101 protein-coding genes, 3 tRNA genes and 1 pseudogene (1 of these 105 cut by a window edge) are annotated in these 115343 nt (G+C 63.6%); 64 read left to right on the forward strand and 41 right to left on the reverse strand.

The features are described 5' to 3' along the window. Nucleotides 1-49 precede the first annotated feature (49 nt). The 3 genes from ACQR1W_RS01840 to ACQR1W_RS01850 all read left to right on the forward strand — a co-directional run bounded on the left by ACQR1W_RS01840 (nt 50) and on the right by ACQR1W_RS01850 (nt 1280). Nucleotides 50-253, forward strand: a complete 204-nt coding sequence (locus ACQR1W_RS01840; protein WP_434849212.1) for a helix-turn-helix domain-containing protein — start codon at nt 50-52, stop codon at nt 251-253. Nucleotides 254-407: 154 nt separating this feature from the next. Further along, a complete protein-coding gene (locus ACQR1W_RS01845) occupies nt 408-1010 on the forward strand; it encodes a helix-turn-helix domain-containing protein (RefSeq protein ID WP_434849213.1) in 603 nt (200 codons plus the stop codon). 15 nt (nt 1011-1025) lie between these two features. Further along, nucleotides 1026-1280, forward strand: coding sequence for a hypothetical protein (locus tag ACQR1W_RS01850; protein WP_434849214.1), 255 nt, complete (start codon nt 1026-1028; stop codon nt 1278-1280). Between the two features lie 395 nt (nt 1281-1675). Here ACQR1W_RS01850 and ACQR1W_RS01855 read toward each other — a convergent pair whose 3' ends face one another. The 4 genes from ACQR1W_RS01855 to ACQR1W_RS01870 form a co-directional block, all read right to left on the reverse strand. Continuing rightward, on the reverse strand, nt 1676-1912 hold the full coding sequence (locus tag ACQR1W_RS01855; RefSeq protein WP_434849215.1) for a hypothetical protein: 237 nt from the start codon (nt 1910-1912) through the stop codon (nt 1676-1678). 901 nt (nt 1913-2813) lie between these two features. Next, nucleotides 2814-3455, reverse strand: coding sequence for a hypothetical protein (locus tag ACQR1W_RS01860; protein ID WP_434849216.1), 642 nt, complete (start codon nt 3453-3455; stop codon nt 2814-2816). A gap of 33 nt (nt 3456-3488) precedes the next feature. Then, the gene (locus ACQR1W_RS01865; protein ID WP_434849217.1) at nt 3489-3731 is read right to left on the reverse strand and encodes a hypothetical protein; all 243 of its coding nucleotides are present in this window, start codon (nt 3729-3731) and stop codon (nt 3489-3491) included. After that, nucleotides 3728-4063 carry a hypothetical protein gene (locus tag ACQR1W_RS01870; RefSeq protein WP_434849218.1) on the reverse strand — a complete coding sequence of 112 codons (336 nt, stop codon included), beginning with the start codon at nt 4061-4063 and terminating at the stop codon, nt 3728-3730. Before ACQR1W_RS01870 ends, ACQR1W_RS01865 begins: the two co-directional genes overlap by 4 nt. Before the next feature lie 123 nt (nt 4064-4186). On the opposite strand from ACQR1W_RS01870, the gene ACQR1W_RS01875 reads away from it, so the two are divergent. The 9 genes from ACQR1W_RS01875 to ACQR1W_RS01915 all read left to right on the forward strand — a co-directional run bounded on the left by ACQR1W_RS01875 (nt 4187) and on the right by ACQR1W_RS01915 (nt 7267). Then, on the forward strand, nt 4187-4381 hold the full coding sequence (locus ACQR1W_RS01875) for a hypothetical protein (protein ID WP_434849219.1): 195 nt from the start codon (nt 4187-4189) through the stop codon (nt 4379-4381). 25 nt (nt 4382-4406) lie between these two features. Next, nucleotides 4407-4619: a ribbon-helix-helix protein, CopG family gene (locus tag ACQR1W_RS01880; protein WP_434849220.1), complete on the forward strand. Its 213-nt coding sequence runs from the start codon at nt 4407-4409 to the stop codon at nt 4617-4619. After that, entirely contained in the window at nt 4606-4992 is a 387-nt protein-coding gene (locus ACQR1W_RS01885) for a hypothetical protein (protein WP_434849221.1), read from the forward strand. Before ACQR1W_RS01880 ends, ACQR1W_RS01885 begins: the two co-directional genes overlap by 14 nt. A 2-nt stretch (nt 4993-4994) precedes the next feature. Further along, complete coding sequence (locus ACQR1W_RS01890) at nt 4995-5321, forward strand: hypothetical protein (protein WP_434849222.1); 327 nt, start codon at nt 4995-4997, stop codon at nt 5319-5321. 223 nt (nt 5322-5544) lie between these two features. Further along, nucleotides 5545-5742 carry a hypothetical protein gene (locus ACQR1W_RS01895; protein ID WP_434849223.1) on the forward strand — a complete coding sequence of 66 codons (198 nt, stop codon included), beginning with the start codon at nt 5545-5547 and terminating at the stop codon, nt 5740-5742. Continuing rightward, entirely contained in the window at nt 5699-6472 is a 774-nt protein-coding gene (locus ACQR1W_RS01900; RefSeq protein ID WP_434849224.1) for a hypothetical protein, read from the forward strand. The genes ACQR1W_RS01895 and ACQR1W_RS01900 overlap by 44 nt, the downstream gene beginning before the upstream one ends. Further along, nucleotides 6469-6666 (forward strand): hypothetical protein, encoded by a 198-nt coding sequence (locus ACQR1W_RS01905; RefSeq protein ID WP_434849225.1) that lies wholly within the window; start codon nt 6469-6471, stop codon nt 6664-6666. Before ACQR1W_RS01900 ends, ACQR1W_RS01905 begins: the two co-directional genes overlap by 4 nt. A gap of 3 nt (nt 6667-6669) precedes the next feature. After that, nucleotides 6670-6855, forward strand: coding sequence for a hypothetical protein (locus tag ACQR1W_RS01910; RefSeq protein ID WP_434849226.1), 186 nt, complete (start codon nt 6670-6672; stop codon nt 6853-6855). Then, nucleotides 6845-7267, forward strand: a complete 423-nt coding sequence (locus ACQR1W_RS01915; protein ID WP_434849227.1) for a hypothetical protein — start codon at nt 6845-6847, stop codon at nt 7265-7267. The genes ACQR1W_RS01910 and ACQR1W_RS01915 overlap by 11 nt, the downstream gene beginning before the upstream one ends. A gap of 22 nt (nt 7268-7289) precedes the next feature. On the opposite strand, the gene ACQR1W_RS01920 is transcribed toward ACQR1W_RS01915, so the two are convergent. The 3 genes from ACQR1W_RS01920 to ACQR1W_RS01930 all read right to left on the reverse strand — a co-directional run bounded on the left by ACQR1W_RS01920 (nt 7290) and on the right by ACQR1W_RS01930 (nt 11411). Next, nucleotides 7290-8468 (reverse strand): hypothetical protein, encoded by a 1179-nt coding sequence (locus tag ACQR1W_RS01920; protein ID WP_434849228.1) that lies wholly within the window; start codon nt 8466-8468, stop codon nt 7290-7292. A 174-nt stretch (nt 8469-8642) separates the two neighbouring features. Beyond that, complete coding sequence (locus ACQR1W_RS01925; protein WP_434849229.1) at nt 8643-9728, reverse strand: NYN domain-containing protein; 1086 nt, start codon at nt 9726-9728, stop codon at nt 8643-8645. 687 nt (nt 9729-10415) lie between these two features. After that, entirely contained in the window at nt 10416-11411 is a 996-nt protein-coding gene (locus tag ACQR1W_RS01930) for a hypothetical protein (protein ID WP_434849230.1), read from the reverse strand. Between the two features lie 730 nt (nt 11412-12141). Here ACQR1W_RS01930 and ACQR1W_RS01935 point away from each other — a divergent pair. Next, nucleotides 12142-12396: a hypothetical protein gene (locus tag ACQR1W_RS01935; protein ID WP_434849231.1), complete on the forward strand. Its 255-nt coding sequence runs from the start codon at nt 12142-12144 to the stop codon at nt 12394-12396. Beyond that, nucleotides 12365-12778 carry a hypothetical protein gene (locus ACQR1W_RS01940; protein WP_434849232.1) on the forward strand — a complete coding sequence of 138 codons (414 nt, stop codon included), beginning with the start codon at nt 12365-12367 and terminating at the stop codon, nt 12776-12778. The genes ACQR1W_RS01935 and ACQR1W_RS01940 overlap by 32 nt, the downstream gene beginning before the upstream one ends. Before the next feature lie 56 nt (nt 12779-12834). Here ACQR1W_RS01940 and ACQR1W_RS01945 read toward each other — a convergent pair whose 3' ends face one another. The 3 genes from ACQR1W_RS01945 to ACQR1W_RS01955 all read right to left on the reverse strand — a co-directional run bounded on the left by ACQR1W_RS01945 (nt 12835) and on the right by ACQR1W_RS01955 (nt 15101). Next, entirely contained in the window at nt 12835-13305 is a 471-nt protein-coding gene (locus ACQR1W_RS01945) for a hypothetical protein (protein ID WP_434849233.1), read from the reverse strand. Between the two features lie 190 nt (nt 13306-13495). After that, complete coding sequence (locus tag ACQR1W_RS01950; RefSeq protein WP_434849234.1) at nt 13496-14713, reverse strand: tyrosine-type recombinase/integrase; 1218 nt, start codon at nt 14711-14713, stop codon at nt 13496-13498. A 311-nt stretch (nt 14714-15024) separates the two neighbouring features. After that, nucleotides 15025-15101: transfer RNA gene (locus ACQR1W_RS01955), tRNA-Arg, on the reverse strand. Nucleotides 15102-15566: 465 nt separating this feature from the next. On the opposite strand from ACQR1W_RS01955, the gene ACQR1W_RS01960 reads away from it, so the two are divergent. The 8 genes from ACQR1W_RS01960 (at nt 15567) to ACQR1W_RS01995 (ending at nt 29209) form a co-directional block, all read left to right on the forward strand. Further along, nucleotides 15567-20780: an alpha-2-macroglobulin family protein gene (locus ACQR1W_RS01960; RefSeq protein WP_434849235.1), complete on the forward strand. Its 5214-nt coding sequence runs from the start codon at nt 15567-15569 to the stop codon at nt 20778-20780. Beyond that, nucleotides 20777-22879 carry a penicillin-binding protein 1C gene (gene pbpC / locus ACQR1W_RS01965; protein ID WP_434849236.1) on the forward strand — a complete coding sequence of 701 codons (2103 nt, stop codon included), beginning with the start codon at nt 20777-20779 and terminating at the stop codon, nt 22877-22879. Before ACQR1W_RS01960 ends, pbpC begins: the two co-directional genes overlap by 4 nt. Before the next feature lie 51 nt (nt 22880-22930). Then, the gene (locus ACQR1W_RS01970; RefSeq protein ID WP_434849237.1) at nt 22931-24673 is read left to right on the forward strand and encodes an ArnT family glycosyltransferase; all 1743 of its coding nucleotides are present in this window, start codon (nt 22931-22933) and stop codon (nt 24671-24673) included. Continuing rightward, nucleotides 24673-25464 (forward strand): phosphatase PAP2 family protein, encoded by a 792-nt coding sequence (locus ACQR1W_RS01975; RefSeq protein WP_434849238.1) that lies wholly within the window; start codon nt 24673-24675, stop codon nt 25462-25464. The genes ACQR1W_RS01970 and ACQR1W_RS01975 overlap by 1 nt, the downstream gene beginning before the upstream one ends. 137 nt (nt 25465-25601) lie before the next feature. After that, complete coding sequence (locus ACQR1W_RS01980; RefSeq protein WP_434849239.1) at nt 25602-26366, forward strand: glycosyltransferase family 2 protein; 765 nt, start codon at nt 25602-25604, stop codon at nt 26364-26366. Beyond that, a complete protein-coding gene (locus ACQR1W_RS01985) occupies nt 26360-26698 on the forward strand; it encodes a lipid-A-disaccharide synthase N-terminal domain-containing protein (RefSeq protein WP_434849240.1) in 339 nt (112 codons plus the stop codon). Before ACQR1W_RS01980 ends, ACQR1W_RS01985 begins: the two co-directional genes overlap by 7 nt. 94 nt (nt 26699-26792) lie before the next feature. After that, complete coding sequence (locus tag ACQR1W_RS01990) at nt 26793-27998, forward strand: cytochrome P450 (RefSeq protein WP_434849241.1); 1206 nt, start codon at nt 26793-26795, stop codon at nt 27996-27998. A gap of 179 nt (nt 27999-28177) precedes the next feature. Next, complete coding sequence (locus tag ACQR1W_RS01995; protein ID WP_434849242.1) at nt 28178-29209, forward strand: hypothetical protein; 1032 nt, start codon at nt 28178-28180, stop codon at nt 29207-29209. Between the two features lie 116 nt (nt 29210-29325). On the opposite strand, the gene ACQR1W_RS02000 is transcribed toward ACQR1W_RS01995, so the two are convergent. From ACQR1W_RS02000 to ACQR1W_RS02010, 3 genes are all read right to left on the reverse strand, one after another. Further along, complete coding sequence (locus ACQR1W_RS02000; protein WP_434849243.1) at nt 29326-31014, reverse strand: Na/Pi cotransporter family protein; 1689 nt, start codon at nt 31012-31014, stop codon at nt 29326-29328. A 119-nt stretch (nt 31015-31133) separates the two neighbouring features. Beyond that, the gene (gene metC, locus ACQR1W_RS02005; RefSeq protein ID WP_434849244.1) at nt 31134-32324 is read right to left on the reverse strand and encodes a cystathionine beta-lyase; all 1191 of its coding nucleotides are present in this window, start codon (nt 32322-32324) and stop codon (nt 31134-31136) included. Further along, a complete protein-coding gene (locus ACQR1W_RS02010; protein WP_434849245.1) occupies nt 32267-32602 on the reverse strand; it encodes a hypothetical protein in 336 nt (111 codons plus the stop codon). The genes metC and ACQR1W_RS02010 overlap by 58 nt, the downstream gene beginning before the upstream one ends. A 25-nt stretch (nt 32603-32627) precedes the next feature. Here ACQR1W_RS02010 and ACQR1W_RS02015 point away from each other — a divergent pair, with 25 nt between their 5' ends. Genes ACQR1W_RS02015 through ACQR1W_RS02030 form a run of 4 tightly spaced genes read left to right on the forward strand, consistent with a single transcriptional unit; the run spans nt 32628 to nt 37170 of the window. Next, the gene (locus tag ACQR1W_RS02015; RefSeq protein ID WP_434849246.1) at nt 32628-33644 is read left to right on the forward strand and encodes an amino acid ABC transporter substrate-binding protein; all 1017 of its coding nucleotides are present in this window, start codon (nt 32628-32630) and stop codon (nt 33642-33644) included. A 27-nt stretch (nt 33645-33671) separates the two neighbouring features. After that, complete coding sequence (locus ACQR1W_RS02020) at nt 33672-34877, forward strand: amino acid ABC transporter permease (RefSeq protein ID WP_434849247.1); 1206 nt, start codon at nt 33672-33674, stop codon at nt 34875-34877. Next, the gene (locus tag ACQR1W_RS02025; RefSeq protein ID WP_434849248.1) at nt 34874-36394 is read left to right on the forward strand and encodes an amino acid ABC transporter permease; all 1521 of its coding nucleotides are present in this window, start codon (nt 34874-34876) and stop codon (nt 36392-36394) included. Before ACQR1W_RS02020 ends, ACQR1W_RS02025 begins: the two co-directional genes overlap by 4 nt. A 32-nt stretch (nt 36395-36426) precedes the next feature. After that, entirely contained in the window at nt 36427-37170 is a 744-nt protein-coding gene (locus ACQR1W_RS02030; protein WP_008973422.1) for an amino acid ABC transporter ATP-binding protein, read from the forward strand. A gap of 44 nt (nt 37171-37214) precedes the next feature. On the opposite strand, the gene ACQR1W_RS02035 is transcribed toward ACQR1W_RS02030, so the two are convergent. From ACQR1W_RS02035 to ACQR1W_RS02045, 3 genes are all read right to left on the reverse strand, one after another. Next, entirely contained in the window at nt 37215-38609 is a 1395-nt protein-coding gene (locus ACQR1W_RS02035) for a class II fumarate hydratase (RefSeq protein ID WP_434849705.1), read from the reverse strand. A 32-nt stretch (nt 38610-38641) separates the two neighbouring features. Next, complete coding sequence (locus ACQR1W_RS02040) at nt 38642-39973, reverse strand: cation:dicarboxylate symporter family transporter (protein ID WP_434849249.1); 1332 nt, start codon at nt 39971-39973, stop codon at nt 38642-38644. A gap of 93 nt (nt 39974-40066) precedes the next feature. Further along, nucleotides 40067-41377, reverse strand: a complete 1311-nt coding sequence (locus tag ACQR1W_RS02045; RefSeq protein WP_434849706.1) for a class-II fumarase/aspartase family protein — start codon at nt 41375-41377, stop codon at nt 40067-40069. 176 nt (nt 41378-41553) lie between these two features. Between ACQR1W_RS02045 and ACQR1W_RS02050 the strand changes: the two genes are divergently transcribed. Further along, a complete protein-coding gene (locus tag ACQR1W_RS02050) occupies nt 41554-42291 on the forward strand; it encodes a GntR family transcriptional regulator (protein WP_434849250.1) in 738 nt (245 codons plus the stop codon). 12 nt (nt 42292-42303) lie between these two features. Here ACQR1W_RS02050 and ACQR1W_RS02055 read toward each other — a convergent pair whose 3' ends face one another. The 4 genes from ACQR1W_RS02055 to ACQR1W_RS02070 all read right to left on the reverse strand — a co-directional run bounded on the left by ACQR1W_RS02055 (nt 42304) and on the right by ACQR1W_RS02070 (nt 46944). After that, a complete protein-coding gene (locus tag ACQR1W_RS02055; protein WP_434849251.1) occupies nt 42304-43338 on the reverse strand; it encodes a cysteine synthase A in 1035 nt (344 codons plus the stop codon). A gap of 111 nt (nt 43339-43449) precedes the next feature. After that, on the reverse strand, nt 43450-44679 hold the full coding sequence (locus tag ACQR1W_RS02060; protein ID WP_434849252.1) for a class I SAM-dependent methyltransferase: 1230 nt from the start codon (nt 44677-44679) through the stop codon (nt 43450-43452). A 106-nt stretch (nt 44680-44785) separates the two neighbouring features. After that, complete coding sequence (locus ACQR1W_RS02065; protein WP_434849707.1) at nt 44786-45631, reverse strand: DUF1365 domain-containing protein; 846 nt, start codon at nt 45629-45631, stop codon at nt 44786-44788. Continuing rightward, entirely contained in the window at nt 45631-46944 is a 1314-nt protein-coding gene (locus ACQR1W_RS02070; protein ID WP_434849253.1) for an NAD(P)/FAD-dependent oxidoreductase, read from the reverse strand. The genes ACQR1W_RS02065 and ACQR1W_RS02070 overlap by 1 nt, the downstream gene beginning before the upstream one ends. 421 nt (nt 46945-47365) lie before the next feature. On the opposite strand from ACQR1W_RS02070, the gene ACQR1W_RS02075 reads away from it, so the two are divergent. Genes ACQR1W_RS02075 through ACQR1W_RS02095 form a run of 5 tightly spaced genes read left to right on the forward strand, consistent with a single transcriptional unit; the run spans nt 47366 to nt 57294 of the window. After that, entirely contained in the window at nt 47366-48826 is a 1461-nt protein-coding gene (locus ACQR1W_RS02075) for an efflux transporter outer membrane subunit (protein WP_434849708.1), read from the forward strand. Continuing rightward, nucleotides 48816-50258 (forward strand): efflux RND transporter periplasmic adaptor subunit, encoded by a 1443-nt coding sequence (locus ACQR1W_RS02080; RefSeq protein WP_434849254.1) that lies wholly within the window; start codon nt 48816-48818, stop codon nt 50256-50258. Before ACQR1W_RS02075 ends, ACQR1W_RS02080 begins: the two co-directional genes overlap by 11 nt. A gap of 30 nt (nt 50259-50288) precedes the next feature. Further along, nucleotides 50289-53414: an efflux RND transporter permease subunit gene (locus ACQR1W_RS02085; protein WP_434849255.1), complete on the forward strand. Its 3126-nt coding sequence runs from the start codon at nt 50289-50291 to the stop codon at nt 53412-53414. Next, nucleotides 53414-56518, forward strand: a complete 3105-nt coding sequence (locus ACQR1W_RS02090; protein ID WP_434849256.1) for an efflux RND transporter permease subunit — start codon at nt 53414-53416, stop codon at nt 56516-56518. The genes ACQR1W_RS02085 and ACQR1W_RS02090 overlap by 1 nt, the downstream gene beginning before the upstream one ends. A 44-nt stretch (nt 56519-56562) precedes the next feature. After that, nucleotides 56563-57294 carry a tRNA-uridine aminocarboxypropyltransferase gene (locus ACQR1W_RS02095; RefSeq protein ID WP_434849257.1) on the forward strand — a complete coding sequence of 244 codons (732 nt, stop codon included), beginning with the start codon at nt 56563-56565 and terminating at the stop codon, nt 57292-57294. A gap of 313 nt (nt 57295-57607) precedes the next feature. On the opposite strand, the gene ACQR1W_RS02100 is transcribed toward ACQR1W_RS02095, so the two are convergent. Beyond that, nucleotides 57608-57681: transfer RNA gene (locus tag ACQR1W_RS02100), tRNA-Cys, on the reverse strand. 263 nt (nt 57682-57944) lie between these two features. Here ACQR1W_RS02100 and ACQR1W_RS02105 point away from each other — a divergent pair. Further along, complete coding sequence (locus ACQR1W_RS02105) at nt 57945-58268, forward strand: hypothetical protein (protein WP_434849258.1); 324 nt, start codon at nt 57945-57947, stop codon at nt 58266-58268. A 76-nt stretch (nt 58269-58344) separates the two neighbouring features. Here ACQR1W_RS02105 and ACQR1W_RS02110 read toward each other — a convergent pair whose 3' ends face one another. From ACQR1W_RS02110 to ACQR1W_RS02125, 4 genes are all read right to left on the reverse strand, one after another. Further along, nucleotides 58345-58539 carry a hypothetical protein gene (locus tag ACQR1W_RS02110; RefSeq protein ID WP_434849259.1) on the reverse strand — a complete coding sequence of 65 codons (195 nt, stop codon included), beginning with the start codon at nt 58537-58539 and terminating at the stop codon, nt 58345-58347. Between the two features lie 266 nt (nt 58540-58805). Then, nucleotides 58806-59255, reverse strand: coding sequence for a response regulator transcription factor (locus ACQR1W_RS02115; protein ID WP_434849260.1), 450 nt, complete (start codon nt 59253-59255; stop codon nt 58806-58808). Then, nucleotides 59252-59644: a response regulator gene (locus ACQR1W_RS02120; protein ID WP_434849261.1), complete on the reverse strand. Its 393-nt coding sequence runs from the start codon at nt 59642-59644 to the stop codon at nt 59252-59254. The genes ACQR1W_RS02115 and ACQR1W_RS02120 overlap by 4 nt, the downstream gene beginning before the upstream one ends. 680 nt (nt 59645-60324) lie before the next feature. Then, nucleotides 60325-60399, reverse strand: a tRNA-Asn gene (locus ACQR1W_RS02125). A gap of 493 nt (nt 60400-60892) precedes the next feature. Between ACQR1W_RS02125 and ACQR1W_RS02130 the strand changes: the two genes are divergently transcribed. The 4 genes from ACQR1W_RS02130 (at nt 60893) to ACQR1W_RS02145 (ending at nt 67584) form a co-directional block, all read left to right on the forward strand. After that, nucleotides 60893-61552 carry a protein-L-isoaspartate O-methyltransferase family protein gene (locus tag ACQR1W_RS02130; RefSeq protein ID WP_434849262.1) on the forward strand — a complete coding sequence of 220 codons (660 nt, stop codon included), beginning with the start codon at nt 60893-60895 and terminating at the stop codon, nt 61550-61552. A 274-nt stretch (nt 61553-61826) separates the two neighbouring features. Then, the gene (locus ACQR1W_RS02135; protein ID WP_008973441.1) at nt 61827-63212 is read left to right on the forward strand and encodes a TolC family outer membrane protein; all 1386 of its coding nucleotides are present in this window, start codon (nt 61827-61829) and stop codon (nt 63210-63212) included. Nucleotides 63213-63639: 427 nt separating this feature from the next. Further along, complete coding sequence (locus tag ACQR1W_RS02140; RefSeq protein WP_434849263.1) at nt 63640-64395, forward strand: PopZ family protein; 756 nt, start codon at nt 63640-63642, stop codon at nt 64393-64395. A 309-nt stretch (nt 64396-64704) separates the two neighbouring features. Continuing rightward, nucleotides 64705-67584 carry a valine--tRNA ligase gene (locus tag ACQR1W_RS02145; RefSeq protein ID WP_434849264.1) on the forward strand — a complete coding sequence of 960 codons (2880 nt, stop codon included), beginning with the start codon at nt 64705-64707 and terminating at the stop codon, nt 67582-67584. A 134-nt stretch (nt 67585-67718) separates the two neighbouring features. On the opposite strand, the gene ACQR1W_RS02150 is transcribed toward ACQR1W_RS02145, so the two are convergent. Continuing rightward, a complete protein-coding gene (locus ACQR1W_RS02150; protein ID WP_434849265.1) occupies nt 67719-68396 on the reverse strand; it encodes a DNA-3-methyladenine glycosylase in 678 nt (225 codons plus the stop codon). 135 nt (nt 68397-68531) lie between these two features. On the opposite strand from ACQR1W_RS02150, the gene lipA reads away from it, so the two are divergent. The 4 genes from lipA (at nt 68532) to ACQR1W_RS02170 (ending at nt 73098) form a co-directional block, all read left to right on the forward strand. Further along, entirely contained in the window at nt 68532-69491 is a 960-nt protein-coding gene (gene lipA, locus ACQR1W_RS02155) for a lipoyl synthase (protein ID WP_434849266.1), read from the forward strand. A 6-nt stretch (nt 69492-69497) separates the two neighbouring features. Then, entirely contained in the window at nt 69498-69971 is a 474-nt protein-coding gene (locus tag ACQR1W_RS02160; protein ID WP_434849267.1) for a type II toxin-antitoxin system RatA family toxin, read from the forward strand. Between the two features lie 993 nt (nt 69972-70964). Continuing rightward, a complete protein-coding gene (locus ACQR1W_RS02165; protein WP_434849268.1) occupies nt 70965-72329 on the forward strand; it encodes an FAD-dependent oxidoreductase in 1365 nt (454 codons plus the stop codon). A 421-nt stretch (nt 72330-72750) separates the two neighbouring features. Beyond that, entirely contained in the window at nt 72751-73098 is a 348-nt protein-coding gene (locus tag ACQR1W_RS02170; RefSeq protein ID WP_434849269.1) for a DUF1127 domain-containing protein, read from the forward strand. A 35-nt stretch (nt 73099-73133) separates the two neighbouring features. Here ACQR1W_RS02170 and ACQR1W_RS02175 read toward each other — a convergent pair whose 3' ends face one another. After that, the gene (locus ACQR1W_RS02175; RefSeq protein ID WP_434849270.1) at nt 73134-74117 is read right to left on the reverse strand and encodes an alpha/beta hydrolase family protein; all 984 of its coding nucleotides are present in this window, start codon (nt 74115-74117) and stop codon (nt 73134-73136) included. A gap of 595 nt (nt 74118-74712) precedes the next feature. Between ACQR1W_RS02175 and ACQR1W_RS02180 the strand changes: the two genes are divergently transcribed. Together ACQR1W_RS02180 and ACQR1W_RS02185 are read left to right on the forward strand one after the other, a co-directional pair. Next, the gene (locus tag ACQR1W_RS02180) at nt 74713-75756 is read left to right on the forward strand and encodes a hypothetical protein (RefSeq protein ID WP_434849271.1); all 1044 of its coding nucleotides are present in this window, start codon (nt 74713-74715) and stop codon (nt 75754-75756) included. Nucleotides 75757-75770: 14 nt separating this feature from the next. Further along, the gene (locus tag ACQR1W_RS02185; RefSeq protein ID WP_434849272.1) at nt 75771-76589 is read left to right on the forward strand and encodes a glycoside hydrolase family 16 protein; all 819 of its coding nucleotides are present in this window, start codon (nt 75771-75773) and stop codon (nt 76587-76589) included. A gap of 71 nt (nt 76590-76660) precedes the next feature. Here the strand turns inward: ACQR1W_RS02185 and ACQR1W_RS02190 are convergent, their stop codons facing one another. The 3 genes from ACQR1W_RS02190 to ACQR1W_RS02200 all read right to left on the reverse strand — a co-directional run bounded on the left by ACQR1W_RS02190 (nt 76661) and on the right by ACQR1W_RS02200 (nt 78958). Beyond that, complete coding sequence (locus ACQR1W_RS02190) at nt 76661-76951, reverse strand: hypothetical protein (protein WP_434849273.1); 291 nt, start codon at nt 76949-76951, stop codon at nt 76661-76663. Nucleotides 76952-77100: 149 nt separating this feature from the next. Further along, nucleotides 77101-77712: a CinA family protein gene (locus ACQR1W_RS02195; protein ID WP_434849274.1), complete on the reverse strand. Its 612-nt coding sequence runs from the start codon at nt 77710-77712 to the stop codon at nt 77101-77103. Nucleotides 77713-77776: 64 nt separating this feature from the next. Beyond that, nucleotides 77777-78958 carry a bifunctional 2-C-methyl-D-erythritol 4-phosphate cytidylyltransferase/2-C-methyl-D-erythritol 2,4-cyclodiphosphate synthase gene (locus ACQR1W_RS02200; protein ID WP_434849275.1) on the reverse strand — a complete coding sequence of 394 codons (1182 nt, stop codon included), beginning with the start codon at nt 78956-78958 and terminating at the stop codon, nt 77777-77779. Nucleotides 78959-79372: 414 nt separating this feature from the next. Between ACQR1W_RS02200 and dusB the strand changes: the two genes are divergently transcribed. The 7 genes from dusB to hflX all read left to right on the forward strand — a co-directional run bounded on the left by dusB (nt 79373) and on the right by hflX (nt 88842). Further along, the gene (gene dusB, locus ACQR1W_RS02205) at nt 79373-80374 is read left to right on the forward strand and encodes a tRNA dihydrouridine synthase DusB (RefSeq protein ID WP_434849709.1); all 1002 of its coding nucleotides are present in this window, start codon (nt 79373-79375) and stop codon (nt 80372-80374) included. Continuing rightward, the gene (locus ACQR1W_RS02210) at nt 80371-81558 is read left to right on the forward strand and encodes a two-component system sensor histidine kinase NtrB (RefSeq protein ID WP_008970627.1); all 1188 of its coding nucleotides are present in this window, start codon (nt 80371-80373) and stop codon (nt 81556-81558) included. Before dusB ends, ACQR1W_RS02210 begins: the two co-directional genes overlap by 4 nt. Before the next feature lie 9 nt (nt 81559-81567). Further along, nucleotides 81568-83010 (forward strand): nitrogen regulation protein NR(I), encoded by a 1443-nt coding sequence (ntrC, locus tag ACQR1W_RS02215; RefSeq protein ID WP_008970628.1) that lies wholly within the window; start codon nt 81568-81570, stop codon nt 83008-83010. A gap of 167 nt (nt 83011-83177) precedes the next feature. Next, entirely contained in the window at nt 83178-85541 is a 2364-nt protein-coding gene (locus tag ACQR1W_RS02220; protein ID WP_434849276.1) for an ATP-binding protein, read from the forward strand. 17 nt (nt 85542-85558) lie between these two features. Next, on the forward strand, nt 85559-86929 hold the full coding sequence (locus tag ACQR1W_RS02225) for a sigma-54-dependent transcriptional regulator (protein WP_008970630.1): 1371 nt from the start codon (nt 85559-85561) through the stop codon (nt 86927-86929). A gap of 261 nt (nt 86930-87190) precedes the next feature. Beyond that, on the forward strand, nt 87191-87439 hold the full coding sequence (gene hfq / locus ACQR1W_RS02230; RefSeq protein ID WP_006613906.1) for an RNA chaperone Hfq: 249 nt from the start codon (nt 87191-87193) through the stop codon (nt 87437-87439). An 11-nt stretch (nt 87440-87450) separates the two neighbouring features. After that, entirely contained in the window at nt 87451-88842 is a 1392-nt protein-coding gene (gene hflX, locus ACQR1W_RS02235; protein WP_434849277.1) for a GTPase HflX, read from the forward strand. 78 nt (nt 88843-88920) lie between these two features. Here the strand turns inward: hflX and ACQR1W_RS02240 are convergent, their stop codons facing one another. The 4 genes from ACQR1W_RS02240 to ACQR1W_RS02255 are packed head-to-tail and all read right to left on the reverse strand — an operon-like array spanning nt 88921 to nt 95650. Further along, a complete protein-coding gene (locus ACQR1W_RS02240; RefSeq protein WP_434849278.1) occupies nt 88921-90660 on the reverse strand; it encodes a thiamine pyrophosphate-requiring protein in 1740 nt (579 codons plus the stop codon). 52 nt (nt 90661-90712) lie between these two features. Then, entirely contained in the window at nt 90713-92434 is a 1722-nt protein-coding gene (locus ACQR1W_RS02245; RefSeq protein ID WP_434849279.1) for an alpha/beta hydrolase family protein, read from the reverse strand. Between the two features lie 33 nt (nt 92435-92467). After that, nucleotides 92468-94168, reverse strand: a complete 1701-nt coding sequence (locus tag ACQR1W_RS02250; RefSeq protein WP_434849280.1) for an FAD-dependent oxidoreductase — start codon at nt 94166-94168, stop codon at nt 92468-92470. A gap of 33 nt (nt 94169-94201) precedes the next feature. Continuing rightward, a complete protein-coding gene (locus ACQR1W_RS02255) occupies nt 94202-95650 on the reverse strand; it encodes an MFS transporter (protein ID WP_434849281.1) in 1449 nt (482 codons plus the stop codon). Between the two features lie 54 nt (nt 95651-95704). Here ACQR1W_RS02255 and ACQR1W_RS02260 point away from each other — a divergent pair, with 54 nt between their 5' ends. Continuing rightward, on the forward strand, nt 95705-96601 hold the full coding sequence (locus ACQR1W_RS02260) for a LysR family transcriptional regulator (RefSeq protein WP_434849282.1): 897 nt from the start codon (nt 95705-95707) through the stop codon (nt 96599-96601). Nucleotides 96602-96616: 15 nt separating this feature from the next. On the opposite strand, the gene ACQR1W_RS02265 is transcribed toward ACQR1W_RS02260, so the two are convergent. Continuing rightward, nucleotides 96617-97576: a LysR family transcriptional regulator gene (locus tag ACQR1W_RS02265; protein WP_434849283.1), complete on the reverse strand. Its 960-nt coding sequence runs from the start codon at nt 97574-97576 to the stop codon at nt 96617-96619. A 250-nt stretch (nt 97577-97826) separates the two neighbouring features. Between ACQR1W_RS02265 and ACQR1W_RS02270 the strand changes: the two genes are divergently transcribed. From ACQR1W_RS02270 to ACQR1W_RS02285, 4 genes are all read left to right on the forward strand, one after another. Then, nucleotides 97827-98282, forward strand: coding sequence for a cytochrome c (locus ACQR1W_RS02270; RefSeq protein WP_035981714.1), 456 nt, complete (start codon nt 97827-97829; stop codon nt 98280-98282). 538 nt (nt 98283-98820) lie between these two features. Next, nucleotides 98821-100014 (forward strand): hypothetical protein, encoded by a 1194-nt coding sequence (locus tag ACQR1W_RS02275; RefSeq protein WP_434849284.1) that lies wholly within the window; start codon nt 98821-98823, stop codon nt 100012-100014. A 121-nt stretch (nt 100015-100135) separates the two neighbouring features. Further along, complete coding sequence (locus tag ACQR1W_RS02280; RefSeq protein WP_434849285.1) at nt 100136-100768, forward strand: DUF1326 domain-containing protein; 633 nt, start codon at nt 100136-100138, stop codon at nt 100766-100768. A gap of 51 nt (nt 100769-100819) precedes the next feature. Then, entirely contained in the window at nt 100820-101638 is an 819-nt protein-coding gene (locus ACQR1W_RS02285; protein ID WP_434849286.1) for a DUF2182 domain-containing protein, read from the forward strand. A 13-nt stretch (nt 101639-101651) separates the two neighbouring features. Here the strand turns inward: ACQR1W_RS02285 and ACQR1W_RS02290 are convergent. Next, a pseudogene (locus tag ACQR1W_RS02290) lies at nt 101652-101987 on the reverse strand (YeeE/YedE thiosulfate transporter family protein); the annotation flags it as partial. 116 nt (nt 101988-102103) lie between these two features. Between ACQR1W_RS02290 and ACQR1W_RS02295 the strand changes: the two are divergent. The 3 genes from ACQR1W_RS02295 (at nt 102104) to ACQR1W_RS02305 (ending at nt 103768) form a co-directional block, all read left to right on the forward strand. Beyond that, nucleotides 102104-102892 (forward strand): ArsR/SmtB family transcription factor, encoded by a 789-nt coding sequence (locus ACQR1W_RS02295; RefSeq protein WP_434849287.1) that lies wholly within the window; start codon nt 102104-102106, stop codon nt 102890-102892. A gap of 484 nt (nt 102893-103376) precedes the next feature. Further along, on the forward strand, nt 103377-103562 hold the full coding sequence (locus ACQR1W_RS02300) for a hypothetical protein (protein WP_434849288.1): 186 nt from the start codon (nt 103377-103379) through the stop codon (nt 103560-103562). Continuing rightward, nucleotides 103559-103768, forward strand: a complete 210-nt coding sequence (locus tag ACQR1W_RS02305) for a hypothetical protein (RefSeq protein ID WP_434849289.1) — start codon at nt 103559-103561, stop codon at nt 103766-103768. The genes ACQR1W_RS02300 and ACQR1W_RS02305 overlap by 4 nt, the downstream gene beginning before the upstream one ends. Nucleotides 103769-103819: 51 nt before the next feature. On the opposite strand, the gene mazG is transcribed toward ACQR1W_RS02305, so the two are convergent. Then, nucleotides 103820-104635 (reverse strand): nucleoside triphosphate pyrophosphohydrolase, encoded by an 816-nt coding sequence (mazG, locus tag ACQR1W_RS02310; protein WP_434849290.1) that lies wholly within the window; start codon nt 104633-104635, stop codon nt 103820-103822. Between the two features lie 136 nt (nt 104636-104771). On the opposite strand from mazG, the gene queC reads away from it, so the two are divergent. Further along, the gene (gene queC, locus ACQR1W_RS02315; protein ID WP_434849291.1) at nt 104772-105479 is read left to right on the forward strand and encodes a 7-cyano-7-deazaguanine synthase QueC; all 708 of its coding nucleotides are present in this window, start codon (nt 104772-104774) and stop codon (nt 105477-105479) included. 68 nt (nt 105480-105547) lie between these two features. Here queC and ACQR1W_RS02320 read toward each other — a convergent pair whose 3' ends face one another. The 4 genes from ACQR1W_RS02320 to nthA form a co-directional block, all read right to left on the reverse strand. Continuing rightward, nucleotides 105548-106294 (reverse strand): hypothetical protein, encoded by a 747-nt coding sequence (locus ACQR1W_RS02320; RefSeq protein ID WP_434849292.1) that lies wholly within the window; start codon nt 106292-106294, stop codon nt 105548-105550. 206 nt (nt 106295-106500) lie between these two features. Beyond that, nucleotides 106501-106887: a nitrile hydratase accessory protein gene (locus tag ACQR1W_RS02325; RefSeq protein WP_434849293.1), complete on the reverse strand. Its 387-nt coding sequence runs from the start codon at nt 106885-106887 to the stop codon at nt 106501-106503. Further along, on the reverse strand, nt 106884-107546 hold the full coding sequence (gene nthB, locus ACQR1W_RS02330; protein WP_434849294.1) for a nitrile hydratase subunit beta: 663 nt from the start codon (nt 107544-107546) through the stop codon (nt 106884-106886). Before nthB ends, ACQR1W_RS02325 begins: the two co-directional genes overlap by 4 nt. After that, nucleotides 107546-108166 (reverse strand): nitrile hydratase subunit alpha, encoded by a 621-nt coding sequence (gene nthA / locus ACQR1W_RS02335; protein WP_434849295.1) that lies wholly within the window; start codon nt 108164-108166, stop codon nt 107546-107548. The genes nthB and nthA overlap by 1 nt, the downstream gene beginning before the upstream one ends. Nucleotides 108167-108367: 201 nt before the next feature. Between nthA and ACQR1W_RS02340 the strand changes: the two genes are divergently transcribed. The 5 genes from ACQR1W_RS02340 to ACQR1W_RS02360 all read left to right on the forward strand — a co-directional run. Then, complete coding sequence (locus tag ACQR1W_RS02340; protein WP_434849296.1) at nt 108368-109834, forward strand: GH1 family beta-glucosidase; 1467 nt, start codon at nt 108368-108370, stop codon at nt 109832-109834. Between the two features lie 109 nt (nt 109835-109943). Then, nucleotides 109944-111068: a S1/P1 nuclease gene (locus tag ACQR1W_RS02345; RefSeq protein ID WP_434849297.1), complete on the forward strand. Its 1125-nt coding sequence runs from the start codon at nt 109944-109946 to the stop codon at nt 111066-111068. Nucleotides 111069-111266: 198 nt separating this feature from the next. Then, nucleotides 111267-112793 (forward strand): Wadjet anti-phage system protein JetA family protein, encoded by a 1527-nt coding sequence (locus ACQR1W_RS02350; RefSeq protein WP_434849298.1) that lies wholly within the window; start codon nt 111267-111269, stop codon nt 112791-112793. Continuing rightward, nucleotides 112783-113421 carry a DUF4194 domain-containing protein gene (locus ACQR1W_RS02355; RefSeq protein WP_434849299.1) on the forward strand — a complete coding sequence of 213 codons (639 nt, stop codon included), beginning with the start codon at nt 112783-112785 and terminating at the stop codon, nt 113419-113421. Before ACQR1W_RS02350 ends, ACQR1W_RS02355 begins: the two co-directional genes overlap by 11 nt. Further along, nucleotides 113418-115343 carry the 5' portion of an SbcC/MukB-like Walker B domain-containing protein gene (locus ACQR1W_RS02360; protein ID WP_434849300.1) on the forward strand. Its footprint extends 1515 nt past the window's final position, so the window shows 1926 of its 3441 coding nt (coding positions 1-1926); the start codon lies at nt 113418-113420; its stop codon lies beyond the right edge, outside the window. Before ACQR1W_RS02355 ends, ACQR1W_RS02360 begins: the two co-directional genes overlap by 4 nt.

Consider the following 115343-nt stretch of genomic DNA (forward strand, 5'->3'; position numbering starts at 1 on the left):
TCTCTTAGCGTATCGCCCGACAGCGCCATGTAGTTCGGAGTTGCGCTCAATGAAAAAGGACACGGAGAAAACGCTTAGCGTCGCCACGGCAGGCGCACGTTATTTCGGCCTTTGCGCGGCCAGCTCTTATCGAGCGGTCCGCGCCGGACAGATTCCCGCGATCAAAGTCGGCCGCCTATGGCGTGTGCCGATTGCCGCGATGGAACGGATGATGGAGCAGGCCAACACAATCACGCAGGACAAGCGCGGATGAAAAAAGGCCCAGCCTGCAGGCGACAGGCCGGGCCTCCGATAACTGGTAGTAACCGTCAGCGAGGGCAACAATCTACCAGCGCCCGGAATCCCGGCGCAAGCCCGCCTCCATCATCGTCCTGTCAACAGCGATTGCCCCGCGCGGAGGCGTCGCCATGAGCGGCGCGCCCTGGACGAAAGCCGGAACCAAGGATTGGCTGGCCCTGCAGCGCGCCAAGGGCTTGGAGGCCGCGGCGTTTCTGGTGCTGTTCGCGCTCACCGAATACGTCAATGCCGAAACCGGAGAGGCAAACCCCAGCCTCAATACGCTCGCCGTCGACTGTCATATGAGCCAGCCGCACGTGCGCCGCATGATCCAAAAGCTGTTGGCGTCCAATTGCATCTGCGTCGTCGATCCCGGCAAACAGGGGCGCGGCCATTCAGCGCGCTATCGGCTCCTTCGCGACGACGAGGCGGTGAAGGCGCATCAGGCCGCCGTCGTCGCCAGGCGGGCCGAGCGGCGCGAGAGCTATGCCAGTGCCACCCGCAGCATGGTCAAGGGAACGGCGCTGGTGATGAACGGCGCCAGCGCGCCGCCCAGCATGCGGCAAATGGCGGAACAGCAGGCCAAGGCGCGCGAGCAGGCCGAGGCCGAGGAAAAAGCCCGCTGCGCCAAAGAGCAGTTGGCCCAGATCCAGCCGCAGCACGTCGCAAGGTACGCCGGACAGTTCCGATTCCAATGGCCGCCCGCGATCGCGACCGGCAGTTCCCTCCCGTAATCAAAAGAGGATTAAATGAGCAGGAACATTCGCTTTGAGCTCGAACGCAGCGCCGACGTTCTCGACGACGTGACAAAGGAGCTGCGCTATCTGCTGGAGAAGATGCCGGCACCCTACGAGGCCAAGGTGCGGCGCCTTGTCGAGCGAACCGAAAGCGCCATCGACGTTATGGACAGCGTCCTATGTTTTCTTGAGTTTGAGGAACTTGAGGACGAGGCACTCAAGCGAGAAGCAGCCGCATTCGTCGCGAGCGCCAAAAAAACTGCCTGACCACCACAAAAAAGACGCCCGCGTCTCTTTTCTGGAAATCCTCAAAGGGACATAAAAGGGACGCCCGAGTCCCTGAACTGTAGAACTGGAAGAAATATAAAATCTGAGAATGAGGACAGAGCGGAACCCGGCGCGCGGCGCTGCGCTCGCTCGCGGGTGGCGGCTCCGCGCCGCGCTCGGCAAGCATTGGAAGAAAATCCTCCACAAAGCGGAAGAAAATCTTCCACCGGGCGCCAGCGCGCGATGGCGGTGGCGATGATGTACCCACCAGGAAAGCCAGGGCGCGGGAAAAGGTTAGAAATCTATAACGATTTAGAACCGCCCAAAGCCGCAGCCGTCAAGGTTCTGATCTCACATGCGCGCACCGTGCTCGCCGACAGCCGGACGCTGGAAGTTCAGCCGCTGAACTTGACGCGCTGCTGATGCGCGAGGTGGGCCAGCTCGCCGAGCATGGCGAGATCGGCGGCGGGCATGGCAGAGATAGCAATGCTACCTCTGCCGGCCAGCGTGGAGCGACCTATGCGCTGCGCCGTCTCAAGCGCGACCGCCCCGACCTGGCCGAGCGCGCCAAGCGAGCTTAACACCCGCCCGCCGATGCCAGAACGGCCGGAATCGCGGAGATGCGCGGCCACGGCCCTCCGGAGCGCCTTCAAGGGCTCAAAATGGCGCAAAACGCGCGTTTAGCCGAATCCGCGATGGGTAAGGTTTCGTAAGGTTGAGCTAACATCGGCCAGCGCTGGCGGGCAAAAACCGGGATTTCCCGCGTTCGCCAGCGAATCCGCCGCGATCCGGAGACTCGGAACCGGCCCGCCGTCGCGCCCGCCGCCGCCGTCGTCTGGCCCGCCGTCGCTGCTCACTCGGTTGCGCGCAGGGCCGAGCGCCGCCGAGCGCCTAGTCCAAGGCTAATCGATCGATCGTTTTGACCGGTTGCTCGGCCGGTCGCTGACCAAGAAAACATGACTTGATATCAATCGGTTATCAAATCGGTTGGGCCGCAGGTTTGGGTCATTGGATGGGCGCCTTTGGCTTTTGCCGCCGCTCGCGCCGTTCGATCGGGCTAGGCACTGCCGCTGGAACGGACCCGTTAACCCCAGCCACGCCGCGAGTTCCCGGCACCGGCCGATTCTTTTGATTTTCAGTCAGGGTCGATCCAGTTGATTGCGCGGCACTGCTTGCATTCAAACATCCGCATCGCGTGTCCGGTTCGTGGGTCCATTAGCCGAAACGCGAAGCCCGGTATCTCCCCGCATCTGCGGCAGGCCGGGTACGCGGGCGGCGGCGCCCGCTGCGGGTCAAATTCTTCCGTCACCCCGCATGCCTCCGTCGGCGATTCGATCAGCCATTAAACGGAGGCGGATGCCGGGCCGCACCAACATAGACGAATTCCGGGCTGCCTCTCCGCCAAAGGGGACCCATTTTGGCCGGATCGGGTCCCCGCGGGCCAGGGGAAGCCCGCCGGCGCGTTTATCCAAGGAGGCCTATGTGCTGCGGCGGCTTGTTGCATCGGCGATGGGCGCGCGGGGGGCGCCTTTATTACAGCCCGCGGAGCGCCGCATCGATCCTGACCGCGACGTCGCCGGGCAGTTGGACGTGGTCGCGGATGTAGCCAAGTAGTTCACGCAGACTTTCGGTCTCCCGACGAGCGGCGTGTGTTTCCGCCTCCGCTTGGCCAACGGCCTCAAGCATCTTGTCCTGCTTCGGTTCCCGCATCGCGCGCTCGGCTCGCTTTGCATCCTTCTCGGCTCGGGGTTCGGTCGCCTGCCAATAGGCCATCCAGACGCGCTTGGGGTGATTCAGTTTGGCGGCCTCGCTGGATGGCAGGGTGGCGCGCCATTCCTTGATGGACTTGCGGCGCGGATCGAGGCTCGGCGTGTCGTAATTTTCAAGCACCTTGATGCAATAGGTGCGGTCTTCTTTGCTGGGAAATTCTGTGCCTTGCTGGTCTCGGTCGATCAGTTTCTCGCGCTTTTCAATCCGCGCAAATTCCTCCCTGTATGTGGCCCCTTGCGGCACGTTGGTCCCAGCGCGGCGCATAGCTTCGCTGCGGGCCTGGTCATATCCGCGCGCAATCTTCATCCAGTCCGAGAAATCGCGGCCCGATTTGAGGTGCTTCATGGCCACTCGGTATTCCTGGTAGACGGTGAGCTGTTCATCGGTGAGCACGCCGTTGGTCATGGGGTTCTCCTTGGCTAGACAGAACCACCAAGGTTAGACGGTCAAACCAAAAAAGATCCTCAAAAGGGAGGCGAAGGGGTACTGCAAAGTTTTCGTCCAACCTAAGCCCTCCCGCAGGTTTGGCAGAGCGCTGGTCCGTCGCGGATCGGTCTGGAGCTGGCGCAGCGCGGCGGCCTCGCCGATCATCTTCCATTCCAGGAACTCGACGCGCTCGCTGTCGCGAATCCGTCGCCACGCCGCGCGACCGTCGCCGACGATATCGGGACCGTCTGTCATCCGATGCCCTGCGCCAGTGCCAGAGCCGTTACCGCGCCGCCCGTCGAGGTATTCCGCAATCGCCATGCGCTGATCGGCACCGCAATGCCGGCGATCTGATTGGCGGATGAGATCGCTGGGCCGCCGACGGCCGATGCTGGAAACGCCGCGATGCCATAAGACGATGGGAAAATGCCCTGCGCATCGTCGCAGGTGATTTCGACCGTATATTGCGACGACAATGCCGCGACGGTGATCTGGAACGTGACGTTCATCGGCGAATAGCCCGCCGTGTTCAGCGGCAGCCATGAACTCACGCCCGAGCTGGTCAGTGTTACGCTGGTCGGATGCAACGACAGACCTCCGTTGATTGTCCGTGTTTCTCCGTTCTGGTATTATGCGAACGAACGCTCGCACTATCAATGGCGAGCGATATTTGCCGCGGGTTCGCGGCGACGTCGCGAAGGAGCGACACCATGGTTCACCGAACGCGGATTGATAGTCAGGTCGAGCGCATCGAGGCGGCGCGGGCCGAGGTCGAGCGGGCAATGGCTGCCTATAGCAAGAACGGCGACACGGACCGGCTGAATCGGGCGCAGCGCCAGCTCGCGGACGCCTATGAGCGCTGGCGCGGACTGGACGACGGCCGCGTCCGCGACGATCGGCGCTAGTCGCACAACGTCGGACAAACGCCGCATGAGCAAAGCACCGAAATACCCGGCGCGAATTGACAGTTGGATGAGCGCGGAAATGGCGGTGATGGTCGAGGCGCTGGCCGAGGCCGAGCAGCTAACAAGTTCGGCCGTGATCAGGCGCGCGCTCGCGCATTACTTTGCCACTCTCGGCATCGCGCAGCCGCGCGCGCCAAGGCCGCAACACCATCGGGAGGTCATCAATGGCCAGCTATGATGAAATCTATCGGCAAGCAATGGCCGGCTATCGATCCGCGATCGTCGAGCAGCAGGCCGCCTTCGAGCGGGCAACGCTCGCAGGAGACGTCGACGAGCAGATTCGCGCCAGTCAGGAGCTGGCCGCGCTGCGGGTGCAGGCCAACGAATATCACGCGATGTGTGTGCAGCATGCCGAGACCATGCGGCCGGCGCCGCAGGCGTCGAAATACGGATTGAGCGAGCAGGAGCGCGAGGTTGCGCACAATTGGACATCCGACGCGAGCCTGTCCAATGACGAGCGCGAGCGGATCTATGCCGAGCAGCGGGCCAAGTATCGGCAGATGCGCGCCGATGGATCATATCGCGATGACCAAGGCATGGTCCGGAGGTAACCGTGGTTCTCACCTTCCAATCAACGATCGCGGAGTCCTTTGAGCTGATCGGGACCGATGCCCGAGGCCGGCGCCGGATCGCCACTGCCTCCAAGGCGCCGCAGGACTTCTATTGGCAATTGGAGCTGCGCCACCCGTCCGGCGACCGCTGGGAAGGCCGCTATCACGGCAACAGCGGAGTCCTGGACGCGCTAGCCGAATTGCTCAATTCGCGCGATCAGCAATTCAAGCAGGATGCTGCGCGGGGCGACCGGCCGCGCGCCGATCTGGCCGACCCGAACCGGGCGGTGAATGAGGCCGTCGCGCCGATCACGCGCAGCCGAGCATGAGGAGATAGCCATGCGCCTCCCGCGCAACCATAATGCCAGCCCGCTATGGGATGACCATCCTGGTCAGAGCCGTGACAAGAGCGCGCTGCGCTTTTGGGCGGACAGAGCGGAACGCAACTCGGCTATCGCGCCGCGGGCGCGATCGGGCGAAATGCGCCTCCCCGACACGGGCGGCAAGGTGCGGCTGCAATCGACCGCGGCCCCGCCGCGGCGCGAGGACTAAATGGTTTTCCAGCGCGCCACCTTCGACCCTTTGTACATTGAGCACCTGATGCGGCTGGCCGAGCGCAGCAAGGACCGCTGGCCTTACATCCATAGGCGCGCCACCGACGAGCTGGCGCGCATTGACCGCGAGCTGGCGCGGCCGGAGAGCAACTATGCAGCTAAGGAAAACCAGGAGCGGCGCAGTCGCCCCGCCTGATCTCGCCGCCGGGCCGATGGCGGCGGCGCGCGATGCCCCGACCACGGAAGCACTGGCTCCGGCATCGTCGCCGCCGCCATCTCCGTCTGCGGGCGACGACGCGATTCGCCATGCGCTTGAGGCGACCCGGCGCGCCGAGACAATCGACCAGGCCGAGCGGCAGCGGCTTGCGCTTGAGCAGCACATCGACAGCCTGGAGCTGTCGGCGCACAAGAAAGCATTTCTGCGCCGGCATCCCGAGGCACTGATCGATCACGCCCTGGCGCAGGCGATGGCGTTTTCCTATCAGCGGGCGCTTTCGGACGGCGTGCCCGACGATTCCGACGCCATGGATGAGCGTATCATCGCGGGCATGCGCGAAATGGAGACCGAGCGCGCGCGCCAGATCGAGGCCGCCGCCGCCAATGCGCGGCAGGCGGCATCCGGCGCATCCTATGAGCCGGCCATGCCGCGCCCGCTATTGCCGACGCCCGCGCCGACACCGCCAACCGCGACGGCCTCGCCGCGCCAGCATATCCCGATGGCAGCGCCCGTTAGTCGCACCGCGCCAAGCGCCAGCGGCAGGCGCGATCCGGGCCGGATTACGCTTTCTCCGGAGGAACGCGACGTCGCGCGCACGTCTATGAGCTGGCTGCCGCCGGAGCAGGCCGAGCGGGAGTATGCGAACAACAAGGCCAAGCTGGCGCGAATGCGCGACCAGGGCATTTATCCCGAAAGGGAACGTGGATGATCCCCGGCATCACCGCGCGCAGCTCTAGCCCTGAGATCGCCCGATGGGCCGAGCAGATGCTTGCGCGTCTCGGCGAGCCGATCAGCCCCTATAACGACGACGTCATGACCATCGACCGCGTCTTTGATCATGTGCGCCGGTTCTACGGCGCCGCCGCCGCCCGCAATCTTTCGTTCGAACTCATCGAGCATTGAGCCATGCCGATTCCGACGCTCCAAGATCGCCAGCTTGCGGAAATCGATGATCTGGCCAACGTGGTCATGATCCGCCTGCGCAACTATCTGCACGGCGGCCCGACCCGCGATCCGGCGCCAATTCGCAGCGCGCTGCAAGTCTACGCCGACACCGTCGCGGCCTTTATCGACGGCATCGATGAGCGATAAGCAACAATCGCGGCCGGCTGGCGCCGTCGCCAAGACACTGGCGACCGACAGAGCGGCGGCCAACTACAAGCCTGGCCAGACGGCGCCGAACCGGCGGGAGGAGTTCGCCGCGCTGAACCGGTTCATCACCGAGCGCGGCGGCTGGATCACCAGCATCCCCGCCGCGCCGGAAATCGCGATGGAGTGTCTGGAGGGTAGCGCCTTGCCAGACGAGTTGCGCGCCCTGGGCTATCGGCTCAAGCCCGCGGGCGAGGGCGAACGCATCATCGCAGGTACTATCACCGAGCGGTTGTCTCTAACGAGCTGCGGCGTGTTCGAGCCACTGGTCGATGGTAGCACCAAGACTATTGTAAGGTTCATGAGGCATGCCGGCATTCACAAGGTGAAGCGGTACTCCTTCGATATGCCCTAACAACCGGAGAGCCTAGTATTCGCTACGACGGCAACCAACCGGGCTGATTTGCCGCCTCAGCCGGTCGTACGCCGTCTCTATGTCCTTGTTGTATAGCCGGGAGCACACTCTCCCAAATACCTTCAATAATTTTCAGGAAGCAATTCCGCATATCAGTTGCCATGGGCCGCAGTTCCTCTGGCAACATCTGATCTAAGAGACCAAAGACGTTGATCCGGTCGGCAAGCGGCGGATGTGATTTGTCAGCAGATACATTGTCGGCACCCGTTTCCAGCACCCAACGCGCGCGCCGGACCATATCCATCATGCCAAGCACGATAACCCCGCCCACGCCGAACATCGCATAGAGATTTGGAGGCTCAGCGCGATCGCCCAACGCTATGCTTGCCGCTCTCGCGAAAATGTCAGCTTCGTGCTCATCACGCAACACGTTGTACGTCTCTTCGCTCGATGAAGTGGCTTGACCATGTTTCATCACGTGATGGCCGTACTCGTGGGCGAGCGCAAACCATTCCATCGATTTCAACAGGAAGATGCGCGTTACTTGCCCAGCCTGGTCCGGCGGCGGTTTGATGAGTGAGGGCGGCAGCCAGCCGCAAGCGAAATGCAGAACGATCAAAATCCATTCGCCAATGAGTTCTGGCGACGCTCGCAATCTTGCGACTACAGCAGCAGGGTCGTTGGACACCTTGGTCAACGACTTTCTTTCGTCTATCGACGGCTCTCTTTCGTGCGGCAGGGTGCGGGCAATGAGCTTGCTCACGCAGTTGCAAAAAGCGAGGAATGGCATACTGACATCAATAATGCTGACGTCCGTCTCTATTACTTCGCGCTGGCCTGCGAGCAGCCCAAGTTCGGGCGCAACGCCATAGACCACGCCATTGCGGATAGGAATCTTCTGCTCACGGCAAAGACGCTCAATATCTTGAAGGATCTGCCCGAGGATTGCGCGCGCATTCTTGTCGTCGAATTGCGAACCAGGCGGTGCGGCAGCAATATACGACTTGTAGCCTTCCAAGACTTGCTCGACATCCGCATCGGAGGTGCCATTTGCCTTGATGATATCCCGTAACAGTTGCTCGTTCCTCGCCAACCATTTGTCGAATGTTTCGGTAGTATATCTAAAGCCATTTCGGTAAGCGTCGGCAGATTGCCGTTGCCGGCGATAGTCCTCTGCAGCGTTTTTGCTTTCTTCCGTCACTGGGGCTTGCTCCGTGTGGGGCACCGACGAGGCCCCGAACCAACAACATATGCAATCCGCACGCAGGTGGCCTGTGCAGCAGCCGATGCGGCTCATTGCTCTCGAAAGCGTGAATCGAAAGGCCGACGCCTGGCCGGAATGAACACAGCGTGCTGATCCACCGTTCGCAGCAGTCTACCGATTTGCGAATAATTTTGACCACGATCCCATGTCGCCGCCAGCCATTACGACCCAGCGGGCACCGCCGTGGAACTGGATTTGAGCTACCCCATCGCGGACCACGCAGGGAAGCGGTCCCGTCAGATCTCCACTCGCAAGTTGGCGTCGAAACTCGCCAAGGCCGCCGCCGATTTGCCGGTGGCTGTAATGCACCCCGGCGCCGTCCTTTTTGTGCCAGTAGAGTTGCAAACTAGACATCAAGAAATCCAAGTCCTTATCCTTGATTTCTGACTTCTCTGTTATATCAATAATTCTGATCTGATCGGGCGTGACAGGGGCGGCATCGAGAACTTGCTTCAACTGCTCCTCGCAAGGCGGCGCTGTCAGAGCGATATAGTGCTCATGCTGAATCGTGCAGAGATCCGAATATAGCTCCTGCAGATTGATTTGAGCCCAAGTGATGGAGCGCATATCCCGATCTGGGGCTCCCGTCGCAACATGCAAGACGCGCTGACCCTGATCCCTTAGGAAGGATAGCACTGGGACAAAGTCGCGGTCGCTGGACACCAGCGCGAGGTATTCGTGTTCACGCATGAAGGCATGTTTGATCATCTCCACTGCTAGCATAACGTCAATTCCGCTTTCGGACGTCAGTTTCACTTGCTCGCCGCATTTCGCGCACATCGTAGCGGTCTGCTTCGGGACACGTTCGGCAAAAGTGAAGAAGAGCCCAGATTGCGATCCGTATCGGTCTAAGGTCTCTTGAACAAACTTAGACTCCTGTGGGTTCGATTGGGACTTGGAGCCGAAAATGTAACAGCCGGCCAATTCACCCGTTGTCCTATCGTAGTGGCCTTGCCTTGTCTGATGGACGAGATGGTCGACAAGTCGATCCCAATGGACATGGATATCGAAATCCTTGCATTGGTTCCGGGCGTTGATGACTACGTTCCAGAAGTCAACAAAGAGTTTGATGCGTCTCTGTCCAGACTGAATTACTTCGATCCTATCGTTAAACGACATTGGCCCCATATCAGCCACTCCCGATTCTGAATACATCCATTTTGTACAATTCTTCAGCTTGCGCAACGTCAGGTTCAACGTCCGAACGCTGCATCGAAGCGGATATTTCGGTCAACTTGCCTGATGATCCGATACCTCTTCGATGCATTCCGTCTCGGTGCCGGCGGCGGCGTTGCTTGCCGGCGTGTAGCGCCTTCATGATGGCGATATGGGCGAACATCAGCGGGGTCTTGCCCGCAAGCCTTCATCAGCATCTCCGCCGCGAGAGCCCATTCGGGCCGGTGCTACACCTTCTCGGGCAGCGCGGCGACATAGCGGGGCGGCATCACCAAGAAGCCGCAGTACGCGGCCATCGGGCAGGACGATTTCATCATCGAAGGGGCGGCCCTAGCCCTTGGCACTCATCAGTGCCGGAAGCCTTGTTCGTCCAGTTCAACACGGAAGCCTTCGGGCAAGTCGGGCGTGGCGTCGTCCGGAATATTGCGGGCACGGCTCGTCGGGCACGCCGTAGCCGCAAGCACGTTCAGCTTGCCAAAGTCGATCAGGATTGGCCTCGCAGACCCAGAGGTAGTTTTCGCTGCGCGTGCAGAGTTCATCGCTCGCGAGTCTTGTGGCTCGCGTGAAGGTGAAGCGCAACGCCGTCTAGCATTACCGAGACGGGGCGATGACCGGGCCGAGGGGGCCGGGGATGTAGCACGCTACCAACCACAGCGCTTGTAAAGGTTCGCTGTATTGAGCGCCGGACACCCGCACCGCCGAGGGCAGCTAATCTGCCGGATCACTTTCGCGCTTGAGTCGCTCGCGCCATTCGCGGTCCTCTTGGATCAGCGGTCTGTTACCGCGCTTCCGTTTCCGGCCGCCAGAACGCACGGCCTGTGGGACGACACCGGGTCCGGCCGAAACCATGGTTCTAACGTTCGCGCCTTTGAGACCGCGAAGCTTGCTCGTGATAGTGACGTTCTCAGCTTTCGCGGCCTGAATGAGATTGTAAATATCTTCGCCGCTGATGGTCTTTCCGGGCTCCGCAATCACGATCGTGCTGAGGTCGATAGGCGCGGCGTTAGCCTCCTCGTCCGTCACAACCGATCGACCCATGGCAACAACCTGCTCAAGCGTTGACTCGTTGAGCACGTCGCCCATTCCGGTGCCGCCCGCGAAACGCCTCCGGACCTTTCCAGGGTTCTTACGTATGTGTTCGAAGAGCGCAACATCTTCGTCGGAAAGTGCCGCGTGGAAATCGTTATACCGGATGAACGGCTTGTCATCGACGTACATTTGAAAATGCCAGTGAGGCCGTTTCGAGTGTTCGCCGCCTCCGTCGTGCCCGCTGAGATCGCTTGCGCTACACGAGAATGACCACAGCAGGTTCTTGTATTTGATCGTGAGTTCGACAAGCTTGCCACTACCTTCATCAGCCAGGTCATTGATGTTCTTCGCGAACGCCTCCTCGTTTGCGACCCAGCGCAAGTAGTGCTCAAGCTTGTTGAGGCTATATTTCTGTGTGATCAGCTCGAAATGCTCCTTGCCGAATTCATTAGGCTTCAGGAGCCAGTGAGGACACGGCTTGGCCGGATCAAACGACGTCAATGACTCGCCGCAGACCCAACATTGTCCCGCTTGAAATTTTTCATGGAACGCCTTGTGTTCTTCCTCACCCTGTTTGCGAGCACGCTCATTGATGCGCCATCGTTCTTCCGGTGAGAGGCAGGACAAGTGTTCCGCGTACGCTATGCCGCGGTGCTTGACGACATCGTCAGTCATGAGGGAGAGATCGTCCCTAGGTTGATCCGAGCTATGCGACGATGGATCAACTGCTGACTCGGTTCAAGTGTGCTACTAGCACATACCGGTCGACGTCCGCGATCCCCATCTCCGCACGGCAGAAGGAGGTCGACCGGCCGGCCGCCACCTGGGTGGGTCGGCAGCTTGCAGCCCGCATCCCACATCGCCTCTCTTCAGTCCCGGAGTGCGGGGCCCGCGCCGGTATGCCTGAAATCGGATTCGGTCAGCTTTGGCTCGAACCGGCGCCAAACCGCCTCGAACGCGGCCCGCGCTTTAGGGAAGTCGGCGGCAATGCCGTACTCGACCAGATGATGGCGCCGACCGGCCGGGCTGCGAATACACAGGGTCCGATGCGGACGGCGTGCGGCCGATCCTGGCCGTGATGATCAAACGTGCCGTTGTGCAGTTCTGGAACCGGCGTGATCTAGGTCAACGACGCATTCAGGGTCGATCGCAAATTAGCGCCACCCCACGAATCGGGGCTGGTACTGGCAGGCGGCCCCCATATATGGGGCACCTGCTTCGCGGCACTCGCCCGTGAACTTTGGGCTGGTCAGGAGCACCAAAGGTCATCAAAATGGCCCTGTTTACGATTTTTAAAGGGGTCTAGGGGCCCAATTGTGTGCTTGTCACTTGCACCTTCTGCGGGAACTTGTCATGGTTCGCATCGTTTTAAGCGCTGAAGGTGGTAATTTGCATGGTGGGTCTCATGACTGAAGTCGAAGTAATGAGGCTGCTCACGGTTTTTTCTGCGGCTGCCATGATTGTGCCTGCGGCCATCCTGGTATTTCGGATTTGGCAAAATTCGAGGCCCCGTTCTATCGTCTTTATCGATAAAGACGGAACGGTCGTGAAAGAAATTACCGCCGATAGCGTTCAGAAGCTGGACACCAACGAGTTGGTGCGCCTGCACGATCGCATTCGGCGCAATCATGACATCACCATCAGTACCCGAGCAGCCTAGCCAGACTCCAGTTCTTAAGACGACCGATCGGCCAGGCACGCTTTCCAAGGTGGCCGGAGCCGGGGCAGGTACTGGTTGGATCATAGCCGCACAAAAATTCGGCTTGAGCGAGGCATGGACGCTTGTCCTTGAATCGGCGGCTCCGTGGTTCGCTGTGGCGATTGGCGCGATCGGACCCTATGTATCTGCCTACATCATGAACAAGATTCGCTTAAGAGGCTTGAGAGCCATCATGGCGGACTTTGAAACTCAGGTGAAAGGCGCCCCGGATGGTTCGAAGAGCAGGGAGATCGCCGAAGCGAACATGGAACAGGTGCGATTGATGATAAACGAAAACATCATGGACACCGCCTCAATTTTTCACATGAGGCAAAAGCGGTAGGCGCGCGCAAGCGGATCTCTCCAGCCGGCCTGGTCAGCCGGTTTGTCGGTTCAGGTTCATGGGTCAATGTGCTCGAAAATCGAACTACCGAGCCGGTCCTTGATCGCCCAGCGTGGGGTCCAAAAGGTAGGCGTTTGACCAGGGGTCTTCAGCTCGCCCGTTGTTAGGTCTACTTCATAGTCGCTGCCGTCGCGGTGGCATCTCAGAAAAGTGCCGGCCACTGACAAAACGAGTGAGCCAGTCTTTGGCCTTTCCGTTTCGAAATTGGCGAGCTTTTGGTCTGCGAGTGCGTACGCTTCTTCATAAACGAATATTGGCTGACCCAGTTCAAAGAATTGATCAGATACCAATGACGGCAATCTCAGTTGCTTGCCCGGTGCATGCGTGAGCGCCACCGCGGCGAACCCATTTTGGTTCTTCTTAAGAGAGATCCCGTGCGCCGGCTCGATACCAACTCTGTACGCGAAGACGTTACCGGGAGAGAGATCCTTAAACCAAATGGTTTTGCCGATACCGCGAATTTCCATTCTCTGATCCGTCATCAACTTGCCAAAAGACAAGTAACCACCTACACGCAACCACAGGGCGAGCGCAAGCGGATTTCCGCAGCTTAGGGAATGGCCGGCACGCGCTATTGGTATTCAGGCTCGGTGCAGGCGGTTGCTGGCTTCCGAGCGCGAGCCAGTTAGCGCGGTGCAGAGAGGGGCCGGACCGGCCTTAGGCGACTAGCTTGAGCTTTGGCCCCTTCTTGCGGTTGCAGAACGTCTCCCAGGCCTTGAGCGCGGCTTTCCGCTTCTCCCAGACATCGCCACGGGCATAGGCAAGCTCGGCCGCTCCGCCTTCGATATGGTGCAGGCAGTATTCCAGGACTTCGCGCTCAATCGCGGTTTCGTTCTGGCCCCAGGTGCGGAAGGTCGAGCGGAAGCCGTGCACGGTCGCATTGCGGCCCATGTCGACCTTCAAGAGCTTCAGCATGGTGTTGTTTGAGCAGGTGGTGCCGGCTTTCAGGCCGGGGAATACGTATGTGTCATCCCAGCCTGCATCCTGGATTTCGCGCAGTAGAGCAATGACCGTATCGGTCAAGGGAACGTCGGCTTCCAGGGTGTTCTTCATCACCTTGCCTGGAATGACCCAGCGGCCCTTTTTCAGATCAAGCTGCGCCCATTGCATCTGTACGACTTCGATGGTGCGGACACAGGTGAGTATGCAAACCTCCAACATCTTGGCGCTTTGCGCCGTGAGGTTCCGCAGGTCCACCATGAAATCCGGCATGTCCTGATAGGGCAGGGCCTTGTGTTTGCCACGCAGCGATCCGGCTTTCGGCTGCTTCGGCAACAGGTGTTTGAGATTGTCTTCCCAGGTGGCGGGATTGATCGCATTGCGGTCAAGATGCCCCCTGGCTTTGGCGGCCCCGAACACGGTTTGCAGATGCCTGCGGGTCTCGCGCGCCGCGCTGGGCTTGCTGCGCCAAATCGGCTTTAGCACGTTCTCGACTTCGTCGACGCCGATCTGATCAATCGGCAGCTTATGGAGGGAAGCGCAATAGACATTGATGCAGCGCCACGCCTTGGCCTTGCTCTTGTCGCCCTTCAATCCCTCGATGATCTTCTGTTCCAGGATCGTGGCGGCGAACTCTTTGAACGACGGTGCCGAGCGCGCCGAGGCCGAAACCTGCTCGCGCATGAGCTTGGGATTGATGCCGTCGCGCGCTTGGTTACGGATTTCGCGGGCCTTCTTGCGGGCGGCGGCAAGGCCGACATCTGCGAGCGAGCCGATGCCCATTTTCTCCTGCTTCTTGGCCCATTGATATTTCACGATCCAACTTCGCCCGCCCATGCCGGTGACGCGGAGATAGAGGCCGCCGCCGTCGCAGTGTTCGCCGTCGGGAAGTGATTGCAATTCGGCGGGATTCAGGCCTTGGGAAATGCGCGCCATTGTCAGTTTCTTCTTGCTGTTCAACCCGTTTTGGCCGCGGGTTGGAGGTTAGAGTCTCTTTCCAGGTGCCAAACGGCCGGCACTGATTTTCCTAGGTTTTTGGGCTCGCGCGACCGGTGCAGCCCAAATCCGGGTAGGAGACCCAAACCTTAGCCTTGGGATTAACAGCGGGTCAAATTGGCCGCTGCGCTCGCGTGATAAATGGCGAACAATCACGAGTGGCTACGATACGAAAAACTCTATGTTTTGCGGGGTTTTTGAATTATTTATGAGTAGTGGCGAGCGATGAAAAACGATGGCGAGCTGAAACCTGGCGATCCCGGCAGGACTCGAACCTGCAACCCGCGGAGTAGAAATCCGCTACTCTATCCAGTTGAGCTACGGGACCATTCTGAACGCCGGCGACGACGGACGACTCCGCCGCGCCAGCTTGAATACCACCGCTATATGAAAAATTGTCCCGTTCGCCAAGATGATCCGAACCGGAATCGATGTTGCGGCGACAAAGCGGGGCAGGGAGTCATACGGCCATGTGTCCCCAGTATGCCACGGGGCCGGCCAACCCGGCAAAAGGCTTTCGGCGGAACGTCATGTCAATCGCACTGCTGTTGGAGACCGGACGGCTCCCCAAACCCTCGCCGCCGCTCCGCTTCGCTGCGAAGGGGGAAAGAGAGAAGAGGGCCGTTGCGCGGCTCTCGCCTCAATTCAATTGTGCGAGGCGAACCTGGCCGTTTCCGGCCACGGGCCGCCAGTCGGCATCCCCTGCCATCAGCCTGTCACCATTCCGCGCCCATCCTCGCCACGAATCGGCAACAGCGCGGACGCCCGTCTGTGCGTCCGAAGGAGTTTTCCCATGATCGGTCTGGTTCGCGCCGCCGCCCTCTGCGCCGCGCTGGCGCTCGGCCTTGCTTCGGCTTCCGCGGCCGAGAAGACGTTCAAGCGGGACGATCTCGCTGACGCCGCGATCAAGCTGGAGGCGCAGATCAAGAGCGAGGCGGGACCGGTCAACAAGCCGGTGGCGACGTTGCGCAACGATGCCGACGCGGCATTCCGCCGCAATGATTTCCGCAGCGGCCTGCAGATCATGGGCCAGATCGCGACGACCGCGCCCGACGATGCCGCCAACTGGCTGCGACTGGCTCGCACCATCGTCTTCCAGGTCAAGCCGGCCACCTCCAGCGAGCAGACTTTCCTGCTGGAGCGCGCCTCGACCGCCGCCTATATCGCCTATCAGCGCGCCGGCAATGCCGGCGAGGAGGCCGACGCGCTGGCCATGATCGGCCGCACCATGGCCGATCGCAAGCTGTGGCGGCCGGCGCTCGATGCGCTGCGCCTGTCGCTCGACCTGCGCGAGGTCGCTGATGTCAGGGGCCAGTACGAACGGCTGCGCGACGAGCACGGCTTCCGCCTGCTCGACTACACCGTGGATTCGGACTCCGCGAGCCCGCGCGCTTGCTTTCAATTCTCCGAGGATCTCGCCAAGCGGACCGATTTCACCCCCTTCGTGGCGCTGGCCGGCACCGACAAGCCGGCGCTGACCTCGGAGGATAAGCAGCTCTGCGTCGAAGGCCTCAAGCACGGCGAGCGCTACAATATTAATCTGCGCGCCGGCCTGCCGTCTACGGTGAAGGAGGCCTTACCGAAATCGGCCGAGTTCAACGTCTATGTCCGCGACCGCAAACCCTTCGTGCGCTTCACCGGCAAGGCCTATGTGCTGCCGCGCACCGGGCAGAAGGGCATTCCGCTGGTCAGCGTCAACACGCCGGCCGTCAGCGTCAACGTGTTCCGGATCGGCGACCGCAACCTGATCAACACGGTCATCGACAGCGACTTCCAGCGGCCGCTGTCGAGCTATCAGCTCTCAGATCTCGGCAACGAGCGCGGCATGAAGGTGTGGTCAGGCGAGCTTGCGACCGCGATGGCGCTGAACCAGGACGTCACCACGGCTTTTCCAGTCGACGAGGCGATCGGCGAGCTGCAGCCCGGTGTCTATGTGATGACTGCGGCGCCGAAAGGCCCGACAGCGACGAGCGACGAGGACGGCCAGCTTGCCACGCAATGGTTCATCGTCTCCGACCTTGGCGTCGCCGCCTTCTCCGGCAATGACGGCATCCACGTCTTCGTCAACTCGCTGGCCTCGACCGATCCGGTCGCGCGCGCCGAGGTGCGGCTGATCGCGCGCAACAACGAGATTCTCGCCACCCGCAAGACCGACAACGCCGGTCACGCGCTGTTCGAGACCGGCTTGGCGCGCGGTGAGGGCGGCCTTTCGCCGGCCATGCTGACCGTATCGGGGGAGAAGACTGACTATGCCTTCCTCAGCCTGAAGACGTCAGCCTTTGATCTCTCCGATCGCGGTGTCGCCGGGCGCGAGGCGCCGTCAGGCCCTGATGCCTTCGTCTATGCCGAGCGCGGAGTCTACCGTTCCAACGAGACCGTGTACCTCACGGCGCTGTTGCGCGACGGGCAGGGCAATGCGCTGACCGGCAGCCCACTCACGCTCGTGGTCGAGCGGCCCGACGGCGTCGAATTCCGCCGCGCCGTGCTTCCCGATCAGGGCGCTGGCGGCCGCTCGCTCGCCCTGCCGCTCAACTCCGCCGTGCCGTCGGGCACTTGGCGGGTCCGCGCCTTTACCGACCCGAAGGGATCGTCGGTCGGCGAGACCACCTTCATGGTCGAGGACTATATCCCGGAGCGGCTGGAGTTCGACGTCTCGTCGAGAGACAAGATGATCAAGGCCGACGCTCCAGTCGAGCTCAAGGTCGACGGTCATTTCCTCTATGGCGCACCGGCGTCCAGCCTGCAGCTCGAAGGCGACATGCTGGTCACGACCGCGGCCGAGCGGCCGGGCTTTGCCGGCTATCAGTTCGGCGTCGCCGACGAGGAGACGGCCTCCAACGAACGCACCCCGATCGAGAACCTGCCCGAGACCGATGACAAGGGCGCTGCGAGCTTCCCGGTCAGCCTGCCGAAGCCGCCGACCTCGACCCGCCCGCAGGAAGCCCAGATCTTCATCCGCATGGCGGAGACCGGCGGCCGCGCGGTCGAGCGCAAGCTCACGCTGCCGATCGCTGCGAACGCCGCGCAGATCGGCGTGAAGCCGCTGTTTGCCGACAAGAACGTCGGAGAGGGCGAGAAAGCCGATTTCGACGTCGTATTCGTCTCGCCCGAGGGCAAGACCCTGGCGCGCGGCGGCTTGCGCTATGAGCTCTTGAAGATCGAGTCGCGCTATCAATGGTACCGGCAGAATTCCTATTGGGACTACGAGCCGGTGAAGTCGACCCGCCGCGTCGCTGATGGCGATGTCGGCATCGCGGCTGACGGGCCGACGCGGCTGAGCTTCCAGCCGGAGGCCGGCCGCTACAGGCTCGACCTGAAATCGGCGGATGCCGACGGCCCGATCACCTCGGTGCAATTCGACGTCGGCTGGTATTCCGACGGTGGCGCCGATACGCCGGATCTGTTGGAGACCTCGATCGACAAGCCGCAATATCAGTCCGGCGATACCATGGTCGTCACGGTGAATGCGCGCACCGCCGGCAAGCTGACCGTCAACGTGGTCGGCGACCGGCTGCTCAGCACCCAGAGCGCCGACGTCAAGGAAGGCACCAACCAGGTCAAGCTCGTGGTCGGCAAGGATTGGGGCACGGGCGCCTATGTCGTGGCCACGTTGCGCCGGCCGCTCGATACGGCCGCGCAGCGCATGCCCGGTCGCGCCATCGGGCTGAAATGGTTCGGCATCGACAAATCGACGCGCACGCTCGCCGTGAACCTGGCGCCGCCGTCGCTGGTGCGGCCGGGCTCGACGTTGAAGATTCCGGTGAAGCTCGGCGGGCTCAATCCCGGCGAGGACGCCAAGATCGTGGTGGCGGCGGTCGATGTCGGCATTCTCAACCTCACCAACTACAAGCCGCCGGCGCCGGACGATTATTATCTCGGCCAGCGCCAGCTCTCGGCCGAGATCCGTGATCTCTATGGCCAGCTGATCGACGGCATGCAGGGCAGCCGCGGCCAGATCAAGACCGGCGGCGATGCCGGAGGCGCCGAGCTGCAGGGCAGCCCGCCGACGCAAAAGCCGCTCGCGCTTTATTCGGGCATCGTGACGGTCGGCCCCGACGGCGGCGCGGAGATCGCGTTCGATATTCCCGAGTTTGCGGGAACCGCGCGCGTCATGGCGGTGGCGTGGACCGCGACCAAGCTCGGCCGTGCGGTGACCGACGTCACCGTGCGCGATCCGGTGGTGCTGACTGCGACCCTGCCGCGCTTCCTGCTGCACGGGGATCACGGCACGCTGTCCTTCGATCTCGACAACGTCGAGGGCGCCCCCGGCGAATATACGATCGCGGTGAAGGCGAACGGGCCGGTGAAGGTCGCCGGCAATGCCAGCGTGACGATGAAGCTCGCGGCCAAGCAGCGCAGCTCGGCGACGCTCGGCCTCGATGCCAGCGGTACTGGCACTGGGCAGTTCGACGTCGACATCAAGGGGCCGAACGGGCTAACGCTGGCGCGGCATTATCAGCTCGACGTCAAGCCGGCGACCCAGGTGCTGGCGCGGCGCTCGATCCGCACGCTCGCCAAAGGCGAGAGCCTGACGCTCTCGTCAGACATGTTCTCCGACCTCGTCCCGGGCACCGGCACGGTGTCGCTGTCGGCGAGCCTGTCGAGCGCGCTCGATGCGGCAACGATCCTCAAGGCGCTCGATCGTTATCCGCATGGCTGCTCGGAGCAGATCACCAGCCGGGCGATGCCGCTGCTCTATGTCAACGAGCTCGCAGCCGGTGCGCATCTCGCCATGGATACCGAGATCGATCAACGCATCCGCGATGCGATCGATCGGTTGTTGGCGCGCCAGGGTTCGAACGGCTCGTTCGGCCTGTGGTCGGCGGGCGGCGATGATCCCTGGCTCGACGCCTATGTCACGGACTTCCTGACCCGTGCCCGCGAAAAGGGCTTTGCGGTGCCGGACGTGCTGTTCAAGAGTGCGCTCGACCGTGTCAGGAACTCGGTGGTCAATGCCGACGAGCCGGAGAAAACGGGCGGCCGCGATCTCGCCTACGGCCTCTATGTGCTCGCACGCAATGGCGTGGCGCCGATCGGTGATCTGCGCTATCTCGCCGACACCAAGCTGAACAACCTCGCGACGCCGATTGCGAAGTCGCAGCTTGCTGCCGCACTGGCGCTGGTCGGCGACCGCGCCCGCGCCGAGCGGGTCTATGCAGCCGCAGCCGACAGCCTATCGCCGAAGCCTGCGTTGGTGTTCGGCCGCAGCGATTACGGCTCGGACCTGCGCGATGCCGCGGCGCTGGTGTCACTGGCAGGCGAGGGCAATGCGCCGAAGGCGACGTTGACCCAGGCCGTGATGCGGGTCGAAGCGGCGCGCGGGCTCACGCCCTATACCTCGACGCAGGAGAATGCGTGGCTCGTGCTGGCCGCGCGGGCGCTCGCCAAGGAGGCGCTTGCGCTCGATGTCAACGGCCAGGCGGTGAAGACTGCGCTCTACCGCAGCTATCGTGCCGCGGAGGTGGTGGGCCAGCCGCTCAAGGTCACCAACACCGGTAACGCGCCCGTGCAGGCGGTGGTCTCGGTCTCGGGTTCGCCGGTGACGCCGGAGCCTGCAGCCGCGAACGGCTTCAAGATCGAGCGCAGCTACTACACGCTTGATGGCAAGCCGGCCGATGTCAGCAAGGCCAAACAGAACGACCGCTTCGCGGTGGTGCTCAAGATCACCGAGGCCAAGCCGGAGTTCGGCCACATCATGGTGTCGGACTATCTCCCTGCGGGCTTCGAGATCGACAATCCGCATCTGGTGTCGTCGGGCGACAGTGGAACCCTCGACTGGATCGAGGACGGTCAGGAGCCCGTCAACACCGAGTTCCGTGACGACCGCTTCACGGCTGCGCTCGACCGCGCCGCCGACGCGAAAGCCGTGTTCGCGGTCGCCTACGTCGTGCGCGCGGTCTCGCCTGGGAAGTATGTGCTGCCGCAAGCCTATGTTGAGGACATGTACAACCCGTCGCGCTATGGTCGCACCGGCACGGGCTCGCTGGAGGTTCGCGCGGCGAAATGAGCGAAGGTGTAACCAGCGGCAAGACGAAGCGGCGGGTCGGGCGTCTTGCGGCGACAGCCGCGGCCCTGCTGCTCGTCGCTGTGACGACCTGCGCCGCCTGGATCGTCTCTCTCGGCCCGTTGCCGCTGCAGGAGGCGCGCGCCGTCTCCACCACCATCGTCGACCGCAACGGCAAGCTGCTGCGCGCCTATGCGATGGCCGACGGCCGCTGGCGGTTGCCGGTCGACGCCAAAAAGGAGGTCGACCCCACCTATCTCAAGCTCTTGCTTGCCTATGAGGATCAACGCTTCTTCGACCATCACGGTGTGGATCCCAAAGCGCTGGCGCGGGCCGCGGTTCAGCTTGGTACGAGCGGCCATATCGTCTCCGGCGGCTCGACCATCACGATGCAGCTGGCGCGGCTGATCGAGCCGCGGCAGCGTCGCTCGCTGCAGTTCAAGCTGCGCCAGATCGTGCGGGCGCTCGAGATCGAGCGCGAGATGAGCAAGGACGAGATCCTCGATCTCTATCTCACGCTCGCGCCCTATGGCGGCAATCTCGAAGGCATTCGCGCTGCCTCGATCGCCTATTTCGGTAAGGAGCCGAAGCGGCTGTCGCTGGCCGAGGCCGCGCTCCTAGTCGCGCTGCCGCAGTCGCCCGAGACGCGCCGGCTTGACCGTTACCCGGACGCCGCCAAGAAAGGCCGCGACCGCGTGCTCGACCGCATGGTCTCCGAGCATGTCGTGTCCGAAGAGGACGCCTTACAAGCGAAGGCGCAACCCGTCCCACGCCTGCGCCACCCGATGCCGATATTGGCGCCGCATGCAGCCGACCAAGCCGCCGCCGCGGTCAAGGACCAAGCGGTGATCAAGCTGACGCTCGATGCCGGTCTGCAGAAGGTGCTCGAGCCGCTCGCGCATGATCGCGCCGCGAGCCTGGGGCCGAACATCTCGGTCGGCATCATCGTGGTCGACAATGACAGCGGCGACGTGCTCGCCCATGTCGGCTCGGCGGACTATTTCGATCCGCGCAGGGCAGGGCAGGTCGACATGACGCGCGCGGTGCGCTCGCCGGGATCGACCTTGAAGCCGTTCATCTATGGGCTGGCGTTCGAGGACGGCTTCGTGCATCCGGAGAGCCTGATCGACGACCGGCCGGTGCGCTTCGGCTCTTATGCGCCGGAAAATTTCGACATGACCTATCAAGGCACGGTGCCGGTGCGCAAAGCGCTGCAGCTGTCGTTGAACGTGCCGGCCATCGTGCTGCTCGATCGGGTCGGCGCAAGCCGGCTGTCGGCGCGGCTGAAGCAGGCCGGCGCCAATCTCGTCCTGCCGAAGGACGAAGCGCCGGGCCTTGCGATGGGCCTCGGCGGCGTCGGCGTCACGCTGCAGGATCTCGCGCAGCTCTATTCCGGATTTCCGCGGCTTGGCAGTGCCATACCGCTGCGCGAGATCATGCTCAAGGACGACGCTCGCGAGCCGATGCGGTTGATGGACGCGGCCGCGGCCTGGCAGGTCGGCAACGTGCTGTTGGGAACACCTCCGCCTGATAATGCGGCACGTGGCCGCATCGCCTTCAAGACCGGCACCAGCTACGGCTACCGTGATGCTTGGTCGGTCGGTTTCGACGGCCGGGTCACCATCGGCGTTTGGGTCGGGCGTCCCGATGGCGCGCCGGTTCCCGGGCTGATCGGGCGCGCGGCTGCGGCGCCCATCCTGTTCGATGCGTTTGCCCGAACGGGCAAATTGCCCGCGGCACTTCCCAGGCCCCCAAAGGGGACGCTGGTCTCCGGCAATTCCAAGTTGCCGCTGCCGTTGCGCCGGTTCCGGCCGTTCGGGGAACTGGTCCGAGCCGGCGCGGAACAGGCGCCCCGTATCCAGTTCCCGCTGAATGGATCGCGGATCGACGTCGACCGGGCCAATGGCTCGGATGCTGCCGCGATGCCCGTGAAGGTCTCCGGTGGCGTGCTACCGATCACCATGCTGGTCAATGGACTTGCGGTCGGCGAGATCGACAGCCGCCGCCTGCGCCTGATCGATCCCCCTGGGCCGGGTTTTGCGCGCCTGACGGTCATTGATGCCACCGGCGCTGCGGACACAGTTGTGGTCAGAATTCAGTGACATCACGCTAAGCGGTTGTCGGCATGGTGGTTTCAGCGTATGCGGAACCCCATGGTTGAGACCTATGCCCGTCCCCGTTTTGGAGAGCCCCGTGAGCCGAAGAACCTGGTCAATCCAGGAAACCGGCTGGCGCGGTTGCTCGACGTCGTCACGGTCAGCCACGTCCGGGCCGTGGCGTTCCTGCTCGTCTGCGGACTGCTCTTGTTCCTGCCGGGCTTCTTCTCCATTCCGCCCGTCGATCGCGACGAGGCCCGCTTCGCGCAGGCGACCAAGCAGATGGTGGAGACCGGCGATTACGTCGACATCCGCTTTCAGGATGACGTGCGCTACAAAAAACCGGTCGGCATCTACTGGTTGCAATCGGCCGCGGTGGAGACGGCCTCTGCACTTGGCCTGCCAAGGGCGCAATTGCGCATCTGGATCTATCGGATTCCATCCCTGATCGGCGCAATCGGCGCTGTGCTTCTGACCTACTGGACGGGGCTCGCCTTCGTCACCCGCCGCGGCGCAGTCTTGGCAGCGCTGATGCTGGGCTGCTCGGTTCTGCTGGGAGTCGAGGCGCGGCTCGCCAAGACCGACGCGATGCTGCTGCTGACTGTCGTCGCCGCGATGGGCGCGCTGGCGCGAGTCTATCTGTCATGGCAGCGCGGGGAGGATCCCGAGCGTCCGCCGTGGAGCTGGCCCGCGATCTTCTGGACCGCGCTTGCGGCGGGCGTCCTGATCAAAGGGCCGCTGATCCTGATGTTCGCAGGCCTTGCCATCGTCGCACTTGCGATCGTGGATCGGGGCGCCTCCTGGCTGTGGCGGCTGCGCCCGCTGTGGGGGCTGATGTGGATGCTGGTGCTGGTGCTGCCCTGGTTCATCCTCATCACGTTGCGGGCCGGCGAGACCTTTTTCACCGACTCCGTCGGCGGCGACATGCTGAGCAAGTTGGCGGCCCAGGAATCCCATGGCGCGCCGCCCGGAGTTTACCTGCTGTTGTTCTGGATCACATTCTGGCCGGGTGCGCCGTTGGCGGCGATGGCGGCCCCGGCGGTCTGGCGGGCGCGTCGGGAGCCCGGCGCGCAGTTCCTGCTGGCGTGGCTCGTTCCGTCCTGGATTGTGTTCGAGGCCGTGCTGACCAAGCTGCCGCATTACGTGCTGCCGCTGTACCCGGCGATCGCGATCCTCGCCGTCGGCGCGCTCGAACGGCGCGTGCTGTCCCGGGGCTGGCTCCGGAGGGGCGCTGCGTGGTGGTTTGGGATTCCGGCGATCACCTCACTGGTCGCCGTGATCGGAGCCATCACCGTGACGCGGCAGCCGGTGTTTCTGGCCTGGCCATTCGTTGCGGCCGCGCTCATTTTCGGCCTGTTCGCATGGTGGCTGTACGAGGATGGGCGCGCCGAACGGTCGCTGTTGAATGCGGCGGTCTCCGCCATGTTTCTCGCCTTCGCCGTGTACGGCGTGGTGCTGCCGGCGCTGACCCCGTTATTCCCGAGCGCCGAGATTGCGCGCGCCTTGCGCAACGTGGTCTGCGTCGGTCCGAAGGCCGCTGCCGCCGGTTTCCAGGAGCCGAGCCTCGTGTTCATGACGGGCACCGGGACCTTGCTGACGGACGGCTCGGGCGCTGCCGATTTCCTGAGCCAAGGCACCTGCCGCTTTGCGCTGGTCGAGCAGCGCTCCGAGCGCAGCTTCGTGCAGCGCGCCGAAGCGATCGGATTGCGCTACAACGTGGCCAAGCGCATCGACGGCTACAATATCTCGCAAGGACGTCCGGTCACGATCTCGATCTTCCGCTCGGAAGGCACCGAGTGATGGCCGTTCCCGAGAGCGGAACCAAGGCGCCTGGCTATGGTTCGCAGCTCGTTGCCGTTGTTGGGCCGGGGCTCGCGCAGCTGGTGCGTCCGCCGCAGGCGTCGCATAAGCAAGAAGCTGCGCAACGCCTCGCGCGCCAGCTGCTCGCGCTGAGCGCGATGACCATCGGCCTGATGTTGCTCCTGATGTTCACTTTCGACGTGACCGCGATCCAATCGATGCCGCCGCGCGGCATGCCCGGCCTCTGGCCGGTCCGGATCTTCACCGATTTCGGCAAGGACGAGTATGTGCTCGGGGTTCTCGCAGCCGCGCTGATCCTGGTAGTGTTGGCGGTGCCGCTCCGGCCGCAGGGCTCGCGCAGCCGCCTGTTGCATCTCGGGACGCATCTTCAATATCTGTTTCTCGCCGTGTTGATCCCGATCCTCTGTGCCCAGCCCCTGAAATGGATCATCGGTCGTGGTCGGCCCTTTGTGGGCGGCAAGGCGAACGCATTCAATTTTCAGCCGTTCAACGGCACCGAGGCCTATTTCGGCCTGCCGTCGGCCCATGCCGTGACCGCTTTCGCGCTGGCCTTTGCTATGGCCGCGGTATGGCCGCGGCTGCGGATTCCCATGTATCTCTATGCTGTGGCAATCGCGCTGAGCCGGCTGGTGCTGCTCGCGCATCATCCGAGCGATGTGGTCGGCGGCGCTCTGGTGGGCCTCATCGGCGCCATGCTGGTGCGGTACTGGTTTGCGGCACGCCAGCTCGGCTTTGCCGTCGGTGAGGGCGGCCAGATTGTCCCGCGCTGAACCAGAAGCGCTACCGCTGTAAACCCGATCTCGACAGCGTCCGGCAGCCTCAAAAGGGTTGCGAGGCGGCCTGGAGCCCCATAAGAAGCCCCCGCGGGAGGCCGGGCGGAGCCCGCCCCGATTTGACCCCTCCCATCATGAGCGCCGATTTGCCGTCTTCCGACCATCCCTTGCCCGTGTCCGTCTCCATCGTCGTTCCCGTGCGGAACGAGGCGGGCAACATTGCGCCGCTGATTGCCGAGATCACGGGCGCCTTGGACGGGCTCTGGGCTTACGAGATCGTCTATGTGAATGACGGCTCGACCGACGCTACGGCCGAGCGCCTCGCTGACGAAATGACGCGGCGGGCGAATCTCCGTGTGGTCAGCCATGAGCAGTCGACCGGACAATCCGCTGCCGTGCGCAGCGGCGTGCGCGCGGCCCACGGCGCCGTCGTCGCGACGCTGGATGGCGACGGCCAGAATGATCCGGCGTTCCTGCCCGATCTGATCGCAGCGCTCGAGAAGGGGGGGACGCAGGTCGGCCTCGCCGCCGGCCAGCGCGTCGGGCGCAAGGACACCGGCTTCAAGAAGCTGCAATCGCGTCTCGCCAATCGGATCCGCAACGCCGTGCTCCATGACGGCACCCGCGACACCGGCTGCGGCCTGAAGGCGTTTCGCCGCGACGTGTTCCTGATGATGCCTTATTTCGACGGCCTCCACCGCTTCTTGCCGGCCCTGGTGCGCCGAGAAGGGTTCGAGATCGCCTATGTCGATGTCATCGACCGTCCGCGCCGTTCGGGTGTGTCGAATTACGGCTTCTTCGACCGGCTGTGGATCGGGATCATGGATCTCTTCGGCGTCTGGTGGCTGATCCGCCGCAAGAAGCCCACGCCGATCGCGACCGAGGTGAATCGATGCTGATCCAGTACGGACAGGCGCTGAGCAACTACATCTACGACATCTTTGTCGCCAAGTTCGACTTCTGGCTGGCTTTCGGCCTTGCGGCGCAGCTCGCATTCGCGGCGCGCTTCCTGGTGCAATGGATCGCAAGCGAGCGCGCCGGCAAAAGCGTGGTGCCACTTGCATTCTGGTTCTTCTCGATCGGCGGCGGCGTCATGACGCTGATCTACGGTCTGGTGAAGCGTGAGCCGGTCATCATCTTCGGCCAGCTTCTGTCGAACATCATCTATATCCGCAACGTGATGCTGATCTTCAAAAGCCGTCAGAAGGAATCGCAGACGCTGAGCGGCTGACGGCCTGCGCGGACCCGCGGTCTGTATGCGGGAACATTGAGATCGTCATGGTCAATAACCACGTCTTGGCTCGGATTGCCGAGGAGTGGAACCGATGCTGCGCGTGGATTTCAGAACCGACGCTTATCTTCGCGACCCCGCTGTAAGCCTCGCGAAGTTGCGAGCGGCCGGTCCGATCGTGAAAGTGCATTTCCCGATCGTAGGCGAGACCTGGATCACCACGACCAACGATCTGGCCGTTCGTGTTCTCAAGGACAACGACACCTTCACGATGCGCCAGAACGGCAAAGTCGCCGGTCAGCGCTGGTGGATGCCGCCGTCGCTGCGCACGCTGACGCTCAACATGTTGAGCATGGACGAGCCAGACCATACCCGTCTGCGTGGCATCGTCGACGAAGCGTTTCGTCGGCGTGCGATTCTCGATATGGAACCACGGATCTTCGCCTTGGCCGACGAGCTTGCGGCGGAGTTGTTTGCTGAAGGAAAGCCAGCCGATCTGGTCGAGCGCTATGCGCGGAAACTGCCGTTGTCGGTGATCTGTGAGCTGCTGGGCTTGCCGCGCGCCGACCGGCCGCGGTTCATCGCGTGGGCGAACAGCCTCACCCGTCTGAGCGGAATGCTCAGCTTTGTCAAAATGATCGCCGGCCTGGGGTCGATGAAACGCTACCTGGAAGGCCGCTTGCGGATTGCACGCGACACCGGCGGTGAAGGCTTGATCGCGGAGCTGGTTCGCGTCGAACAGGAGGGCGGCCGCATCAGCAGCGATGAGATGGTGGCGATGGTCTTTCTCCTGCTCGGGGCCGGATCAGAGACCACCACGCATCTGATCAGCGGATCGGTCTACGAGCTTACCAAGGACCCTGCGTTGCGCGATTGGCTCGAGGCGGATTGGGGCCGCGTCAATCTGGCAATCGAGGAGTTCTTGCGCTTCGTCGCGCCGGTTCAGTTCACCAAGCCGCGCATCGTCAGGACCGACATCGATCTCGGTGGCGCCAGGCTGAAGCAGGGCGACAAGATCATGGCCATGCTGGCGGCGGCCAACATGGATCCTGATGCCAATCAGCACCCCGAGAAGCTCGATCTCGCGCGCAAGCCCAACCATCATCTGTCATTCGGCACCGGTATCCATTTCTGCCTGGGCCATCAACTCGCCCGCATCGAGGGCAAATGCGCGCTCGAGGCGCTGTTCAAGCGCTGGCCGAAATTGCAGTTGGCCGTGCCTCCGGACCAGGTTCGTTGGCGCCCGCGGCCCGGTCTCAGGGCGATCGAAAAGCTCCCCGTCGCGATCCAGATGCAATGAGTGCCCTTTGGCAGCTTTGGTTCGGCGGCATGTGCGTCCGTCCGTCGGACTTTGCCAATGTGAGAATGTTTTGTATCGTTGGTCGTCGACTACCAAAAAATCCAGAGATCTTGTCCTTGAAATTGTTCGCAAGCACGCGTGCGGGTGCGACAGGATGAGACATAATTGTGGGGGAGACCATGACCAGAAAATACTATCTCTGCATTGCGGCCATCGCCGGTATTTTGCTGCAACTCGGCGCAGGAGGATCGGCGAGCGCCGGCTCGCCAGGCAAGAGCGTCACGATTGGGACGACGTTTCCCGACCGCTTCCCAGTGATCCGGAATTTCTACCTGGGACAGCCGGCGATTGGCTTCGGCTCGGAGATCGGCCGGGTCGAGCACGTCCCGGTTATCTTCCTCCACGGCAACAACGACACGCCGTTCCCGACCGCCTGCAATCCATTCGGTCGCATGCAGGCCTTCGCGCAATCCTTCCTGGATCACGGCTACCATCCCAGCGAGCTCTGGGGTCTGGGCTATCAAGGCGATCAGTGCGACCTGGCACAGGATAATACCCATCGCTCAGGCATCTCGCACACCACGGCAGCGGCCGTGCCGATGCTGCGCGAATTCGTCAAGGCGGTGCTCGATTTCACGGGCGCCAAGCGCGTCGACATCGTCGCCCACAGCCTCGGCGTCACCGTCGCGCGCGAATGGATGCTGCAGGACAATGCCTACCGCAAGGTCCGCGCCTTGGTGGCGATAGATGGACCCAATCACGGTATCATCGATTGCTCGCCCAACCCGGGCAACTTCTATCAATTGCCGAGCGGCGGCGGCTTCACACCGAGCAGCGCGGTCTGCGACGAATACGGCTCCGACCACACGCAGTTACTCAACGTCCTGAATGCCGCGGGCGAGACGCACGGTCCCACGCGTTACCTGGTCATCCGCAACAAGCCGGGATCACCCGACTTCGTCTACAACAGCCTGCCAGACGGCGTGCTTCCGGGCGTTCCCGCCGAGGACCGCGACGGCAAACCGCATGATTTCACCGCCAGCGCCGGTCTGGCCGGCGCCGAGACGATCGACCTTGTCGGCCAGGGGCAATTCGACCCGGTGCTCGCCACCTCGCATCTCGGGATCCTCAACTCTCCCGAGACGCGCGATGCCGCGCTGCGGTTCTTGACCTCCTTGCGAGGACGGGCCGATCAGGAAGGCAGCGATTAGCAAGGTCCTGACGTGCGGGCGCGCCCTGCATGCTGAGCGAGCGGCCCGTCGCGGCGTCCGCATGAATGTCTGCAAGCGACGCGTTTGGGCGGCCCATCCTGCTTCAGTGCGGCTATCTATGGATGGGCCGGTCGCGATGACAGGCGTTCGGCCTGGCTGCTCTCTGAGGCCGTCACAGTGGCGGCTTCGCCGGCCGCGTCGAGCGCGGAATAGGCGACGGAGCAGATGTGGGAATGAATGCGCCGGAGGTCGCGCAGGACGTCCAGGTGCAGCGAGCTGGTTTCCAACGTGTCGGGGCGCCCTTCGCGGAGACGATCGAGATGCCGTTCGGTGGCACCGAGCTCGACGTTCTTCAGCTCGACCTTTTCCGAGAGTAGCGCCCGCGCCTCATGCACGTCGCCGGACATGAAGACGCCGAACGCCATGCGCAGGGCGTCCAGAGTTTTCTTATGGAACGACGCCAGCTCTTTCGCGCCCTCGGGAGAAAACTGGAGCCTCCGCTTGAGCTTCTTGGTTGCGAGCTCGCTCAAGTTCTTGTCGATGATGTCGCCGATATGCTCGAGGTTGATCGCGAACGAGATGATCTCCATCGCGCGCTTGCCTTCGCGGTCGTCGAGGCTGCCGCGGGTCAGCTTGGCGATGTAGAGCTTGACGGCTTCGTGGAGCCTGTCGACGACGTTGTCGGTGCGCGACACTTGGCCGACCAGAACTCGGTCGTTCGTCATCATTGCGGTCATGACGTCGCGTAGCATGGTCTCGATGAAATCCCCCATGCGCAAGGTCTCACGGGCAGCGTCGGTGAGGGCAAGCGAAGGTGTTTCCAGCGCGGTCTCGTCGAGATAGCGCGGCCTGGCCGGATCGGTGTCTGCCGTGCGCTCCGGAAACAACATCCTGAGCAGCCGCTCCATGGGGGCGAGCAGGCCGACGAAGACCAGCGCGGTCGCGAGGTTGAACGCCATGTGGAAGAGAGCGACGAGCTTGGACGGATCAGGCTGCAGCGTCTGCAAATGGTCAGCGAGCGGCTGCAGGAAAGGGACGAAGACGATCACGCCGACGAGCCGGTTCAGCAGGTTGCCGACCGGCAGCCGATAGCTTGCCGGATTGTCGCGCCTGATACCCTCGAACACCGGATTGATCGCGCTGCCAAGATTGGCGCCCAGAACCAGCGCCAAGGCGGCACTGGACGAAATGAAATGCGCATAGGCAAGCGACATGATCAGCAGCACACTGGCAACGCTGGAATGGACGAGCCATGTTACGGCGGCACCGAGGGCAACGCAGAGCACAAGGTCCCCGGTAATTGCCGCCATGACGATGCGCAGGCCTGGGGTCTGTTCGGCCGGCGCCAGTGTGTCCAGTAGAATGTGCAGCGACAGCAGCATCAAGCCCAGGCCGATGGAGACGCGGCCGAGATCCTTGATCCGCGAACGAGGGCCGCTTCGAAAAGCGACGAGGCCAAGAACGAACAGCACGGGCGCAATGGCCGCGATGTTGAAGGAAAGCACCTGAACGATCAGCGTGGTGCCGATATTGGCGCCGAGCATGATCGCGAGCGCGGGCACCAGCCCGACCAATCCCTCAGCTGCGAAAGAGCTTGTGATGAGCGCGGTCGCCGTGCTGCTCTGAAGCAGGGCCGTCAGGCCAATGCCTGCGGCGAGCGCGCTGAAGCGGTTGCGCAGCGCTTTCCCCAGCAGCACGCGAAGATCGGGACCAAAGGCGCGCAAAATCCCGCTGTGGACCATGTGCAGTCCCCACAGCAGCAACGCCACGCCACCCATCAAGTCGAGCAGGACCATTGTTCCCATTCGCGTCGGCTTTCGCTCACGACCAAGCTAGCGCCGATCCGTGGCGGATCAACGGTTTTCGGCGGGATTGGCTCCAAGTGTCGGTCCAGGCGCGGGCGCCGAGCCGAAACGCCTTCGCGCTAGGCGGCGTTGAACGCGGTAAAGCCGCGATCGAGATCGGCCTTCAGATCCTCGACATTCTCCAGCCCGATATGCAGCCGCAGGGTCGGGCCTCGCGGAGCCCATCGCGTCGCCGTGCGGTAGCTGGTGCAATCGAACGGAATGGCGAGGCTTTCGAAGCCGCCCCAGGAATAGCCCATGCCGAACAAAGCGAGCGTATCGAGCAGTGCATCGACCGCCTGTTGCGGCTTCGGCTGCAGCACGATGCTGAACAGCCCGGAGGCGCCGGTGAAGTCGCGCTTCCAGATCGCGTGCCCCGGGTCGCTTTCCAAGGCTGGATGCAACACCCGCGTGACCTCCGGGCGCGTGGCGAGCCAGTGCGCCATCTCGAGCCCCGAGCGATAGTGCTGGGCGAGGCGGACGCCGAGCGTGCGCAGCCCGCGCAAGGCCAGGAAAACATCATCGGGCCCGGCGCAGACGCCAAGCAGCCGGATCGCCTCCGAGATCATCGGCCACGCCTTGGCGTTCGCCGAGATCGTCCCGAACATGATGTCGGAATGGCCGCCGATATATTTGGTGGCGGCCTGCATGCTGATGTCCGCGCCCTGCTCGAGCGAGCGGTGATAGAGCGGGGTTGCCCAGGTGTTGTCGTCGATCACCAGCGCGTCATGCGCATGCGCGACCGCGGCGATCGCCGGAATGTCCGGCATCTCGAACGATTGGGAGCCGGGCGCTTCCACAAGCACCGCGCGTGTATTCGGCTTGAGCAATTGCTCAATTCCTGTGCCGATGGTGGGATCGAAATAGTCGGTCTCGACGCCATAGCGCGCCAGCAGGCCGGTGCAGAAATTGCGCGTGGGTCGGTAGACATTGTCGCAGACCAGGAGATGATCGCCGGCCTTGAGCACCGCGAGCAGGGTGGTGGAGATCGCCGCAAGCCCGGATGGCGCGAGGCCGACCCCGGCGCATTGCGGCCCCTCCAGGGCCATCAGCGTCTCCTGCAGCGCCTTGGTGGTGGGCGTGCCGTGCCGGCCATATTGGAATTCGCCGCGATGGGCGTGGAGATCCTCCGCCGTCGGGTAGAGGACCGTGGAACCATGGACGACCGGCGGATTGACGAATCCGTGCTGCGCTTTTGCATTGCGGCCTGCCGTCACCAGCCGGGTTTCAACCTGTTGTGGCACCGCAGCGCCGTCGTTTGAAGATGCCATGCGTTTGCCGTTGCCGCCTTTTTTTGCCCGTCGTCCCGGTGACAGGAATCCCTCAAGGTCAGGATTGTTAATAACAGAATGCAGAAGAGGGGCGTCAACCCCTTGACCCGGCAGGCCAGTCGTTCTGTGATGCCGCCGCTATTCCATCGCTGCATGTTGAGGGGCTTGCCGCGATTTCCGGTCCATTCTGCATCGATAATGCCATATTTTGGTATGGCGTTTGCAGTGGCGGATTCCCGGTCGGCCCCGTTTGACATGAGTGAGGCATCAACGCTCAAGGACGACCCTCGAAAGGCTGTGCCCATGAAACGCGTCTCTCTGGCTTTCACCTTTGCCTTCGCGACCGCGCTCGCGAGCCCCGGCGCCCACGCCGACACGCTCAAGACGGTCAAGGACCGGGGCATGTTGTCCTGCGGCGTCAGCCAGGGCCTGCCCGGGTTCTCGAATCCGGACGACAAGGGCAATTGGACCGGACTGGACGTCGATATCTGCCGCGCCGTGGCTGCGGCCATTTTCAACGATCCGACCAAGATCAAGTTCGTGCCGCTGTCAGCCAAGGACCGTTTCACCGCGCTGCAGTCCGGCGAGATCGATGTGCTGTCGCGCAACACGACCTGGACGCTGTCGCGCGATACGTCGCTGGGTGCCAATTTCACCGGCGTAACCTATTATGACGGACAGGGCTTCCTGGTGAAGAAGTCGCTCAAGGTGAACTCGGCGCTCGAGCTCAACAGCGCTTCGGTCTGCGTGCAGACCGGCACCACGACCGAGCAGAACCTCGCCGACTACTTCAAGGGCAACAACATGAAGTACGAGGTGATTGCATTCGCAGGTGCGGACGAGACCTTCAAGGCCTATGAATCCGGCCGCTGCGACGTCGTTACATCGGACGTCTCTCAGCTCTACGCTGAGCGTCTGAAGCTCGCCAACCCCGCCGACCACACCGTGCTGCCCGAAGTGATCTCCAAGGAGCCGCTTGGACCGATGGTGCGCCATGGCGACGACCAGTGGTTCGATATCGTCAAGTGGGTGTTGTTCGGCATGGTCGACGCCGAGGAGATGGGGATCACCCAGAAGAACGTCGACGAGATGGCCAAGTCCGACAAGCCGGACATGAAGCGCGCCTTCGGCACCGACGGCAATCTCGGTGAGCAACTCGGCCTGACCAAGGATTGGCTGTATCGGATCGTGAAGGCGGTCGGCAATTACGGCGAGGCGTTCGACCGCAATGTCGGCTCCGGCTCCAAGCTGCAGATCGCCCGCGGCCTGAACCAGCTCTGGAACAAGGGCGGAATCCAGTACGCACCGCCGATCCGCTAAAACCAGCGTATCCAAGGGGCTGCGGCGATGAGTATCGAAGCGAGGCTACCTCCGCCGCAATACGCGCTTCGCCTGAAGCGCGCATTGGGCGGCCAAGCAGGGTGGAGCGGCTTCGCCCTGCAGATCCTATTCGTCGCCACGCTCGCGTGGATTGGCTACGAGATCGTGGCCAATGCCCGCGCCAATCTGGAAGCCCAGCGCATCACGTCGGGCTTCGGCTTCCTGAACAACACGGCAGGCTTTGACGTCAGCCAAAGCCTGATTCCGTATTCAGGATCGAGCACCTACACCCGCGTGTTCCTGGTCGGGCTGCTCAACACGCTGCTGGTGTCGGTGATCGGCATCTTCTTTGCGACCATCATCGGCTTCATCGTCGCGCTGGGCCGGCTGTCGCCCAACGGATTGTTGTCGCGCGTCGCGGGCGCGTATGTCGAAATCATCCGCAACCTGCCGGTGCTGTTCCAGATCCTGTTCTGGTATCTGGCCGTGCTGGCGGCGCTGCCGGGACCACGGCAGAGCATCTCGGTGTTCTCAACGTTCTATCTGAACAATCGCGGCCTGGTCATCCCCTGGCCGATCGCCGAGCCGGGCCTTCTTCCTTTCGTGATTGCGCTCGCCGTTGCAATCATTGCGGCGCTGGCGATGCGGACCTATGCGCGCCGGGAGTTGTTCCTGAAGGGGCATGCGGTCCGGATCTGGCCTTATGTGCTCGGCGTCCTGATCGGGCTGCCGTTGATCTCGGCGCTGGTATTTGGCAAGCCGGTCCAGTTCGATGTGCCGGTTCTCAAAGGATTCAACTTCGCCGGCGGGGCGCGCGTCATTCCGGAATTCGTCGCGCTGACCGCGGCGTTGTCGATGTATACGGCGGCCTTCATCGCCGAAGTCGTGCGCGCCGGCATTCTGTCGGTGCACAAGGGCCAGATGGAAGCGGGCGTCTCGCTCGGCCTGTCGCGCGGACGGGTGTTGCGGCTGATCGTGATTCCGCAGGCGCTGCGGGTGATCCTGCCGCCGCTCACTAATCAATATCTCAATCTCACCAAGAACTCGTCGCTGGCCGTTGCGATCGGCTATCCCGAACTGGTGTCGGTGTTCATGGGCACCACGCTGAGCCAGACCGGACAGGCAATCGAGATCATCGCGATCACGATGGGCGTGTATCTCCTGCTCTCCCTGATCACGAGCGCGATCATGAGCTTCTACGGCTGGCGACTGGGTAAGAGGCTCGGGGCATGAGCGATATCACCGCATCCAACTTCATGCGTCAGGAGCTGGTGCCCGAACGGCGCGCGCCGGTCAGGACCACCGGCTTGGTCGGCTTTGTCCGGACCCGAATGTTGAATTCGCCGAGCAACGTCCTGCTCACGATCATCAGCGCGGCGTTGATCTGGTACACCGTGGTCCCGGCCGTCCAGTTCCTGTTGGTCGATGCGGTCTGGCAGGGCAAGGATCGCGACGCCTGTCTGGCCCAGAATGTCGGCCATGCGGTCGGCGCCTGCTGGCCCTATATCGGTGCCGAGATCAACCAGTTCACCTACGGTTTCTATCCCGAGGCCGAACGATGGCGGGTCAATCTGACATTCCTGCTCGCCGTCATTCTGCTGGTGCCGATGCTGATCCCGCGCATTCCCGCCAAAAGCCTGAATGCGGGGCTGTTCTTTCTTGCCTTGCCCGTTGTGGCCTTCTTCCTGCTCTATGGCGGCGGGCTGTCCGGCTTCGGCGTGAGCTGGACCGCAAGCCTGTTATCGACCTTCACCGAAAGCATCCAGAGCGCAGGCGGCGCGTTGCAGCGAGCCGGCGCGAACGCGCCGGTGATCGGGATCCTGTTCTGGGCCGTCGGCGAACTGATCGTGCTGATCGGGGTGGCTGCGGATTGGGTGATCTCGCCGCTAACCTGGCTGCGCGGGCAGATCCAGAACTCGCATCAGCCGGTCTGGATCGATTTCGTGCTGACCGCGATCGTCATTTCGGCGCTGGTCTTTGTCCTCGGCGGTGGCCGGCGCGCTTTGGGCGCGGTGGCCAGATCCCTCGCCATCTTTGCCGGCATCGCGATCGTGATCGGCGTGATGGGGCTCGATCATGGCGGCCTCCAGATGGTCGATACCAGGCTGTGGGGCGGGCTCCTGGTCACGCTGGTGGTCTCGATCACCGGGATCGTCGCCTCGATGCCGATCGGGATCGCGCTGGCGCTCGGGCGTCGCTCGACGATTCCGCTGATCCGGATCTTCTCGATCGCATTCATCGAGTTGTGGCGTGGCGTGCCGCTGATCACGGTGTTGTTCTTCGCAACCTACATGCTGCCGCTGTTCTTGCCCGGCAACATGACAGTGGATGGACTGCTCCGTGCGCTGATTGGCGTCGCGCTGTTCTCCGGCGCCTACCAGGCTGAGGTCATCCGTGGCGGTCTGCAGGCGATCCCGCGCGGCCAGGGCGAAGCCGCGAACGCGCTCGGCCTGTCCTGGGCAAAGACAACCTTCTTGATCGTATTGCCGCAGGCGCTGCGCCATGTCATTCCAGGTCTGGTCGGCTCCTTCATCTCGCTGTTCAAGGACACCTCGCTGGTCTCGATCGTTGCGATCTTCGATCTGCTCGGTAGCTTGCGTGCATCGTTCTCCGATCCCACCTGGGCCACGCCGACCACCGCCTTTACCGGCTTCGCCTTCACGGGAATGATCTATTTCGTCTTCTGTTTCGGCATGTCGCGCTACGCGCTGTTCGTGGAGCGCCGGTTGAATGCGCACCGGAGCCATTGAGCAGCACAGCGCAAGAGAGCTCAAGTGATCCCATGACCACCAATCCGATCGTCAACATTGCCGCCCTCAACAAATGGTACGGCGATTTCCATGTGCTGCGCGACATCAATCTTGGCGTCGCCAAGGGTGAGCGCATCGTCATCTGCGGCCCGTCCGGCTCGGGCAAGTCGACCTTGATCCGCTGCATCAACGCACTGGAGGAATTCCAGGAAGGCGAGATCACGGTCGACGGCATCGAGCTCGGTCCCAATCTCAAGCGGGTCGACGAGGTACGCCGTGAAGTCGGCATGGTGTTCCAGAGCTTCAATCTGTTTCCGCATCTGACCGTGCTGGAGAACTGCACTCTGGCGCCGATCTGGGTGCGCAACATTCCGCAGAAGGAAGCGGAAGCCACCGCGATGAAGTTCCTGGAACGCGTCAAGATCCCCCATCAGGCACACAAATATCCCGGGCAGATGTCAGGCGGTCAGCAGCAACGCGTCGCGATCGCGCGCGCGTTGACGATGAATCCGAAAGTGATGCTGTTCGACGAGCCGACCTCGGCGCTCGATCCGGAAATGGTCAAGGAAGTGCTCGACACCATGGTCGACCTCGCCAAGGAGGGCATGACCATGCTGGTCGTCACCCACGAGATGGGCTTTGCCCGCGAGGTCGCCAACCGGGTCGTGTTCATGGACGCCGGCCAGGTCATCGAATCCAATACGCCGCAGGAGTTCTTCGCCAATCCGCAGCATGCGCGCAGCAAGCTGTTCCTGAGCCAGATCCTGCGGCACTGACGGTGGTTTGAGGGACTTGGATGGTGAGCGCACCATCCATTTTCCTAGTCCGGAAGCCCGGCCATGGCGCGCGGGTCGACGTAACGGTCGTACTCCTCTCCGCTCAACAGGCCGAGCGCCAGCGCAGCTTCGCGCGGCGTCGAACCGTCGGCCTGTGCCTTGCGCGTGATCTGCGCAACCTTGTCGTAGCCGAGAACCGGGTTGAGCGCTGTCGCAAGCAGCAGCGCATTCGCGACATTTGATGCAAGCCTGCGACGATCGACCTCGATCGCGCGAATGAGCCCGACTGCAAGGATGCGGCTGCCATCGGCGAGAAGCCGGATCGACTGCAGCACATTGTAGATCAGGACCGGTTTGGCCACGTTGAGCTCGAAGGTGCCGGATGCGCCGGCGGCGGTCACCGTGGCGTGGTTTCCGATCACCTGGAATGCCACCTGCGCCACCACCTCGGCAATGGTCGGGTTGCGTTTTCCCGGCATGATGGACGAGGTCAGACCGTCATGTGGGATGACGAGTTCGCCGAGACCGCAGCGCGGGCCGGAGCCGAGCAGGCGGATGTCATTGGCGATCTTCAGCAGCGATACTGCGAACGTGTTGAGCGCACCGGAGCTCTCGACCAGGCTGTCGTGCGCGCCCATGCTCTCGAACTTGCTCTGCGCCGGCGCGAAAGCGATTCCGGTCAACCCGCTCAGCTCCTCGCAGAACGCCTCATCGAAACCGGTCGGCGCATTGAGGCCGGTGCCGACGGCCGTGCCGCCCTGCGGCAGCATCTGCAGCCGTGGCTGCGCCCCCGAGATCCGGGCAATGCCGCCATCGACCTGGCGCGCGAACGCGTCGAACGCCTGTCCCATGGTCATGGGCACCGCATCCATCAGATGCGTGCGGCCGATTTTGACGATATCTGCGAATTCTGCCGCCTTCGCGGCGAGCTCATCGCGAAGCGTCGTCAGCGCAGGCAGAAGCCTATCGCGCAATTCCAGGGCGGTCGCGATGTGCATGACCGTCGGAAAGCTGTCGTTGGAGGACTGCGAGCAGTTGACGTGATCGTTGGGGTGGACCGGAGACCTTGCACCGAGCGGCCGGCCAGCCAGTTCGTTAGCGCGGTTGGCGATCACCTCATTGACGTTCATATTGGTCTGGGTGCCCGAGCCGGTCTGCCAGATCGTCAGGGGAAAGTGGTCGTCGAACTGGCCGTCACCAAGCTCGGAGGCTGCCTGCTCGATCAGAGTCGCGATGGTAGTATCGATGGCGCCGAGCCGCGCGTTGGCGCGCACGGCGGCAAGCTTCTGCAGGGCAAAGGCGCGGATCAGGCAGACCGGAAAGCGTTCGTGACCGACGTCGAACACGCCCAGGGCGCGTTGGGTCTGCGCGCCCCAGTATCGGTCGGCCGGGATTTCGATCGCGCCGAAGGCATCGTGCTCGAGCCGCATCTGCGTCATGTGGTCGTCCTCTGTCGCGATCCTCATCGGTGTCAGATCGAGCGGGGGTCGCTCTCGACCTGCGCATAAGTGGCCTGGTCGAACTCCCCGGCGAGCTTGGCAACGACAACCGTGGCCACTGCGTTGCCGATGACGTTGCAGGTCGCCAGCGCGATGGAGAGGAAACGATAGACACCGAAGATTAGCGCGAGCCCGTCCACCGGAAGGATACCCGACGCCGTGACCGTCGCTGCGAACACGACGAAGGAGCCGCCCGAGACGGTTGCCGCACCTTTGGACGTCAGCAGCATGATTGCGAGCAGCCCAAGTTCCTGATCCCAGCTCAGGTTCACGCCATAGGCGTTGGCGAGAAAGATCACGCCCATCGCCATGAACAGCGACGTGCCGTCGAGATTGAAGGCGTAGCCGGTCGGCAGCACCAGACCGACCGTCTGCTTCGAAGGACCGTAGGCCGGCATCTTCTCCAGCAGGCGCGGCAGAACGCTTTCGGAGGAGGCCGTGCCGAGCATGATGAGGATCTCGTCGCGGATGTAGCGCAAGAGATGGAAGATGCTGATGCGGAACAGTGCGCAGATCGCGCCGAGCACTACGACGATGAACAGCACGACCAGGACGTAGAACGCGGCGACGAAATAGGCGAGGGCGATCAGGACCGCCGTGCCGTTCGAACCGACCGCGTAGGCGACGGCGCCGAAAGTGCCGATCGGCGCCAGCGCCATGATGATATGGATGAACTCGAAAAAGGCCGTTGAGATCACGTTCAGACCGCGCTCGATCGGCGCCCGCCGGTCCGGCGACAGAGCCATCAGGCCGAAGCCGAAGATCAGCGCGATGACCAGGACCTGGAGCAGCTCGCCGCGCGCAAAGGCGCCGATGAAATTGTCAGGAAACACGTTGAGGAGAAACTGATCGAAGCTCGTATGCGAGCTTGCGGCCGCCTTTGCCGCGGCCTCGGCGCCTTTCGCCGCCGCCGCAGGCGCCGCGACATGGCCGAGATTGCGGCCGGCACCGCTGAGATTGCCGAACGCCAGGCCCAGCGCGAGTGCGATCGTCGACACGATCTCGAAATAGATCATGGCGATCAGTCCGACCTTGCCGACGCGCTTGATGTCTCCGGCAGCGACGATGCCGACGACCACCGTGAGGAAGACCAGCGGCGCGACGGCGGTCTTGATCAGGCGTAGGAAGATATCGCCCAACACCTTTAGCGAGGCGCCGAATTCCGGCCACAGCAGGCCCACGATGATGCCGAGCACCATGCTGGCCGCAACCTGCAGGCCGAGATTGCGCCACGGCGCTTTTCGCTTCGGCGCAACGGTCTCGGCGGTGAGGCCGTCGCTGTGCGCCGTTGCAATGATGCCCATGAGATTCTCCTCCGTTGTCGTTGCTTTAGCCCGGCGCTCTCGGGCGCCTTGGTTGATCTGGTTCGATCGATTTGTAGGCAGGCTGCAGGGCGATCAGGCGTGGTGCGACCCGAGCACGCGGTCGACCATCGGCCCGCACAGGCCGAGATAGTTGGCGGGGTCGCAATGGCGGCGGATCGCCTCCCTGCCGCCGAGCGCATCGGCGATCTCCGGGATCTCCGACAGGATGTCGGCGAGCTCTCCACCTTGCTCGATCGCCTTGCGGCAGGCGCCATAGACTACGTCATGGGCATGCTGGCGCCCGAGCTTGGGAGCTGCGGCCATCATCACGGCCTCCGCGACGATCAGGCCATGTGTGAGGCCGAGATTCTCCAGCATCCGCTGCTCGTGCACGACAAGCCCGGACAGCATGAATTTCGCGCTCGCGAGTGACGCGGCTGTGAGCAGGAAACTCTCCGGGAGGGATATCCATTCCAGATGCCACGGCCCGGTTGCGCGCTCGAAATCGTGGATCATGGCGTCGAGCATCGTTGCCACGTGCTGACGCACCGCCTTGGCCGCCGCCAGCATCAGCTCGCTCGAGATCGGGTTGCGCTTCTGCGGCATCGTCGAGGATGCACCGCGTCCCGGCACGAACGGCTCCGACACCTCGCCGAACTCGGTCGCCGACATCAGCATGACGTCGGTTGCGATCTTTCCGAGCGAACCCGTGATGAGACCGAGCAATGTCACGGCCTCGGCGAGGCCGTCGCGTGCGACGTGCCAGGTGATGGACGGTTGGTGCAGATCGAGCTCTTCGCAGAGCAGCCGCTGCATCTCGAGCCCGCGGTCGCCGACCGAGGCGAGGGTGCCGGCTGCCCCGGAAAATTCTCCGACCAGGATCCGCGGCAGCGCCTGATCGAGTCGCTCGATATGGCGGTCGATCGACGATAGCCAGACCGCGACTTTGTAGCCGAAGGTCACCGGCAATGCCTGTTGCAGATGCGTGCGGCCGGCCATTGGGGTGTCGCGATATCTGCCTGCCATGGCCGCCAGGATGCGCCGGAACTCGAGCAGGTCGCGCCCGACGATCCCAAGCGCGGCCCGAATCTGCAGCACATTGGCGGTGTCCATGATGTCCTGGGTGGTCGCTCCCCAATGAACGTAGCGCCCGGCCTCGCCGGCAGCTTCCGACAGCTGATGCACCAACGGCAGGATCGGGTAGCCGACGATCTCGGTTTCCCGGCGGAGCTTCTCGAAATCGATGCTGATGGAGCGCGATGCCGCCTCGATGGCCGCTGCGGCCTCGGCGGGCACGACGCCCATCCGTGCCTGGGCGCGCGCAAGCGCCACTTCTACCTCCAGATAGCGGCCGAGCAGCGCTTCGTCCGAAAATACGGCGCGCATCTCGGCCGTGCCGAACATGTCGCGGAACAGGATCGAATCGAAAACGGTGCTGCCCACGCCTCTCTCCCTGGAAATTATGTTCGTACATATTAATATGTACGAACATAATGGGAGAGTCAACGCCCCGACTTGACGAATCCCGAGTCAGTCGGGCTTCGATGCAATGCCGGTCGGGGATCGATTGGGGAGGTCGGGTGGAGACGCGTTACGCCTATGTTGCTCGTGCGCTTGCGGAGGCGATCGCGGCGGGCCGCCATCCGGTGGGCTCGATGCTGCCGAACGAGCTCGATCTGGCCGAGCAATTCGCCGTCAGCCGCGCAACGGTGCGTGCCGCGATGCGCGAGCTGCAGGCATCAGGCCTGATCAGCCGGAAGAAGAACGTCGGGACCCGTGTCGAGGCGCTGAGGCCCTCGCGCAGCGCCGGCGGCTTTGCCCAGACGCTCAACTCGATCGAAGCCGTACAGCAGTTCGGGGTCGAGACCGAACGGCACGTACAGCGCGTCGCGGATGTCGTGACTGACGATGCACTGGCAAAGGCGCTCGGGTGTCGGGCCGGCCGGCGCTGGCTGCGGATATCGAGCCTTCGTCTGGTGCCGGACGATGCATCCAGGACGCCGATCTGCTGGACGGACGTCTATATCGATGACGCCTTCGCCGCCGAGGTTCGCGCCAGGATCGACACGCACCGCGCGATCTTCGGTACGCTGGTCGAGCAGATTTCCGGGCGGCGATTCAGCGAGATCCGCCAGGACATCAGTGCTGTCGGCGTTCCCGAGCCGATTGCGGAGCCGCTGAAGGCCGCTCCCGGCGCGCACGCGCTCTCGATCCGGCGACAGTATCTGTTCAACTCGAACGAGATGGCCGAGGTGTCGATCAGCGTCCATCCGGCCGATCGCTACCACTACACCACACGTCTGCTGCGCCAGCAGTGATCGCGTTTCCCCTCACACGAAGGGTGGTTTGATCTCGCTGCGCTTCTCCAGCCATGCCGGAACGGGCAGGTTCTTCGAGCGCATGAACTCGGGATTGAACAGCTTCGACTGATAACGATTGCCGGAGTCGCAGAGGATGGTCACGATCGTCTTGCCGGGGCCGAGCTGTTTGGCGAGTTCGATCGCGCCGGCGACATTGATGCCGGTCGAGCCGCCCAGGCACAGACCCTCGTGCTGCAGCAGGTCATAGATGATGCCGACGGCGTCCTCGTCGGAGATCAGGAACGCCGTGTCGACCTTCGCCGTCTCGATCACCGGCGTCACCCGGCCGAGCCCGATGCCTTCAGTGATGGAATCGCCGGGCGTGGACTTGACCTCGCCGTGCTTGAACCAGTTGTACATCCCAAAGCCATGCGGATCGGCGCAGGCTGTGACGATGTCCTTGTTCTTTTCCTTCAGGTAGCGGCTGGTGCCGGCCAGCGTGCCGCCGGTGCCGACCGCGCAGACGAAGCCGTCCACCTTGCCGCCGGTCTGCTCCCAGATTTCCGGGCCGGTGGATTCATAGTGGGCCTTGGCGTTGTCGAGGTTATTCCACTGGTCAGCGAACAGCACGCCGTTCGGTTCGGTCTTGCGGAGCTGGTCGGCAAGGCGCCGGCCGACATGCTGATAATTGTTCGGATTGGCAAAGGGCCGCACCGGTACCTCGACCAGTTCGGCGCCGCAGAGCCGCAGCATGTCCTTCTTTTCCTGGCTCTGCGTGTCCGGGATCACGATCAGGGTGCGATAGCCACGCGCTGCCGCGACCACGGCAAGCCCGATGCCGGTATTGCCGGCGGTCGCCTCGACCACCAGGCCGCCGGGTTTCAGATCGCCGCGCTTCTCCGCTTCCAGGATCATCCATTTGCCGGCGCGATCCTTCACGGACTGTCCGGGATTCATGAACTCGGCCTTGCCAAGAATGGTGCAGCCGGTCACTTCCGAGGCGTGCTTGAGCTTGATCAGGGGCGTGTTGCCGATCGCTTCGACGACGTCGTTTCGAATTGTCATGGCGCAATAACCGCTAAGGGACTCTTCCGAGAGATTTAGGAAGACCGTAGCGCAGTATCCAGTTGCGCGTAAGGCGCAGCGCACCAACGCATGGTTGGTCAGCGATCGTGGTCAACGCGCCTTAGCGAACACGACCTGTCGGACATCGATATTGCCGGAGAGGAAACCTGCTTCGCAGTAGGCCAGATAGTATTCCCAGAGACGACGGAAGCGGTCATCGAAGCCCGCCGGAGTCAGGTTTGGCCAGGCCGCACGGAAATTGTTCCGCCAGATGGCAAGCGTCTTGGCATAATCTTGCCCGAAGATGCGCTCGCGAACGACAGGTATTCCAAATCGCTCGCCGAGCGTCTTCAGGATCTGCGGCGATGGCAGCATGCCGCCGGGGAAGACGTAGCGCTGGATGAAGTCGACCTCCCGGCGATAATGCTGGAACATGCTGTCCTGGATCGTGATCGCCTGGATGCCGGCGAGCCCACCCGGCAGCAGCCGATCTCGCAACTGCGAGAAATATTTCGGCCAGAATTGCTCGCCGACCGCCTCGATCATCTCAATCGAGGCGATCCGGTCATAGCGATCGCGCTCGTCGCGATAGTCCTGCAGCCTGATTTCGACCCTGTCAGCGAGCCCGGCTTCGTGAATGCGGCGCTGCGCAAAATCGCGCTGCTGGCGGCTGATGGTGAGGCCAACGACCTTGGCGCTGAAGGTCTTGGCGACATATTCGGCGAAGCCGCCCCAGCCGCAGCCGATCTCGAGCAGCTTCTGCCCGGGCTTCAGGTCGATAGCCTCCGCCAGCCGTCGATATTTGTTCTTCTGCGCCGAGGTCAGATCGGTCGTGTGCTCCTCGAAGATCGCCGAGGAATAAGTCATGCTCGAATCGAGCCATGCCGAATAGAACGCGTTGCCGATGTCGTAATGCGCGTAAATGTTGCGCCGGGCCTGCCGCCGCGTATTGCGATTGAACCAGTGGCGGACCATCTGGGCGAAGCGGATCATCGGCTTGTCGTTCAGCATGGTCTGCAGCAGTTCGTGATTGACGCAGAACAGATAGAGAAACTGCGTCAGATCCGGCGTCTCCCAGTCGCCGTTGAGATAGGCCTCCGCGATACCGATGTCGCCGCCATTGATCAGGCGCGAGGCGAAGCCGTAATTATGGAGGATCATGACCGCCGCCGGCCCGGGCTCGATCCCGCCAAGCCTGATCACCCGGCCATCCAGCAATGTTACGTCGAGCGTTCCCCGCCGAAGCCCGGCGCCGAAGCCAAGCGCCAGCCGCGCCAGCCGCGGCAGGTCAGCGAGCACTTGATTGATGTTGTCAGGGGTGACACCAATGACATCCGGCATGACAGGTCCATCCAGCGCAAACGGCTCCGCGTCCAAACGGTCGCGCCATCGATGCTGCGTGGCAAAAACAAGCCTTCCGGACTCAGAGCACGCTGACGACGGACCGTCAGCGCCGTACAATATAAGCGTGGCTTTCGCCATTCGCCAAGCCGGTATTGGAACCCGACGCGTGAGGTGTATCGGGCCGGGGCACCAGGGCGATCCCCTTCAGCCAGAGCCGCAGCGCCTCCCAGTGGATTGCGGCAAAAATCTTGAACGTGACAAGCGGGAGCGAAACGAAAGCGCGGAACAGGGTCCGTGACGTCAAAGCGCGGCGGCGGCCCAGGAACGTCGCGGCGAGCAGGGGACCGTCACCGCCGGCCTCCAGGATCCGCAGCTTGACCTCGTTCCCCGGCAGGGTGATCCGAAAATGGTAGCGCAGGGGCATGTCGAGGAAGGGCGAGACATAGAAGGACTTGTCCTGCGCCTGCCGAAGTCCGGCTGGCGTGAGCTCGCCCGGCCGGACCGGCAGCACGTAAGGATTGATCTCTCCAAAGGTGTTGCGGACCTCGTAGATCACGAGCGCCAGGCTGCCGTCAGCACGGTAGCAGAAATAGACCGACAGCGGGTTGAAGACATATCCAAGCAGGCGCGGATAGCAGAGCAGCAGCACGCGTCCGCCGGTCAGATCCACGCTGTGTTCGGCCGCGCGGGCCTGCGCATAGGCGCGCAGCGACGATCCGTCGCGGAGGCCGTGATCGGCTTCATGGAAGCTATAGAGCGCGCTGCGGTTGATGCCGAACAGGGGAGATTGTCGGTCCGCCTCATCAAGCCGGTCGAGATCGATCAGCAGGCTCAGGACCCGGTAGCTGAAGCGGTGGGGCTTGGGTCGCAGCCGTGCGTGCATCACCGGACCGACGTAAAGCCCGGCTGCAGCCGATGCCTCGCCGCGCATTGTCGGCAGGCCCGTCATCATTCAGCCGCCTCGGCGAGCGGCGCGGGCAAGCTGCGCCACGGCGCGACCGCGCCGAGCGCCTCGGCCACGCCGAGGCCGGAGCGCAGCCCATCCTCGTGGAAGCCATAGCCGGTCCAGGCCCCGCAGAACCAGGTGCGGCGGCGTCCTTGGATCTGCGGCAGCCGCGTCTGCGCGGCAAAAGCAGCCGCCGTATATTGGGGGTGCTCGCAGAGAAATTTGCCAAAGGTCAGTTCAGACGCCGGCGCGAAAGGTGGGTTGAGGCTGACGAACAGCGGCTTGTCGTCGCCGATCCCCTGCAGCCTGTTCATCCAATAGGTGACGGCGACATCGTTGAGCGGCAGGCCTTCGCGTTGCCAGCGCAGGAAATTCCATGAACCCCAGGCCCGTCGCCGCTTCGGCATCAGCCTGAGATCGCGATGCAGATAGACCGTATTCGGCGAATATCGGATGGCGCCGAGAATGCTGTGCTCGTGTTCATCTGCGTCGCCGAGCATCGTCAATGCCTGGTCGCTGTGGGCGGCGATGACGACGTGATCGTAGCTGTCACGGCGGCCGCTGCTATCCGCGACCACGACGCCGTGGGCGGTCCGCTCGATCGTGGTCACTGCGCTGCCAAGACGCAGGGACGAGCGAAAGGCGGACGTCAGTTTCTCCACATAGCGCTGGCTGCCGCCCTTGACCGTGCGCCACACCGGCCGATCGTATTGCAGCAAGCGGTGATTGTTGAAGAACGCAACGAAATTCTCTGCCGGAAAGTCGAGCAATTCACGCGCCGGCGCCGACCAGATCGCGGCGCCCATCGGCGCCAGATAGTCGGAGAGCAGGCGCGGGGCGAAATGGTTGCGCCGAAAATAGTCGCCGAGCGAGAGTCCTGCGAGCCTGCCGGCCTTCCAATCAGCGACACTCTGCTCGTTGAAGGTGAGAATGTCGCGCAACATCCAAAGGTAGGATGATGAGAGCAGATTGGCGGGCTGGGCGAACAGGCCCTTCGCGGTCTCGAGCCAGGTTTTGCCGCCACCCTTCCACTCGAAGCGGCCGTCATCCGCTGTCACCGCAAAGCTCATGCAGCTTGCGACGGTCTCGACACCGAGGTGATCGAACAACGCGGTCAGCTCGGGATAGTTGAGCTCGTTGTAGACGATGAAGCCGATATCGACAGCAAGCGGCGTTCCCTCATAGTCGATTGTGACGGTGTGGCTGTGGCCTCCCGGCCGAAGCTCGCGCTCATACACGGTGACCGGATAACGTTGCGACAGGGCCCAGGCCGCGGCGTTGCCCGCAATCCCCGTTCCAATCACCGCGACTCGCATTCAGAAACCCCCCTTGACCTGCACTGTGCGAGCTACGGTGTGGTCCGCCATTGGTTTCAGGGCGCGGCATTGACGGCACAACACCTGAGAAAATGGCCCTCCCGAGATGAAATCTTGGTAAGAATGCGAGTCGTGCCGACGCCGGTCCGGCCAGAGAAAACCCCGAAAAATACGGGGAATCACGCACCTTCCTGGCGGCCCGGATGAAGCTCCGCCACCGGGGACGGGGCCGCCGCAGGACTGTCCGTCGCGCGGACGCACGGGTAGTATGGTCGGCAAGATTACAGGGAAGCATCACGTTCGTGTCCAGCTTGCAGATCGTCGCCGACGATACCGATCACGCGTGCGCAGGTTCGCGCTGGCGTGACGTCCTCGCGTGTTCGTCGGCGTGCGGAGACCGGCCGTGACTCATTTTGGCGCGATGGTCGGGCCGGGAATCGCGGCGCGGGTGCGCTGGCGTCGCGCCATACGATGGCTGGCTGCCGTCGGGCTGGCGGCGAGCTCGGCCGGGTGCCTGTTGACCCAGGACATCCCGGATCCCGCACTTGACATTCCCGGCCGCTACAAGCATGCGCCGGGCGCGGATTCGGTCGCGCCTCCCGCTCTGGACTGGTGGCGTGGTTTCGGGTCGAAGCAGCTCACCGAGCTGATGGAGGAGGCGCAGCGGGTCAATCTCGACATCGCTGCCGCCGTCGCCCGCTTCAAGCAGGCGGATGCGCTGGCCCGCCAGGCCGGCGCGGCGCTGCTGCCAAGCCTCTCAACGGCGGGGCAGGAGACCTATTCGCGCACGTCAGGATCGAGCGCCAGCGGGCTCAGCATTGGTGGCCGCGAGGTCGTCAACTATCAGGCTTCGCTTGCAGCAAGCTACCAGCTCGATTTCTTCGGCCAGAACCGCGATGCGCTCCAGGCCGCCGAGGAAACGGCGATCGCGGACCGTTTCGACCGCGACGTCACCTCGCTGACCACGCTCGCCAGCGTCGCCAACGCTTATTTCCAGGTGCTCGCCGCGCAGGATCGGCTGCGCACCGCCGAGCGCAACATCGCCAGTGCCCAACGGGTGCTCGACGCGATCAAGGAGCGGCAGAAAGCCGGCACCGGCACGGATCTCGACGTGGCCCAGCAGGAGAGCGTGCTTGGTAATCAGAAGGCGACGGTGCCGCCGCTGCGGCAGACCCTCGACCAGAACATCAATGCGCTCGCCGTGCTGGTGTCGCGACCGCCCGAAAGCCTCCGCGTCGCCGGCGGCTCGCTCGATCACATCAGGACGCCGCGCGTGACGCCGGGCCTGCCGTCGGAGATTCTGACCCAGCGGCCGGATATCCGTCGCCAGGAGGCGCAGCTGGCGTCAGCGACCGCCAATGTCGGCAGCGCGCGTGCGCAGTTCTTTCCGACCATTCAACTGACCGGGCAGGGCGGCTATCAGAGCTCGGCACTGGCCTCGCTGTTCCAGCCACACGCCGCCTTCTTCAGCCTCGTCGGCAGCGCCACCCAGCCGATCTTCGACGGCGGCAGGATCCTCGGCAATTTCGAGAATGCGAAGGCGCGACAAGACGAATTGCTGCAAACCTATCGCAAGACTGTCGTCCAGGCTTTCACCGACGTCGATAATGCGCTGTATTCGATCAGACAAACCACCATCAGGCTGCAGCTCCAGCGCCAGGTCCTGGCGTCGTCGCGGCGGGCATTTGAACTGTCCGAGCAGCAATTGCGTGCCGGAACTGCCGACATCGTGACCGTGCTCAACACGCAAACGACGCTATTCCAGGCCGAGGATGTTTACTGGCAGGCGCAGCTCGCCCGGCTGCAGGCCATCGTGAGCCTCTATCAGGCGCTGGGCGGCGGCTGGGAGCCGAAAGTGGAGAAACCGGTCGATGCTCTTTAAGCCGGACCAGAAACAATCGGACAAGAAGTCTGCGCCTGTGAAGCGGCCCAGGTGGGGACAGCGCCTGGTTGCGCTGACGCTGACCATCGTGATCCTCGGCGGCCTTGGCTATGTCGGCTGGAATGCCTTGCAACAGCGGCAGGCGGCTCTGCGCATGCAACGCCCCGACCTGCCGGTGCCCGTGCTGGCCACCTCCCCAATCGTGAAAGATGTGCCGGTCTATCTCGACGGCGTCGGCGCGGTGCGCGCGCTGAATACGGTCACCGTGCGTTCGCAGGTCGACGGCAAGCTGATCGCGGTCAATTTCGTCGAAGGACAGGACGTCAAGAAGGGCGACGTGCTCGCTGAAATCGATCCCGCGATCTATCAGGCGCAATACGATCAGGCGGTTGCCAAGAAGGCGCAGGACGAGGCGCAGCTCGCCAACCAGAAGCTCGACCTCGCACGCTATGAGCAGCTTGCGGCCAGCAACGCCGGCTCGAAGCAGCAGGCCGATACCCAGCGCGCCGTGGTCGCGCAGCAGCAGGCGCTGATCAAGGCTGACCAGGCCGCGATCGACAATGCGGCGGCGACCTTGAGCTATACCAAGATCGTGGCGCCGCTGTCCGGCCGTGCCGGTCTGCGCCAGGTCGATCAGGGCAACATCATCCACGCCGCGGACGCTACCGGCCTCGTGATCATCACGCAGCTGCAGCCGATCGCAGTGCAGTTCAGCCTGCCGCAGCAGCAGATCATGCGGGTCAACGCCGCAGCGGCCAACGGGGTGCTGGCGGTCGATGTGTTCGGCAATGACGGGGTCACCGTAATCGATACCGGAACGCTAAAGGGCATCGACAACCAGGTCGACCCCACGACCGGTACGCTCAAGCTCAAGGCCGAGTTTCCCAACGGCAAATTCCAGCTCTGGCCCGGACAGTTCGTCAACGTGCGTCTGAAGGTCGAAACGATTTCCAATGCGATCGTCGTGCCGACGTCAGCCGTGCAGCGGGGACCCGCGGGCACCTTCAGCTATGTGATCGGCGAGGGCGACATCGTCTCGGCCAAGCCGGTCACCGTGACCCAGCAGAACGAGACCGAGGCGGTAGTCGCGAGCGGCCTGACGACCTCGGATCGGGTGGTGACGACGGGCTTCGCTAATCTCGCCGACGGCTCCAAGGTCGTCGTCGGCCGCGACGACCAGACCCCATCAGCTGATCTCGCCCCGCGCAAGCGCGGCAACCGCAATGCGCAAGGTAAGGATCAGGGGAAGGGCGGTGGCCAGGCGCAAGATGGCCAATCCGGACCTGGGCCGGCCAAGACGGACGGGCAGGGCAAGGACGGCGAACACCGCAAGCGGTCGCAAGGGGACGGCGGTCAGAGCGGGCAGGGACAGGCGGGGGGATCGCCGCAGGGGGGCGAGCAGTCGGGCGGTGGCGCGAGGCCGCAGCCATGACCAACATCAGCGGCTAGGAGCGCTGTCCGGATGGGTGTCTCCGAACCCTTCATCCGCCGTCCGATCGCGACCTCGCTGCTCGGCGTCGCACTGCTGATCGGCGGGCTATTGGGCTATTTCGGGCTGCCAGTCTCGGCCCTGCCGCAGGTCGATTTCCCGACTGTGCAGGTCACGACGCAGTTGCCCGGCGCGAGTCCCGACGTGGTGGCGTCACTGATCACGGCGCCGTTGGAACGCCAGCTCGGCCAGATTCCCTCGCTCTCAGCGATGAATTCGACCAGCTCGTTCGGTGTCAGCCAAATCTCGTTGCAGTTTGATCTCGGCCGCGACATCGACGGGGCGACCCAGGACGTGCAGGCGGCGATCAACGCCGCCGCCGGCGTGCTGCCGAAGACGCTGCCCTATCCGCCGACCTACGCAAAGGTCAATCCGGCCGATGCGCCGGTGATGACGCTCGCGCTCACCTCCGACACGATTTCGTTGCGCGCCATGAGCGACATCGCCGATACGATCCTGGCGCAGCGCCTGAGCCAAGTGTCCGGGGTGGGACGGGTGTCGGTGCTCGGCGGCCTCAAACCGGCGGTGCGCATCCAGGCCGATCTGGCACGCCTTGCCGCTTACGGCATCGGCATGGAGGATCTGCGCAGCGCCATCGCCGGCGCCAACGTCTCAGGGCCGAAGGGCTCGCTCGACGGCGCGCAGCAGGCCTACACCATCACCGCCAATGATCAGATCGCGGCGGCCGATGCCTACAAGCCGATCATTATCGCCTATCGCAACGGTTCGCCGGTGACGATCGCCGACGTCGCGACCATCATCGACGGTTTGGAGAACGACCGCACCGGCGGTTGGTACCAGGGGACGCCGGCGGTCATCATCGACATCCAGCGCCAGCCCGGCGCCAATGTGATCGAGGTTGTCCGCCAGCTGCGGGGCGAGATTCCGAAGCTGCAGCGGACCATTCCGGCCGGCGTGAAGCTCAACATCGTCAGCGACCGCACCGTGACGATCAATGCATCGGTGCATGACGTGCAGTTCACGCTGGTTTTGAGCGTCGTGCTGGTGACGCTGGTGGTGCTCTTGTTCCTGCGCTCGATGCGCGCCACCATCATCGCCGGCGTGGCGCTGCCGCTGTCGCTGATCACCAGCTTCGGCATCATGTATTTCGCCGGTTTCAGCCTCGACAACCTGTCGCTGATGGCGCTCACGATCGGCACCGGCTTCGTCGTCGACGATGCCATCGTGATGATCGAGAACATCGTCCGCCACATGGAAGAGGGCGAGTCGGCAATGAGCGCCTCGCTGCGTGGCGCGAGCGAAATCGGTTTCACCGTGATCTCGCTGACGGTGTCGCTGATCGCCGTGTTCATCCCGCTCCTGTTCATGACCGGCCTGGTTGGCCGCATGTTCCGCGAATTTGCGCTCACCCTGACCATTGCGGTGGTGACATCGGCGGTGGTGTCGCTGACGCTAACGCCGATGATGTGCTCGCGGCTGCTCAAGCCCGCGCACGAGGAATGGGTGATCCCCGGCCTCAATGCCATCAGCCGGTTCATCGACCGTACCGTCGCCTTCTATCATCGGACCTTGCTGTGGGTGTTGGCGCGCCAACGCGCGACATTGTTGGTGACCTTTGCCACGCTGGCGGCAACGCTCGCGCTGTATGTCGTCGCGCCGAAGGGCTTTCTGCCACTGCAGGATACGGGATCCATCACCGCGGTGACCGAAGCAGGGCCGGACGTCTCCTTCGCCGAGATGCAGAAGCGGCAGTCGGAGGCGGCGGCCGCGATCCAGGCCGATCCCGACGTGATCGGCGTCGTCTCGGTGATCGGTGCCGGCTCGGTCAATCCGACCACCAATGTCGGCAAGCTCGTGATGACCTTGAAGCCGCTGGGCGAGCGGCGCGATAATGTCGCCGTCGTGGTCGACAGGCTGAAGCAGAAGGTTGCCGCGATCCCCGGCATGACGGTCTATTTCCAGCCGGTCCAGGACGTGCAGATCTCGACCCAGTCGAGTCGCTCGCAATATCAGTACACGCTGACGGGCACGGACGCGGCCGAGGTGTTGAAATGGGCCGACAGGCTGGTGGCCGAGATGCGCCGCGAGCCATTGTTCCGTGATGTCTCGTCCGAAGCCCAGGAAGGAGGGCTGCGCGCCGAGCTCACTATTGACCGGCAGCGCGCAGGCCAGCTCGGGGTCAATCTGCAAGGCGTGACCGACACACTGAATGACGCGTTCGCGCAGCGGCAGATCTCGACCATCTACGGCCAGGCCAATCAGTATCGCGTGGTGCTGGAAGCATTGCCGATGTATCAGCGCGATCCTTCCGTGCTGTCGAAGCTCTATCTGCCGGGCACCGGCGGTCAGGTCCCGCTCTCGGCTGTTGCGAGCTTGAAGCGCACCACGGCGCCGCTCGCGATCTCGCATCAGGCCCAGTTTCCCGCGGTCTCGCTCAGCTTCAATCTGGCGCCGGGCGCCTCGCTCGGCGAAGCGGTCGAGGCGGTGAGGGTGATCGAGAACCGGATCGGCATGCCCGGCAGCATCGGCGGCGTCTACTCCGGCGATGCCGCCGAGTTCTCCAAATCACTGGCCGGCCAGCCCTGGCTGGTGCTGGCTGCGGTGGTGACGATCTATATCGTGCTCGGCGTGCTCTACGAGAGCTACATCCATCCGATCACGATTCTCTCCACCCTGCCGTCGGCGGGCGTGGGCGCCATCCTGGCACTGATGCTGTTCGGGCATGATCTGTCGGTGATCGGCCTGATCGGCATCATCCTGTTGATGGGCATCGTCAAGAAGAACGCGATCATGATGATCGACTTCGCGCTCGAGGCGGAACGGAAGGAGGGCATGCCGCCTTATGAGGCGATCGTGCAAGCCTGCCTGTTGCGCTTCCGCCCGATCATGATGACGACGCTCGCTGCTCTGTTCGGCGCGCTGCCGCTGGCGATCGAAAGCGGCACCGGCTCCGAGCTGCGCTTCCCGCTCGGCATCTCCATCATCGGCGGCCTGCTGCTCAGCCAACTGTTGACGCTCTACACGACGCCCGTGATCTATCTCGCGCTCGATCGCATCAACCGCAGGCTGGAACAGGCGCTGCCGCCAGTCGGGCCGGATGCGCCGCCGATTGCGGGCGCGACCGAGGGCATCCAATAATGGCCTCGATCTCCGAACCGTTCATCCAGCGGCCGGTCGGCACCACGCTGCTGTCGATCGGGCTGTTTCTGGTCGGGATGGTCGCCTACATCTTCTTGCCGGTCGCGCCGGTCCCCAACGTCGACTTCCCGGCCATCTTTGTTACGGCAACGCGTCCGGGCGCCGACCCGTCCGTCATGGCCGGCACCGTCGCGGCACCCTTGGAGCGGCGGCTCGGTGAGATCGCGGGCGTCGATCAGATCACGTCCACCAGCTCGCTCGGCACGACGAATATTCAGATCCAGTTTTCGATCGGGCGCGACATCGACAAGGCGGGGCGCGACGTCCAGGCCGCGATCAATGCGGCGCTGTCAGATCTGCCGAGCGACCTGCCGGCGCTGCCGCGCTTCCGCAAGGCGAACACGGCGGCAGCCCCCGTGTTCGTGCTGGCGCTGACCTCGAAGACGATGTCGACCAGCGCAATCTACGATGTCGCCGACACCGTGCTGGCGCAGCGGCTGTTCCAGGTGCCGGGCGTCGGCAACGTCACCGTCAGCGGCGCTGACCAGCCTGCGGTCCGGATCGCGCTCAATCCGGTCGCGCTCGCCAATGCCGGCATCGCCACCGACGACGTCAGGACCGCGGTCGTCAATGCGAATCCGCTCGGGCCGGTCGGCATTTTCGACGGCCGCCGCCAGAGCGAGACCATCGCCATCAACAGGCAGATGCGCACCGCCGCCCAATTCCGCGACATCCTGATCAAGAGCGTCAACGGCAATTTCGTCCGGCTCTCCGACGTCGCCGATGTCGAGGATTCCGTCCGCAATGTGCGGCAGGTCGCCTGGTTCAACAAGAAGCCGGCGGTGCTGATCCAGATTGCCAAGCAGGGCGACGCCAATGTGATCGAGACCGTCGACCGCGTGAAGGCGCTGATCCCTGAATTGAGGCAGTGGGTGCCTGCGGGACTCGATATCTCCGTGCTGGTTGATCGCACCAGCACGATCCGGGCTTCCGTCGAGGACATGCAGTGGACCTTGCTCGCCACTGCGGTCCTGGTGATGGTGGTGGTCTTTGCGTTTCTGCGCAGGGTGGTCCCGACGGTCGCGGCCGGCGTCTCGGTGCCGCTGGCCTTGGCCGGCACTTGCGCGGCGATGTGGCTCGCCGGCTTTTCGATCGACAATCTGTCCTTGATGGCGCTGGCGATTTCCGTGGGCTTCGTGGTCGACGATGCCATCGTCATGATCGAGAACATGTACCGCAATCTCGAGCATGGCATGCCGCCATTCCGCGCGGCGCGCGAAGGCGCCAGGCAGATCGGATTCACCGTGCTGTCGATCAGCCTGTCGCTGATCGCTGCCTTCATTCCGCTGATCTTCATGGATGGCGTGGTCGGACGGCTGTTGCGCGAGTTCTCGCTGACGCTGACCTTTGCCATCGTGGTGTCCACGGTGGTGTCGCTGACGGTCACCCCGATGATCTGCGCGCAATACATCAAGGAGGCGATTTCGGATCGCGCCACCTGGTTCGACCGCCTGGTGGAGGGCACGCTGTCGCGCATGGTGCGCTTCTACACCTGGAGCTTGCGCGGCGTGCTCGGCTTTCCGCTGCTCACTTTGCTGGTGTTCTTCGCCACGATCGCGCTGACGGTGACGCTCTACATCAAGACGCCGAAGGGCTATTTCCCGATCGATGATTCCGGCTTCGTCATCGGCGCGACCCGCGCATCAGCCGATATCTCGTTCCAGTCGATGCTTAGCCTGCAGCAGCGCCTTGCCGACATCGTGATGGCCGATCCGGCCGTGGCCGGCATCGGTTCGGTGATCGGCGGCGGGGGCGGGCCGGGCGGCGGCACATCGAACCGCGGCACCATGTTCATCAGCCTGAAATCGCCGGAGGAGCGGGGCGGCGTCTCGACCCAGCTCGTGATCGACCGTCTGCGGCGCAACCTCGCGATGGTGCCGGGTATTCGCCTGTTCATGTTTGCCGCGCAGGACGTCCGCGCCGGCGGGCGGCAGAGCGACTCGGACTATCAGTACACGCTGACCAGCCCCGATCTCGACCTGCTGCAGAAATGGGCGCCGATCGTCGCCAAGCGGATGGAGACCGTGGAGGGCATCACCGACATTTCCAGCGATCGCGATCCGGGCGGCCTGGCGCTGTCGCTAACCATCGACCGGCAAAAGGCGGCGATGCTGGGCGTTCGGGTGCAGGACATCGACAACGCGCTGAACAACGCGTTCGCGCAGCGCCAGATCTCGATCCTCTACAGCCAGCGCAATCAGTATATGGTGGTGATCGAAACCGATCCGAAATTCCAGACCGACCCGTCGAATCTCGACCGCATCTATGTGGCGGGCGCCGGCGACACCCAGGTGCCGCTCTCGGCGGTGGTGCACGCCCAGCGCGGCCTGTCGCCGCTCGCGGTTTTCCATTCGCAATCGTTTCCGTCGACGACGGTGTCGTTCAACCTGCTGCCCGATGTCACGCTGCAGACCGCAACCGCCAACATTCAGCGCGCCGTGGACGAGCTCCATATGCCCGAAGGCATCCGCGGCAGCTTCGACGGCAATGCCGGCGACTTCAACAAGACCAGCGGACGCCAGCCGCTGTTGATCCTGTTTGCGTTGGTGGCGATGTATATCGTGCTCGGCGTGCTCTACGAGAGCCTGGCCCATCCGCTCACGATCATCTCGACACTGCCGTCCGCGGGCCTCGGCGCGCTGCTCGCGCTCCAGGTGACCAACACGCCGCTCACCGTCATCGCCTTCGTCGGGATCATCCTCCTGATCGGCATCGTCAAAAAGAACGGGATCATGATGGTGGACTTCGCGCTGGAAGCCGAACGTCAGCACGGGCTGTCGTCGGCTGAGGCCATCTTCGAAGCCTGCCGCGCGCGCTTCCGCCCGATCCTGATGACGACGATGGCAGCGCTCTTCGCCGGCATTCCGCTTGTCATCGCGACCGGGCCGGGAACCGAGTTGCGCCGGCCGCTCGGCATCACCATCATCGGCGGGCTATTGGTCTCGCAGGTGCTGACGCTCTACACCACACCCGTGATCTATCTCTTGATCGACCGCTTGCGGCGCCGCACCGAACCGGAGCCTCTCGCCGTGCCGGCGGAGTGACCTGAACCGTTGTCCCACCGCGACAGGCCGCGTATAGGCGGTCCATGTCAGATCAGCATCACGTCGCGGCGGCCGAGGCCGTTGCCGACTGTCCGCACTGCCAGAAGCCGAAGCCGCTCTGCATCTGCGACAGCGTCACTCCGGTCGCAAGCCGTCTCTCGCTTCTGATCCTGCAGCATCCGCAGGAGCAGGACAGGGCGCTCGGCACCGCCCGGCTGGCCGCACAGCATTTCGAAAACGCGGCCGTGCGCGTCGGCCTGTCCTGGCCGAGCCTGGCCAAGGCGTTGGGTCGGCCGGTCGCGGATCCCGCGCGGTGGGCGATCCTCTATCTCGGTTCTTCCAAGGCGGCCGACCTCGACCCGGAGAGCGAAATCGTTGCGTTGACGCGCAAGGGCGAGGCCGCCGAGAACCAGCGCGCCATCCTGAAATCGATCGAAGGCGTGATCCTGCTTGACGGCACCTGGAGCCAGGCCAAGGCGCTGTGGTGGCGCAATCCCTGGATGCTGAAGTGCCAGCGCGTGATTCTTGGACCCCGCCGGCCGTCGCGCTACGGGCATCTGCGGCGCGAGCCGCGCCGCGACGGGCTGTCCACCATCGAGGCGGCGGGGATGCTGATGGCCGCGCTCGAAAACCGCCCCGACATTGCCGCCAGCCTCAACGCGAGCTTCGAACGGATGCTGGCGCGCTATCGCGAGGTCGAGCGCAGTCATCCGGAACTCACGCCGCGCCCCAAACCCCGTATGAATCGGGATCGGCGGCGTAAACGCACGGTTTAGGAAGGAGGGGGTACGCTTTTTGCATTGCAGCATGAGACACAAGGATGTGGAAACATGCGCGAAGCTGACGAATCCAATGTGGTGCGATTGCGGGACTATGCCCGGAGGCCCACGGGCGCTGCGCGCCCTGAGGTGGTCGTAAGGTGCCACTCGGTGGCGGAATCGGCGCAATTGCTGCCCTGGCCGCGGCCCCGCGCGGCCTATCCCGGCGGGATCGACGATCTTCCGGTTTGAGCGCGGTTGCGACGCCTATCGTGCCGCCGGCCTTTCCTGGCCGCTGCAGAAGATCGTCTTAAGTCCTTGAAAGGATTGTTGGAGGCCACGACCAGAATTGAACTGGTGTAAACGGTTTTGCAGACCGCTGCGTAACCACTCCGCCACGTGGCCCCACTAGGCGCGGATCAATACAGGCGATCAATGGGTTAGGCAACCCGCCTTCAACCGCCGTCCAAAATTTACGAAACTCGGATTCTGCTCATTTCCGAAGCTCATGCGAGGTCGCGGGTAGGCTCGGCCTCATGCGAGGTCGCGGGTAGGCTCTGCTGGGATCTTCAGATCGCCGCCGGGCATGAGCATCTTGATTGCCCACATCGCGGCGAAGATGAGTGGCGCGGTCGCAATTGAGCCCAAATGTTGTCCGAAAATTAGGAATGGCCTCGTCTCATCAGGTTGGCGTTCTTGTCTCGGCCTTCAAGGCTGCTTGGGTCGACTATTATGCGCGGCCGGAGACGGATTCCACTGTCAGCGCGGAGGTCGCGAGGCCCGCGCTGGTGAAGTTCCTGGTCGAGAAGGCGCGAGAGGGAACCACGGACGAGACCGTTCTCGCCGCGGCTGGCGTGGATTTTCTGATCGCGCTTGAGGCGCCGAATGAACCGGCCAAGCCCACTGTTCTCGATGCACCCGCGTGGCACCTGCGCTCAACGGGCACGGCGCGCTTTATTCCGCAAGGGCGTATTCGCTTGAACGCGAAATGACACCCGGCAGGTCGCCGCGGGGTATTCGGTCCCATTTCGGTGGCGGACAGCGGCTCAGGCGACAGATGCCAGTCGGTTAGCAGGCCGCGTGCCACCCGTCGGGAAACGGAATCAACGGCCAGCAGGTTTCGTTGTCGTTCGCAGCCTTCGGGGATGTGACAGATAGAGAAAATAAGCGTGGCATCAGGGCAATCTCTCGATCCGTCCGCGGCTCCGGCGCAATCGCCGTTCGCACGACGTCCAGCAATAATTCGTACTCAACTTCAGTCATGATGCCTCACGCCGTTCGCGAGCGCACCGTCGCAAAACCCTTCTGTTTACCGATTGAGCAGATCGCTCGAGTTTTAACGATCGATCCCCGATCGCTGCATTGGTTAGCAGGGCGTTTACTTTCGCGCGGAACCTAAGGAAACGAAAAGCCACAACATGTGAAAGAGATCACAGTTCCAAAGGAATATTCCCACCAGCCAGTCCAAAGACTCAAACTGCCAACTCCAATTGGCGCCGAGTTTCGGCAATCCGCCGCGGCTCGGCATTTCACCGCCGCGCCGGGGCAGCGGCGGGACTTTCAAGTCGAGGCGCGGCCGGCCAGGCCAGGGCGTCGCCAGCGGGGAAACTCAAAATGTCCTGCACGAGTTGGATGAGATCCATCGGCTTGAAGGGTTTCGCCAATCCGTAGAGACCCGGTATCCTGGCAGACATGCCCGGGAGGTCCGGCGTGCCGCAACCGGACTCCAAGACCAGGCCCGACATCATGATGATCGGCATGTTGGGCCATGCCGCGCGCGCGGCGCGGATCACCTGCTTCCCGTCGATCTCTGCCAGGTTCAGGTCGATCAGGGCTGCGGCATATTCATCGCGTGCAACAGCTTCAAGCGCGGCCCGGCCGTCGGTCATGGCCGTGACCACATAGCCTTGCCTCACGAGCAGATGCTGGATCACGCAGCAGATGCCCACCTCGTCGTCAACGACCAGGATAGTGTTCATGATGCCTTCCGGACAGAAGCTAGTCCGCCGGCTCGATACTTGATTTCGGTCAGGAGCCGTTGACAGAGCTCCAATGCGCGGTTGATGGCTTCCAGCAGGTCACGAATATCGAACGGCTTTTGCAGAGCGGCGGTGGCGCCCAACTTGATCGCCATCCCGAGGAAGTCGGGGGCGCCCTGTCTGCGATCGGTGAACGCATATCCCGATATGGCGATGAAGGGGACGGTTGGATCGATCTTGATCAACTGGCGGACGGTGGCGAGACCATCCATGCCTGGCATGAACATGTCGATCACAACCGCATCGAAGCAAACGCTGCCGATCAGCCGAATTCCGGTCGAGCCGTCCGGCGCCAGGAACACGCCAAACTTCTTCTGCTTCAGCAGCATCTCCAGAGCGGCGCGAGTCGCATGGTCGTCGTCGATGATAAGGATGGTGGGCATGAGCTACCTCAGCTGTCAGTCAGACTGAAGGACGCGCACGCTACAGCGCAACCGATGTCACCGAGACTCACGCACTTCCGAGACTCACTCACTTCCAATGTGCGGAGGAGGGCAGACTGAATTAATTGTTCCGGCTTTGCAACCAGGAGTTTTGCGGCTTCAACGTCTGTGTGGTTGGGAGAGGCTGATGGATTGGCGATCGTTAGATGTGCACGTTATGATGCAAAAAGAGCGAACGAAATACCGCGCAGCTGGAGCTGCGTGGCGCACGTCCTATGAGGTGGCGCGCGGCTTCGGCTGTCAGCCTCATCAGCTCAAGAGATCTCAAACAACCTTTAGCTGTCGTCTTGCTACCGTCGCCGTGCCGAAGTTTTCACCCCCGAACAATGTGCACGCAGGAGGGCTCGCGAAATCGTAGATCCTGGCGAGATCGCAAGGTGTGACGCGATGATGAATCTGTTCGGCGAATTTCTCTCGTCAACGATCGCCAAACAGGCGCGGGCGCGCTGAGGAATGACAGCTCGTCCGCGCGGCTTCCCGAATCCGAAGCGCCCGGAACAGTCGGGTCATGAGCTTGACCGCGGGCAGTCTCGCATAACGACAGGATGGGTGAGGGGCGAGAGCGTTGGCTCCCCGGGCTGGATTCGAACCAGCGACCATTCGATTAACAGTCGAATGCTCTACCGCTGAGCTACCGAGGAACAGGCGACGCAAGGTCGCGAGCGGGGGAGCGTATAACAAAGCCGCATCGCCTTGCATAGGACGAAATCACAGGAATTCAACGAACTCGAAAAAGAGAAAAAAGTTTCATTCTGCCAAATGGTTATGTGAAAATCGGTGAACTTGGCCAGGTCGTTCGACCAGGAATTGGGGCACCGATCTTGAAGCGCATCGAGCTCGATCCTCGATCCGTACGACTCGCAGGTGCTGGGACCGGCGGTCGTCTCGAGCAAGCTCACGCACCTTGCCCGTCGCGCATTCTTAAGTGTGATGGCGACAGCGGCGCCGTATGCCCGGCATGGTGACAAGTCGCATCAGGATTTTGCAGAGGGCCGATCGGGGAGATGAGGGGAGCCTCGCGTCGCCCGCTGGATCGCTTTGGGCCTGATCACCATGTTGCGTTTTTGAAAGCCTTGTACCAAAAGGTGACGCAAGTTCCTCCGCGGCTTGTCCGCTTCGCTTGCAGGTCTGCCCATGTCCTCATTCGCCACTGCGCGCCAGAAAATGGTCGATGGCCAGGTGCGCACCAATGATGTCACCGATCATCGCGTGCTGGATGCGATGCTGACGGTGCCCCGCGAGACCTTTGTTCCCGAGGACCGCCGCGCGCTCGCCTATCTCGATCTCGATCTCGACATTTCCGAAGCTGGATCGGCCAAGCGTTTCCTGATCAAGCCGATGCTGACCGGCAAGCTTTTGCAGGCCGCCGAAATCGCACCGACTGATCATGTCCTGGTCGTCGGATGCGCGACCGGCTATCTGGCCGCCTTGGCCGCAAGGCTCGCTGAAAAGATCACCGCGACGGAACCCGATCCGGTCATTGAAGGCCGCGCCAAGGCGCTGATCGGGAACCAGGGCAACGTCAGCGTCCGGGTCGCCGGATGCGCGCAGGGCGACCCGGGTGATGACCGGTACGATGTGATTCTGTTGAATGGCGCCTCCGAAGTTCCCGTCGACGGCTTGTGCAGCCAGCTCAAGGAAGGCGGGCGTCTGGTTGGCGTGTTTGCCAAGACCAAGCCCGCGCGGGCCATGATCATCACACACTCGCACCAAGATTTCGGCTCTCGGGTATTGTTTGATGCCGCCGCGCCGGTTCTTCCGGGGCTCGAGCGGGTGCCTGAGTTCGTTTTTTGATCCGATTTGCCGGGAAATTGCCCCGAAACTGCCTCTCGAGGGGAACTCGCCGCGAGAATCTGCGGCGGCCACGGGCTCACGAGCCGGCAGAAATCTGTTTTAAATCAGAAGTGTGGCCCGGATGCTGCACGCTCAGAGTTTCCACACGAGTCCGGCGCTGGGTGGTTTCGTCACGCTTGCCCGCGGAATAAGGTGTGGTGGTGCGCGGGAGTCTCTCTTGTGGCTAAAGGCCCGGCTGGGGCGTTCAGCCGGTACAACGATGATTGGAACAAGGATGTTTGGGGTGAAGGTCGTCACCGCAGCGGCGGCTGTGGTCCTCCTGATGGCTTGTGCGGGACCGGCGCCTGCGCTTGCCGATACGATAGAGGCTGCGCTGGTCCGAGCCTATCAAAGTAATCCGCAACTGAATGCGCAGCGCGCTCAAGTCCGCTCCACTGACGAAAACGTGCCCCAGGCCCTGTCGGGATATCGGCCGAAGGTGAACCTCACTGCGACCGGCGGTTACCAGTACCAGGACATTCAGCTCTCTCCGGCCACCCCGTCCTTCCACGGAACGACCGTCCCGCGAAGCGTCGGTGTGACCGCAACCCAGACGCTCTACAACGGCAATCAGACTGCGAACCGTACACGCGCGGCCGAAAGCCAAGTGTCTGGCGCGCGCGAAGGTCTGCGCGTTCTGGAGCAGCAGGTGCTGCTGCAAGCGGCCACGATCTATATGGATTATCTGCGTGACGCTGCGATTGTGGAAGTCCAGCGCAGCAATACCCGAGTTCTCGAACAGACTCTGAAACAGACGCGCGATCGCTTCAACGTCGGCGAAGTCACCCGGACCGACGTCGCCCAATCAGAGGCGCAGCTTGCTGCCGGCCGCACCCAGCAGCTGACGGCCGAGTCCAATCTGACGACCACCCGCTCCAATTTCCGCCGCATCATCGGCAATGAGCCCGTGAACCTTGCGCCGGGGTCGCCCGTCGACCGCTTCCTGCCGTCCACCCTGCAGCAGGCCGTCGAGATCAGCCTGATTGAGAATCCAAACGTCACCGCGGCGATGTTCGGCATCGACGTCAACTTCCTCCAGGTCAAGATCAATGAGGGCGCTCTGCTGCCGACGGTGACGGTGCAGGCTTCGGCACAGCAGGCAAATGAGCAGAGCTTGCAGAGCTTACGCTCGTTCGGTGCGTCGGCGATCGCCCAGCTCTCGGTGCCGATCTACCAGGGCGGCGCCGAATATGCGCTGATCCGGCAGTCCAAGGAAAATCTGGCGCAGCAGCGTCTCAACCTCGATACCACCCGCGACCAGACGCGCGCCAATGTGGTCACGGCATGGGGGCAGCTCGTTGCCGGCAAGGCACAGGTCGCCTCGGCTCAGGCGCAGGTGACTGCATCGGAGGTCGCACTCAACGGCGTCCGCGAAGAGGCGAAGGCGGGTCAGCGCACCACGCTGGACGTGTTGAACGCCCAGCAGGCGCTGGTCAACGCGCGCAACGCCCTGGTGACGGCACAGCACGATCGTGTGGTCGCATCCTACTCGGTGCTCAATTCGGTCGGTCGGCTTTCGCCGCAAGTGTTGAACCTGCCGACGACGTCTTACGACCCGAGCGTTCATTACCAGCAGGTCCGCGACAGCTGGGCCGGTGTTCGGACGCCCGACGGGCGTTAAGCGAATCGCGATGGAATTAAAATTTCGACGCCTCGGCCGATGGCCGAGGCGTCTTGCATTTGGGGCCGAAAACCGCGGCTTTTGTTGAGGCGATGCGTCGATGCTGTCAGAGGTTGTGGCGCACCTGCGTCGAATGGCGACCAACTTGAGCTGCTCCACCACTTGGCAGCCTGCATTGCTTGCAATCATTTGTTGCCATGACATAGCCTCAAAATGGCCGCGGAGCGATTCGGCGCCTCGGATATTCCTTAGCGATCTCCGACGCCGAGGTCATCGTTCCATCAATTGCATCGAGCGGCGCACAATCTGGAGACGGCGGGGGCATGTCTGTTAGGAAGTCCGAGCCTGTTGGATCTGGAGCCTGCGAATCTTGCGGTGCCTGGGGTAAGATGACGCGTGCGACGGCGTCGCTGATTTGGAGTCGGAAATGACGCAGCCCGCGAAGGTCCAAGAACCCTCGATGGAGGAGATTCTGGCGTCGATCCGGCGGATTATCGCCGACGATGAAGCCAAGCCGCCGGCTGCCGAGAAGGCTGCTGCTGCGCCCGCGCCACCGCCAAAGGCTGAGAAGCCGGCGCCGGCACCCAAGCCTCCGATGAGCGACATTCCTCCGTCAAAAATTCCGGCGGCGGTCGCTGCGGCTGCGAAAGCCGCTCCACCGCCGGCACCATCCCCGCCGCCCGCGGCGGCGAGCAACAACCAGGATGACATCGACGCATTGCTGGCGGGATTGGATGAGACGACTTCGGCCGAAGAGATTCGGCCTGCAGAGCCTGAACCCGAACCTGATGTACTTGAGTTGACGGACGATATGGCAGTGGCACCCCCGACCCCCGCTCCAAGCCCGGCCCCGGCTTCCTTCCGGAGGGTCGATCCGCAAGATGACATCGAGTTCGTGGAACGGGCGGCGCACCGGGTTGCACCCGCATCGCCAGCGTTCGAATCGGCCTTCGAGCCGGTGGTGCCAAAGCAGGCGATCCTGTCGACGACGACCGTCAACGCGGTGGAATCGGCTTTCAATGCCTTGGCCAATACGGTGCTCAGCAACAACGCGCGCACCCTGGAGGATCTCGTCAAGGAGATGCTGCGGCCGATGCTGAAAAGCTGGCTCGACGACAACCTCCCGGCCTTGGTCGAGCGCATCGTCAAGGCGGAAATCGAGCGGGTATCGCGCGGTCGTTGAGGACGGCCCGGCGAGGCGACATGCCCGTCCCGTGCGCCGGCCTCCCTGGCTGAATTTGGTTCGCCCAAAACCACCTGAGACGCGGTGTTGACTTGATGCGCCGCGGCGGGTTTCTACCCATCTTCAAACTGGTGCCGCCGACGGGATGCCTCGCGATTGCGCGTGGCCGCCTCGGAAGACGCATCGGCTCGAAAAGAGCTTGAGAGTCATAAGCTTGCGGTAATCTTCTCAGATCCGGCCGGGATCCGGGCAGGGGGCTGCAAGGGTCCACGAATTTGGAAGGCCGGTTCTGTGCCGGCCGCGAACGCCATGATCGAGAAAAATTATCAGCCCGCCGACATCGAGGGCCGCATGTCCCTGGTCTGGGAGGACGCCCGTGCGTTTTCCGCAGGTCGCCCGGACCGCCGAGATGCCGACCCGTTCACCATCGTCATTCCGCCGCCGAATGTCACGGGCTCGCTGCATATGGGCCACGCGCTCAACAATACGCTGCAGGACATTCTGTGCCGGTTCGAACGCATGCGCGGCCGCGATGTGCTGTGGCAGCCCGGCACCGATCACGCCGGCATCGCGACGCAGATGGTGGTCGAACGGCAGCTGATGGAGCGGCAGCAGCCTAGCCGCCGCGAGATGGGTCGCGAGAAGTTCCTGGAGCGCGTCTGGCAGTGGAAGGACGAGAGCGGCGGGACCATCATCAACCAGCTCAAGCGGCTTGGCGCCTCCTGCGACTGGAGCCGCGAACGCTTCACCATGGACGAGGGGCTGTCGAAGGCCGTCGTGAAGGTGTTCGTCGAACTGCACCGTGCCGGCCTGATCTACAAGGACAAGCGGCTGGTCAATTGGGACCCCAAGCTGCTCACCGCGATCTCCGATCTCGAGGTGCAGCAGGTCGAGGTCAAGGGCAACCTCTGGTACCTGCGCTATCCGCTCGAGGGCAAGACCTTCAGCCCGGAGGATCCCACGAGCTTCATCGTGGTCGCCACCACCCGGCCGGAGACGATGCTCGGCGACACCGCAGTCGCGGTGCACCCCGAGGACGAGCGCTATCAGCACCTGATCGGCAAGCGTGTGATCCTGCCGCTGGTCGGACGCGAGATCCCGATCGTTGCCGACACCTATTCCGACCCGGACAAGGGTTCCGGCGCGGTCAAGGTGACGCCTGCGCATGACTTCAACGACTTCGAGATCGGCCGCCGCCACGGCCTGCCGCAGATCAGCGTGTTCGACAAGGAGGGCTGTCTCAACCTCGTCGACAACGAGGATTACCTGCGCGAACTGCCCGAGGCTTCGGAGGAGTTTGCCCGGGAGTTCCATGGGCTCGAGCGGTTTGCGGCACGCAAGAAGATCGTCGAACGGCTGGAGAATTTCGGCTTCCTGGAACGCATCGAGCCGAACACGCATATGGTGCCGCACGGTGACCGCTCGGGCGTCGTGATTGAGCCGTTCCTGACCGACCAATGGTATGTCGACGCCAAGACCCTGGCCCAGCCCGCGATTGCGGCGGTGAGGTCCGGCGCAACCACCATCGTCCCGAAAAATTGGGAGAAGACCTATTTCGACTGGATGGAGAACATCCAGCCCTGGTGCATCTCGCGCCAGCTCTGGTGGGGCCACCAGATCCCGGCCTGGTACGGACCCGACGGCAAGGTGTTCGTCGCCGAGACCGAGGAGGAGGCGATCGGCCACGCCATCGGCTACTACGTCGAGCAGGAGGTCATCACGCCCGAGCAGGGCCGGGAGATGGCGCTCGACCGCAACAAGCGCGCCGGCTTCATCACGCGTGATGAAGATGTGCTCGACACCTGGTTCTCCTCGGCGCTGTGGCCGTTCTCGACGCTGGGCTGGCCGGACGATGTCCCCGAGGTGAAGCGCTATTACCCGACCAACGTGCTGGTCACCGGCTTCGACATCATCTTCTTCTGGGTCGCCCGCATGATGATGATGGGCCTGCACTTCATGGGCGAGGTGCCGTTCTCGACCGTCTACATCCACGCGCTCGTCCGCGACGAGAAGGGCGCCAAGATGTCGAAGTCGAAAGGCAACGTCATCGACCCGCTGGCTCTCATCGACGAATATGGCGCCGATGCGCTGCGGTTCACCTTGGCCGCGATGGCGGCGCAAGGCCGCGACATCAAGCTGTCCGCGAGCCGCGTCGAGGGCTATCGCAACTTCGCGACCAAGCTCTGGAACGCCTGCCGCTTCGCCGAGATGAACGACTGCGCGCTGCCGGAGGGCTTCGACGCAGCCAAGGCCAAGGAGACGCTCAACCGCTGGATCGCGCATGAGACCGCGGCCGCGACGCGCGAGGTCACCGAGGCGATCGAGGCCTATCGCTTCAACGACGCGGCCGGCGCCATCTACCGCTTCGTCTGGAACGTCTATTGCGACTGGTACCTCGAGCTCGCCAAGCCGGTGCTGACCGGGCCGGACAGCGCGGCGAAGGCCGAGACCCGGGCAATGGTCGCCTGGGCGCGCGACGAGATCCTGAAGCTGCTGCATCCCTTCATGCCCTTCATCACGGAGGCGCTGTGGGAGACCACAGCCGACCGCGACAGCCTGCTGGCGCTCGCGCCCTGGCCGCACCGGGTCGATGTTCCGACCGTGGCCGAGATCGCCGCGCTGTCGGCGGCGAGCTTCGCCGATCCCCTGGTGCCGCCGATGGCGCCATCGCTCTTCGTGCCGTTCGATGCCTCGAACTTCAAGGACGAGGCGGCGGAGGCGGAGATCGGCTGGGTGGTCGATCTCGTGACCGCGATCCGCTCGGTGCGTGCCGAGATGAACATCCCGCCGGCGACCTTGATGCCGCTCGTGCTCGTCGGCGCTTCCGCGGAGACCGGCGAGCGCGCGCCGCGCTGGACCGACGTCATCAAGCGCCTGGCGCGGCTCTCCGAGATCAGCTTCGCCGATCGTGCACCGGAAGGCTCGGCCCAGCTGGTGGTGCGCGGCGAGGTTGCCGCTCTGCCGCTCAAGGGCGTCGTCGATCTCGCTGCCGAACGCACCCGGCTCGGCAAGGAGATCGCCAAGGCCGACGCCGATATCGAGCGTGTCGACAAGAAGCTCGGCAATCCAAACTTCGTCGCCAAGGCGGCTGAGGAGGTCGTCGAGGAAGAGCGGGAAAAGCGCGAGGCGGCCATCGCGCGCAAAGCCAAGCTCGAAGAGGCGCTCCAGCGGCTCGCCAGCGTGGGGTAGGCGCTCGGCGTTGATATGCCGCTGTTTCTTCGCGTTCCACTGTCGTCCCGGCGAACGCCGGGACCCATACCGCGGAATGCTCGAAACAGGCAGGCTGCCTGGTCGTCGTTCTTCGTCACCATAACTCCCTGTGGTTATGGGTCCCGGGTCGCGCTGCGCTTGCCCGGGACGACAGGAGGGGGCGGAAACGGTTTGCTCAGGAACCGCGAGCCCTTCAGTCCGTAGCGCCAGGGCAGGTCGACGGCCTTGGTGATGCCGATGCGGACGCCGCTGTTCACCTCGACATTGCCAACGCGAGCGAACAGCTCGATCGGGGCGGCATCCAGCGGCAGGGCATTGTGAGCAATCGTGATCCCCATCGCCTCCGTCAGCTTGCCGGGGCCGGAGCACAGCGCACGCACATCCTCGAGGCCGCGCCGCCGACGCATCGCCTCGATGCCCATGGTCGGCTCGATCGCGCGGATCAGCACCGCGCTCGCCGAGCCCTCCTTTTCGCAGACGAAGTTCACGCACCAATGGATGCCGTAGGAGCGGTAGACATAGGCAAAGCCGGGCGGCCCGAACATCACGGCGTTGCGCGGCGTCTCGCCGCGAAACGAATGCGCGGCCGGCTCGGTGTGGTGATAGGCCTCCACCTCGACGATGATGCCGCCGACGCCGTCGACCAGGAAGGTCGTTCCGATCAGGTCCGGCGCCACCTCGTGCACGCTGCGCGCAAAGAAGGCACGCGTCAGCCCCTTTGCTTTGGGGGGATGCCTGCGCCGATGCCCGGACGGCGAAACTGCTGAGACGGGAGGAGGATTTCGAGCCATTTTGAAGGGAATCAACCAGGATAAATACCGGGGGCGCTGCCCATATCTGCCATGTCCTGCTAGGTTGGGCGAGCTGGTTGCGGGGAACCGCGGTACGGAATAGCTAAGGCCGAACAGCCAATTGCAAGAATGTCCATGGTCACCATCGTCGACACGATCTCGAACACGCCGCTGCGCCCCCGCCACCCCGAAAAGGTGAACCGGCCGGATTCCGCTTCGCCCGCAAAACCGGCCTGGATCCGGGTCAAGGCGCCGACCAGCCGCGGCTATGCCGACACCCGCAACATCGTGCGCGAGAACAAGCTCGTCACCGTGTGCGAGGAGGCCGGCTGCCCCAACATCGGCGAGTGCTGGGACAAGAAGCACGCGACCTTCATGATCATGGGCGACACCTGCACGCGGGCCTGCGCCTTCTGCAACGTCAAGACCGGCCTGCCGGATACGCTGGATGCCAGCGAGCCGGAGCATGTGGCCGAGGCCACGTTCAAGCTCGGTCTGACCCACGTCGTCGTCACCTCCGTCGACCGTGATGATCTTGCCGACGGTGGCGCTGCGCATATCGCCGCGACCATCCGCGCGATCCGCGATAGATGCCCGACCACGACGATCGAGGTGCTGACGCCGGATTTCCTGCGCAAGGACAGCGCGCTCGAGCTCGTGGTCGCAGCCAAGCCCGACGTCTTCAACCACAATCTCGAAACCGTGCCGTCGCGCTACCTCTCGGTCCGGCCCGGCGCGCGCTATTTCCACTCGGTGCGGTTGCTGCAGCGGGTGAAGGAGCTCGATCCCACGATCTTCACCAAGTCGGGCATCATGGTGGGCCTGGGCGAAGAGCGGCACGAAGTGCTGCAGGTGATGGACGATTTGCGCTCGGCTGACGTCGATTTCCTGACCATCGGCCAATACCTGCAGCCGACCCGCAAGCATCACGCTGTGATGCGCTACGTCACGCCGGAGGAATTTTCCGGCTACGAGACCGTGGCCTACACCAAGGGCTTCCTGATGGTGTCGGCGAGCCCGCTGACGCGCTCGTCGCATCATGCCGGCGAGGATTTTGCCAAGCTGAAGGCGGCGCGCGCGGCGATCGCGCGCTGAGAGATCATGCCGAGATTTTCCAACAAGCGCTGCGTTCCGCATACTGCCGAGCAGATGTTCGATCTGGTGGCCGACGTCGAGCGCTATCCGCAATTCGTGCCGCTGTGTCAGTCGCTGGTCGTGCGTCAGCGCAGCGACAAGCCTGACGGCACGGAAGTCATCGTCTGCGACATGACGGTGTCGTTCAAGCTGGTGAGGGAGACGTTTACCAGCCGCGTCACGCTGGATCGCGCCAACCGCAAGATCCTGGTCGAATATGTCAACGGTCCGTTCTCCTCGCTGGAAAACCGCTGGAGTTTCGAGCCGCGCAATGGCGAGGCCTGCGAGGTCACCTTCTTCATCGCCTATGAGTTCAAGAGCCGGATGCTGGCGATGCTGATGGGCTCGATGTTCGACACGGTGTTCAAGCGCCTGTCCTCGGCTTTCGAGAAGAGGGCCGATGCGATCTACGGCCGCAAGCCCGCAGCATCGTCGACGTAAGCGGGGCGCTATCGCGTCATCCTCCGCTGTCGTTCCCGCGAACGCGGGGACCCATACCGCGAGATTTCCGATGAAGCGCACGTAGGCAGTCATCCTGCTTTCACAACACCTCCCTGTGATCCGCGCTCGCTTCGCGAGCTTGCCTAGGAGGACAGCGGAGATTGAGGCGCGAGCCCTTTCCAACCTCGTCATTCCGGGGCGCGCGGTGAGGTTCGTCACCTTCCTATCCACGTCTCAAACAGCAGTTGTGAGTCCGCGATCTCGCGGCGCTGATACGCCCGAGTCTTGCGCAGCTCACACCCTCGAAAAACAGAAGAGGGCGCGGGGAATGCCGGGAGCTGGCCACTCCCATGGCCCGCCTGCAACAAGAAAGCAGGCGGCAGTTACCACAGGTGCAGCCGAGACATCCCGGCATTCTCCGCGCGATGGTCTTCACGCTTATACGCAGTCTCCCTGGTGCGCCGGGCTTTTTGGCCACCATATCCGCGCGAAGCAAAGCTCCGTCGCGTCAGCGCCAGCGCGCTTGCGCGCGTTGCGCTGGACACCAGCGTCGGGGTGTCAGGACGCTGCGATTTCACGTCCGCGTCATGCCGTTCGTCCGCACGTCAAACACGCGCTGCGGCATATCAGCGGCCACCGCTTGCCCGCCTCACGCGCCGTGACGATCGCGATGCTCCCCTCTTGGCGAGGCGGGATGACGCAAGCCAAACACGATTTCTGAAAAAGAGAAAGACAAATATTTTCCGCCGGAGGACTTGAAGCGGGCTTTCACGATGAGATCGCTCGAAAAAATAGTTTTTCGGCGCGCAACGCTATCGGGCCGCCGACGAGGTCCAATGGGTCGGATGGCCCGCGCACTCGATTGATTTGCCCGACAGGCCATCGGCCCGATCGTCGCCTTGTTCCAGCTACAGACGCAACGCGATCCGGCGTGATCGAAACAATGCTGAAGCCGGGCGAGCGGATGGTGGGCCGAACTGAGGGAGCCACAGCATGAGCCGTCTGCGTCAGCGTGCCATCGTCATCGGAGCCGGCATGGGCGGCTTGTCCGCGGCCGGCGCGCTGTCACCCTATTTCGGGGAGGTCGTCGTTCTCGATCGCGACACGCTGCCGTCATCGACTGCGCCCCGTGCGGGGACGCCGCAGGATCGGCATCCGCACGGCCTGTTGGCCGGCGGCCTGCAGGCGCTCAATGCGCTACTTCCGGGCTTCGAGCGCGCGCTCGCCGACGCGGGAGCGGTGCCGATCAACGCGTTCCGGGACATCCAATTCGAACGGCCGGATGTCGGTCCGTTACCACGGCGCGATTGCGGCACCACCATCCTGTCTGCCTCTCGACCGTTGATCGAAGCAGTGCTGCGGCAACGGGTGGCCGCGCTCGCCAATGTCACCTTACGATCGGATTGTCGCGTGACCGAACTCTTGGCGGACGGGATACGCCCATCGGTGCGTTTCGTAAGCGGCGACGGCGCGCTCTCGACGCTCGAAGCTGATCTCGTGATCGACGCAGGCGGTCGTGGCGCGCTCACACTGGCGCTGCTCGACAAGCTTGGCTTGCCGCGCCCGGCGGAGACGGCGGTCGGCGTCGACATCAGCTATACGACAGCGGTTCTGCCGTGGCCTGCTGGGGAAGCCCGCGACTGGGAGCTGGCGGCCACGCATGCCGACCCACCCGGGCTGACGACCGCAGCGATCCTGATGCCGACCGGGGAGGACCGCTGTCTCCTCACCCTGAGCGAGCACCATGCGCCAACGCGCCCACAGACCTGGGAGGAGATGCTGACCGCATTGCGCCGGGTCAAGACGCAGACGGTCTATAACGCTGTCCGTCATCTCACACCGCTCGAAGGCCTCAGACATTTTGTCCTCGATGAGAGTTGCTGGCGACATTTCGAGCGGCTGGAGCGATTGCCGGATGGCGTGCTTCCGATCGCCGACTCCCTGTGTCGCTTCAACCCCATCTATGGGCAGGGAATGACGGTGGCGGCGCTGCAAGCCAAGCTGCTGCGCGACAGTCTCGGCCGGGTCGCCGGCGAGGCGGACCCGATCGCAGCGCTGCAGAGGCAGTTCATGACTGAGGTCGGCCCGCTGCTCCTGGCGCCGTGGGGCATGGGCGTGAATGCCGACTTCGCCTATCCCGGCACGCGCGGCGAGCGTCCTGAACGATATGATGAGAGCCAGCAGTTCGAGGCGGCCCTGTTCCGGGCCGTGGTCGCCGATCCGGTGGTGCAGACGGCGTTCTCGGACGTCATCCAGCTCGTCAAGCCGTTCGAGCTTCTGCAGAGCCCGGACATCCAGCGGCGGATCGAGGCCCACGCGCAGGCGCCGGCTGATCGGATGCAAGCGTCGGCGAGCTAGGTTGTGCTGCGGGCGAGCTTGCTCATCGCCTGAGGCTGGCAGATATCGCAAAGCGCGGCGTCGCTATCATCGTCGCGCGGTCCGTTGGATCGCGCGACGAAGCCTCGCGCAACCTGAAGCGTTCACAGCGATGCGCAACGAATCGGCATCGGTCCCAACGGTTTGACCGCGCGCCACACCTGAATAGTTTGTGCGATACTCGCCAGATTAGAGAATGACAGACTGAGATCGGCGCGCTATAGAGCGGGCCATGATCACCGTCGCCACCCGCCGCTTTTGGCACTTCACGCACCGCAATTCGCTGGCGGCTGGAGGATCGTGCTGACTCTTAAGATATTGCAGCAAGTTATCCGAACAGCCGCCTGACTTGGCGGCTTTTTTTATGGCCGGCAGGTTCGTCAAAATCCCCAGGGAGCCCGCCATGAAGCGCACGACAGACAAGCTCCGCATCAAACAGCTGCGTCCGTCCGATGACGTGACGCGAGTTCGCGACTTGGTCAACCCACCTCGTGATCGACCGAGATCATCGAGGTCTTCCAGGCCGGCGAAACCGGCTGCGATCATCTATCCATTTGTGAGCGCGGCTCGCGATGATGACCGCGTTCATCGGGAGACCGTGTCGATCCTGCGGATCTGGTGGGAGCGCTGGCGTGAGCGGCGCAGGTTCGGCCGCGAACTGCCGTGGATGGCCGACGAGGTGCTGGAGGATTACGGCCTGACACGCGAGCAGGCGCGACGGCTGTGCCGCCGTCCGTTCTGGCGGGCGTGAGCGGGGCCACCGAAGCTGCTGTTCGACGGGAGGCGTTATTTGCCCATCAGCTTCTCGGAGAAGAACCTGACGATCTCAGCATCGAACTCGCGATGGAACGCCGCGCGGTCGAAGTCGGGCGGCGCATCGGCGCAGATACGCGGCACCGCCGCTGCGAGCTCCGCGGAGCAGGGCGCCAGGAACGCGAAGTGAGCGGCCGGCACGACGTGAATTTCGGGATGGCCGGGGAGGCCGGCGGTGACGCGCGCCGTGCCTTCGGGATCGACGCCATTGCCGCCGAGCTCCGAGCGCCAGACCTGTAGCGGGATTTTGATAGCAGCCAGATTGGCTTTGGTGAAGCCGACGGTGTGGGCCGCATCGGCAAAGACGGCCGCCTTGATCCTGTTGTCATGGGGCCAGGTCTTCGGGACGTCGCCTTTGCGGATCTGATCGCAGTACGGTCCCGGTTGCGTGCAGTATTGCGCCACCCTGTCGAAGTCCGGATCGACACCCGCCAGAACGGTCCCGGTGTAGCCGCCACGGGAGAAGCCGAAAAAGCCGATGCGGTCGGGATCAACCGCCGCCTTGTCCGTCCAGTCCTTCAGCATGAAGTCGATCAGGCGCTCGACTTCCTGTGGTCGCGATAGCCAGACCGACAGACTGTCGCGCTGAGATGAATCGTCGACGGTGTCGCCGGGATGATTGATCCCCACGACGATGAAGCCGGCATCCGCGAGCGCTTCCGCGACATCATGGTGGCCGCCGACCCAGCCGCCACGGCCGTGCGAGATGATCACTAGCGGCAGCTTGGTGCCCTTGATCGGGCAATCCTTGACCCCCGGCAGCGTTTCCAGCCCAGACACGGCAAGGCTCCCGAGCGGCACGCTCGCAGATGGGGTCGCGCAAGGCGTCCAGATGATGCCGTGGAGCTTCGGATCGGCCTCGAGCAGCTGAAGGCCGGCGGTGCGGGCAGGTGAGGCGAAGCAGATCAACGTCAGGGCGAGCGCCCCGAATGTCCTGTGCAGCAAATCGGCCCCCATCGGGTAAAGCAATATCTGAACGAAGAGGCACGACGGAATTGTGTCAAGGCTTGCTCGCGAGAGGGCTTTCGCGCAACCGATTCCGCTGGGCTCACCTCCACCGACTAGCAAGATGAACGACGATATGCGGGTGGCGGGCAGGCGTCATCTGTAGAGCTGTTTGGCCCTGTGCGCGGCGTCGCTGAATAAGCGATGTCCACGATCCAGTGCGAAGGCGCCCGCACGGGAGCCACCGAAACTGTCGCTCGTATTCAGCCGCAGTTCATAGCAAGCCCGCCATCTTCCAAGGGCTCTCATTTCAGGCCTCGGCCCGCCGCGTACGGATGACGCAAGTGAGACAGGTTGAAGATCGCCGCGATTCCGCCGAGGATTCGGATCCATGAGCGAAAACGAACTGATCTATACAGCATCTATCGCCGCGGAACGTTGACGCCAAGCGGTCGGCTCGCGATCGCGCCCCTGACGACCGGTATAGGCACTCATGCGCAAGACCATGGTCCGGCCCAATCGGAAAAGAATATCGGCACGGTGGTGCATCTACGTTGCCGTTTTCGCGCTCTGGCCCGCCGTCCTTCACTCTGTCGCTGCGGCGTCGTTGCACGACGTGCTGCGTGGCGTCGACTTCGTGCATCCGTTGCAGTTCAGCGTCGAGGATCAGAACGCAAAGCTCGCCGAGCTGCAGTCACTCGGCGTCCATGTGATCCGCTTCGGCATGTACGCCCAGGATGAGGATAAGAACGTCGACTTCATCCAACGCGCCTATGCGTATCAGATTTCGACAGTCCTGATCCTGCACGGCCTCTACACGCCGGGTGCTCCGGAGCGGCCATTTCGGCCGCAGGAGTTTCCGGGCATGTGGCCGGGGCCGCCGCTGTCCGCGCTCGACCCGGAGCGTTCGGCCAAATACTTCCAGGAGCTCATGAGCAAGCTGGAAGCGGATGGCGTGACGCTGGCCGGCCTGGAGCTGGAGAACGAGATCAACATGGCCGGCAACGATCCGGATTTCCGGCTGCCCGGTGAAGGCCGCGTGCTCGGCCTCGCCGACCTGTCGCATGATCCGGAGGGGCAGCAGGTCGCCAAGGGCTATCTGCAATACCTCAAGGTGCTCGAAGTGCTGAAAGAGGTGCGGGACCGTTCCCAGCTCAACAAGCGCACGCCGCTGTTGCCGACCAGCCTCGTCGACATCGAGCAGGAAGGGCCGTGGCCGACTCCGAAGCCGTATGATGGCGTCAGCGTCGGGGCGATCATGACATTCTTCCGCGCCCATGGACTCGACCGGCTCGTGGACGGCTACAACCTGCACACCTATCCCTGGGGCGACCATCCCGGCGACAAGGCTTCGGCGATCCATCGCATGCAGCGCCTGCGGGCACTGGTCGATCCGATCTGCGTCCCCGGCGGGAAGTCGTGCTGGATCACCGAGTGGGGCTTTGCCTATGCGAGCAAGGCCTGCCCTGCATCGGAAGAGGGCGATCATGCCCGTCTCGTGCAGGACATGATGGGCGACTTCGCCCAGCTCGCCAAGGAAGGTCGGCTTGCTGGCCTGATCTACTATTCCTGGACCGGAGATTCACAGTTCGACCTCGAGCGCTGCGGCGGCGTTGGCGAGGCCGGCAAACACGCGCTCAGCCCTTTCTGAGCAGGGAGTTGGATATGGGTGTGAATTCGGTTGCGCTGAGATTCATTCTCCTTGTCGCTGCAGTCCTTGGGGTGCCCGCATCGCACGCCGCGAGCCTGCAGAAGCTGAGCTGGGGCAACCCAGACCAACCGTGGGGAACGCGGCGCCCAGTCACGGGCGCCGACCGAACCGCGATCGCGCGCTATCGCGCCGGACAACACGGAAAGCCCGCGTTTGCGACCGATTTCACCGCCGCGGCGGCGCTCAGCTCTGAATGGCTGATGCAGTCCGACGATGATCTGAAATCATGCCGACGACCGGAGAATGTCGTCGCGACGTCGTCCGGTCTGCAACTGCAGACCCGCGTCGCCACAGGTTGTCGGGCGCAATGGTCGACCGGCTTCATCATCAGCCGGCAACATTTCGGCTACGGCTTCTTTGAAGCGACCATCAAGGCCGGAGACATCGACGGCCTCAACAACGCCTTCTGGCTGGTCACCGAGGATCATTTCGAGATCGATGTCTGTGAACTGCACTATCCGAACATCGATCGCATGACGCTCCACGACAACAACAGGATCGACGGCAAATTCCCCATCGCCGTTGGCTTCGACAGCCGCTTCGCCGAAAATTTCGCGGAAGAGTTTCACGATTTCGGCGTGCTGTGGACCCCAACCGACATCGTATTCGAGGTGGACGGAGAACCGGTTGCGGCGATCCGTACCAACGGGTCGATCAAGGGCCCGACGGACATCCGGCTGTCTTCGGCATTGATGGACTATGCCGGGAAGATCCCCGCCAATCCGGCCGGTCACGCCATGTATGTCAGGTCGTTGCGCGTCTATTCGCTTTGAGCGCTTGCTATACGCTCAGGAAGGTCGGGCGCAAGACCATCTTACGAGTGGCATTATCGGCTTACAAAAATCTACAGCTTGACTAACTGGATCGCTTGACCTCGGTCCATCTCCCACATGCGAGCGAACTCCAAGACCTCCTCAGTCGTCGCGTCCTCGTGGAATGAAGTGGTTATGTAACGACCCGGATCAGAGCCGTCGCCTGCGACGATCTCGTCAATGATGTCATCAATCTTGCTGGCGCCCGTTCCGACAATGGCTATCAGCGACACGCCATCACGAAGGCATTCTTCGACGAACGAATCCAGGAGATCGAGATCGGATATAGGCAGCTGCAGAACAATCTTGGGAGCGTAGGTCATTGAGGTAAGCCTTAGCGAGACGCAAGTACGATGGATCAAGCGAAGGCGGTTTCAGTCGAAGCCTCCGCGTTCGAATTTTTTGGACGAATGCTGGATTGTTTCGCTACGCTCGCAATGGCGCCGTAGCGAGGCTACGCACACGTTACTGATTAAGCCCGCGGCGGCCGCGGCCGCTTCACCGGATGCAGCCGCGGGCTGCGCGCCACGCGCGGGCGCAGGCGCGTCGCGGCGGCGCGCTTGGGTTTCACGGCGGTTTGCGGCCGGGCCAGCTCCATCAGCATACGCAAGGCTTCGACCACCGAGCGGACGCGCACGGCGCTGCGGCCGATCGCGCCGAAGCGCTGCTCGCGGTTGATGATGCGGCCGTCGCGGGCCGCACAGGCGAAATGCACGAGACCCACCGGCTTGCCTGGGGTGGCGCCGCCGGGGCCGGCGATGCCGGTGATGGCGACCGCGAGATCGACATCGGCACGTTCGAGCGCACCGACCGCCATCTGGATCGCGGTTTCTTTCGAAACGGCGCCGAAGGTCTGTAACGTCGAGGCGGTGACGCCCAGCATCGCGCGCTTGGCCTCGTTCGAATAGGTGATGAAGCCGCGGTCGATGACGTCGGAAGAGCCGGGAATGTCGGTCAGGGCCGCGGCGACCAGGCCGCCGGTACAGGACTCCGCGGTCGCGATCGTCAGCTTGCGCGAGCGGCAGAGATCGAGCAGGGCGCGGGCGAGGGCGCTGGTGGACGCTGTTTGACGTTCGCTTGCCATGTCCCGCGCTTCCTCATGCGAACATCAAACCGAATGCTCTGCAGGCGTCGATGCACTGACCATGCTACGCGCTCCAGGGCAGGCGGATGGTGGCGCTCGCGGTGGCCGCGATGCCTTCCTCGCGGCCGGTGAAGCCGAGCTTCTCGCTGGTGGTCGCCTTCACTGCGACCCGCGACATGTCGACGCCCGAGATCTCGGCGATCCGCGCCCGCATCTGGTCGCGCAACGGGCCGATCTTCGGCCGCTCGCAGATCATCGTCACTTCGAGATTGGCGATCCGGCCGCCGCGCGCGGTGACGCGCTCGACGGCGTATTTCAGGAACTGGTCGGAGGAGGCGCCCTTCCACTTCATGTCTGACGGCGGGAAATGGGACCCGATGTCGCCATCGGCCAAGGCGCCTAAAATTGCATCAACCAGAGCGTGCAAGCCGACGTCACCATCCGAATGGGCCAGGAAGCCCTTGCTATGCGGCACGCGCAGGCCGCAGAGCCAGACGTGATCGCCAGGCCCAAACGCGTGCACGTCGTAACCGGTTCCAGTCCTGATGTCGCCGAGCGCAGCCGCAAGCCGCGCCTCCTCGCGCACAAAATCCTCGGGTGTGGTCAGCTTCATATTGGCAACATCGCCCTCGAAGGTCGCAACCGTCAATCCCGCCCATTCGGCAATCGCAGCATCATCTGTGAACTCGTTGAGCCCATCGCGCGCGGCGCGGCGATGCGCCTCCAGAATCACCTCGAACTTGAACGTCTGCGGCGTCTGGGCGATCCGCAGTTTCGCGCGCTCCGGTGTCGCAGTGATGTCGCCGGTTTCGCCGACCTGCTTGACCGTGTCATTGACCGGGATCACAGGGATCGCGGCGCCGGTCTTATCAGCCGCGAGAATCGCGCGCGAGATCACCGCGCCCGAGACAAAGGGGCGCGCGGCATCATGGATCAGCACGATCTCGGGCCGGTGCGGCGCCAGCGCCTCGAGACCGGCGAGCACGGAAGCCTGCCGCGTCGCGCCGCCATTGACCGGTGCTGCGTGGCGAAGCCCGCTGACAGCGGCGCTGAACACGTCGATGTCGTCAGGATTCACGACAGGCTGCACGATATCGATCTCGGGATGATCGGCGAAGGCCGCGAGCACACGATGAATGACGGTACGGCCGCCGATCATGCGGTACTGCTTGGGCCCGCCGCCGCCGGCGCGCAGGCCACGCCCGGCTGCGACGAGAATGGCTGCGGTACGCTGAGAACTGGTCATAGGAACAGATGATTGATGAAGAACACGATGAGGTGAGGCTGAGGCGCGCTTCATACATCGCCCGCCTGACGTAAGCGAGCACGATCACGGGCGCGACGTCGGAAGGTGCCGAGGTCTCGATGGTGGGTAACGACACGGGCAGGCGAAGCCGAATCGCCTAGGCCGTAGTCACCGCCCGGTCGCCAGGACCCCCGGAGCCATGCAAAAATCCGGGTCGTTCCGGGTTTACCATGACCGTTCAACAAGCAAAATTTGCTGCGCTGCACTTGAAACATGGGTAGTTTTGGCTAAAGTGTAGGCATAACGCTTGACTGCCCAATCATTGTGCTGGAGAGTGCAAGGCAGTCGCAATGTTGCGCCTGAAGAGCCCGTGAGTCGTCCGTGACCGGTCCGGCCAAACCTAGTGCCAAGCCATTGAAAATCGGCGAGGTTCCGCTCGCCAATCAAGCCCTCCTCGCGCCGATGTCGGGGGTGACGGACGCCCCGTTCCGCCGCCTGGCGGCCGAGCTCGGCGCCGGCCTTGTCGTGTCCGAGATGACCGCGAGCGACGACCTCGTCAGAGGCCGGTGGATATCCCGATTGCGCTGCGAAGCCAGCGGCATTGGGCCGCATGTGGTGCAGCTCGCCGGCTGCGAGGCGCACTGGATGGCGGAGGGCGCGCGCGTGGCCGAGGCCTCCGGCGCCGACATCATCGACATCAACATGGGCTGCCCGGCACGCCACGTCACCGGCGGCCAGTCCGGCTCGGCCCTGATGCGCGATCTCGACCATGCGCTCAGCCTGATCGAGGCGACGATCGCCGTCGTCTCCGTGCCCGTGACCTTGAAGATGCGGCTCGGCTGGGACGAGCGCAGCAAGAATGCGCCAGAGCTGGCGCGCCGGGCCGAAGCCGCAGGCGTGCAGCTCATCACCGTGCATGGCCGCACCCGCAGCCAGTTCTACAAGGGAGAAGCGGACTGGGCGGCGGTGCGCGCGGTGAAGGACGCCGTGACCGTGCCGCTCGTCGTCAACGGCGACATCACCTCCTTCGACGACGCGCGCGAGGCGCTCGATGCATCAGGGGCGGACGCCGTGATGATCGGCCGTGGTGCGCAAGGCCAGCCCTGGCTGCCCGGCCAGATCGGCCGCAGGCTCGCCGGCGCGGCGGAAGAGGCGGCGCCCGAACTGGCGCAACAGCTCGATTATCTCCAAACCCTCTACGCCGCGATCTGCGATCACTACGGCGCGCGGGTCGGCCTGCGCCACGCCCGCAAGCATCTCGCCTGGGGCCTCGATGTCGCCGCCCGGGCCGCGAGCGCGCCGGCCGAAAAATTGAAGGCGTGGCGCGCGCGCATCCTCACCTCCGAGCAGCCGACCGATGTGCATCGGCAGCTCGATGACGCTTTCGACGATTTTGCCTGGAGTGCAGCCGCATGAGCTCAGCCGCAGAACAGCGCAAGCGCCCGCCATCCGATGGCGATGCCATCCTCAACGCCTTGCCCAATCCGGTGCTCGTGGTGGGACCGGACGGCATGATCGTGGACGCCAACATGGCGGCGGAATCCTTCTTCGATTCCTCCACCCAATTCCTGCAGCGGCAATCGCTGAAGAAGCTGGTGCCGTTCGGCAGCCCGCTGCTGGCGCTGATCGACCAGGTCCGCACCACCAGCGCGCCGGTCAACGAATACAAGGTCGATCTCGGCACGCCGCGCACCGGCGCCGACCGGCTGGTCGATCTTCATGTCGCCCCGTTGCCCGAGCGTGCCGGCCATATCGTGGTGATGCTGCAGGAGCGCACCATCGCCGACAAGATGGACCGTCAGCTCACCCATCGCAGCGCCGCGCGCTCGGTGATCGCGCTCGCCGCCATGCTTGCGCATGAGATCAAGAATCCGCTCTCCGGCATCCGCGGCGCTGCGCAGCTGTTGGAGCAGCAGGCCTCAAGCGAAGACCGCATGCTGACCCGGCTGATCTGCGACGAGGCCGATCGCATCGTCACGCTGGTCGACCGCATGGAGGTGTTCGGCGACGACCGCCCGGTGGCGCGCGGGCCGGTCAACATCCATTCCGTGCTCGACCATGTGAAACGGCTGGCGCAATCGGGCTTCGCCCGCAACGTCCGCTTCATCGAGGATTACGATCCCTCGCTGCCGCCGGTGCTCGCCAACCAGGACCAGCTGATCCAGGTGTTCCTGAACCTGGTCAAGAACGCCGCCGAGGCCGTGGTCGATCTCGGCACCGATGCCGAAATCCAGCTCACCACCGCGTTCCGGCCCGGCGTGCGGCTCTCGGTTCCCGGCAAGAAGTCGCGGGTGTCGCTGCCGCTGGAGTTCTGCGTCAGGGACAACGGCCCCGGCGTGCCGGAAGACCTGATGCCGAACCTGTTCGATCCGTTCGTGACCACCAAGCCGACCGGCAGCGGCCTCGGTCTTGCATTGGTTGCAAAAATCATCGGCGACCATGGCGGGATCATCGAGTGCGAGTCACAGCCGCGCAAGACCACCTTCCGGGTGCTGATGCCGATGTACAGCGCAAGCAAACAACCAGACCACAGCCTCAACAAAAGCCATGGCGATGACGTTTCCGGGACGCCGTTGCATGCCTCACAGGGATCAAGATGAGGACGACCCATGCCTGCAGGTAGCATTCTTGTCGCCGACGACGATACGGCGATCCGCACGGTCCTCAACCAGGCGCTGTCGCGCGCCGGTTACGAGGTGCGGCTGACCGGCAACGCCGCCACGCTGTGGCGCTGGGTGAGCCAGGGCGAGGGCGATCTCGTCATCACCGACGTGGTGATGCCGGACGAGAATGCCTTCGACCTGTTGCCGCGCATCAAGAAGATGCGGCCGAATCTTCCCGTGATCGTCATGAGCGCGCAGAACACGTTCATGACCGCGATCCGCGCCTCGGAGCGGGGCGCCTACGAATATCTGCCAAAGCCGTTCGACCTGAAGGAGCTGATCGCGATCGTCGGGCGTGCGCTCGCCGAGCCCAAGGAACGCGCGGCTTCGCAGCCCGACGATTCCGAGTTCGAATCGATCCCGCTGGTCGGCCGCTCGCCGGCGATGCAGGAGATCTACCGCGTGCTGGCACGGCTGATGCAGACCGACCTCACCGTGATGATCTCGGGCGAATCCGGCACCGGCAAGGAACTGGTCGCCCGCGCGCTGCACGACTACGGCAAGCGCCGCAACGGCCCGTTCGTCGCCGTCAACATGGCGGCGATCCCGCGCGACCTGATCGAATCGGAATTGTTCGGCCATGAGCGCGGCGCCTTCACCGGCGCCAATGCCCGCGCTTCCGGCCGGTTCGAGCAGGCCGAGGGCGGCACGCTGTTCCTGGACGAGATCGGCGACATGCCGATGGAGGCGCAGACGCGGCTGTTGCGCGTGCTGCAGCAGGGCGAATACACCACGGTCGGCGGCCGCACCCCGATCAAGACCGACGTGCGCATCGTCGCCGCCTCGAACAAGGACCTGCGCATCCTGATCCAGCAGGGTCTGTTCCGTGAAGACCTGTTCTTCCGCCTGAACGTCGTGCCGTTGCGGCTGCCGCCGTTGCGCGAGCGGATCGAGGACCTGCCGGATCTGGTGCGACATTTCTTCGCGCTGGCCGAGAAGGACGGGCTGCCACCGAAGAAGCTCGACGCGGCCGCGCTGGAGCGGCTCAAGCAGCACCGCTGGCCGGGCAATGTGCGCGAATTGGAGAACCTCGCGCGGCGGCTGGCTGCGCTCTATCCGCAGGACGTGATCACGTCCTCCGTCATCGATGGCGAACTGGCGCCGCCCGCCGTCAACGCCGGAAACAATTCGTCGCATTCGATCGACAATCTGGGGGGCGCGGTGGAGGCCTACCTGTCCTCGCATTTCCAGGGGTTCCCGAACGGCGTGCCGCCGCCGGGCCTCTATCACCGCATCCTCAAGGAGATCGAGGTGCCGCTGCTCACGGCCGCGCTCGCTGCGACCCGGGGAAATCAGATTCGCGCCGCCGATCTGCTTGGGTTGAACCGCAATACGCTGCGCAAGAAGATTCGCGACCTCGATATCCAGGTCTACCGCAGCGGTGCCTAGGAGGTATTTTTAGGCGACGCCATTCCGCGGTTACCGCAGAAATTAAAACCGGATGAATCCGGGACGTCCGCAGCGCCGTGGATTTGTCGCAATTCGGCAACATTGTGGTATGAATGCATCAGTCCGAATCAACCGGACTCCCGTTCAGCATCACACCCCTTGCCGGAATGACCAACGCAGAGACCTCGGCCACCCCGTTCGATTCGCCGCCCCCTGAGGGACGGCGCTGGACGTGGCGTACCCTGTTGGGGCCGTTCGCCGTGGCGTTGGCGCTGGGCTCGGCGTTCCTGAGCTTTGTCGTGCTGGTCGGCCTGACGCCGATCGAGCCGACGCCCGAGGTGGTCAGCACCTTCCTGCTGATCGACGCCGGCACCATCCTGATCCTGGTCGGGATCATCATCCGCGAGGTCTGGCAGATGGTCCAGGCCCGCCGGCGGGGCCGGGCGGCGGCGCGCCTGCACGTGCAGGTGGTCGGCCTGTTCTCGATCATCGCGGTGCTGCCGGCGGTGCTGGTCGCCATCGTCGCCAATGTGACGATCGACCGCGGCCTCGACCGGCTGTTCTCCGGCCCGGCCCGGGAGGCGATCCAGAACTCGCTGACAGTGGCGCGCGCCTATACCTACGAGCACGCGCAGCTGATCCGCGGCGATATTCTGGGCATGGCCAATGACATCGCCCACGCCCGGCCGTTGTTCGACCAGGATCGTGCGACCTTCCGCGAGCTGCTCACCGCAAGCGCGGCGTCACGCAATCTGCCGGGCGCGATGCTGATCGACAAGGACCGCAACGTGCTGGAGACGGCGCAGACCGGTGTCGAGTACAGCTACCAGACCCCGCCGGCCGACTTCCTGAGCAACGTCAACGAGACCGAGCCGCAGATCGCGGTGTTCCCGGAGGCCAATTACGTCGCAGCCGTGATCCGCCTGCGCGCCTTCAACGACACCTTCCTTTATGTCGCGCGGGCGCTCGATCCCAGGGTGGTCACGCAGCTGAAGCAGACCGAGCTTTCCGTCGCCGAATATGCACAGGTCGAATCGCGCCGACTCGGCATCCAGGTCGCCTTCGCGCTGATGTTCGCGGTGATCGCATTGACGATCCTGATGGCCTCGGTGCTGATCGGCTTGAATTTTGCCAACCGGCTGGTGGCGCCGATCCGTCGCCTGATGAGCGCGGCGAAGACGGTCTCAACCGGCGATCTCAACGTCCAGGTGCCCGTGCACACGTCCGAGGGTGACCTGGCCCAGCTCGGCGAGACCTTCAACAAGATGACGCAGGAGCTGCGCACCCAGCGCGACGAGCTCGTCAATGCCAGCGAACTGATCGACAGCCGCCGCCGCTTCATCGAAGCGGTGCTGTCCTCGGCCTCGGCGGGAATCATCGGCGTCGATGCCTCGGGCTCGGTCGGCATTCTCAACCGCTCGGCGGAGAAGCTGATCGGGCACGCCGAATCCGAGACGCTCGACCATCCGTTGTTGGAGGTGCTGCCCGAACTCGACGAGATGATGAAGACCGCGCGCGAAGGCAAGCAGCGGCTGGTGCAGGGACAGATCACGATCCAGCGCGACGGCCACGAGCGAAATCTCTCGGTGCGCGTCACCGCCGAGCAGACCAATCAGGCCCGCGACAGCTACATCATCACGCTCGACGACATCACCGAGCTGGTCTCGGCGCAGCGCACATCGGCCTGGGGCGATGTGGCGCGCCGCATCGCACACGAGATCAAGAATCCACTGACGCCGATTCAGCTCTCGGCAGAACGGATTCGCCGCAAATTCGGCAAGGTCATCACCGAGGACAAGGCCGTTTTTGAGCAATGCACCGAGACAATCGTGCGGCAGGTCGACGACATCAGGCGAATGGTCGACGAGTTCTCGCGCTTTGCGCGGATGCCGAAGCCGGTGATGGAGGGCGAGGATGTCGCGGACACCGTGCGCCAGGCGGTGTTCCTGATGAAGGTCGCCCACCCCGAGATCGACATCGAGACCGATATCAAACAGGACCCGCTGCGCGCGCAGTTCGACCGCCGCCTGATCTCGCAGGCGCTCACCAACATCATCAAGAACGCGACCGAGGCGATCGAAGTCGTTCCGCCGGAAGACCTCGGCAAGGGGCGCATCGACGTGGTGGTCGCGCAAGAGGGCGGCGATGTCCTCATTGACGTGATCGACAATGGCATCGGGCTGCCCAAGGTGGCGCGTCAACGGCTTCTGGAACCGTACGTCACCACGCGTGCCAAGGGCACGGGCCTGGGTTTGGCCATCGTCGGCCGCGTGCTGGAAGACCATGGCGGCCGGTTAGAGCTGAAGGACGCCTCGGATTTCCGCGCCGGGCAGCGCGGCGCCTGGATGCGGCTGCGTTTTGCCGTGTCAGGGCAGGCGGCCAAGTCGGACGCCAAGGAGTCGGACGCGAAGGAGCAGGGCGCTGAAGGTGCCGTCGCAAGTGCCGAAACAAAGGAGCCGGCTGGGGAAACCGCAAGGCCGGCTGAGACGACCAACAATGAAACAAAAATCAAAGCCGCATCAGGCGGCTGACGAGACAGGCGTGATCCATGGCGAGTGATATTCTGATTGTCGACGACGAGGCCGATATCCGCGAGCTGGTCGCCGGCATCCTCGATGACGAGGGCTTCACGACGCGCACCGCGCGCGACAGCGATTCGGCGCTGGCGGAAATTACGAGCCGTCGCCCGAACCTGGTGTTTCTCGACATCTGGCTGCAGGGCTCCAAGCTCGACGGCTTGCAGCTGTTGGAGCAGATCAAGAAGGACCATCCGGACCTTCCGGTCGTGATGATCTCCGGCCATGGCAACATCGAGACTGCGGTCGCCGCCATCAAGCGCGGCGCCTATGATTTCATCGAGAAGCCGTTCAAGTCGGACCGGCTGATCCTGGTCGCGACGCGGGCGCTGGAAAACTCGCGCCTGAAGCGCGAGGTCCGCGAGCTGAAGCAGCTGGCGCCGACCGCCAGCGTGATGACCGGCCGGTCGCCGGCCATGAACCAGCTGCGCCAGACCATCGAGCGCGCAGCCAAGGCCAACAGCCGCATCCTGATCGTGGGCCCGCCCGGCTCCGGCAAGGAGCTCGCAGCGCGCACCCTGCATACGGCATCACCGCGCGCGGAGGGACCGTTCGTGGTGATCAACGCCGCCGCGATCACGCCGGAGCGGATGGAAGAGGAATTGTTCGGCGTCGAGCAGTCCAATGGCGAGCAGCCGCGCAAGACCGGCGCGCTGGAGGAGGCGCATGGCGGCACCTTGTTCGTCGACGAGATCGCCGACATGCCGCGCGAAACCCAGAACAAGATCTTGCGCGTGCTGGTCGATCAGACCTTCCAGCGCTCGGGCGGCACCACCAAGGTGCATGTCGACGTCCGAATCATCTCCTCGACGGCGCGCAATCTCGAAGAGGAGATTGCAGCCGGTCGCTTCCGCGAGGACCTCTATCACCGCCTGTCGGTTGTGCCGATCCGCGTGCCCCCGCTCGCCGAACGGCGCGAAGACATTCCCGAACTGATCGACTACTTCATGGACCAGATCTCGGTCACGACTGGCCTGCCGAAGCGACAGATCGGACAGGACGCCATGGCTGTGCTGCAGTCGCACGTCTGGCCCGGTAATGTGCGCCAGCTCCGCAACAATGTGGAGCGCGTCATGATTCTCGCCGCCGGCGGCCCTGAGGTGATCATCACTGCCGACATGCTGCCGCCCGACGTCGGCTCGATGGTGCCGGCGATGCCGACCAGCAACAATGGCGAACACATCATGGGATTGCCGCTGCGGGAAGCGCGCGAGGTGTTCGAGCGCGACTATCTGATCGCACAGATCAGTCGTTTCTCCGGGAATATCTCGCGAACCGCGGAGTTCGTCGGCATGGAACGATCCGCCCTGCATCGCAAGCTGAAGGCGCTCGGGGTCGGGTAGTGGTCCGTCAAATCCGCTCTGCGAGCGCGATTTTGTTTGGGACAATCAGGCATTTTCCGGAAATTTACGGAGAAATGCCGGTGTTTTGGAACCTGTGTCCGTGCAAGCAGCTTGCCTATTGATCGCGGCTGCCTTCTAATCCTACCGCCCATATTCCGCGAGGGGGATCTCACTGGAGCATGGGCGACCTGAAGGGTCCGACGACGTTGCGTCGGACCACGGGTTCAATAAGAAAAAAGCACACGACGCGAGATAACAACAATGGCGGCAGACCGCGCTCAAAATCTACAAGACACCTTCCTCAATCATGTTCGTAAAACCAAAACGCCACTGACGATCTTTTTGGTGAACGGTGTGAAATTGCAGGGGATTGTCACCTGGTTCGACAATTTTTGCCTGCTGCTTCGGCGCGACGGCCATTCGCAGCTGGTCTACAAGCATGCGATCTCGACCATCATGCCGGGGGCACCGATCCAGCTGTTCGAAGGCGGCGAGGACGCATCGGCGTGAGAGTGATCTGATTGGAACCCCGCGATCGCGATCGGGGCGCCGACCATCCGAAGTCGGCAGATGTGCAAAACACCGGGCGGGTGATCGTCGTCGGTCCGTATTTGCGGGCGCGTCGTGGCGACGGCGCCCTGCAGTCCGGCACATCTGACGCGCGCGATTTCGAAGCTCGGCTCGACGAAGCCAAGGGCTTGGCGCGTGCCATCGATCTCACGGTGGCGGAGGCCGTACTCGCGCCGATCGGCCAGATCAGGCCCGCCACCTATCTCGGCAAGGGCAAGGTCGACGAGATCGCGGGACTGATCGCCGGCCAAATGCCGGGGCACGGCATCGAGCTCGTGGTGATGGATTGCGCGCTGTCGCCGATCCAGCAGCGCAATCTCGAGAAGGCCTGGAATACCAAGGTGCTCGATCGCACCGGGCTCATTCTCGAGATCTTCGGCCGTCGCGCCAAGACCAAAGAGGGCTCGCTGCAGGTCGAGCTCGCGCATCTGAACTACCAGCGCAGCCGTCTGGTCCGCTCCTGGACCCATCTGGAGCGCCAGCGCGGCGGTTTCGGTTTCATGGGCGGTCCGGGCGAGACCCAGATCGAGGCCGATCGCCGGCTGATCAGCGAACGCATCAGCCGGCTCGAAAACGAACTGAAGAAGGTGCAGGCGACGCGGAGGCTGCATCGGGCTGGCCGCCAGCGCGTGCCCTATCGGGTGGTGGCGCTGGTCGGCTATACCAATGCTGGCAAGTCGACGCTGTTCAACCGGTTGACACGCGCCGATGTGCAGGCTGCCGACATGCTGTTTGCAACACTCGATCCGACCTTGCGCGCGATCAGCCTGCCGCATGGCGGCAAGGCCATGCTGTCCGACACGGTCGGCTTCATCTCCAACCTGCCGACACAGCTGGTCGCGGCCTTCCGCGCCACGCTCGAGGAGGTGCTGGAAGCGGACGTCATCCTGCATGTGCGCGACATCTCGCACGAAGACGCCGAAGCGCAGCAGCAGGACGTCGAGATGGTACTGAGCCAGCTCGGCATAGACCCGGAGGCCAGCGACAACATCATCGAGGTCTGGAACAAGGTCGATTGCCTGGACGATGCCGGGCGCGAAAACCTCGAGAACATAGCGGCCCGGCGCCCGCCGGAGCGGCCCTGCCTGCTGGTCTCGGCCGCGACCGGGGAGGGCGTGGATGCCCTGCTGCAGACGATCGAGGATCGGCTGGCCGCGGCGCGCACCACGCTCGATCTCTCAATCGACGCCGCCGATGGCGCCGGGATCAGCTGGCTGCATCGCAATGCCGAGGTGCTCAACAAGGAGCTGCACGATGGCCGCTACGAGATGACGGTGCGCGTCGATCCCAGCAAGCGCGACATCGTGGTGGACCGCTATCAAGCCGTGCCGCGCGTAGCATAAGTCGGCGAGGGTTGGTTCGTCCTCGTCGTCAGGCATCCTCAGATCGGCGAACGCTGCTCCTGCCCGGGGGTGATGAGGCTACAGCGGCGTGATGTCGACGTGCAGGACGGCGGTGCAGCCGCCATCGAGTGCAGCAAGGCAGCGCTCGATCGCCGCATCGAGCTGGTCCGGGTCGCCGACCCGCTCACCGTAAGCGCCGAACGCAGAAGCGATATCGGCCAGCTGCCGCCGCTCGTCCTGACGGCCGCTGCGCAGCCTGGAGAGGAAGGCATCGGCGCGTTGCGCGGCGCCGTCGGGATACACGCGCTGAACCGAGGCCTTCACCGCCTGCCAGCCGCCATTGTCGAGGATCACGGAGAAGATCGGCAATTCATATTGCTGGGACACGGCGTAGACGGAATCCGGCGCGGCAAAGTGGAAGGCGCCATCGCCAACGATCTGCACTATACGGCGCGACGGATTGGCGAGCTTGAGTCCCAGGGCCATGCCGCCGCTGAAGCCGAGGCCGCCTCCCGCCAGGCCCACATAGGTCAGCGGCCTGGTTCGGGGAAGCTGCTGCTGCAGCACGGGCGCATTGCGCACGGCCTCGTTGAGGACGATGTCATCCTCGGACAGGTGCGCCTGCAGATGCGCGAAGAGATAGGCGGGGTTGATCGCGCCGGAGGAGCCCTTCTGCGCCGCTGCCGATCTCAGTCTCGCCCGGGCCGCCTCGCGGGCGGGCTGCCAACTTGCGATCCGATCGTGCACCTTCCGCCGATAGGCGTCGTCCGCACGTGCGACGACGATCTCCAGAACCTGGCGAAGGATGATGGCCGAATCGCCTTGGATGCGAAGGTCGGTCGCAAATCCCCACATCGGAATATCGGCCTTAAGGGCGTCGAGGTCGATCTGGATCCAGTGCAGCCGATCTGCTCCCTCCACCGTCTGCGTCTGCAGGATGAAGGGAACGTCGATGTCGACCAGCAGCCCGAGATCGGCGCTGGCCAGCAGCGCGGCCGGGTCCGACCCGGCGAAGCACGGCGAGTCCTGGGGAATGTTCACCGTCACGGGATTGAACTCGGCGACGCGGATGCCGCAGACGAGCGCCAGCCGTTCCAGCGCCGACACGGCTTCGGGATTGCGTCCGAGGTAAGCCGTCAGCGCGATTGGGTTCTCGGCAGCCATCAGCGCTTCCGCAACGGCCTGCGCGCGGGCCGCCTCGATACCGCCGGCTTTGACGCTCCCATAGCGCGTCGGCAGGTAAGCCGGCATCGCCTGTTCGTCCCAGGTCTCGGCGAGCGTTTCGCGCGGCAGCATCATGTAGACCGGCCCGGGCGGATCGCTGTGCATGAACGCAGCAGCGCGCGCCAGCGCCTCCTTCACGACGATCCCCGACGGCAGCGTGTACTCCCATTTCACGTAGGGACGCACGATGCTGGCCTGATCGAAACTGTCCTGCACGAAGTGAACATAGGTGTCGCGCGCACCCGTCAACTCGCCGTGGAGTGCGAACGGCGCACGGCCGGCAAGCAGCAGAACCGGCAGGCGGTAACGAAACGCATTCTGGATTGCCATGCACGCGTTTGCGGTGCCGGCGTCGACATGGACCAACACGGCCTGGCCGCGGCCGGTTGCGATCGCATATCCGGCCGCCATATGCACCGCGACCACCTCGTGAGGACACAGGATGACCTCGGGATGGCGCCGGCCTTCGCTGTCCCAGCGCGCGATTTCCTCGATCAGCGACACATGATCGGTGCCGAGATTGGCAAAGATGTAGTCGATCCCGAGGTCGACGAGCGCCTCGAGGAAGTAGTGCGCGGTGCTGTGCGTTGTCATCGCTATTGAGGTTCTGGTTGGCATGGAGCGCTTCGCCGAGCTGGGCGCGGAATCACACCGCAGCTTGCGTCGCCGTCCCTGCCACGGTGTACCAGGTCACCAGCAGCCCGCAGATCAACGCGCCCGGCAGAGACGTGCCGGTCCGCCGCCACGTAAAGGTCGAGATCACGGCGACGGCCGCAAGGAGCGGAACGAATTGAATTCCAATGATGGTCGACAGCGGCACGACGGGCGAAGTTGGGAATGGATTTAACAATTTTCCGCCAAACCACATTGCCAGATATTGACCACCGATGAGAACGATAAGACCCAGTGAAAGGACTAGGACAGTCGTGACGTAATGGCCGATCGCAGGCGCATCCAAGCGGCTGAAATTTGAGTGCAGTGCGCGCAGCGCGACAATGAAGAAGAGCGTAAACGGAACAAGGTAGATCAGCATGATCATCACTTGCGTTGCGCTCGGCAATTTGAGTGCGACGACCCAGAAACGTAGGTCGATCTTGAACAGTAGGTCGGCAAGCCAAACCGTCAGAACGCCGATGGCTATGGTCGCAATTGCGATCAAGACGGCCTGTCCCGCGACACCTTTGCGCCCGGTGCGCCTCGGCACGAACGGCAGCAGCGCTAACGTGATCACCGTGTTGAGGAGCGCCCAGATCATGATCTGGGTTGTGAAAGCCTGCGGGAGGAAACGCGATGGCGGCAGCCACGCATTTCCGATGGCAAAGGCAGGATAGTAAGTTATCGCAGGCAGCAGCGCGGAGATCCAAAAGGCGGCCCACCAAGCTCTTCCCTTAGGCAGCGCTGCACTCGCCGTATCCCAGTGGGCCGGCTCGATCCGAAGAGAGGCAAACGGTGGCCACGTCAGGAGCAGGTCGAACGCACCGAGCAGAAGCACAACGAACCCTGTGAGGGCGATCAGAGTGCCGATCTCCTTGCGGAGCCAGATCTGATCGGTCGGCGGCAGAGGTGTGCCGCCTGTCAACGTTCTGCTGAACCAGTCGAGGCTGTCGCCGATCGCTTCGCGGGAGAAGTGATCAGCCGGGTGCGTAATTGCGGGGGTATAAAGAACTCGCGCGGTACCTTGGCTGATATCTCCGTAAGTCCTGCCGGGCTCGATCGGTCCCGCAGCGCCGAACACGGCGGCGAGCTTTGCCGACTGAGGGACATTCCTTGCGTACTCGCTACCCCACATGATCTGGGAGAACTCGTCATACTGGGAGAAGACCACAGCGAGGTTGCGTGGCCAGGTCGGTGTTCCTTCGGCTGCAAAGGGCTTTCCGGTAGATGAGCCCTCCAGCACGATCGATTTGTAGGCGTCCGGCATCGCTGCAGCCGCGGCAAGCACTGTCCAGCCGCCCATGGAGTGCCCTTCAAGGCCGATATTGTCCTTGTCGACATAGGGCAGGCTACGCAAATAGGCCAGGCCATCGGGACCGCCGAAGCCGTGTGCGAAAGCAGGCGGATCGCTGTAGCCGTGACCGGTCTGGTCTAGTGCCACGACGACATAGCCGCGCCTGGCGAATTCGATCGCAAAACCGTCCTGCGTCTCGCGGGAGTTGATGTAGCCATGGACCGCGAGGATCCCGGGCGCGGGACTCCTCTCGCTCGCATTCTGCGGAACGTAGACGAGAGCGCTCATGGTATTCCCCGCGGCGCCCTTGAAACGCACGTCTTCAATACGAATGCCATTGGTCGTCTGAGTGAAATGCGCCAACATCCCACCTACAAAGACAAGAACGGCTCCTATTACAGCCATGGTTCCCTTGGACATCGAGTCCTCCATCCGAAAAGGCGCAACTTGCAATCAAGCGACGTGAACGTTTGCTGCTTGTCTGACATCGTGCTCACGACTGGCTGGTTGGGAGGCCGCGCCGCGCAAGCGGTCGAACAGTCGATTGGGCTCGCTCGGTGCGACCATGCCGCGCCAGGCGATATGCGAATCCGGCCGCAGCAGCAGCAGACTTTCCGGAAAGCCGTAGCCAGCCTGGTCTCGATCGATATCGACCAGCGTCAAGGGAACAGCATGCCGCTTCGCAGCTTCGACCAGCGGCGCGGCATCGACGGCCTGATCGAACCGGACCAGCGTATAGGCCGGGCCGAGCGCGTCCAGCAACGAGCGACCGTCGGAGAGCCAGACGTGCGGCGCGCGTGCGCCAGGCACTGTCGAGGCGGTGAAATGGCCCATGCCATAGGGTGGGGGCGTCTCGCCGTCATAGGAAATCGCAGGAGATCGGTCGTAGTAATAACCGAAGTTCAGGCCGGCACAGCAATATTGCTGCACATTGAGATCGTAGGCAGCTTGACCGACCCTCTCTCGCACTGCGTCGCCGACCGGACCGTCGATCTCCACCTCGGCAGGCACGGACCGCCTCTGACTCATCACGGCAAGCGCATGGTTCATTGCAAAGTGGGACACCTGCTCGGTGATCGGCTGCCGCTCCGCCTCATAGGCATCGAGCAGGGCAGGGCTCGTCCATCCTTGCAGGACACCTGCCAGCATCCAGCAAAGATCGACCGCATCGGCGATCCCCGCGTTCATGCCGTAGCCGGCATAGGGAATCCACAGATGCGCCGCATCGCCACAAATGAAGGCTCGGCGATCGCGGAAACGATCGGCGACCAGGCGACGGCCGACCCAGTCCTCCTTACTGATGATCTCATACTGGAAACGGTCGTCGACGCCGAGGATGGTGCGGAGCGCCCAATCGCGATCAACGCTGTCGAATTCCACCTCCTCCGGAGCGAGGTGGTTGTGGATCAGCCAATTGTCGCGGCCATCGATGGAGACGGTGGTGCCGCAGCGGCGTGGATTGAGCGACATCGTCATCCATGCCGGCTTCTGGCTGATCAGGTCCTTGAGCGCCGGGGCGTGAATGTAGGTGGACTGCACCCGCTGCACCACGTCGGTACCGCTCAGGCGTGAGCCGATCAGCCTGCGGACCGTGGACCGGCCACCGTCGCAGCCGATCAGATAGCCGGCGGTGATGGTGATGTCCTGATCGGAGTCGAGATCACGTGCGCGCGCGGTCACGCCGCTTTCATCCTGATGGAAGTGGTCGACCTGGACGCGGTTCAGAATCCGGATGTTCGCCTGCGCCTCGGCGCAGGCGAACAGGATCGGCTCGAGATAGATCTGGTTGATGCGATGCGGCGGCTCAGGCGTCGGCCAATCAGTGTCCGGCCCTCCGGTCGCGGTGTAGCGATCGGCGCGGCATGGAATCGGGATGCGCGTCAGCTCGCGGCCGACGACGGCAGTGCGATAGGCGCAGTCGTTCGGAAAATCGGCGGGCAGCCCGCCTTGGCGCACCTCGCGGACGATCCCGAGGCGACGGAAGACTTCCATGGAACGCGCGGACACATGGTTGCATTTGACGTTGGGCGGCTCACCGGCGCGCCTGATCTCCGCGACGACAACGTCAATGCCGCGCGATGCGAGATCCATGGCGGCGGTCAAGCCGACGGGGCCTGCGCCGACGATGAGAACCTGGGTTTGAAGCGTCTTCATGTCATCTTCTCTTGGTTGATCCCTGACCCGGGCTCAGGCGCGCTCGGGCACTGAAAGCCCATCACGTTGTGTATCGTCGGACGGGGTCAGGCCGCCGCGCATGCCGAGCACGGCGAGGGCGAGGATGACCAACGCCGAGCAGAGCTGCGGCACGGCGCTCGCCTGAAACAGCGACGCCACGTTCCACTGCGCCGCGAGCATCAACCCGCCGAGGGTGACACCGAGGATCGAGCCGAAACGGCCGATGCCGAGCGCCCAACCAAGGCCGGTGGCGCGGATGTAGGTCGGATAGATGCGCGCCGCATAGGCGTTGCAGCCGATCTGTCCGCCGATCACGGCCACGCCGGCGATGAAGACGGCCGGCACGAGGACCGGCAATGACGCACCGGCGAGGCCGATGGTGATGATGGAGAGGAAGCCGGCGACATAGGTCGCGAACAGGACGCGGTCGAAGCCGAGCCGTTCGATCAGCAATCCGAGCCCGACAGTGCCGAGCATCCCGCCGAGCTGGAACGCCACGCCGACGGCGATCGCGGCCTCGACCTCGAGCCCGACCTTATGCGTGAGCGTGGGCAGCCAGCTGTTGAGGAAATAGATGTCCATCATATTCATGAAGAACATGATCCACAGCAGCAAGGTCGGCAGCAGCCGCCGCTTCGTAAACAGCTGCGGCAACAAAAAGCCCGTGCCGCTCTCCTCGACGATGGTGAAGCGCGCATCCGCCGGAAAGCGCGCCGAGGGATCGATACGCGTCAGCAGCGCGCGCACGCGATCATTCTTGCTGCCGTCGAGCGCCAGCAGCGAAAGCGATTCCGGCAGCCAGACCATCAGGACCGGGCAGAGAACGAGCGGCAGCAGCCCGCCGATCACGAAGATGAACTGCCAGCCATAGGCGGTGATGAGCTTCGCCGCGACCGAGCCGCCGATCGCGGAGCCGAGCGACACCGTCATGAACATCAGCATGATCAACAGCGTCCGGCGCCGCTGCGGCGCGTATTCGCTGGTCAGCGCGATCGTATTGGGGAGGACTCCGCCGAGACCGATGCCTGTGACGAACCGAAGGACGACGAGGTTCGATACGCTGGAGGCCTGGCTCGTCGCCAGCGATCCCAGCGCGAAGAGAAGGACGCCGGCGACCACCAGCCATTTGCGTCCGAGATAGTCGGCCAGCGCGCCGAACAGCAGCGAGCCGACCATGACGCCGAACAGGGACGCGCCAAATACCGGCCCCAATGCGCCCGGCGCCAGATGCAGGTCCTTGCTGAGTGCTGGCGCGACAAAGCCGAGCGCTTGTGCATCGAACCCGTCGAGCCCGACCACGAGCGCGCAGAGGCAGATCACCCGAATCTGGAACGCCGACAGCGGACGGTCGTCGACGTAGCGACCGATATTGATCCCTTGCGTCAAATGTCCCTCCCCGATTTTTTTGTGCAGCCGGTTGGCCGTCACCGCGGCCATAGCGCTGTTGCGAATATGTTGCATGATCGGACTCTTTCGATTAGCCACAAAATTCTCATCCATTCATGAGGAAGGCTAATGTCACCGAGCCTGCGGCAACTGGAGGCGCTGGTCCTGGTGTACCGGCTTGGCAGCATCACCAAGGCAGCGGCGGAGCTGCGCGTCACGCAATCGGCGATCAGTCTGCTGATCCGGCAGATCGAGGAGAACTTTCAACTCAAATTGTTCGAGCGGACGACGCGTGCGTTACATCCGACGGCGGCTTGCAGGGAGGCGATTCCGGCTGCGGAACGCATCCTGGCCGGCGCGCAAGGCTTGTCGCGGCGGATGCGCGACCTCGCCGAGATCAAGGCTGGCCGGATCGCCATTGCGGTTTCCGCGGGCGTTGCCTCGGCGCTGCTTCCTCGGGTGTTTGCGAACTTTCGCTCTCGCCATCCGGAGGTGAGCATCGACCTGTTCGATGTCGCGCCCGACGAGCTCCTCGGCTTCGTTATGGCGGGGCGTGCGGAATTCGGCCTCGGCAGCATCGAGGAGGAGGGGGCGACGGAGGTGAGGATCGAGGCGCTCATGCAAAGCCCGCTATCGGCGATCGGCATCAGGGATGGCAGCTTCGAGAAGCGGCGGCGTCTGACCTGGGACGCCATCATGAGTTCCGACCTGATCGCAATGCGCCGTGGAACGCGAATTCGCAGTCAGATTGACGACGCACTGGCGCAGACCGGACGCGAGCTCAAGCCGGCGCTGGAAGTATCCCTGATCACGACCGCACTGGCGCTCACGGCGGAGGGGCTAGGGATCAGCATCCTGCCCGGGCACATGCTGCCGAAGGCCCAGTTTCCGACGCTCGTCGCAGTCCCGCTGTCGCAGCCCACGATCCATCGGCATGTCTCCCTGCTGAGCCGCGCCGATTTCGGACTGTCTCCAGCCGCGCAGCGCTTCGTCGAGATCACGCGACGGATGCTGTCGCGTGAATAGATGTCATCGGCCAGATCAGGTGCGGAGGGCTTTCGTGACGTTGCGCGCGTGATCGATGAAGACGCGGACAGCCGGGCTGAACGTGCGGTGACGCAAGGTGACGATGGCGACAGGCAGCGGATTTCCGAGCGAAAGTGGCAGCGTCGTCAGGGCCCAGCGTCCCGCATTGAAACGCACCACTGAGCTCGGGAGTGCCGTGAGGTAGGGGCCCTGCATCAGCAATTGCAGCCTGAGATTCATCGAGTAGGTCGTGACGTTGACCTTCGGCTCCGGCAATCCGCGCTGCTGAAAGGCGCGACGGACGAGCTCGTAAACGGCGGTGCCTTCGGGGGCGAGGATCCAGGGATGGTCGACGAGGTCGGCAAAGTCGATGGTCGGAACGGCCACCCATTCGTTCTGAGCCCCCGCGACGATATGGATCTCCTCGTCGAACAGGACATCAGCCCTGAAGTCGCCGCCTTCGCCCATGTCGGGTCGGTCGCGCGCGATACGTCCGAGCATCATGTCGAGCTTGCGGTCGCGTAATTCGTGGAAGTCGACCGCGGCGGTGTTGGCTTCCACCACGCGGACGGCGAGCTGCGGATGAGCGCGGGCGACGCTCTGGATGATCTCGGCCAGGAAACCGCCCGCGATGTGCGATTCCGACGCGCCCACCACGATTTCGCCGGCGCCGGGATTGGCGAGAAACTCGATGTCGCGCAATCCCTGCCGGAGCGCATCGAAGGCTTCGGTACCGCGACGCATGAGCGCTTCACCATAAACCGTGAGGGCCACGCCGCGTGGCCCGCGGTCGAGCAGCCGAACCTTCAACGCGGCTTCAAGCTGGGCGATGGCCTGGGAGACCGCGGGCTGCGTGATCGAAAGGCGGCCGGCCGCTTTTGCCATGCTGCCGCTCTCCACGACCGCGCGGAAAATCCGGAGGTCGCGTAGCCGCAGCCAATCGCCGATGCGATGATCCAAGTCCTGCGGAGGCATGCCAGATATAATGTCCAGCTTATATCTCTATTCGAAGCGCAGTCATTCCACTTTTCGAACCAGTAGCATAGACAGGCTCTATTGCGGCTGGAAGCTAGAAAATGGGGGCAAAAGACCTTTTTGGATCATGAGTTTGGCAACAATCCATTCACGACATCTGATGGCGTCTTAAGCCCGACCTAAAAGCGTAAACTTATACCTTACGGCCGCTACGGACCTTCTTCCCCATTTGGAATTGGAGTTTGATCTGATGCGTCATCACCTGACGTCGATGCTTGCTGTCCCGTTTTTGCTGGCGTCTGTCTCGCTGCTGGAGAGCCGGGCGGCGGATCTCACTGATAAGCGGGAGCCGGTATCCCGGACCGAAGCGGAAAGAACATTCGTCTTGGACCAGATGCGCCTGTTCCTTACGTCGGTCGCGGCGATCGAAGAAGGGCTCGGCTCTGGCGATCTCGACAGGGTCGCCCAGGAAGCCGCAGCGCGCGGGCGCAAGGCCAATGCCGGCCTAGCTCGGCCGCCGACGCTCGCAGCGAAGGAAAGCGACGCCTGGAAAATGATGATCGGGCAGGTGCGCGGCGGCTTCGACGAGATCGCGGCTCAGGCGGCAGCCAACGCACCACCGCAGCAGATCAACGCCACGCTTGGCAAGACCATGCAGAATTGCGTCGCCTGTCATCAGTCCTATCGGATCAAGATCGAAGACTGACAGGGCGCAGTGCGGCCGATCGCATCACTCGGCCCGGGTTGGGTCGGGTGATGCGTCATTTGCGGGATCAGTGGACGGCCGCCGCCAAAGTCACGCTCGTCTCCCGCACATCCACCGCTAGCAGCCGACAATACAGCGCCTTCCGTTGCTGATTCGCGCGGATTTGGGTTGTCTGCCACCCCGCGCAACGCTTCGTCGAGATCGCACGACGCGTCCTGTCGACCGGCTAGTGGCCAGGTTCCCCGGGGCGGGTCCGCAGCACGAGCGGGCATATGGGAATCCGAGGTGCTTGCGTTCCGGCGCAGGAGCTGGTGCAAGATGAGGCCGCCGCGCAACACATGGGCGATGCCTGCCACCTGCCTTATGTCGAGCGCCAGACTGACATATTTTCGAGCCGCCTTTGACCCACAATGGGGGCAAGCGCGACGCGGTTGCCCGGGAACAATATGCCCAGCCAAGGAACCGAATCGCGATATCGATTCTCAAGGCTCGCGCTTCAGGCAAAATGGCTCCTTAAGATATGGATATGGGCGGTGATTTGATCGGCAGCCCGGGCGCGGCTGGCCGTCGGGGAGCGGTGCGGCGGGTCAGCTCCAGTCGTTGGCAGCGCTGGGCGCCTGCTTGCGGGGCGTTGCTCCTCTCATGCGTGATTGCAAGGTCAGCAGCGTCGGCAGAGGACGCCGCTCCGGTCGGGACGGTGGTTGTCGAGACCGAGAAGAACCCGACAGAGCGCGCGTCTGCGCCGCCTGCCGACGCGCAGGAGCTGCGGCCGAGTCTGGCGCCGTCGCCCCAAGAGCAGAAGGCGAACCTCGACAGTGTTGCGCCGTCGCCCGAACCGCAGGCGTCGAAGCCTGAAACAAACGTTGTCGTGCGAAAGCCGGAGACTGAGACAACGGGCCGCGCGACCGCGGACGCCCCGGCACAGCAATTGAAGCTGCCTGCCGATGTGGCGCAAAAGGTCGGCCAGAAGATCTGGCAGAACGAAACCAATGGCAATCGCAACGCGGTCACGTCGTGGAATGCGAACGAGGATTTCGCCTCGCTCGGCGTCGGTCACTTCATCTGGTTTCCGGCCAGCAGGACCACGAATTTCGAGGAGAGCTTTCCGGCCCTCCTCGACTTCCTGCGCAAACAGGGCGCGCATCTCCCTCCTTGGCTCGACAAGACGCCGATCCCGCACTGTCCGTGGGTGAGCCGGGCTGAGTTCAAGAAGAACTTCAACTCGCTCGAAATGAAACAGCTGCGGCAATTCCTGCTCGCGACCGTGCCGGGACAGATTCAATTTCTCGTCGCACGCGCCCAGGGCGCTATCGGCAAGATCCTCGATCACACGCCTGACGTGGCGGAGCGCGAGCACATCGTCGTCCAGTTTGCACGCATCGTACGCGCGTCCAACGACCTGTATCCGCTGATCGACTACATCAATTTCAAGGGCGAAGGGACCAACCCGGCTGAAACGGCCGTGAACACGCAGACGGGAAATCGGCAGGGCTGGGGTCTCAAACAAGTGCTTCTCAGCATGAACGGCACGACCAGCGAGCCGACCGCCGTGCTGGCGGAATTTACCGAGGCGGCACAGTCCGTCTTGCAGCAACGGGTCCGCAACCTTCCGACCAACCGCATCTGGGAGGCGGGCTGGCTGCGTCGCGTCGAGACCTATCGTCACCCCATCGCTGAACTCTCGAACTCAAAACGAGCCCGGAGACGAATGGTCTCGCGCGAAAACGGCTAAGCGCGACGATGTTCGCACAGGGGAATTGGCTTGCGATTCCTGCCTGCACAGCGTAGCATTCTACCAGAAATAGTTCATTCTAAAGCAATCTGTCGGGTTCTCGGCCAAGCGGGAGAGGCCAATGGCGGAGCAGGTCGCGTGGCACCTTTCTGGTGACTATTTCGAGAATTGCAGCTGCAGCATCGTGTGTCCCTGCCTCGTCTCGGCGGCAGCCCCGTTGTCCGCGCGGCCGACCGAAGGCTTTTGCAACGTCCCGTTGGTCTTCCACGTTGAAAGCGGTCGCTACGGCGACGTCGCGCTCGATGGGCTGAATGTCTTCGTCATCCTCCACGCCCCGGGAGTGATGGCAGAGGGAAACTGGTCGGTGGCTCTCTATATCGATCAGCGCGCCGATGATGAGCAGACCGAAGCGCTGAGTGCGATCTTCTCCGGCGCAGCGGGTGGTCCTATGTCCGCGTTCACGCCGCTGATCAGCAAGAACCTCGGGGTGAGCAAAGCACCCATCACCTTCCGGATCGACGGCAAGACGCGGTCCGCGGAAATCCCGGGCATTCTGCACATGTCGGTCGATCCGCTGCCGACCATGCATCCGAGCGGGGAAATGTGGGTGAACATCGGTCATCCGGTGGCCCCCGACCGGATGGTCATGGCCGTCGGCGCTGCCGGCAATACGTTCAGCGACCATGGCATGCGCTGGGATAATTCCGGGAAGAACGGCCTTTATGCGCCGATCAGCTGGTCGAACCAGGCCTAGAGTCCTACCCGGTGGCGCTGTGAAAGCGGCCGCCAACACGCCTCATTTCAAATGACCGACACCGCCCTGGAAACCGTGCTGCGGCGTGATCGATGGGTCATCGTCGGCGCGATCAGCATCATTGTCGCGCTCGCCTGGGCCTATGTGCTCTGGCTCGCCAACGACATGGACATGGGTGGCATGGACATGACCGGGTTTCGCATGATCCCGGCCGGGATCGGAATCATGCTGCCAGCCGATGAGCCGTGGCGAGCAATCGAATTTGCCTATGTCTTCCTGATGTGGGTGGTGATGATGGTCGGAATGATGGCGCCCTCGGCGGCGCCCATGATCCTGATGTACGCCCGCGTGGGTCGGCAGGGAAAAGCGCAGGGCAAGCCGTTCGCTGCGACCGGTTGGTTTGCGGCCGGTTATCTGCTTGCCTGGAGCGGCTTTTCGCTGGCGGCAACGGCTCTGCAATGGGGGATCGAGCGGGCAGCCCTGCTGGATTCCCGGATGGTGCTCGCCAGCAATCTGCTCGGTGGCATCGTGCTGATCGCCGTGGGCGTCTATCAATGGACACCGCTGAAGGACGTGTGTCTCGCCCAATGCCAGTCGCCGTTCCTGTTCCTGATGCGGCACGGCGGCTTTCGCCAGGACGTGCGAGGCTGCCTGCTGCTGGGGCTTCGGCACGGCGGCTATTGCGTCGGCTGCTGCTGGGTCCTGATGGCGCTGTTGTTCGTGGTCGGGGTGATGAACGTGCTTTGGATCGCGCTCCTGACTTTGCTTGTTCTCCTGGAGAAAGTCGCGCCGGCTGGACGGTGGATCGCGCGTACTGCCGGTGTCGCGAGTGTTGCCGCGGGCGCCTTGCTGCTGGCGTCCTCGCAATAGCGATAGGCTGTACCTACGCCTTTGCGTTCCGGACCGCCATTCGTTCGACCGCCAGCCCGAACAGCGGACGTAGCCGCGTGCCCAGGATGTTGCCGGCGAAGGCGGCCACGAACCAACACCAGCCATGCAGGCTTCCGGAGGCGATGCCGCTGAAATAGGCGCCGATGTTGCAGCCGTAGGCCAGTCGCGCGCCGTAGCCGAGCAGAAGCCCGCCCACGATCGCTGCCAGCAGCGATGCAGCGGGAACGCGCCACGTCGGTTGAAACTTGCCGGCCAGACCTGCAGCCAGTAACGCGCCGATCATGATGCCGATATCCATCACGGACGTAACATCGTTGAAGATGCTCCGCCATGCGGGACTGCTGCCCGTGAACGCCATCAGCAACCGTTCCAAACGAAGCCGTGACTTGACGTGCAAGCGACTGCTTGCATATCATCATGCAAGTATTTACTTGCATATTTGACATGTCCAAGCGCCACGACCCTGATGTTCTGTTCAAGGCTCTCGCCGACCCCAGCAGGCGCAAGCTGCTGGACGTGCTGCATGCCAATGACGGCCGTACGCTCAGTGAGCTGTGCGAGCATCTTGAGATGACGCGGCAGGGCGTGACGCAGCATTTGGACCTGCTGGCGAAAGCCAACCTGGTCGCAACAGTGCGGCAGGGCCGCGAGAAGCTGCACTTCCTCAATCCGGTGCCGCTGCAGGAGATCTACGACCGCTGGATCGCAAAGTTCGAAAGGCCGCGCCTCAAGGCGCTTTCGGATCTGAAACGACGTCTGGAAAAGCCGATGACTAGATCGACCTTTGTCTATGTAACCTATATCCGGACCACGCCCGAGGAGCTTTGGTCGGCACTGACCGACGTGGAGTTCATGAACCAGTACTGGTTCGGTAATCACTGCGAGAGCCAGTGGACGGCAGGATCGCCCTGGAAGCTGGTGTCTGGCGCGGGCCAGATCCTCGATGCCGGCGAAATCATCGAGGCCGAGCCTCCGCGGCGCCTGGTGATCCGCTGGCAGCACCAGAGCAAGCCTGAGCTCAAGGCGGAAGGCGCGTCGCGATGCACGATCGAAGTGGAACGGAGTGGCACTGCCGTCAAGCTGTCGATTACCCACACCATCGAACGGGAACAATCCAAACTCATTGAGGCTGTCTCCGGCGGCTGGCCGAAGGTTGTCTCCAACCTCAAATCCTTGCTGGAGACCGGCTCGATCGCGCTGGAGGATCCGTATCCGGAGGCAACTCAGGGCTAGCCGCCCGGGCCGAGCAAACGGCGCCGGTCCAAAAGCTGATCGAGAAACAAGAGCTGGCTCACGTTCTTTTGCCGCTTCCTCAGCCGCCAGCGCTCGCTTAGGACTCCCGCAAAAACGGAACGGATGTCGGCGCCGGACTACTTAGATACCCGGGACATGAACGGCGGCTGAACTGGGTCGGCGGCCGGTCGTCGCGCGTCGAATGGCCGGCATCTGGATAGAGGAGAGCGGCAGCTCTCAACGATCGTAGCGGCCATGTCCGCCTTTGCCCGATAGAAACCTAGCCCTGAGCGGTTGCTCGCACGCGTCGTAGGTCGCGCACACCGCGTGCCATCGACATTGAACTGCCTGCGGCGATCCGTTCACGTGCTTTTGTCCCCGTGCTATCGCCGGCGGAGCTTCAAAGCCGGAACTGAAAGCCTAGATGGGGATGACATGATTACCGTCCTTCAATGAAGGAAGCGAATGAACAATCGGAGCGACCATGGGCGAAGTCATTGAATTCATCCCGAAGGCCGAGCGCGAGCGAGTCCGGCTCATCCGCGAGGCGCGTGCCATCTATGACAGCATCTTCCCGCCGGCTGATCCGGTCGGCGTGCAGAAGGCGGCGCCGGCGAGTCGTGTCGTCAACGGCGCGACCATCCGTCGGAGCGACGAGCGCCTCTCATGATCAAGATCATCGCCGTGCTGTGCAGCCTCTCGTCTCCGGCAGACTGCCGCGAGCAGATCGTCACCACTTCGGATTTCGCTGACGTTTCCGTGCAGTCCTGCCTGATGGGCATGCCTCAGCTCGCGGAATGGATGAAGCAGCATCCCGCCGAGCGTCTCGCAGCGTGGCGCTGCGTGGTCGGAAGCCAGAACAGCAGGGGCGCTTAGGAGAGAAAGTCGCTCCGCAAGGGGCTCCAGCCGTATCAGGACGTTCTACTTCTACTTCTCCTTGGCCTTGGCCTCGTTCCAGAGCTCGTCCATTTCGTCGAGCGAGGCATCGGCCGGTGCGCGGCCATCGGTCGCGAGCGCCTGCTCGATATAGGCGAAACGGCGCTCGAACTTGGCATTGGTTGCGCGTAGCGCCATCTCCGGATCGACGTTGGCGTGGCGCGCCAGATTGACCAGAGCGAACAAGAGATCGCCGGTCTCCTCCATCAGTTCCGTGGCGTCACCGGTATCGAGCGCGGCTTCGATCTCGTCGGCTTCCTCGCGGATCTTCTGCAGCACCGCGCGCGGGTCGTTCCAGTCGAAGCCGACCGTGGCCGCCCGCCGCTGCAGCTCCATTGCGCGCACCAGCGCCGGCTGGCCGGCCTTGACGCTTGCGAGCAGGGAGGGGTTAGAGGCAGCTTCCTGCGGACGCCGTGCCGCGCGTTCAGCCTTCTCCTCCGCCTTGATGCGATCCCAGGTGCCCTTGGTCGGCTGAATGATGTTGCCGTCCTTGTCCGGAAACACATGCGGATGGCGGCGGATCATCTTGGCGGTGATGGCTTCGACCACGTCGCCGAAGCCAAACTCCTGCTGCTCTTCGGCGATGCGGGCGTGATAGACCACCTGCAGCAGCAGATCGCCAAGCTCCTCGCGCAGATCGTCGAGGTCGCCGCGGGCGATCGCTTCCGCAACCTCATAGGCCTCCTCGATCGTATAGGGGGCGATTGTCGAGAACGTCTGTTCCAGGTCCCACGGGCAACCCGTCATGGGCGTGCGCAGGCGGGCCATGATCTCGATGAGGCGGGAAATATCGCGGGACGGCGTCATGTTGAGTCCTGATGGGAAGTCCTGGAACGAGGCAAGGTTTGAGGCCTGTATGCCTCAACAGCGACGCCCGTCCCAGTGAAAACGGCTGGGATTTCGTCCGGTTGGCGCGCGGCGCGGAGAGTGCTAATCGACCCCGATGACCACTCCGGATACCACCGCGCTAGTGCTGTTTTCCGGCGGCCAGGATTCGACGACATGTCTCGCCTGGGCGCTGGACCGCTTCGCGCGCGTCGAAACCATCGGCTTCGCCTATGGCCAGCGCCACGCGATCGAGCTCGACTGCCGGACGCGGCTGATCGACGGCATCAAGACGCTAAGCCCCGGATGGGCGGCGAAGCTCGGCGAGAACCACACGCTGGAGATCCCGACCCTGGCCGCGATCTCGGAGACGGCGCTGACCCGCGACGTCGCGATCGAGATGGGGGCGGACGGCCTGCCCAATACCTTCGTGCCAGGCCGCAATCTCGTCTTCCTGACCTTCGCGGCGGCGCTGGCCTACCGCCGCGGCATCCGCCATATCGTCGGCGGCATGTGCGAGACCGACTATTCCGGCTATCCGGATTGCCGCAACGAGACCATCAAGGCGCTGGAGGCCGCCCTCAACCTCGGCATGGCCAGGAATTTCGAGCTGCACACGCCGTTGATGTGGCTGTCGAAGGCAGCGACCTGGCAGCTTGCGCACAACCTCGGCGGAGCAGGGCTGGTCGACCTGATCCGCGACCACTCCCACACCTGCTATCTCGGCGAGCGTGGCGCGCGCCACGAGTGGGGCTATGGCTGCGGCCGGTGCCCAGCCTGCGAGCTGCGCGCCAAAGGCTGGCACGGATACGTCGCGGGCACTTAGGCCTTTGCGGGGAGCGTCGAGGTGTGACCTCCGCCCCGACGCCTTGCGGTGATCGCTTGATCCCGAGATCAGGCGGCAGCTTCGTCGGTCTCGTCGAAGCTTTTGAGCTGCTCCGGAATCGTCGAATAGGGCTCCGTCCGTGCAGCCGGGCTCGCGGTGGCCGACGTCGCCTCGGCGAGATCGCGATAGGCGATGTCGCGCAGATCCTCGTCCGCGTCCGCCTCTTCATGGTGCGCGGACGCGAGCTGGACCGCAACGATGTCATCCTCGACGAGCTCGGCGTCGATATCGATCGGCGCAACCGGGGCGGCCTGGGTCGGAGCGTCGTCTTCGTCCTCGATCGCGATCGCCCGGACCTCGGAATCCGCGAGCTCGTCGATCTCGACATGGATCGGCTCGTCGGCCTCGGCCGGCACGATCTCGGGTTCCGCGGGGGCGGAGCCCGCGGGCGCAACTGCGGCTTCTGCCGGCGCCTCAGGCTGTTCCGCGATGCTCTCTTGATCCTTGCTCTGGACACCGAGCTCGAGCGAGATCTCCTTGATCAGCCTGTCGATCGCGAGCAGCGCACGATATTCGGGAACACTGTTGAGATGCTGCTCGTATCGGTTGCGCGCAAATTGCAGCGAGTCGATCACCTCGGCGGCGATCGGCGACAGCGCTGCGCCGTTCTGCAGCGCGTGAGCTGCGCGTTCGGTCGAACTTTCGACCTGCAGGTAAGCCTCGTATTGCGGAAGCGATTTCAGCTGCTCGTGATAGTTCTGACGCAGCGCGACGAGCGAGTTCACGATGTTTCCGAAAGATTCGACCTCAGACATTGCGTGTCCCCTGCTTCCCTTGTCCCGGGAGTCCCATGCGGCGGTTGGTCGTCCAATGCGAGCTGGCCGTCGCCGCTCGGTGCACTCAGATTGCATCTGCTATCGCGCGGGCGCCAGCACCTCGGCTCGGAAATTCGCGGGCGTGGTTGCGATAAGGTTTCGTCGAAGCCGATAGGTACTCACAAACGGATGATTCGCGTACCGCTTCAGCCGGAAAAATCCGATTGTGTCAGCTCGATCGGCTTGCCGTGCGGGGTACGGTCCGCGGCCCGATCCCAGGCCTCGCGATAGCGCGTCAGGGTTGTAGCCGAAGTGACACCTTTTTCGGCCACCAGCCGCTCCAGGGTCGCGAGCCAATGCAAGTAATAGGTCTCTCCGGTGTCGGCATCGCCTTCTGCTTGCGCGCGCGTAATTTCCTGGGCCAGCGCGGAGGCCCATTCCGGCCAGGTGAACAAGCCGCGCGTATGCAGCGAGACCGCGATCGCGAAGGCATGCGCTTCCCACGGCGCACGAAACACCGGACCGTCATCATCCCGTGGAATGCCGGGAACGGCATGGGCCGCCTGTTGCGCGGCATTGCGATCCGCGCTCATCGCGCCGGCTCCAGATAGGGCTCGAAGGCATCGACCGTGACTTCGAGCATCGGGTCGGGCGCGTCAGGCCAAAGCTCCGCGCCGCTGAACGATACCGTGTAGAGCCATTGCGGATCTTCGCCGGTGCCGTTGGCGTTGCTGTCGGGGAAGACATGCACGCCTCTGACCGCTTCGATCCGCCCGATATGGCCGCGCACGTAGCGAGGCAGGCGCGTATGGGTCGGCGGATGAATATCCTTGGCACGCACGGGATCGCCGACTTTGAACAGCGCCGGCGCGACAGGCCCGCGCTCGGTCGGGCCGCCCCGATGCAGCACCGCAGCGACATCAGCCGCGGTCAGGATCTTCGGCACAGCCTTGCCCGGATGCAGCAAGTGTCCGGCGGCGACCTCATCGGCCTCGACCAGATGACGTTCGAGCAGCAGCTTCTGCAGGCCGGCGAGCCAGATCTCGTAGTAGCTCATGCCGAGATAGTCGGCCGCAGGCCGGTTCTCGCGCGCAAAGCGCGACATATCGATGTTCCAGCCACCCGGCATCGCCATCGCCAAGGTGATCGCAAACGCCCGTCGCTCCCATTCGGCGTGAAACACCGGCTCGTTCGGCTCAGGCTTCACCGGGCCGGACCAGGGCACGCCGCCCATGTCATGCGCACCGTCCATCACGCCACCTCGCCGGGCTGCTTCGGCAGGCCGGTGCCGATCATGCTGTCGCGGGTGACCAGCTCGGAGAGCTTCTCTTCGCTCCAGCCCTCGGTGCCTTCGGGCCGCAGCGGCAGCACGAAATAGCGGATCTCCGCGGTCGAATCCCAGACGCGGATCTTGGTCGTCGGCGGCAGCTCGAAACCGAAATCCTGCAACACGCCGCGCGGATCCTTCACCGCCTTGGCGCGATAGGGCGCCGATTTGTACCAGACCGGCGGCAGACCCAAGACCGGCCAGGGATAGCAGGAGCACAGCGTGCACACGACCATGTTGTGCAGCTCGGGCGTATTCTCGACCGCGACGATATGCTCGCCCTGGCGCCCGGCATAGCCGAGCTCGCCGATGGCGGGCGTCGCATCGGCCAGCAGGCGGGCGCGAAAAGCGGGATCGGTCCAGGCGCGCGCCACCACGCGGGCGCCGTTGCGCGGACCAACCTTGGTCTCATATGTTTCGATCAGGACGTCGAGCGCGGCCGGATCGATATAGCCCTTTTCGGTGAGGATGGATTCGAGCGCACGAACGCGCAGCTCGGTCTCGGACAGCTCCGAGTGGTCATGGTCATGATGGTGATCAGTCATGATTCAACCATAGGCGCAATCAAGCCGGGCTGTCGAGCGGACCGTGCATGAGCGCAATGGCCTCAATGTGGCGCCCCGTGGCGCACACTCGCATAGAATTCATCGCGACGGCGGTTCAAAATCCGCCGTGGATGTGGTTCCTGGTTCCCGCGGCGCGCGGCGAGCGCGCGATCCCAGCACTTGCGAATTCAAGGACTGCCAATGCCGAACGATGTGTCCCGCCGCGATTTTGCCAAGCTGGCCGGTCTCGCCGCACTGGGGACGTCCAGCGATGCGGCCGCGGCCAAGGCGGAGGAGAGGCCCGTGACCAACGATATTCTGCGCCAATTCCCGCATGATTTCGTCTGGGGCACCGCGACCTCGTCCTATCAGATCGAGGGTGGTGCCCAGGCGGACGGCCGCGGCCCTTCGATCTGGGACGTGTTCAGCCATGCGCAGGGCAATATCGAGGACGGCAGCAACGGCGACGTCGCTTGCGACCACTATCATCGCTACAAGGACGACGTTCGCCTGATCAAGGAGCTCGGCTGCAAGGCGTATCGGTTTTCCATTGCTTGGCCGCGGTTGTTTCCGGACGGCGACGGCAGGCCAAATCCGAAAGGCCTGGATTTCTACAACAGGCTGGTGGACGAGCTGCTTGCCAACGGCATCACGCCCTATGCCACGCTCTACCACTGGGACCTGCCGCAGGCACTGCAGGAGCGCGTCGGCGGTTGGCGCTCGGCCGACACTGCGAAGGCCTTCGCGGACTATTCCGGCTATGTCGCCGAGCATCTGACCGACCGCGTCAAGACCGTCTTCACCGTGAACGAATGCGGGCGCTTCATCCCGTTCGGCTACGGCCTCGGCATCGACGCGCCCGGACTGAAGCTGCCGCAGGCCGAGGTGAACCAGGCTCGCCATCACGTGGCCTTGGCGCATGGGCTCGCAGTACAAGCGATCCGCGCCAAGGGGCGCGCCGGGACACGGGTCGGCATGGCCGAGAATATCACCGCCTGCGTGCCGGCGATCGACACGCCGGAGAACATCCGTGCCGCCGAGATTGCGACGCGCGAGCTGAATGCCGGCTTCCTCAACGTGATCCTGGAAGGCCGCTATACCGACGCCTTCCTGGCCTGGGCGGGGAAGGATGCGCCGAGATTCACGGCGGAGGAGCTGAAGACCATCGCGGCGCCGGTCGATTTTGTCGGACTCAACATCTACGCGCCGCAGGCCTATGTGGTCGCGAGCGACCGCGCGCCCGGCTTCGACGTGCTGCCGATGCCGGCCTCGTTTCCGCACATGAGCTCGCCCTGGCTTAGGATCGGGCCGGAGACCGCCTATTGGGTGCCGAGGCTCGCCGCCAAGATCTGGAATCTGAAGACCGTCTATATCACCGAGAACGGCACCTCGTCCGACGACCAGATGACACCCGACGGCAAGGTCCACGACCTCGACCGCGTAATGTATCTCCGCAATTATCTTGGACAGCTGCAGCGCGCGACTGCCGAGGGCGTGCCGGTCAAGGGTTACTTCCTGTGGAGCCTGATGGACAATTTCGAATGGGTGTTCGGCTATCGGCAGCGCTTCGGCATCTACCATGTCGATTTCGACACCCAGGTGCGCACACCCAAGCTCAGCGCATCCTTTTACCGCCATGTGATCGCGAAAAATGCGCTGTTGGTGTGAGGCGCACTAAACCACCGTCATGATTCGCTCGGAAGATGCGCTGCTGGTCTTGTAGCTTCAAAAGTTGCATGGTGGCCGGCAGGCAGAAAGATCGTCCGGGAGATCCGACATGATGCGCATGACGCTCATCCTCAGCCTGCTCTGCAGCGTGCTGTGCCTGCATCCGGCAAGGGTGATGGCCTGGGGCTATCAGGGTCATGAGGTGGTCGGCGCGATCGCCGATGAGCTGATCAAGGACAATGCCAACGCCAGCAAGCAGGTGCATGACATCCTCAACAGCCCGCTGCCATCCGCTGACGAGATCAAGGACCAGCAGGACCTGCTGCCCAGCAAGAGCGATTTGAAACTGCAGCAGGCCGGCCCCTGGGCCGACTGCGTCAAGTCCGTGGTCCACCACGACGGCGACCGCTTCAAATACGAGCTCGATCCCAACCATCCGGAATATGAGACGCCCTGCATTCCCTTCAACTCGGCGCTGGAGCGGGCGCGGATGGAGGACTATGTGAAGCACAATTGGACCGCGCCGGACTGCACCTATCAGCCGTTAGGCTTCGAGCAGGGGTGCCACAACAACTATCATTTCGCCGACGTGGCGATCCAGCGCGACAGCTACGACCGCAGCGATCTCGGCACCAGCTCACACGATGTGGTCTCGGCCATCAATGCAGCGATTGCGGTCCTGACCGATCAGACGCCCGCGCCGCCTTTCAAAATCCGCGACAAGAAGGAGGCGCTGCTGCTCTTGACGCATTTCGTCGGCGACCTGCATCAGCCGCTGCATGTCGGCGCGGTCTATCTCGATGCGCAGAGCGGCGCGCGAGTCGATCCCGACGCCGCGCATGCGATCGACCCGACGACAGAAACGGCCGGCGGCAATTCCATCAAGGACGAGAACGTCGTCCTGCATGGCGAATGGGACGACATCCCGTTCGATCTCGGGCTGAAGGCCACCGCCGAACTGATGACGAGCGCCCGCGCGGTGCCGGCTGACACCACGCCGATGGACGGCTGGGCCGCGCTATGGGCGACCGACACGCTGAAAGTCGCGCAGGACGCGTTCGGCGGCCCGAGCTTCGGCCCGAAGGGGACAGATCACAAGTGGCCGGTCTCGTATGGCAGCCCCGAGAAGCACATGGCCTATCTGCACCATATGGATGAGGTGAAGCGACAGCAGCTCGCCAAGGCCGGCGCGCATTTGGCGGAGATCCTCAACACGATCTGGCCGAAAAACTGACAGAGGAGCTGAGCCGGCCAGGCGCGGGGCGGAACGTCACGGTATCGGCCGCCGAGCGGCGCCGCATGCCCAAAACTTCAGCCTGAGGGCAGGGACGCATGGGTGGACAAGTGCCACGCGCCGCTTTAATTTCGAACGAAAAGGGAACGATTCGGCTGAACCTTCGTGCCGGGCGCGTAGCTGCGCCCGAGGGAGTAGGTGTTGCTGTTCCGATACCTCCATGATGACGCGTTTCTCGCCTTCTCGCGGGAGCACAAGCATCTCTATGCAGCCTGCCTGCTCGACCTGTACGAGCGCTTCTTCTCGGGCGCGCCGGCGTTTCCCACGCCGCAGGAGGTGACGCATGCCATCTACGACGTCATGCGCGCCAATCCGACGCTGTGGAACGAGGACGACGATTTCGGCGACCCGCTGCCGGAGGTGATCTCGGCCGGAAGGCGCCGCATCAAGCGCGCTGGCAGCGGGATGTCAGAGGAGTCCGACCGGGCGTTGGAGATCGCCCGCCAGGTCTATGCGCGGCTGGTCGGCTGGGGCTGGCTCGAGGAGGAGGAATACGGGCTTCGCGTCACCGTCGACATGTCGATGGGGCCGCTGCTCGTCGTCCAGCGGCTGGCGAGCCTGAACAAGGACGTCTCGCAGCGCTTCGGCGGCCTGATCGTGACCGTGCGGCTCAACCTGGAGGCCGTGGAGAAACTCGCGCCTGACGTGACCGACCGCAAGCAACGGGAGGTCGCGCTCGCCGTCCGGGAGGCCCGCAACCAGGTTGACCATTTCACCAAGAGCCTGCGCGCCATCCTGTCCGACCTTAAGCGCATCCGCCGCGCGGTCATGGATTCGAAAACGGTCGGCGACCGGCTGGAGGCGTTCTTCGAGGAGTTCGTCGGGCAGCTGCTGTTGCGGGATTTCGAGTCGATCCTCACCTTCAACCACCCCTATCGTTTCAGGGATGCGATCGTCGATCTGGCGCGGCGGATTGCGCATACGCCACCGACGATGCAGGTCTTGGCCGAGGAGTACAAGGCGTCCGGCATCTCGCCTTCCATGGCCGAGGCGGCACGCGACGCCGAGGACGATCTGCTGGCGATCGAGAGCACCTTCGGCCAGATCGGCGAGATGTTCGAACGGATCGAGTCGTTCCGTCGCCAACTGGAAGGGCGGGTCCGCAACACCATCAAATATGCCGAGCGCGGCACCCAGGGCCTGGTCGGCCGCGCCGGCGATATCGTGCGCCGGCTGGACCGGCTGCTCGCGCTGGGACGGCACACGCCGGCGACCGTGGAGTGGAGCCTGGAGCCGTTGCGCTCGCCCTGGTCGGAATATCAGCATGCGCCGAGCCGCGAGCCCCGAAAACCGATGGAGGCGCAGGCGCTCGGCGAGCGGCCGAGCGATCCGCTCTACGAGATCAGGAAGCAGCTTCGGCTCGAGTACATCGCCCGCGTCGCGCCGGGTCCGGCGCAGATCCGCTCCTTCCTGGAGCGGCAGGTGCCGGACGGCGGCATGCGCGAGGCGCGCTTCATCGCGCTCTCGACAATCGACGATTTCCTCGCCTTCGATGCCGCGCGCCGCCTTGCTCTGGGCCGGGACGTGCCCGCCGAGATCGCCCGGCATTTCGAACTGGAATTCGCGCCCAATACGCCGCCCCATGACAGCGAATGGCTGCGCTGCGCCAACTTCATCATCCGCCGGCGTGCCGCGACAGCGATGAGACGCATCCATGCTCAGTGAATTCGAGGCCATCGAACGCACCTATGGCGCCGAGCGCGCCGGCGATCTGCGCAAGGCGCTGCATTTCCTGCTGCGGCGGCAGTTCGTGTTCGCCGGCGATCCGCGTTCGGCCACCGTCTACAACACCGTCATGGACGGCCGCTTCCGGGCCGTCGTGGACGGCTTCTTCGACAGTTGCGGCTACCGCGTTCATCGCGACGCCGAGGCGCAATGGGCCGGGATCACCGCCATGGGTGAGGACGTGCCGCTGCCGCGGATGAGGCTGGACGAGACCATCGTGATCCTGGTGCTGGCGGCACACTGGCAGGACGAGGTCAATGTTGGTGCGGTCGAGGATCGCGCGGTTGTCGTGACAACGCTCAACACGCTGTTCGACCGCTACAAGGACATGGTGCACCGGAACGGCTCCAACGCGATCACGCCGTCGCGCTTCCGCGAGGTCCTCAAAGAAGCCTCACAACGCGGCCTGGTCGATCTCGGCGATCTCGATGCGGAGGCGCAGGACCTGGAGGTCGCGATCCGCCCGATGATCAAACTGATCTCCGGTGCCGATGCCCTGCAGCGGATCGAGCGCTATGTCCGCTCGCAGGAGGTGGGCCTCGCCGTGGTCGAAGGAGACGACGCATGATGGAGCTGCGTCACATCGCCATGGTGAACTGGCATCTGTTCGACATCGAGGATGTCGAGATCACCGGCCATGTCGGCGTCTTCGGCGAGAACAGGTCCGGCAAATCGACCATTCTCGACATGGCGCAGGTGGTGCTGACCGGCGGCAACCGCAATGTCCAGCGGCTCAACGCAGTCGCGGGCGACAAGGGCCGCAGCCGCAGCGCGTCGAAGCGCAGTGTGCTCGACTACTGCCTGGGAACGCTGGGCGAGGATCAGCGCAAGCGCGACCAGGCCCGCACCTATATCTGCCTCGGCTTCGTCGACAGCGAGGGCCAGCGCGATCCCGTCACGATCGGCATGGCGATCGAGGCGCGCCGCTCGGAGAGCAGCGAGACCGTGCTCGGGCGTTTTGTTGTCACCGGCAAAATCCTGACGTCGGACGATTTCATCGACAAGCGGGACGGCAAGAAATTTCCCGCCGAATGGGATGCCGTCCGCAACCGCATCATCGCATCTGTCGGGCAGGGCAACTTCGTCAATCACCGCGACAAGGCGATCGACTACGTCCGCGAATATATGCGCAAGCTGGTGCCGCACGTCTCGGTGGTCGGCGAGCAGAACGCCAATGCGCTGCAGAAGGCCGTTGTCAACGCGATGACGCTCGATCACGACCAGACCGCGACCGAGTTCGTCCGCAACTACGTTCTCGAGCGCAACAACATGCGGGTCGGCGAGCTGCGCGAGTCGATCCGGACCTACCGCAACATCAACGACACCATCAAGACCATGCGCGAGAAACTGGAGGCGCTTCTCGCTCTTCGCGCCATCATCGCTGAGCTTGCCGGCGCCTATGAGCGGCGGGCCTGCGAGCAATGGATCGCGCGGCGCGGCTCTTGGCTATCGGCCCGCGCCGCCTATCAGATCCAGATGGCAAAATTTGCCGAGGAAGCGGCCAAGCGCGATGCGGCCAAGGCGGAGATGGACTTTCTCGACCAGGACATCGAGGCGATCGACACTGAAATCCGCAGGCTCGAGCGGGCGATCGCCGAGCATGACGCCAGGACCGGGCGGAATGCACTTGCGCAGGCCCGTGACGCGGCGGGACAGGCGATGCAGCGGGCGGTGGCTGCCTTCGAGGCACGGCTTAGCCGGCTGCGCGCGCTCGAACCGCTCTGCGCCATGACCGGATACGGGTTTGACGATCTCATCCCACCGCTCTCGCAAGCAACGAAAACCGGCCGAGATGCGGCGATCGATCGCGCGACGACGGTGCTGGTCGAGGCGGAAGCCAAACTGCTGTCGCAAGATCCGGCGCTGCTTGACAAGGTCGACGAGTCGCGCCGCCGGCTGATCCGGCAGGCCGACGATGAGCGTGCGCGCGCCGAGCAACTCCGGGAGCGGCTGCGCATCCATTCGAGCGGAGCAGGGGCCGCGCATCTCAGTGATGTCACGCTGCACCTCTGTCGCAAACTGCGGCAGGCCAACATGGTGCCGCGGATCCTCTGCGAGTTGGTCGAAGTCGCAGACGAGTCCTGGACAGCCGCCGCCGAAGGCCTGCTCGGCCGCGACCGCGAGGCCGTGTTCGTTGATCGCTCCGACATCGCGCAGGCGACTGCGCTGTTCAAGGAAGGCCGGCGTGAGTTCCGCGGCGCCTCGCTGGTCAGCCTGAACAAGCTCGATCCGCTCAAGGTGCCGCCGCTGCCCGGCACGTTTCCTTCACTGTTCAAATCCGACGACGCCGACGCATTGGCCTTCATTTCACGGCGGCACGGATCGGTGCGCCTCGCTGACACGCTTGCGCAGTTCAACGAGCCGGGCCGGGCGATCATGCGCGACGGCCTCTACGATGACGGCCTGGTCCGCTCCCACCGCGCCGCCGAACTTGCCTCGTTCAAGATCGGCAAGTCAGCGCAAGCGCGCCTCGCGAACGAGATGCGGGAC

This window comes from Bradyrhizobium sp. HKCCYLS1011 (assembly GCF_051167795.1).
Taxonomy (GTDB): domain Bacteria; phylum Pseudomonadota; class Alphaproteobacteria; order Rhizobiales; family Xanthobacteraceae; genus Bradyrhizobium.

Coding starts and splice junctions, on each gene's coding strand:
- ACQR1W_RS01840 (WP_434849212.1), top strand. CDS start 50: ATGAAAAAGGACACGGAGAAAACGCTTAGCGTCGCCACGGCAGGCGCA.
- ACQR1W_RS01845 (WP_434849213.1), top strand. CDS start 408: ATGAGCGGCGCGCCCTGGACGAAAGCCGGAACCAAGGATTGGCTGGCC.
- ACQR1W_RS01850 (WP_434849214.1), top strand. CDS start 1,026: ATGAGCAGGAACATTCGCTTTGAGCTCGAACGCAGCGCCGACGTTCTC.
- ACQR1W_RS01860 (WP_434849216.1), bottom strand. CDS start 3,455: ATGACCAACGGCGTGCTCACCGATGAACAGCTCACCGTCTACCAGGAA.
- ACQR1W_RS01865 (WP_434849217.1), bottom strand. CDS start 3,731: ATGACAGACGGTCCCGATATCGTCGGCGACGGTCGCGCGGCGTGGCGA.
- ACQR1W_RS01875 (WP_434849219.1), top strand. CDS start 4,187: ATGGTTCACCGAACGCGGATTGATAGTCAGGTCGAGCGCATCGAGGCG.
- ACQR1W_RS01880 (WP_434849220.1), top strand. CDS start 4,407: ATGAGCAAAGCACCGAAATACCCGGCGCGAATTGACAGTTGGATGAGC.
- ACQR1W_RS01885 (WP_434849221.1), top strand. CDS start 4,606: ATGGCCAGCTATGATGAAATCTATCGGCAAGCAATGGCCGGCTATCGA.
- ACQR1W_RS01895 (WP_434849223.1), top strand. CDS start 5,545: ATGGTTTTCCAGCGCGCCACCTTCGACCCTTTGTACATTGAGCACCTG.
- ACQR1W_RS01900 (WP_434849224.1), top strand. CDS start 5,699: ATGCAGCTAAGGAAAACCAGGAGCGGCGCAGTCGCCCCGCCTGATCTC.
- ACQR1W_RS01905 (WP_434849225.1), top strand. CDS start 6,469: ATGATCCCCGGCATCACCGCGCGCAGCTCTAGCCCTGAGATCGCCCGA.
- ACQR1W_RS01910 (WP_434849226.1), top strand. CDS start 6,670: ATGCCGATTCCGACGCTCCAAGATCGCCAGCTTGCGGAAATCGATGAT.
- ACQR1W_RS01915 (WP_434849227.1), top strand. CDS start 6,845: ATGAGCGATAAGCAACAATCGCGGCCGGCTGGCGCCGTCGCCAAGACA.
- ACQR1W_RS01930 (WP_434849230.1), bottom strand. CDS start 11,411: ATGACTGACGATGTCGTCAAGCACCGCGGCATAGCGTACGCGGAACAC.
- ACQR1W_RS01935 (WP_434849231.1), top strand. CDS start 12,142: ATGACTGAAGTCGAAGTAATGAGGCTGCTCACGGTTTTTTCTGCGGCT.
- ACQR1W_RS01940 (WP_434849232.1), top strand. CDS start 12,365: ATGACATCACCATCAGTACCCGAGCAGCCTAGCCAGACTCCAGTTCTT.
- ACQR1W_RS01945 (WP_434849233.1), bottom strand. CDS start 13,305: ATGGAAATTCGCGGTATCGGCAAAACCATTTGGTTTAAGGATCTCTCT.
- ACQR1W_RS01950 (WP_434849234.1), bottom strand. CDS start 14,713: ATGGCGCGCATTTCCCAAGGCCTGAATCCCGCCGAATTGCAATCACTT.
- ACQR1W_RS01960 (WP_434849235.1), top strand. CDS start 15,567: ATGATCGGTCTGGTTCGCGCCGCCGCCCTCTGCGCCGCGCTGGCGCTC.
- pbpC (WP_434849236.1), top strand. CDS start 20,777: ATGAGCGAAGGTGTAACCAGCGGCAAGACGAAGCGGCGGGTCGGGCGT.
- ACQR1W_RS01970 (WP_434849237.1), top strand. CDS start 22,931: ATGGTTGAGACCTATGCCCGTCCCCGTTTTGGAGAGCCCCGTGAGCCG.
- ACQR1W_RS01975 (WP_434849238.1), top strand. CDS start 24,673: ATGGCCGTTCCCGAGAGCGGAACCAAGGCGCCTGGCTATGGTTCGCAG.
- ACQR1W_RS01980 (WP_434849239.1), top strand. CDS start 25,602: ATGAGCGCCGATTTGCCGTCTTCCGACCATCCCTTGCCCGTGTCCGTC.
- ACQR1W_RS01985 (WP_434849240.1), top strand. CDS start 26,360: ATGCTGATCCAGTACGGACAGGCGCTGAGCAACTACATCTACGACATC.
- ACQR1W_RS01990 (WP_434849241.1), top strand. CDS start 26,793: ATGCTGCGCGTGGATTTCAGAACCGACGCTTATCTTCGCGACCCCGCT.
- ACQR1W_RS01995 (WP_434849242.1), top strand. CDS start 28,178: ATGACCAGAAAATACTATCTCTGCATTGCGGCCATCGCCGGTATTTTG.
- ACQR1W_RS02000 (WP_434849243.1), bottom strand. CDS start 31,014: ATGGGAACAATGGTCCTGCTCGACTTGATGGGTGGCGTGGCGTTGCTG.
- metC (WP_434849244.1), bottom strand. CDS start 32,324: ATGGCATCTTCAAACGACGGCGCTGCGGTGCCACAACAGGTTGAAACC.
- ACQR1W_RS02015 (WP_434849246.1), top strand. CDS start 32,628: ATGAAACGCGTCTCTCTGGCTTTCACCTTTGCCTTCGCGACCGCGCTC.
- ACQR1W_RS02020 (WP_434849247.1), top strand. CDS start 33,672: ATGAGTATCGAAGCGAGGCTACCTCCGCCGCAATACGCGCTTCGCCTG.
- ACQR1W_RS02025 (WP_434849248.1), top strand. CDS start 34,874: ATGAGCGATATCACCGCATCCAACTTCATGCGTCAGGAGCTGGTGCCC.
- ACQR1W_RS02030 (WP_008973422.1), top strand. CDS start 36,427: ATGACCACCAATCCGATCGTCAACATTGCCGCCCTCAACAAATGGTAC.
- ACQR1W_RS02035 (WP_434849705.1), bottom strand. CDS start 38,609: ATGACGCAGATGCGGCTCGAGCACGATGCCTTCGGCGCGATCGAAATC.
- ACQR1W_RS02040 (WP_434849249.1), bottom strand. CDS start 39,973: ATGGGCATCATTGCAACGGCGCACAGCGACGGCCTCACCGCCGAGACC.
- ACQR1W_RS02045 (WP_434849706.1), bottom strand. CDS start 41,377: ATGTTCGGCACGGCCGAGATGCGCGCCGTATTTTCGGACGAAGCGCTG.
- ACQR1W_RS02055 (WP_434849251.1), bottom strand. CDS start 43,338: ATGACAATTCGAAACGACGTCGTCGAAGCGATCGGCAACACGCCCCTG.
- ACQR1W_RS02060 (WP_434849252.1), bottom strand. CDS start 44,679: ATGCCGGATGTCATTGGTGTCACCCCTGACAACATCAATCAAGTGCTC.
- ACQR1W_RS02065 (WP_434849707.1), bottom strand. CDS start 45,631: ATGACGGGCCTGCCGACAATGCGCGGCGAGGCATCGGCTGCAGCCGGG.
- ACQR1W_RS02070 (WP_434849253.1), bottom strand. CDS start 46,944: ATGCGAGTCGCGGTGATTGGAACGGGGATTGCGGGCAACGCCGCGGCC.
- ACQR1W_RS02075 (WP_434849708.1), top strand. CDS start 47,366: ATGGTCGGGCCGGGAATCGCGGCGCGGGTGCGCTGGCGTCGCGCCATA.
- ACQR1W_RS02080 (WP_434849254.1), top strand. CDS start 48,816: ATGCTCTTTAAGCCGGACCAGAAACAATCGGACAAGAAGTCTGCGCCT.
- ACQR1W_RS02085 (WP_434849255.1), top strand. CDS start 50,289: ATGGGTGTCTCCGAACCCTTCATCCGCCGTCCGATCGCGACCTCGCTG.
- ACQR1W_RS02090 (WP_434849256.1), top strand. CDS start 53,414: ATGGCCTCGATCTCCGAACCGTTCATCCAGCGGCCGGTCGGCACCACG.
- ACQR1W_RS02095 (WP_434849257.1), top strand. CDS start 56,563: ATGTCAGATCAGCATCACGTCGCGGCGGCCGAGGCCGTTGCCGACTGT.
- ACQR1W_RS02105 (WP_434849258.1), top strand. CDS start 57,945: ATGGCCTCGTCTCATCAGGTTGGCGTTCTTGTCTCGGCCTTCAAGGCT.
- ACQR1W_RS02110 (WP_434849259.1), bottom strand. CDS start 58,539: ATGACTGAAGTTGAGTACGAATTATTGCTGGACGTCGTGCGAACGGCG.
- ACQR1W_RS02115 (WP_434849260.1), bottom strand. CDS start 59,255: ATGAACACTATCCTGGTCGTTGACGACGAGGTGGGCATCTGCTGCGTG.
- ACQR1W_RS02120 (WP_434849261.1), bottom strand. CDS start 59,644: ATGCTGCTGAAGCAGAAGAAGTTTGGCGTGTTCCTGGCGCCGGACGGC.
- ACQR1W_RS02130 (WP_434849262.1), top strand. CDS start 60,893: ATGTCCTCATTCGCCACTGCGCGCCAGAAAATGGTCGATGGCCAGGTG.
- ACQR1W_RS02135 (WP_008973441.1), top strand. CDS start 61,827: ATGTTTGGGGTGAAGGTCGTCACCGCAGCGGCGGCTGTGGTCCTCCTG.
- ACQR1W_RS02140 (WP_434849263.1), top strand. CDS start 63,640: ATGACGCAGCCCGCGAAGGTCCAAGAACCCTCGATGGAGGAGATTCTG.
- ACQR1W_RS02145 (WP_434849264.1), top strand. CDS start 64,705: ATGATCGAGAAAAATTATCAGCCCGCCGACATCGAGGGCCGCATGTCC.
- ACQR1W_RS02150 (WP_434849265.1), bottom strand. CDS start 68,396: ATGGCTCGAAATCCTCCTCCCGTCTCAGCAGTTTCGCCGTCCGGGCAT.
- lipA (WP_434849266.1), top strand. CDS start 68,532: ATGGTCACCATCGTCGACACGATCTCGAACACGCCGCTGCGCCCCCGC.
- ACQR1W_RS02160 (WP_434849267.1), top strand. CDS start 69,498: ATGCCGAGATTTTCCAACAAGCGCTGCGTTCCGCATACTGCCGAGCAG.
- ACQR1W_RS02165 (WP_434849268.1), top strand. CDS start 70,965: ATGAGCCGTCTGCGTCAGCGTGCCATCGTCATCGGAGCCGGCATGGGC.
- ACQR1W_RS02170 (WP_434849269.1), top strand. CDS start 72,751: ATGAAGCGCACGACAGACAAGCTCCGCATCAAACAGCTGCGTCCGTCC.
- ACQR1W_RS02175 (WP_434849270.1), bottom strand. CDS start 74,117: ATGGGGGCCGATTTGCTGCACAGGACATTCGGGGCGCTCGCCCTGACG.
- ACQR1W_RS02185 (WP_434849272.1), top strand. CDS start 75,771: ATGGGTGTGAATTCGGTTGCGCTGAGATTCATTCTCCTTGTCGCTGCA.
- ACQR1W_RS02190 (WP_434849273.1), bottom strand. CDS start 76,951: ATGACCTACGCTCCCAAGATTGTTCTGCAGCTGCCTATATCCGATCTC.
- ACQR1W_RS02195 (WP_434849274.1), bottom strand. CDS start 77,712: ATGGCAAGCGAACGTCAAACAGCGTCCACCAGCGCCCTCGCCCGCGCC.
- ACQR1W_RS02200 (WP_434849275.1), bottom strand. CDS start 78,958: ATGACCAGTTCTCAGCGTACCGCAGCCATTCTCGTCGCAGCCGGGCGT.
- ACQR1W_RS02210 (WP_008970627.1), top strand. CDS start 80,371: ATGAGCTCAGCCGCAGAACAGCGCAAGCGCCCGCCATCCGATGGCGAT.
- ntrC (WP_008970628.1), top strand. CDS start 81,568: ATGCCTGCAGGTAGCATTCTTGTCGCCGACGACGATACGGCGATCCGC.
- ACQR1W_RS02220 (WP_434849276.1), top strand. CDS start 83,178: ATGACCAACGCAGAGACCTCGGCCACCCCGTTCGATTCGCCGCCCCCT.
- ACQR1W_RS02225 (WP_008970630.1), top strand. CDS start 85,559: ATGGCGAGTGATATTCTGATTGTCGACGACGAGGCCGATATCCGCGAG.
- hfq (WP_006613906.1), top strand. CDS start 87,191: ATGGCGGCAGACCGCGCTCAAAATCTACAAGACACCTTCCTCAATCAT.
- ACQR1W_RS02240 (WP_434849278.1), bottom strand. CDS start 90,660: ATGACAACGCACAGCACCGCGCACTACTTCCTCGAGGCGCTCGTCGAC.
- ACQR1W_RS02245 (WP_434849279.1), bottom strand. CDS start 92,434: ATGTCCAAGGGAACCATGGCTGTAATAGGAGCCGTTCTTGTCTTTGTA.
- ACQR1W_RS02250 (WP_434849280.1), bottom strand. CDS start 94,168: ATGAAGACGCTTCAAACCCAGGTTCTCATCGTCGGCGCAGGCCCCGTC.
- ACQR1W_RS02255 (WP_434849281.1), bottom strand. CDS start 95,650: ATGCAACATATTCGCAACAGCGCTATGGCCGCGGTGACGGCCAACCGG.
- ACQR1W_RS02260 (WP_434849282.1), top strand. CDS start 95,705: ATGTCACCGAGCCTGCGGCAACTGGAGGCGCTGGTCCTGGTGTACCGG.
- ACQR1W_RS02265 (WP_434849283.1), bottom strand. CDS start 97,576: ATGCCTCCGCAGGACTTGGATCATCGCATCGGCGATTGGCTGCGGCTA.
- ACQR1W_RS02270 (WP_035981714.1), top strand. CDS start 97,827: ATGCGTCATCACCTGACGTCGATGCTTGCTGTCCCGTTTTTGCTGGCG.
- ACQR1W_RS02280 (WP_434849285.1), top strand. CDS start 100,136: ATGGCGGAGCAGGTCGCGTGGCACCTTTCTGGTGACTATTTCGAGAAT.
- ACQR1W_RS02285 (WP_434849286.1), top strand. CDS start 100,820: ATGACCGACACCGCCCTGGAAACCGTGCTGCGGCGTGATCGATGGGTC.
- ACQR1W_RS02295 (WP_434849287.1), top strand. CDS start 102,104: ATGTCCAAGCGCCACGACCCTGATGTTCTGTTCAAGGCTCTCGCCGAC.
- ACQR1W_RS02300 (WP_434849288.1), top strand. CDS start 103,377: ATGGGCGAAGTCATTGAATTCATCCCGAAGGCCGAGCGCGAGCGAGTC.
- ACQR1W_RS02305 (WP_434849289.1), top strand. CDS start 103,559: ATGATCAAGATCATCGCCGTGCTGTGCAGCCTCTCGTCTCCGGCAGAC.
- mazG (WP_434849290.1), bottom strand. CDS start 104,635: ATGACGCCGTCCCGCGATATTTCCCGCCTCATCGAGATCATGGCCCGC.
- queC (WP_434849291.1), top strand. CDS start 104,772: ATGACCACTCCGGATACCACCGCGCTAGTGCTGTTTTCCGGCGGCCAG.
- ACQR1W_RS02320 (WP_434849292.1), bottom strand. CDS start 106,294: ATGTCTGAGGTCGAATCTTTCGGAAACATCGTGAACTCGCTCGTCGCG.
- ACQR1W_RS02325 (WP_434849293.1), bottom strand. CDS start 106,887: ATGAGCGCGGATCGCAATGCCGCGCAACAGGCGGCCCATGCCGTTCCC.
- nthB (WP_434849294.1), bottom strand. CDS start 107,546: ATGGACGGTGCGCATGACATGGGCGGCGTGCCCTGGTCCGGCCCGGTG.
- nthA (WP_434849295.1), bottom strand. CDS start 108,166: ATGACTGATCACCATCATGACCATGACCACTCGGAGCTGTCCGAGACC.
- ACQR1W_RS02340 (WP_434849296.1), top strand. CDS start 108,368: ATGCCGAACGATGTGTCCCGCCGCGATTTTGCCAAGCTGGCCGGTCTC.
- ACQR1W_RS02345 (WP_434849297.1), top strand. CDS start 109,944: ATGATGCGCATGACGCTCATCCTCAGCCTGCTCTGCAGCGTGCTGTGC.
- ACQR1W_RS02355 (WP_434849299.1), top strand. CDS start 112,783: ATGCTCAGTGAATTCGAGGCCATCGAACGCACCTATGGCGCCGAGCGC.